The 115,343-nt window shown below is 67.8% G+C and carries 94 protein-coding genes (2 of these 94 only partly in view); 60 read left to right on the top strand and 34 right to left on the bottom strand.

Features of this window, described 5'->3' with window-relative positions; translation table 11 throughout:
• The 3 genes in view from PQI66_RS09835 to PQI66_RS09825 are tightly spaced (at most 3 nt apart) and all read left to right on the top strand, a layout consistent with a single transcriptional unit that may run on beyond the window.
• On the top strand, positions 1-534 hold the final stretch of the coding sequence (locus PQI66_RS09835) for a phage portal protein (protein ID WP_339997928.1). It extends 1,224 nt beyond the left edge of the window; only the last 534 of its 1,758 coding nucleotides appear in the window; its start codon lies off the left edge, out of view; its stop codon occupies positions 532-534.
• A gap of 3 nt (positions 535-537) precedes the next feature.
• Positions 538-2,463, top strand: a complete 1,926-nt coding sequence (locus PQI66_RS09830) for a phage minor capsid protein (RefSeq protein ID WP_339997927.1) — start codon at positions 538-540, stop codon at positions 2,461-2,463.
• On the top strand, positions 2,456-2,752 hold the full coding sequence (locus PQI66_RS09825; protein WP_339997926.1) for a hypothetical protein: 297 nt from the start codon (positions 2,456-2,458) through the stop codon (positions 2,750-2,752). The genes PQI66_RS09830 and PQI66_RS09825 overlap by 8 nt, the downstream gene beginning before the upstream one ends.
• 56 nt (positions 2,753-2,808) lie before the next feature.
• Here PQI66_RS09825 and PQI66_RS09820 read toward each other — a convergent pair whose 3' ends face one another.
• Positions 2,809-3,267, bottom strand: coding sequence for a hypothetical protein (locus PQI66_RS09820; RefSeq protein ID WP_339997924.1), 459 nt, complete (start codon positions 3,265-3,267; stop codon positions 2,809-2,811).
• A 143-nt stretch (positions 3,268-3,410) separates the two neighbouring features.
• Here PQI66_RS09820 and PQI66_RS09815 point away from each other — a divergent pair, with 143 nt between their 5' ends.
• The 17 genes from PQI66_RS09815 to PQI66_RS09735 all read left to right on the top strand — a co-directional run bounded on the left by PQI66_RS09815 (position 3,411) and on the right by PQI66_RS09735 (position 20,389).
• Positions 3,411-4,145 carry a hypothetical protein gene (locus tag PQI66_RS09815; protein ID WP_339997923.1) on the top strand — a complete coding sequence of 245 codons (735 nt, stop codon included), beginning with the start codon at positions 3,411-3,413 and terminating at the stop codon, positions 4,143-4,145.
• Between the two features lies 1 nt (position 4,146).
• Positions 4,147-5,046: a phage capsid protein gene (locus PQI66_RS09810; protein WP_339997922.1), complete on the top strand. Its 900-nt coding sequence runs from the start codon at positions 4,147-4,149 to the stop codon at positions 5,044-5,046.
• A 65-nt stretch (positions 5,047-5,111) separates the two neighbouring features.
• Positions 5,112-5,390: a hypothetical protein gene (locus tag PQI66_RS09805; protein WP_339997921.1), complete on the top strand. Its 279-nt coding sequence runs from the start codon at positions 5,112-5,114 to the stop codon at positions 5,388-5,390.
• A gap of 3 nt (positions 5,391-5,393) precedes the next feature.
• Positions 5,394-5,801 (top strand): hypothetical protein, encoded by a 408-nt coding sequence (locus PQI66_RS09800; protein ID WP_339997920.1) that lies wholly within the window; start codon positions 5,394-5,396, stop codon positions 5,799-5,801.
• A 137-nt stretch (positions 5,802-5,938) separates the two neighbouring features.
• Entirely contained in the window at positions 5,939-6,181 is a 243-nt protein-coding gene (locus PQI66_RS09795; RefSeq protein ID WP_339997918.1) for a hypothetical protein, read from the top strand.
• A complete protein-coding gene (locus tag PQI66_RS09790) occupies positions 6,178-6,510 on the top strand; it encodes a hypothetical protein (protein WP_339997917.1) in 333 nt (110 codons plus the stop codon). The genes PQI66_RS09795 and PQI66_RS09790 overlap by 4 nt, the downstream gene beginning before the upstream one ends.
• Positions 6,507-6,944, top strand: coding sequence for a minor capsid protein (locus PQI66_RS09785; protein WP_339997916.1), 438 nt, complete (start codon positions 6,507-6,509; stop codon positions 6,942-6,944). The genes PQI66_RS09790 and PQI66_RS09785 overlap by 4 nt, the downstream gene beginning before the upstream one ends.
• Before the next feature lie 2 nt (positions 6,945-6,946).
• A complete protein-coding gene (locus PQI66_RS09780; protein ID WP_339997915.1) occupies positions 6,947-7,528 on the top strand; it encodes a phage tail tube protein in 582 nt (193 codons plus the stop codon).
• A 102-nt stretch (positions 7,529-7,630) separates the two neighbouring features.
• Positions 7,631-8,080, top strand: a complete 450-nt coding sequence (locus tag PQI66_RS09775; RefSeq protein ID WP_339997914.1) for a DUF7426 family protein — start codon at positions 7,631-7,633, stop codon at positions 8,078-8,080.
• Positions 8,081-8,428: 348 nt separating this feature from the next.
• Positions 8,429-13,636, top strand: coding sequence for a tape measure protein (locus tag PQI66_RS09770; RefSeq protein ID WP_339997913.1), 5,208 nt, complete (start codon positions 8,429-8,431; stop codon positions 13,634-13,636).
• A 10-nt stretch (positions 13,637-13,646) separates the two neighbouring features.
• The gene (locus tag PQI66_RS09765) at positions 13,647-14,507 is read left to right on the top strand and encodes a hypothetical protein (protein WP_339997912.1); all 861 of its coding nucleotides are present in this window, start codon (positions 13,647-13,649) and stop codon (positions 14,505-14,507) included.
• Positions 14,501-15,970: a Gp37-like protein gene (locus PQI66_RS09760; protein ID WP_445228023.1), complete on the top strand. Its 1,470-nt coding sequence runs from the start codon at positions 14,501-14,503 to the stop codon at positions 15,968-15,970. Before PQI66_RS09765 ends, PQI66_RS09760 begins: the two co-directional genes overlap by 7 nt.
• 30 nt (positions 15,971-16,000) lie before the next feature.
• Positions 16,001-17,452 (top strand): glycoside hydrolase domain-containing protein, encoded by a 1,452-nt coding sequence (locus PQI66_RS09755; protein WP_339997909.1) that lies wholly within the window; start codon positions 16,001-16,003, stop codon positions 17,450-17,452.
• Between the two features lies 1 nt (position 17,453).
• Positions 17,454-17,909, top strand: a complete 456-nt coding sequence (locus PQI66_RS09750; protein ID WP_339997908.1) for a hypothetical protein — start codon at positions 17,454-17,456, stop codon at positions 17,907-17,909.
• A 50-nt stretch (positions 17,910-17,959) separates the two neighbouring features.
• Positions 17,960-18,343 (top strand): hypothetical protein, encoded by a 384-nt coding sequence (locus tag PQI66_RS09745; RefSeq protein WP_339997907.1) that lies wholly within the window; start codon positions 17,960-17,962, stop codon positions 18,341-18,343.
• 50 nt (positions 18,344-18,393) lie between these two features.
• Entirely contained in the window at positions 18,394-18,630 is a 237-nt protein-coding gene (locus tag PQI66_RS09740) for a hypothetical protein (RefSeq protein ID WP_339997906.1), read from the top strand.
• A gap of 766 nt (positions 18,631-19,396) precedes the next feature.
• Positions 19,397-20,389 carry a hypothetical protein gene (locus PQI66_RS09735; protein ID WP_339997905.1) on the top strand — a complete coding sequence of 331 codons (993 nt, stop codon included), beginning with the start codon at positions 19,397-19,399 and terminating at the stop codon, positions 20,387-20,389.
• Positions 20,390-20,416: 27 nt separating this feature from the next.
• Here the strand turns inward: PQI66_RS09735 and PQI66_RS09730 are convergent, their stop codons facing one another.
• The gene (locus tag PQI66_RS09730) at positions 20,417-20,845 is read right to left on the bottom strand and encodes a hypothetical protein (protein WP_339997904.1); all 429 of its coding nucleotides are present in this window, start codon (positions 20,843-20,845) and stop codon (positions 20,417-20,419) included.
• Positions 20,846-21,002: 157 nt separating this feature from the next.
• A complete protein-coding gene (locus tag PQI66_RS09725; protein ID WP_339997902.1) occupies positions 21,003-21,461 on the bottom strand; it encodes a hypothetical protein in 459 nt (152 codons plus the stop codon).
• A gap of 101 nt (positions 21,462-21,562) precedes the next feature.
• Here PQI66_RS09725 and PQI66_RS09720 point away from each other — a divergent pair, with 101 nt between their 5' ends.
• The 5 genes from PQI66_RS09720 to PQI66_RS09700 are packed head-to-tail and all read left to right on the top strand — an operon-like array spanning position 21,563 to position 26,747.
• Entirely contained in the window at positions 21,563-22,630 is a 1,068-nt protein-coding gene (locus tag PQI66_RS09720) for a phage tail protein (protein ID WP_339997901.1), read from the top strand.
• Positions 22,627-23,199: a hypothetical protein gene (locus PQI66_RS09715; protein ID WP_339997900.1), complete on the top strand. Its 573-nt coding sequence runs from the start codon at positions 22,627-22,629 to the stop codon at positions 23,197-23,199. The genes PQI66_RS09720 and PQI66_RS09715 overlap by 4 nt, the downstream gene beginning before the upstream one ends.
• Positions 23,196-23,564 carry a hypothetical protein gene (locus PQI66_RS09710; RefSeq protein ID WP_339997899.1) on the top strand — a complete coding sequence of 123 codons (369 nt, stop codon included), beginning with the start codon at positions 23,196-23,198 and terminating at the stop codon, positions 23,562-23,564. Before PQI66_RS09715 ends, PQI66_RS09710 begins: the two co-directional genes overlap by 4 nt.
• The gene (locus PQI66_RS09705) at positions 23,557-24,723 is read left to right on the top strand and encodes a hypothetical protein (protein ID WP_339997897.1); all 1,167 of its coding nucleotides are present in this window, start codon (positions 23,557-23,559) and stop codon (positions 24,721-24,723) included. Before PQI66_RS09710 ends, PQI66_RS09705 begins: the two co-directional genes overlap by 8 nt.
• Positions 24,723-26,747, top strand: a complete 2,025-nt coding sequence (locus tag PQI66_RS09700) for an SGNH/GDSL hydrolase family protein (RefSeq protein ID WP_339997895.1) — start codon at positions 24,723-24,725, stop codon at positions 26,745-26,747. Before PQI66_RS09705 ends, PQI66_RS09700 begins: the two co-directional genes overlap by 1 nt.
• Here the strand turns inward: PQI66_RS09700 and PQI66_RS09695 are convergent.
• Complete coding sequence (locus tag PQI66_RS09695; RefSeq protein WP_339997894.1) at positions 26,744-27,949, bottom strand: tyrosine-type recombinase/integrase; 1,206 nt, start codon at positions 27,947-27,949, stop codon at positions 26,744-26,746. The genes PQI66_RS09700 and PQI66_RS09695 overlap by 4 nt on opposite strands.
• A 300-nt stretch (positions 27,950-28,249) precedes the next feature.
• On the opposite strand from PQI66_RS09695, the gene PQI66_RS09690 reads away from it, so the two are divergent.
• Together PQI66_RS09690 and PQI66_RS09685 are read left to right on the top strand one after the other, a co-directional pair.
• Positions 28,250-28,759 (top strand): adenylyl-sulfate kinase, encoded by a 510-nt coding sequence (locus tag PQI66_RS09690; RefSeq protein ID WP_339997892.1) that lies wholly within the window; start codon positions 28,250-28,252, stop codon positions 28,757-28,759.
• A 66-nt stretch (positions 28,760-28,825) separates the two neighbouring features.
• Entirely contained in the window at positions 28,826-29,383 is a 558-nt protein-coding gene (locus PQI66_RS09685) for a hypothetical protein (RefSeq protein ID WP_339997890.1), read from the top strand.
• Between the two features lie 36 nt (positions 29,384-29,419).
• Here PQI66_RS09685 and PQI66_RS09680 read toward each other — a convergent pair whose 3' ends face one another.
• The 4 genes from PQI66_RS09680 to PQI66_RS09665 form a co-directional block, all read right to left on the bottom strand.
• Positions 29,420-31,231, bottom strand: a complete 1,812-nt coding sequence (locus PQI66_RS09680) for an oleate hydratase (protein WP_339997888.1) — start codon at positions 31,229-31,231, stop codon at positions 29,420-29,422.
• A 16-nt stretch (positions 31,232-31,247) separates the two neighbouring features.
• Positions 31,248-32,939 (bottom strand): AMP-binding protein, encoded by a 1,692-nt coding sequence (locus PQI66_RS09675; protein ID WP_339997887.1) that lies wholly within the window; start codon positions 32,937-32,939, stop codon positions 31,248-31,250.
• Positions 32,940-33,033: 94 nt separating this feature from the next.
• Positions 33,034-34,026, bottom strand: a complete 993-nt coding sequence (locus PQI66_RS09670; protein ID WP_339997886.1) for a hypothetical protein — start codon at positions 34,024-34,026, stop codon at positions 33,034-33,036.
• Positions 34,027-34,278: 252 nt separating this feature from the next.
• Complete coding sequence (locus tag PQI66_RS09665; protein WP_339997884.1) at positions 34,279-35,682, bottom strand: GntR family transcriptional regulator; 1,404 nt, start codon at positions 35,680-35,682, stop codon at positions 34,279-34,281.
• Positions 35,683-35,929: 247 nt separating this feature from the next.
• Between PQI66_RS09665 and PQI66_RS09660 the strand changes: the two genes are divergently transcribed.
• Together PQI66_RS09660 and PQI66_RS09655 are read left to right on the top strand one after the other, a co-directional pair.
• On the top strand, positions 35,930-39,517 hold the full coding sequence (locus PQI66_RS09660) for a bifunctional proline dehydrogenase/L-glutamate gamma-semialdehyde dehydrogenase (protein WP_339997882.1): 3,588 nt from the start codon (positions 35,930-35,932) through the stop codon (positions 39,515-39,517).
• Positions 39,518-39,698: 181 nt separating this feature from the next.
• Complete coding sequence (locus PQI66_RS09655) at positions 39,699-40,430, top strand: DsbA family oxidoreductase (RefSeq protein ID WP_339997880.1); 732 nt, start codon at positions 39,699-39,701, stop codon at positions 40,428-40,430.
• Here the strand turns inward: PQI66_RS09655 and PQI66_RS09650 are convergent, their stop codons facing one another.
• The gene (locus tag PQI66_RS09650) at positions 40,431-42,098 is read right to left on the bottom strand and encodes an MFS transporter (protein ID WP_339997878.1); all 1,668 of its coding nucleotides are present in this window, start codon (positions 42,096-42,098) and stop codon (positions 40,431-40,433) included.
• Positions 42,099-42,343: 245 nt separating this feature from the next.
• Here PQI66_RS09650 and PQI66_RS09645 point away from each other — a divergent pair, with 245 nt between their 5' ends.
• Genes PQI66_RS09645 through PQI66_RS09625 form a run of 5 tightly spaced genes read left to right on the top strand, consistent with a single transcriptional unit; the run spans position 42,344 to position 49,598 of the window.
• Complete coding sequence (locus PQI66_RS09645; RefSeq protein WP_339997876.1) at positions 42,344-43,951, top strand: sugar transferase; 1,608 nt, start codon at positions 42,344-42,346, stop codon at positions 43,949-43,951.
• The gene (locus PQI66_RS09640; RefSeq protein WP_339997874.1) at positions 43,952-45,076 is read left to right on the top strand and encodes a glycosyltransferase; all 1,125 of its coding nucleotides are present in this window, start codon (positions 43,952-43,954) and stop codon (positions 45,074-45,076) included. It begins immediately after the preceding gene.
• A complete protein-coding gene (locus tag PQI66_RS09635; RefSeq protein WP_339997872.1) occupies positions 45,073-47,874 on the top strand; it encodes a polysaccharide biosynthesis tyrosine autokinase in 2,802 nt (933 codons plus the stop codon). The genes PQI66_RS09640 and PQI66_RS09635 overlap by 4 nt, the downstream gene beginning before the upstream one ends.
• A gap of 38 nt (positions 47,875-47,912) precedes the next feature.
• Complete coding sequence (locus PQI66_RS09630) at positions 47,913-49,115, top strand: hypothetical protein (protein ID WP_339997870.1); 1,203 nt, start codon at positions 47,913-47,915, stop codon at positions 49,113-49,115.
• Between the two features lie 33 nt (positions 49,116-49,148).
• The gene (locus PQI66_RS09625; RefSeq protein ID WP_339997869.1) at positions 49,149-49,598 is read left to right on the top strand and encodes a hypothetical protein; all 450 of its coding nucleotides are present in this window, start codon (positions 49,149-49,151) and stop codon (positions 49,596-49,598) included.
• Positions 49,599-49,605: 7 nt separating this feature from the next.
• Here the strand turns inward: PQI66_RS09625 and PQI66_RS09620 are convergent, their stop codons facing one another.
• The gene (locus tag PQI66_RS09620) at positions 49,606-52,098 is read right to left on the bottom strand and encodes a glycosyltransferase (RefSeq protein WP_339997868.1); all 2,493 of its coding nucleotides are present in this window, start codon (positions 52,096-52,098) and stop codon (positions 49,606-49,608) included.
• A 101-nt stretch (positions 52,099-52,199) separates the two neighbouring features.
• Here PQI66_RS09620 and PQI66_RS09615 point away from each other — a divergent pair, with 101 nt between their 5' ends.
• From PQI66_RS09615 to PQI66_RS09595, 5 genes are all read left to right on the top strand, one after another.
• Entirely contained in the window at positions 52,200-53,318 is a 1,119-nt protein-coding gene (locus PQI66_RS09615; RefSeq protein ID WP_339997866.1) for an acyltransferase, read from the top strand.
• Positions 53,315-53,848: an arsenate reductase/protein-tyrosine-phosphatase family protein gene (locus tag PQI66_RS09610; RefSeq protein ID WP_339997864.1), complete on the top strand. Its 534-nt coding sequence runs from the start codon at positions 53,315-53,317 to the stop codon at positions 53,846-53,848. Before PQI66_RS09615 ends, PQI66_RS09610 begins: the two co-directional genes overlap by 4 nt.
• Positions 53,848-54,438 carry a hypothetical protein gene (locus tag PQI66_RS09605; protein ID WP_339997863.1) on the top strand — a complete coding sequence of 197 codons (591 nt, stop codon included), beginning with the start codon at positions 53,848-53,850 and terminating at the stop codon, positions 54,436-54,438. The genes PQI66_RS09610 and PQI66_RS09605 overlap by 1 nt, the downstream gene beginning before the upstream one ends.
• Before the next feature lie 90 nt (positions 54,439-54,528).
• Positions 54,529-55,662 (top strand): acyltransferase, encoded by a 1,134-nt coding sequence (locus PQI66_RS09600; protein ID WP_339997861.1) that lies wholly within the window; start codon positions 54,529-54,531, stop codon positions 55,660-55,662.
• A 623-nt stretch (positions 55,663-56,285) separates the two neighbouring features.
• Entirely contained in the window at positions 56,286-56,432 is a 147-nt protein-coding gene (locus PQI66_RS09595) for a hypothetical protein (protein ID WP_339997859.1), read from the top strand.
• A 132-nt stretch (positions 56,433-56,564) separates the two neighbouring features.
• On the opposite strand, the gene PQI66_RS09590 is transcribed toward PQI66_RS09595, so the two are convergent.
• The gene (locus tag PQI66_RS09590) at positions 56,565-58,334 is read right to left on the bottom strand and encodes a VanW family protein (protein WP_445228022.1); all 1,770 of its coding nucleotides are present in this window, start codon (positions 58,332-58,334) and stop codon (positions 56,565-56,567) included.
• A 42-nt stretch (positions 58,335-58,376) separates the two neighbouring features.
• On the bottom strand, positions 58,377-59,591 hold the full coding sequence (locus tag PQI66_RS09585; protein WP_339997857.1) for a glycoside hydrolase family 3 N-terminal domain-containing protein: 1,215 nt from the start codon (positions 59,589-59,591) through the stop codon (positions 58,377-58,379).
• A gap of 139 nt (positions 59,592-59,730) precedes the next feature.
• Between PQI66_RS09585 and PQI66_RS09580 the strand changes: the two genes are divergently transcribed.
• The 3 genes from PQI66_RS09580 (at position 59,731) to PQI66_RS09570 (ending at position 64,324) form a co-directional block, all read left to right on the top strand.
• Complete coding sequence (locus PQI66_RS09580; RefSeq protein ID WP_339997855.1) at positions 59,731-60,312, top strand: universal stress protein; 582 nt, start codon at positions 59,731-59,733, stop codon at positions 60,310-60,312.
• A 62-nt stretch (positions 60,313-60,374) separates the two neighbouring features.
• Positions 60,375-60,569, top strand: coding sequence for a DUF2613 domain-containing protein (locus tag PQI66_RS09575; RefSeq protein ID WP_339997853.1), 195 nt, complete (start codon positions 60,375-60,377; stop codon positions 60,567-60,569).
• Positions 60,570-60,574: 5 nt separating this feature from the next.
• Positions 60,575-64,324, top strand: a complete 3,750-nt coding sequence (locus tag PQI66_RS09570) for an alpha-(1->3)-arabinofuranosyltransferase (protein WP_339997852.1) — start codon at positions 60,575-60,577, stop codon at positions 64,322-64,324.
• Between the two features lie 69 nt (positions 64,325-64,393).
• Here the strand turns inward: PQI66_RS09570 and PQI66_RS09565 are convergent, their stop codons facing one another.
• Positions 64,394-65,527 carry an acyltransferase family protein gene (locus tag PQI66_RS09565; RefSeq protein ID WP_339997851.1) on the bottom strand — a complete coding sequence of 378 codons (1,134 nt, stop codon included), beginning with the start codon at positions 65,525-65,527 and terminating at the stop codon, positions 64,394-64,396.
• A 170-nt stretch (positions 65,528-65,697) separates the two neighbouring features.
• Here PQI66_RS09565 and PQI66_RS09560 point away from each other — a divergent pair, with 170 nt between their 5' ends.
• Together PQI66_RS09560 and PQI66_RS09555 are read left to right on the top strand one after the other, a co-directional pair.
• Positions 65,698-66,969, top strand: coding sequence for a DUF3068 domain-containing protein (locus PQI66_RS09560; protein ID WP_339997849.1), 1,272 nt, complete (start codon positions 65,698-65,700; stop codon positions 66,967-66,969).
• Between the two features lie 131 nt (positions 66,970-67,100).
• Positions 67,101-68,735: a hypothetical protein gene (locus tag PQI66_RS09555; protein WP_339997848.1), complete on the top strand. Its 1,635-nt coding sequence runs from the start codon at positions 67,101-67,103 to the stop codon at positions 68,733-68,735.
• A gap of 32 nt (positions 68,736-68,767) precedes the next feature.
• Here the strand turns inward: PQI66_RS09555 and PQI66_RS09550 are convergent, their stop codons facing one another.
• Genes PQI66_RS09550 through PQI66_RS09540 form a run of 3 tightly spaced genes read right to left on the bottom strand, consistent with a single transcriptional unit; the run spans position 68,768 to position 70,715 of the window.
• Positions 68,768-69,604: a hypothetical protein gene (locus PQI66_RS09550; protein ID WP_339997846.1), complete on the bottom strand. Its 837-nt coding sequence runs from the start codon at positions 69,602-69,604 to the stop codon at positions 68,768-68,770.
• Positions 69,601-70,311 (bottom strand): ABC transporter ATP-binding protein, encoded by a 711-nt coding sequence (locus tag PQI66_RS09545; RefSeq protein ID WP_339997845.1) that lies wholly within the window; start codon positions 70,309-70,311, stop codon positions 69,601-69,603. The genes PQI66_RS09550 and PQI66_RS09545 overlap by 4 nt, the downstream gene beginning before the upstream one ends.
• Positions 70,311-70,715, bottom strand: coding sequence for a GntR family transcriptional regulator (locus PQI66_RS09540; protein ID WP_339997842.1), 405 nt, complete (start codon positions 70,713-70,715; stop codon positions 70,311-70,313). The genes PQI66_RS09545 and PQI66_RS09540 overlap by 1 nt, the downstream gene beginning before the upstream one ends.
• A gap of 352 nt (positions 70,716-71,067) precedes the next feature.
• Here PQI66_RS09540 and PQI66_RS09535 point away from each other — a divergent pair, with 352 nt between their 5' ends.
• The gene (locus PQI66_RS09535; protein WP_339997841.1) at positions 71,068-71,652 is read left to right on the top strand and encodes a manganese efflux pump MntP; all 585 of its coding nucleotides are present in this window, start codon (positions 71,068-71,070) and stop codon (positions 71,650-71,652) included.
• Positions 71,653-71,748: 96 nt separating this feature from the next.
• A complete protein-coding gene (locus tag PQI66_RS09530; protein WP_339997839.1) occupies positions 71,749-72,030 on the top strand; it encodes a hypothetical protein in 282 nt (93 codons plus the stop codon).
• Here PQI66_RS09530 and PQI66_RS09525 read toward each other — a convergent pair.
• Positions 72,011-73,126, bottom strand: coding sequence for a glycosyltransferase family 4 protein (locus tag PQI66_RS09525; protein WP_339997838.1), 1,116 nt, complete (start codon positions 73,124-73,126; stop codon positions 72,011-72,013). The two genes, PQI66_RS09530 and PQI66_RS09525, sit on opposite strands and share 20 nt — an antisense overlap.
• 66 nt (positions 73,127-73,192) lie before the next feature.
• Here PQI66_RS09525 and PQI66_RS09520 point away from each other — a divergent pair, with 66 nt between their 5' ends.
• From PQI66_RS09520 to PQI66_RS09505, 4 genes are all read left to right on the top strand, one after another.
• The gene (locus tag PQI66_RS09520) at positions 73,193-74,011 is read left to right on the top strand and encodes a class I SAM-dependent methyltransferase (protein ID WP_339997836.1); all 819 of its coding nucleotides are present in this window, start codon (positions 73,193-73,195) and stop codon (positions 74,009-74,011) included.
• Between the two features lie 333 nt (positions 74,012-74,344).
• Positions 74,345-75,571 carry an acetyl-CoA C-acetyltransferase gene (locus PQI66_RS09515; protein ID WP_339997834.1) on the top strand — a complete coding sequence of 409 codons (1,227 nt, stop codon included), beginning with the start codon at positions 74,345-74,347 and terminating at the stop codon, positions 75,569-75,571.
• A 40-nt stretch (positions 75,572-75,611) separates the two neighbouring features.
• Positions 75,612-77,897 (top strand): 3-hydroxyacyl-CoA dehydrogenase NAD-binding domain-containing protein, encoded by a 2,286-nt coding sequence (locus tag PQI66_RS09510; protein WP_339997832.1) that lies wholly within the window; start codon positions 75,612-75,614, stop codon positions 77,895-77,897.
• Between the two features lie 176 nt (positions 77,898-78,073).
• Positions 78,074-78,784, top strand: coding sequence for a DedA family protein (locus PQI66_RS09505; protein WP_339997831.1), 711 nt, complete (start codon positions 78,074-78,076; stop codon positions 78,782-78,784).
• A gap of 40 nt (positions 78,785-78,824) precedes the next feature.
• On the opposite strand, the gene PQI66_RS09500 is transcribed toward PQI66_RS09505, so the two are convergent.
• From PQI66_RS09500 to PQI66_RS09485, 4 genes are all read right to left on the bottom strand, one after another.
• On the bottom strand, positions 78,825-79,958 hold the full coding sequence (locus PQI66_RS09500) for an oxygenase MpaB family protein (protein ID WP_339997829.1): 1,134 nt from the start codon (positions 79,956-79,958) through the stop codon (positions 78,825-78,827).
• Positions 79,959-80,137: 179 nt separating this feature from the next.
• Positions 80,138-81,142 carry a YihY/virulence factor BrkB family protein gene (locus PQI66_RS09495; protein ID WP_339998296.1) on the bottom strand — a complete coding sequence of 335 codons (1,005 nt, stop codon included), beginning with the start codon at positions 81,140-81,142 and terminating at the stop codon, positions 80,138-80,140.
• A gap of 102 nt (positions 81,143-81,244) precedes the next feature.
• Positions 81,245-82,687: a YeeE/YedE thiosulfate transporter family protein gene (locus PQI66_RS09490; RefSeq protein WP_339997827.1), complete on the bottom strand. Its 1,443-nt coding sequence runs from the start codon at positions 82,685-82,687 to the stop codon at positions 81,245-81,247.
• 301 nt (positions 82,688-82,988) lie between these two features.
• Positions 82,989-83,366, bottom strand: a complete 378-nt coding sequence (locus tag PQI66_RS09485) for an SdpI family protein (RefSeq protein WP_339997825.1) — start codon at positions 83,364-83,366, stop codon at positions 82,989-82,991.
• 117 nt (positions 83,367-83,483) lie between these two features.
• Between PQI66_RS09485 and PQI66_RS09480 the strand changes: the two genes are divergently transcribed.
• Positions 83,484-85,109, top strand: coding sequence for an alpha/beta fold hydrolase (locus PQI66_RS09480; protein WP_339997824.1), 1,626 nt, complete (start codon positions 83,484-83,486; stop codon positions 85,107-85,109).
• A gap of 3 nt (positions 85,110-85,112) precedes the next feature.
• On the opposite strand, the gene budA is transcribed toward PQI66_RS09480, so the two are convergent.
• From budA to PQI66_RS09460, 4 genes are all read right to left on the bottom strand, one after another.
• On the bottom strand, positions 85,113-85,844 hold the full coding sequence (gene budA / locus PQI66_RS09475; RefSeq protein ID WP_339997823.1) for an acetolactate decarboxylase: 732 nt from the start codon (positions 85,842-85,844) through the stop codon (positions 85,113-85,115).
• Between the two features lie 21 nt (positions 85,845-85,865).
• Positions 85,866-87,011 (bottom strand): glycerate kinase, encoded by a 1,146-nt coding sequence (locus PQI66_RS09470; protein WP_339997822.1) that lies wholly within the window; start codon positions 87,009-87,011, stop codon positions 85,866-85,868.
• Positions 87,011-88,087 (bottom strand): tartrate dehydrogenase, encoded by a 1,077-nt coding sequence (locus PQI66_RS09465; protein WP_339997820.1) that lies wholly within the window; start codon positions 88,085-88,087, stop codon positions 87,011-87,013. The genes PQI66_RS09470 and PQI66_RS09465 overlap by 1 nt, the downstream gene beginning before the upstream one ends.
• 102 nt (positions 88,088-88,189) lie before the next feature.
• The gene (locus PQI66_RS09460) at positions 88,190-89,089 is read right to left on the bottom strand and encodes a LysR family transcriptional regulator (RefSeq protein WP_339997818.1); all 900 of its coding nucleotides are present in this window, start codon (positions 89,087-89,089) and stop codon (positions 88,190-88,192) included.
• 107 nt (positions 89,090-89,196) lie between these two features.
• On the opposite strand from PQI66_RS09460, the gene PQI66_RS09455 reads away from it, so the two are divergent.
• Positions 89,197-90,801 (top strand): SLC13 family permease, encoded by a 1,605-nt coding sequence (locus PQI66_RS09455; RefSeq protein WP_339997816.1) that lies wholly within the window; start codon positions 89,197-89,199, stop codon positions 90,799-90,801.
• A 104-nt stretch (positions 90,802-90,905) separates the two neighbouring features.
• Here the strand turns inward: PQI66_RS09455 and PQI66_RS09450 are convergent, their stop codons facing one another.
• From PQI66_RS09450 to PQI66_RS09440, 3 genes are all read right to left on the bottom strand, one after another.
• Positions 90,906-92,744, bottom strand: coding sequence for a phosphoenolpyruvate carboxykinase (GTP) (locus tag PQI66_RS09450; RefSeq protein WP_339997814.1), 1,839 nt, complete (start codon positions 92,742-92,744; stop codon positions 90,906-90,908).
• 69 nt (positions 92,745-92,813) lie between these two features.
• The gene (locus PQI66_RS09445) at positions 92,814-93,344 is read right to left on the bottom strand and encodes a hypothetical protein (RefSeq protein ID WP_339997813.1); all 531 of its coding nucleotides are present in this window, start codon (positions 93,342-93,344) and stop codon (positions 92,814-92,816) included.
• A complete protein-coding gene (locus tag PQI66_RS09440; RefSeq protein WP_339997811.1) occupies positions 93,341-94,258 on the bottom strand; it encodes a hypothetical protein in 918 nt (305 codons plus the stop codon). The genes PQI66_RS09445 and PQI66_RS09440 overlap by 4 nt, the downstream gene beginning before the upstream one ends.
• Before the next feature lie 48 nt (positions 94,259-94,306).
• On the opposite strand from PQI66_RS09440, the gene trmB reads away from it, so the two are divergent.
• From trmB to PQI66_RS09415, 5 genes are read left to right on the top strand one after another with little or no spacing between them, the layout of a single operon-like run.
• Complete coding sequence (gene trmB, locus PQI66_RS09435) at positions 94,307-95,092, top strand: tRNA (guanosine(46)-N7)-methyltransferase TrmB (RefSeq protein ID WP_339997809.1); 786 nt, start codon at positions 94,307-94,309, stop codon at positions 95,090-95,092.
• The gene (locus tag PQI66_RS09430; protein WP_339997807.1) at positions 95,089-95,784 is read left to right on the top strand and encodes an NYN domain-containing protein; all 696 of its coding nucleotides are present in this window, start codon (positions 95,089-95,091) and stop codon (positions 95,782-95,784) included. Before trmB ends, PQI66_RS09430 begins: the two co-directional genes overlap by 4 nt.
• A 16-nt stretch (positions 95,785-95,800) precedes the next feature.
• On the top strand, positions 95,801-98,302 hold the full coding sequence (locus PQI66_RS09425) for an MMPL family transporter (RefSeq protein ID WP_339997806.1): 2,502 nt from the start codon (positions 95,801-95,803) through the stop codon (positions 98,300-98,302).
• A gap of 6 nt (positions 98,303-98,308) precedes the next feature.
• Positions 98,309-99,529 carry a lysylphosphatidylglycerol synthase transmembrane domain-containing protein gene (locus PQI66_RS09420; RefSeq protein ID WP_339997805.1) on the top strand — a complete coding sequence of 407 codons (1,221 nt, stop codon included), beginning with the start codon at positions 98,309-98,311 and terminating at the stop codon, positions 99,527-99,529.
• A 30-nt stretch (positions 99,530-99,559) separates the two neighbouring features.
• On the top strand, positions 99,560-99,982 hold the full coding sequence (locus PQI66_RS09415; RefSeq protein ID WP_339997804.1) for a DUF3054 domain-containing protein: 423 nt from the start codon (positions 99,560-99,562) through the stop codon (positions 99,980-99,982).
• Here the strand turns inward: PQI66_RS09415 and PQI66_RS09410 are convergent.
• Positions 99,950-100,891 (bottom strand): LysR family transcriptional regulator, encoded by a 942-nt coding sequence (locus tag PQI66_RS09410; RefSeq protein WP_339997803.1) that lies wholly within the window; start codon positions 100,889-100,891, stop codon positions 99,950-99,952. The genes PQI66_RS09415 and PQI66_RS09410 overlap by 33 nt on opposite strands.
• Positions 100,892-100,982: 91 nt before the next feature.
• On the opposite strand from PQI66_RS09410, the gene PQI66_RS09405 reads away from it, so the two are divergent.
• The 3 genes from PQI66_RS09405 (at position 100,983) to PQI66_RS09395 (ending at position 104,393) form a co-directional block, all read left to right on the top strand.
• Positions 100,983-102,197, top strand: a complete 1,215-nt coding sequence (locus tag PQI66_RS09405) for an MFS transporter (protein WP_339997801.1) — start codon at positions 100,983-100,985, stop codon at positions 102,195-102,197.
• 136 nt (positions 102,198-102,333) lie between these two features.
• Entirely contained in the window at positions 102,334-102,903 is a 570-nt protein-coding gene (locus PQI66_RS09400; RefSeq protein ID WP_339997799.1) for a DUF6230 family protein, read from the top strand.
• Entirely contained in the window at positions 102,903-104,393 is a 1,491-nt protein-coding gene (locus tag PQI66_RS09395; RefSeq protein ID WP_339997798.1) for a DUF6114 domain-containing protein, read from the top strand. Before PQI66_RS09400 ends, PQI66_RS09395 begins: the two co-directional genes overlap by 1 nt.
• 176 nt (positions 104,394-104,569) lie before the next feature.
• Here the strand turns inward: PQI66_RS09395 and PQI66_RS09390 are convergent, their stop codons facing one another.
• From PQI66_RS09390 to PQI66_RS09370, 5 genes are all read right to left on the bottom strand, one after another.
• Entirely contained in the window at positions 104,570-106,186 is a 1,617-nt protein-coding gene (locus PQI66_RS09390; protein WP_339997797.1) for an acyl-CoA carboxylase subunit beta, read from the bottom strand.
• A 19-nt stretch (positions 106,187-106,205) separates the two neighbouring features.
• On the bottom strand, positions 106,206-111,119 hold the full coding sequence (gene pks13 / locus PQI66_RS09385) for a polyketide synthase Pks13 (protein ID WP_339998294.1): 4,914 nt from the start codon (positions 111,117-111,119) through the stop codon (positions 106,206-106,208).
• 224 nt (positions 111,120-111,343) lie between these two features.
• The gene (locus PQI66_RS09380) at positions 111,344-113,218 is read right to left on the bottom strand and encodes a FadD32-like long-chain-fatty-acid--AMP ligase (RefSeq protein ID WP_339997796.1); all 1,875 of its coding nucleotides are present in this window, start codon (positions 113,216-113,218) and stop codon (positions 111,344-111,346) included.
• Between the two features lie 104 nt (positions 113,219-113,322).
• Complete coding sequence (locus PQI66_RS09375) at positions 113,323-114,258, bottom strand: cutinase family protein (protein ID WP_339997795.1); 936 nt, start codon at positions 114,256-114,258, stop codon at positions 113,323-113,325.
• Between the two features lie 49 nt (positions 114,259-114,307).
• Positions 114,308-115,343, bottom strand: the 3' portion of a protein-coding gene (locus PQI66_RS09370; RefSeq protein WP_339997793.1) for an alpha/beta hydrolase-fold protein. The gene runs 1,364 nt beyond the window's last position; the window shows 1,036 of its 2,400 coding nt (coding positions 1,365-2,400); its start codon lies beyond the right edge, outside the window; it ends in the stop codon at positions 114,308-114,310.

Here is a 115,343-nt window from a genome sequence, read left to right as displayed (position 1 = left end):
GCCACGCTGCAGACGTTCAAGGCGAAGAGCCGGTACTGGCGGGCCGGGATCGGCAACCTCACCGCCGCCCTCGTCGACGTCGACGCACACCTCAACCACACCGGCGCCGTCCTCGAAGAAGTACCCGAAGTGGATATCACCCCGCCGGTGCAGGAAACCGACCTCGACCGCGCCCAGACTCTGCAGGCGTTGGACTCCGCGCAGGCGATCAGTACCGATCAGAAGGTCCGCTACCTACGGCCCGACTGGGACGAGAAGCGCATCGGCCGGGAGATCGACACCGTCCTCAAGGAGAAGGGCATCCAGGTCGGTGACCCCTTCGGCGACGCCGCGCCGGACGAGATGGTCACCCTCGAGGATCAGGACACCGACAGCGGCGTTGACGCTGACGAGTTGAAGAAGCGTGCCGACGCGATGGGCTCCATGATCCGCGCCGGTGTCGACCCCGAAGACGCGGCCCGCCGGTCCGGGTTCATCGGCACGAAGTTCACCGGCGGCCGGCCGATCACGATGCGCTACGCAGACCAGGAGTAGCCCGTGGCCCTCGATCCGCAGGACACTGAAGGTCTCGAGGATGAGACCGTGGCCGCGTGGAGTGTCGCCGAGGATGTGATGATCGGTGTCATGGCCGCGGCGGCCATGCGCGCTGCCCGGAAACCTGGCGTGCCGGTGCGGCTGGCCGCACAGCAGGAGTGGGCGCGGACCGTGAACCCCCGGGTGACGGCAACCGCCTCCGGGCTGGTGACTGACACGCCGGCGATGGTGGAGCGTGCGACGGAGCAGGCCGCGATCCGCGGGGCGGAGGCGGCAGCGCAGGAAGCGACGACTGTGCGCCCGGCGGCGCCCCGTCACCGGGCGACGCTGCCCGGTTCCGCTGCACCTGCCGCGGCGCGACATCGGCTGTCACCGGGGGCGCCGGGAACACCGCCTGCCCCGCGCACCCCGGGTCCGGACACCGCCCCAGTAACGCCTCGACCTCGGACGATGACCCTGCCCCGCACCAGACCCCGGGTTCCGGGCAATACTACCCCGCCGCCCGTGCGCCCCGGCCGTGCCGCCGCCGAAGCCACCGGACGGGCCCTCGACAAGGCTGCCCGACAAGTCCCCCGCAGCGCGAAGTCAGCGTGGGACCGCATCATCAACGATGCCGTCAACCGCACCGTCGCCGGGGAGCTCACCATCGAGCAGGCCATGCAGCAAGCCATGGACCAGGCCGCGAAGGAGGGCATCGGCTTCTACCGCGACAGTGCCGGACGCAAGTGGGGCCTCGACACCTACAGCGAGATGGCGATCCGCACCGGCACCAACCAAGCCCTCCGCGACGCCCACGCCGCCGAGCTGTTGGCCCAGGGCATCGACCTCGTCATCGTGTCCTCCCACGCCAACCCCGCACCCCAGTGCGCCCCGTACGAGCAGAAAGTCCTATCGCTCACCGGGGAGCACCCCAACGGCCGGCAGACGATCGACGGGCAGTCCGTCACCGTCACCGCGTCCATCGCCGAGGCCGAAGCCAACGGACTGCACCACCCCAACTGCCGGCACACCCACACCGCCTACCTGCCCGGCTTCACCGACCCCCTCCCCGTGCAACCGGACCCGGACCACGAGGGCTACAAGGCGACCCAGCAGCAGCGCTACTTCGAGCGCGAGATCCGCCGCTCGGCCCGCATGGAGGCCGCAGCGACCACCCCGGAAGCCCGGGCGAAGGCCGCGGCCCGACGCCGCAACTACGAAGCGAAACTCTCCGCCCACCGCAGACAGTGGGACCTCCCCCGGCGCCGCCACCGCGAACAACTCCGCGGACCCAGTGGCGGCGCTGCGGCCGCCGGACGGCGACGCACACCAACCCCAAACCCCACCCCGGTTGCAGGCGCCCGCCGCGGATCCTCCGGTGGCGGAACGCCGCCCGTGCCGCCGACCACTACCCCACGGCCCCTCATGTCCGGAGGTGGAGACGACCCACGGCGAATCCTCGCCAACGAACTCGAAGCTGCCGACCTCACCATCCCGATCGACCACATCATCCGCGGTCGAATCGGGCCAAGGGCCGTGGGAGGCGCTCACGACCCCGCCCGCCGCACCGAAACGGTCCACGCGATCCGTAATGGAGAATCCCAACTCCGCCCCGCCGGAAAGACTTACTTCCCGCCCCTCGCCGGCGGTACCGTCGCACTCGAGAGGTGGCTCTCCGCTCCCGATGGGCCTGTAGTCGCCGCCCTCAGAGAGCCGGACCATGTGAACCACGCAGCGGCTGGCCTGTGGGTGGTCAACAAACGCACGACGACTCCCGATGGCGACGAGATCATCCTGGAGGTGGTCGCCGGAGCGACGAAGAGATCGAACCCCGCGAGCTTCCGGGTGACGTCCGCGTATCCGATCCGCGGCGACCGCGTGACCTGGATGGATCCGGATGGTAACCTGTACTACATAGACATCGAAGGGAGGGTCACACCGTATGAATGACATCAATGATTTCATGGATCGCGTCGCAGCGGAGGCAAACCCTCCCGCGGTGTACAACCGTGCGAATGCCCAGGACATGGAGGACTACATCCTCCTCTCAGACTTGGTCGAGTCGGAAGCGCACCTGCCAGCGTCGCTCAAGCGTGAGTTCCTCGACGTGATGGTTGAAGACCACGGCGAGGGCGAACCCTCTTCAGACGTCATCCTCGAGATGGTCGAGGACTTCGCCGCGATGGATCCGGTGGTGGACTTGGAGTCGTTGGGCGGCGGCCGTGAGACAGCGGCCTGACCTCGCGCCCGATTGAACCCCCGACCGAATGCCGGGGGCTCGTTGCTGTCTGGGAGCTATGCGCCTCGTGCGCGGTACTCGAAACCCTGCCATCCGGACAACTGGTCGGTGACATTGTCGACGGCATCATTGCTGTCCATGATGCCAACCACGGCGATGGTCCAGCCATCTCCGTAGACGACCCCCATCTCTCCGCGGTGCGCGGTACCGGTCGCGTCGGCGAATAACCCTGACGCCGTCTTGCTGGGGTTTTCGCTGTCGATCGTAAAAGTGTAGCCGTGCCGTTCGCCCCAGCACTGGTGCGATCCGTCGTCATTCTGGGCGTAGTCGTCGCAGGAATCGATCTGTTCGAGGGCGTCGCGGATGTCGTCAGACGCCGTCCACGATGCGGAGTCGAGGGGGTCAGCGGGGGCGGTGGTGGTCGGCTCTTCTTTCTCGGCGTCCCCCGAGCATGCAGTCATAGCGAGCGTCGTCATCGTCGCGATGGCTGCCGCGGATAGTTTCTTGAACGTCATTAGTTAAGCATATGTGAGCGCCCGCCGGCTCACAGAATCCGGCCAGGAACTAACCCGAATCCTGACACCGCCCGCCGTGTGTGACACTCCCCCTGTCCCCGCCGTCCGGTGGGGTGTAGTGACGATGAACAGGGGAAACTCTCGTGTCCGACACGACAGCAACGTCCGACGCCGCCACCTCTGAGGTGACTGAGCAGCCCGCCGACACCGGCGAACAGACTCAGGTCACGCCCGGTGATGTTGCGGCACGGTCCGGCCAGGAGCCGACCGCGGACAACGGCCAGGAGCTAACTACCGACCAGACCACCGACACCGAACTGCCCGACTGGGTGCGCGACAAGCTCGCCAAGGCCAACGCCGAGGCCGCGAAGTACCGCACCCGCGCCAAGGACGCCGAGACCGCCAAGACGAGCGAGTTGGACGCCCTCAAGCAGCAGCTCGGCAAGGCACTCGGACTGGTCGAAGACGACACGCAGGATCCCGACAAGCTGATCCAGGCCGCCACGGCGGAGCGCGACAGCATGGCCCAGCAGCTCAACGAGTACCGCCAGGCCGACGCTGTCCGCACCGCCGCCGACGGCAAGACCAGCGACGTCGCCCTGCTCACCGCACTACTCCAGTCCGACAAGGCATTCGCCGAGCTGGACACCACAGCGGACGACTACAACGCCCAGGTGGCCGCCCTGGTCGACGCGAAGATCACCGCCCACCCCGCCCTCAAGGCCCAGGCGGCCGCATCCGGGGTCGACACCTCCACCACCAACACCGGGTCCAACCGGCAGATCCGCCGTGAAGACCTCGCCAACATGAGCGCCGCCGAGATCAACAAAGCGGCCCGTGAAGGCAAGCTCAACCACCTCATGAACCAGGAGAACTAACGTGAGCGTTGCAACCTTCATCCCCGAACTCTGGGATGCCGCCATCAAGGAGCCCTACGAGAAGGCTCTCGTCTACGGACAGCCGACTGTCGCATCCAACGCCTGGATGGGCCAGATCAGCAACGTGGGCGACACCGTCCACATCTCGTCCATCACCGCGCCAACCGTCAAGGACTACGTCCGCGGCCAGGGCATCGAGGTCGACGACGTCGACGTGTCCACCACCACCCTGCTCATCGACCAGGGCAAGTACTTCGCATTCAGCGTCAACGACGTGGACAAGGTTCAGGCCGCTGGCGACTTCCAGGGGCCGGCGACGAACTCCGCCGGCATCGCCCTGCGGGATTCCGCGGACAAGTACCTCGCGGGCCAGCTTGCGGCTGGTGCGCTGGCCGCGAACAAGCTCGGCACCGTGCAGGTCGTCAACGACGACCCGGCCCGCGCCGGTTCCGAGTCCAGTGCTTTCAAGGTGCTGGTGCAGCTCGCCAACAAGCTCGACAAGCAGTCCGTCCCGACCGCGGGCCGGTACGTCATCGTCGGCGCGGACACCTACTCCGCTCTGCTGATGGATCCGCGCTTCACCCGCGTGGACGCGTCCGGCACGGAGGCCGGTCTGCGCAACGGTATCGTCGGCCGCGCTGTCGGCTTCGACGTTCTGGTGTCGAACAATGCCCCGGTCACCGCCGGCCGTGAGCTGGCGATCGCTGGCGTGTCTGATGCGTTCGCGTTCGCGGATCAGATCCTCAACACGGAGGCGTACCGCAGCCAGTCGGACTTCGCCGACACGGTCCGCGGTCTGCACGTCTACGGCGCGTCCGTGACCCGCCCGGAGGGCATCGCCACCGCGTCCATCGACATCGTCGACCCGACCACTGGTGGGGGCGCGGAGGGAAACGCCTAGGCGGGGCGCTGCCCCTTCGCTTGGGGTAGTCCACCCCGCACATCACTGACTGAAAGGAGGTCGCCGTGGCGTTTACTCCACGTGACGACTGGAAGGCTGGGGACGAGTACCCGGCCGCCCGGATGATCGAGCTGGAATCCGAGGTAGCGGCGAAGGCCGCCCAGGGCGAGCCAGGTAAGGACGGCTCCACCCCCGCCATTGGGGAGAACGGGAACTGGCACGTCAACGGACAGGACACGGGCACTCCGGCCCGCGGTCCAGCCGGCAGCGACTCTGCCAACCCGTTCACCGAGGATGAGGTCACCGCGCTCAAGGCGCTCGTGGCCGATGGTGGCGGCGAGTAGGCCGTGCTGATCTACGCGAACCGCGACGCGGTGGAGAAATGGACCGGCCAGAACGCCCCCGACAATTGGGAGCGACTGGTCAAGAGGGCATCCACCATGGTCGGGGTCGCCACCCGCATGGCCCGCTATGAGGTCACGCCCGCTGGACTGCCGGCGGACGATGACCAGGCGGAAGCCATGCGTGACGCGGTGTGCGCCCAGGTCTCCGCGTGGGACAAGGCCGGTATCGACCCGGCGGCACCGGAGACGGAGGCGCGGGTGTCGAAGACCTCCATGGACGGCGCGTCGTTCGAGTACGACCGGGCCGCCGAGGCATCGGAGCGTACCCGCGTGGCCACCACCCTGTGCGAGGAGTCGTACGACATTCTCCGGCTCGCTGGGCTGATCGGGGGCCACCCGTGGCAACGGTAGATGACCTCGCTGATATGTGGTTCCGGCACCCCTGCACCCTCATTTCGGGTGCGGGGGAATCCCCGTATGGGGAGCCGACGGGTACCCGTATCCCGGTGTCCGGGTATGTCCGACAGGTCACCCGAACCGTGGTCGGCGTGTCAGGCCAGGAGCTGGTCACTGATACGACGGTGCGACTGCCACTGATCATCTCCGATGCGGAGGGTAAGCCGGTGCAGGACGACGACGGCCATCCGGTGCGCGTTGTCGAAGGCGACCAGGTGGAGCTACCGGAGCCGTTCAACGGCCGGTGGGAGGTCGACCAGATCAGCCTGCTGCACGGTGCGGGCAACCCCACCCCAGACCACCAGAAGCTCACCATGAAGGCGGCGACGCCATGAGTGAGCTGCAGTGGAACGGCGACCAGATCGCCAACAAGATCAACACCGCCGCGCAGCGGGGCGTGCGTCTCGCCGGCGAACACCTCCGCACCGTCGCGGTCAGCCGGGCTCCGGTGGAGACCGGGCACCTACGGGCATCCGCCGCCGTCGAACCGGGCGAGGGCAAGGCTGTGCAGGTGTGGTTCCGCACCCGCTACGCCATGAAACAACACGAGGAGCTCGGCTACCAGCACAAGGACGGGCAGGCCAAGTACCTCGAATCCGCGATGACCAGTGAGCGGTCGAAGCTCACCGCCATCATTGCTCAACAGCTCAAGGGGGGCCTGTGAACTCGTACTCCAGCCTGGTGACCGACGTGGCGCAGTATCTCGCCGGCGAGGGTGTGGCCGAATACCGGCCTGACGGCAAGTACCCCAAGGGCACTCACGGCATCTACATCGGCACCATCCCCGACAAGGCGGATACCGGCGTCGGCCTGATCGTGTACTCGGACGACCGCGACCGCGACGACCAGTCCCCCGACATTCGGGTGCAGGTGCGTGTCCGCGGCGACCGTAACTCCCTGCCCGGCGGCGTTTGTCACCGCACCGCAGATCGCATCTTCTCCGTGCTGCACGACCGGTCGAACTACCAGCTCACCCCTGACACCGGCACGCACATCCTACTGTCACGACGTCACCTCCGGGCACCGGAGGAACGTGACGAAAACGGCCGCATCACGCGGGCGGATTCCTACACCTTCACCACCAACCCAGGAGGCTAGCAGTGGCAACCGTAGCCAAGGCACCATCATCCAACGACTTGCAGAGCACCCTCGCACGCGACTGGGCCGTCCAGGTCGACCTCGCGTTCGGCACCAGCGACAGCGAGGACGCCAACTGGGCGTTCGTCCGCGGACTGTCCCAGTTCGCCCCGTCGTTCACCCCCGGCATGCAGGACGACTCCGACATCGACTCTGAGGGCTACGGCTCCCAGATCGCCACCACCATCGCCGCCAAGTTCGAAGGCCAGGGCCGCCGCAAGGGCAAGACCGCGGAGGGCAACTTCAAGCAGGACCCGGGCCAGGCGTACGTGCGCCGCGTCGGCCGGAAGATGGGCCTCGGCAACGTCCTCCGAGCCCGCTGCTGGCGCACTGACGGCGTCGACGAAGGTTACGAGGGGCTGTTCTCCGTCGAGTACACGGAGACCGCCGGCGCGAATGACGCTCTCGACGAGTTCTCCTTCTCGATGCAGTCGCGTGGCAAACCGACCGAGATTCACCCGGTGGAGTCCGCCCAGGGCCCGTCCGTCCCGATCGACGAGGACGAGGACGAGACCCCCGGCAACGGCGGGGCCGAGGGAAACTAGGCGGCCCGCTACCCCTGCGCTTGGGCTGAGCGGGCCCACCGCCACCACGGCCCCGTAACCATCAGGTGCGGGGCCGCACCACTACCACGAGAAGGACACACCGTGCGCGACCTGCGCGAATTCCACGACCCCCGACTCCACCTCCCCATCGCCGGCGAGGACGTCACCATCGACTCCCCCACCGCCGACCAAGGCCTCCGCATCAAACGCCACATGTACTCCGGCGAGTCCACCCCACAGGACGAGATGCGCATGATCGCCACCATCTTCAACTCCACCTACCACGAAGAGTCGGACACCATGCATGGCGGGAAGTGGGACGAACTCAACGCCCTCGGCCTCTCCCTCCACGAGATCATCCACGTCGGCAACACCGCCCTCGCCCACTTCGGCGTCGGCACCGAGTTCGGCGAGTACTGGTGGGAAAACCGCCTGGGAAAAGAAAGCGAGCCGCTGATCCCGGAAGCGACAGCGGCAGCCCAGACGAAGACACCGGAAGCGCCTACGCCGGCGTCGATGCCGAAGAAGACGGGGACCGAAACCCCTTCCTGATCGACGGACCGTACGGCCAGTACGACCCCCGTGCCGGCGCCTACGGCGAGGACGACCCCGGCGGCGGGCCCTACGACCCCGAAACCGGCATCCGCGACTGGTACGGCAACCCCGACGCCACCGACACCACACCAGACCCAGAGCCCCAGAAGCTCGGGTGGGACACGATCCTCGACCACTGGGCCGCTGTAGAAGCCGACCTCCACGCCACATTCGGTGTCGACGTCGAGTCCGGGATCCTCCACCAACGCACCTGGCGATGGCTCCGCACCCGCATCAACGACATCATCGACCAGCCCTCCCGCCTCCGCACCGCCCTCGGGCTCACCACACACACCAGGAGCTGACATGTCCTCAGACCTCGGACACCTCTTCGCCACCCTCGACATCAAAGACGAGCAGTTCAAGCAGAAGATTGCAGCGGCGAAGACCGACCTCGTCGACCTGAAGAAGGCGGCCGACGACGCGTCGAAGGTGAAGCTGGACATCAAGCCGTCCGGCACCGGGGAACTCGACGGCGCGAAGAAGAAGACCGACGAGCTCAATGAGGCGCAGAAGAAGGCTGACGGCCAGAAGGTTGACGTCGCCCCCACCGGCAAGGCAGATGTCGACGCAGCGTCCAAGGCCGCCCGGGAGCTCGAGGCCGCGGAGAAGGGTGCGGACAAGGCCAAGGTCGACGTCAAGCCCACCGGCACCGGCGACCTGGATAAGGCCGCGGACTCTGCCGACGGGCTCGGCAAGAAGCTGGACGAGGCAGGGTCGAAGGCCCCCGACGTCACCCCGACCGGCGCAGGGCAGTTGGACGACGCATCCAGCAGCGCGTCTGACCTCGGTAAGAACCTCGACGCTGTGGAGGGCCCGGACGTCACGCCGACTGGCACCGGCGACGTTACCACCGCAGCGCGGGAAGCCGGCGAGCTGGACACGAACCTGCAGAAGGCCGGGCAGTCCGGCAAGAGCCTGTCCGTGTCCGCCCAGCCCGCGCAGGAACTCGACAAGGCCAGCAACTCCGCGGGCAAGCTCGTCGACAAGCTCGGCGAGGTTGCGGTCAAGACCGCCGGCAAGGCCATCAAGTGGGGTGCGATCACCGCCGGAACCGCCGCCATCGGCGGCATGGGCGTCGCCCTGACCAAGGGATTCCAACGACTCGACAGCATCGACCAGGCCAACGCGAAACTGCAGGGACTCGGCCACTCAGCGCAGGACATCGAAGCAATCATGGGGTCCGCCATGGATGCGGTGAAGGGCACCGCGTACGGATTCGGCGACGCCGCTTCCCTCGCCGCCCAGATGGTCGCCTCTGGCATCGAGCCTGGTGAAGAACTCACCGGAGTACTCACCACCGTCGCGGACACCGCAGCGATCGCCGGCCGTGACCTCAACGACATGGGCCTCATCTTCGGATCTGTGGCTGCAAAGGGGAAGTTGCAGGGTGACGATCTGCTGCAGCTCATGGCAGGAGGCATCCCGGTGCTGCAGATGCTCGCGGAGGAGACGGGCAAGACCACCGAAGAAGTCTCGAAGATGGCGTCCGATGGCGAGATCAGCTTCGAGATCTTCGAGTCTGCGATGAAGAACAGCCTCGGCGGGGCCGCGCAGGACGCGGGCAATACCTTCAAGGGGTCGATGGACAACGCTGGGGCCGCGGTCGGTCGCCTGGGCGCTGAACTCCTGAAACCCGCGTTCGAGGCGGCGCCTGGGGTCATCGGCAGCATCACGTCGAAGATCGACGAGCTGACGGAGTCCGCGGGCCCGGTTGGCGAGAAGCTGGCGGCAGGGCTGTCCGATTTCGCCCAGGGTGCGATCCCGCAGGTGCAGGGCGCGCTGACGACGTTGAAGAGCACTGGCGAGGCCGTGTGGCCGGTGCTGCAGAAGATCGGCGACGTCGCCACCAGCATCCCGATGGGCGCGTACGTCGGCCTGCTCGGCATGGCTGTGGCGAAGCACAAGGGGCTGACCGGCGTGCTGTCAAAGGGCGGCGGCGCGATGAGGGGGTTCGGCAAGGAGGTTTCTGCCACACAGTCGCAACTGATCCTCCAGGGGCGGAACATCGGCACCGTGTCGACCGCGATGCAGGTTCTCGGACAGCGTGTGCCCACCATTGGCCGGATGGGTGAGGCGTATCGCAAGGCCGGTGATGGTATGCGTGTGGCGGGCATGATGTCGCGTGACGCTGGCCGGGAGATGGGCGGCATCGTCGGCGTCGGGAAGCGCGTTCAGGGCGGCATGCAGTCGCTCGGCGGGACACTATCGGGCACCGTCGCCTCAGGATTCTCCCTCGCGAAGTCTGGCGCTTCGGGCCTGTTGAGCGCTCTTGGCGGACCGTGGGGCCTCGCCATCGGCGCGGCGACGACGGCGATCTTCGGGCTCATCTCAAAGCACCAGGAGGCGGCCGCCGCTGCAGCAGAGCACAAGGCGATGCAGGATGAACTGCGAGACTCCCTCGACTCGACGACGGGGTCGATTACAAAGCAGACCGAGGAACTGCAGCTGAGTAGCCTGGAGAAGCGGCACGAGGGGTCCAAGGCAAACGCCACGAAGATGGGCATCAGCGAATCCACATTGACCCAGGCCCTCACTGGCGATGACCGGGCACGCGCAGCTGTCGGGCGAGCCGGCGACGCCTACATCGCCAACGAAGTGACTGGGTCCGATTTCTGGAACGAGTACGGTGAACGCCTCCAAGGCCAGGGAATTTCGGAAACGGACATGGCTGCCGCCATCCGAGAGATGGACAACCAGGAGTACGACGGCGAGAACTGGTCAGCGTTCACCGATGCAATGAGCGAGTTGGGCGTCAGCAGCGCGCAGCGATCAGGGTACGGAGGCGCGCTCAAGGACCTCCGTGACGATGCGTCGGAGGCGACCGAGGCGGTCAACAACCTCAAGGAAGGCATCGGCGACGGCAACCACAACCTCGAGCAGATGCAGGGTCTCGCCCGGGACAACGCCTTGCAAGAGTTCGCAATCGACGCAGGTCAGGCGTCAGACGCCCTATCATTGCTTTCCGATCACGCGATGGAGATGGGCGATTCCCCGGCCGAGGTCAAGGTCGAGATGGACGCGGCAGAATTCGATGAGGTCAAGGGCAAGCTGGACGAGATCGGCATCGCTTACGACTTCAGCGAAGAAGACGGAATCCTGACGCTCGAGATGCCGTCCGGCGCCGGCGTCCTCGAGATGCTCCAGCAGGTCAAGGGCGAGGTCGCGCACTTCGAAGATGGCCGGATCGATATCAAGTCGACCGCGCCAGAAGTTCAGCAGGAACTCGTTGATCTCGGTATTGCAGTTGAGAAGTTTGATGATGAGGGCAACCGGATCGGCATCCACATCGAGGACGACATCCAGAAGACCTTGACTGATCTGCATGATCTCGAAGCCTTCGAGATTGACCCGAAGACGGGCGAGATCACGATCAGCGACAACATCGATGTCGTGACCGGCCGACTCGACGACATCGATGGCGAGTCGTTGTCTGCGGACCTGATGGTCAGCGACAATTCGGATGCTGTGGTACACAACCTTGGGGTTGTGGATGTTGAGGCTCGGACGTTGTCGGATGGCCGGGTGGAGATCACGGACACGTCGGATGAGAATATTCAGCGATTGTCGGACCTGAATATCAAGACGACGACCCTGGATGACGGGTCTGTATTCGTTACGGATAATGCGGATGCTGTCCGTGCGAAGATCATGCTGCTGAACAACCTACGCACGTCGTCGGCGCACACGGTGATTGCTGCGTGGGGTGGTGACCCATCGGCTCAGCGTCAGGCTGCGGGAATGAGCATGGGGCAGGCCCTGGCAGCGGGGAACGACATAAGCCAAGCGCGGCAGCGCGCCAACGGCGGCCGTATCCCGCGCAACGCTCAGGGTTCTCGCCTGCCGCGGTCGGCGGGTGGTGACCGGCATTCGGGTTACCGGCTGCCGACGTCGGGCCCAGGTACTGGGGTGACGGATGGGATTCTGGGGATGAACCCGCAGGGCATCCCGGTGTCGTGGGTGGATGCCGGGGAGTGGATCATCAACGGCGACAGCAGCGAGGCATGGGATGGGACGCTGGCGGCGATCAACGGTGGTCGTCCGTCGCAGATCGTTGCGGCGATGCTGGCGGACCTGGAGGCGCACGCGAATGGTGGCCGTACTTCTGACCGGGTGAAGTCGGAGTTGTCGCCCTACAACGGCACGCCGTATGTGTTCGGCGGGTGGGGCCCGGGCGGCACGGATTGTTCCGGCGCCGTTTCCATGGGCGTCAACTCCTACCTGGGTCGGGATCCGTTGGAGTCCCGCACCGGCACCGGCAACATGGCCGGGTGGCTGGCCGAGCGTGGTTTCCAGCAGGGCCGCGGCGGTCCTGGTGATGTCGTGGTCGGCTGGTACAACGGCGGGCCTGGCGGCGGGCACACCGCGATGGTTCTGCCGGACGGTACGTTCATCGAGTCTGGCGGCAACACGGGCGGTGGGCTGACGATCGGCGGCGCGGCGGGGCCGTTGGATGGCCGCGGCTTCACTGATTTTGCGTTCCTGCCGGGCGACGGTGGTGAGGCTGAGGACGGCTACGACGAGATGGGGTCGTACTCCGCGTACTCGTCGACGGCGGGCGGTCGCTCTGGTGGCGTCGGGTCGAGCGTGTCGAAGTCCGTGAACGGCGGCGCGGGGCCGCTGTTGAAGGACGGGTCTGTGTTGGAGGCTGCGGCCGCGGCGTACTCCCTGCAGACCGGGCAACCGATGCCGGATGACGTCGTGTCCTGGGGCAACGTGCTCGGGTTGGGAACCACGTTCGAGGGCGAGAACCTGGAGACCGAGCAGCGCCGCCACGAACGCGAGATGCGGGCCCACGACCGCAACATCGCGTCCACCGAACGCGACCTCGCGCAGGCGAAGAAGGACATCGGCGAGAAAGAGAAGGCGCTGGCGGAGGCGAAGCCGGAGGACAAGCAGCAGGCCCAGTGGGAGCTGGATGATGCCCGCGATAAGGTCGCTGACCTGTCCGACAAGCTCATCGACATGCGTGATGAGACCGTGGAGCTGCGCAAGACGAATGAGCAGTTGAAGGTCGCGGTGGAGAAGCAGAAGGCGGCTCCGCAGTCTGCGGGGCAGGCGTTCGGCATCACCGCGATGGCTGACGGCGGGATCCTCGGCGCTGCTCGTGACGCGCAGATCAACGAGGGCAGTGCGACGTTGTGGGCGGAGGCCGGGCCGGAGGCGTACATCCCCCTGTCCCGGAACAAGCGGCCACGCAGCCTGGACTTGTGGGCGGAGACCGGGAAGCGTCTCGGCGTCGACGTGCTGAGCATGGCGAACCTGATCGGCTCGGGCCTGCCGGGCCTGTTGGAAGGTCGCTTGCAGTTCTCGTCTGGCGACACCACCAGCCTCGACCGGATGGGCCTGAACATGGATGCGGCGAAGCACGCCGGCGGCCGCGAGATCGGCAGCGCGATCGGCGCGGTGTTCAACGGCCCGGTCACGCTCAACGACACCCGCGGTTACCTGCAGGGCCAACTGAACACCGCCAGTCGTCAGATAAACAAGGCGATGAAATCCCGGATGCTGTAGGAGGCTGCGCGTGAAAACAGGAGTGACCGACTTCCTGCGGTTCTACCTCATCGGCGCAGACCGGAAGACCCGCTGGCGCTTCGGCGCCCCCGGCTCCCCCGTCCGGCTGGCCCGCATCCCCGAAGGGCTGCAGGGCGCACCGATGGAGCACGATCGGCAACAGGTTGTGGGCGTCGACGGGGCGATGTACCGCGGCACCACGGACCTGCCGGCCGAGATCACCCTGCAACTGTGGGTCGCCGACCGCCGGTCGAGTGCGTGGGCCCGACGGCAGCACGCCTTGTGGCGGGAGTCGCTGGGGCGTGGCAAGCAGACCGCTCGCCTGTACGTGATCAGCAAAGAGTCCGGCTACTGGTGGCTCGACGTCCGCGTCGACAGTGTCGCCGAGGTCAACTACCTGGGCGAGAACGCGCTGCCGGGGGCTGCCGGCGAGATCGGCGAGATCGTCCGGTTCGTCAGTGAGCGGTCGTACTGGCAGCGGTTCGACGAGACCCGGATTTTCAATCGCGAGACCTGCCGCACCGCCCGCCTCGTCAACGTCGGCGACCAGCCCGCCTACCTGAAGTGGGCGATCACCGGGCAGCACGACGGCGTCGACATCGGCGTCGCGGACGACTACATCCACCTCCCCGGCCAGAAGTCGTTGGACCCCGGCTATCTGATCGACACGGACCCGGTGTGGCCGTCACTGCAGGACACCACCGGCCTGGATATCCAGGACCAGCACCCGGACGCGTGGTGGAAGGCTCCCCTGCCGCCCCGCGGGGTGCACCGCGGTAACAACGTCGGGCTGACGATCAAGCCGACGAATCCGGGTAGCGATTTCCGGGTGGAGGTCCAGTACACCCCGCGGACGGAGGCAGCATGGTAGACCCCGGCCCGAATCCCCTGAACCTGTCTGTGTGGTCACACGACATGATCAACCGTCGTCCGATCCCGGGCTACATGAACCTCAAACTGGAGCAGGAGGGTAGCTTCGCTGCCGGCACTGGCGAGCTGACGTACCCGGCGGATCATCCGATGGTGCCGCGGATGATGCAGGCGTCGCAGGACGTCGTGCCGATCACCGCGCACAACGGTGCGGGCTGGTCCTGGTCCGGCACCATCGCCGACTACGAAGCCGGTGGTAAGCCGGGCCGGGAGACGGTGACGTTCAACCTGGTCGAGGCGAAGGACATGCTGAATATCCCCGCATGGCCGAACACCCGGTCCTCGTTGGCGATGCAGGGCAAGCGGGATTACCAGATCAACCGACTGCGGACGGTCGCTACACACTTCCTGGCGGAGAACCTGGCCCGTCAGGAGGGCCTGCCGTGCTACATCATGCAGCCCCCTCCCCCGCACGTGGACAAGTCCCCGATCGTGGATGTGGCGGCGAAGATGACCGCGTTGCCGGAACTGTTGGGCCCCGTCCTCGACGAGCACGACTACTTCCTGAGCTGCGAGATGTGGTGGCCCGGGCAGCCGTTCCCGGACGGCAAGATGATCCCCCTGGTGGACAACTCGGTGTTCCAACGGCAGGCGATGGTCACCCGCTGCAACCTCAACCTCCGGGTGAACCCGATGGGGCCGCGAGTGCAGGAGCCGACCGTACCTGGCCTGCTGATCCAGGTGCGCCCGGTGCGGGAACGCCCCCACGTGAGGTTCAGCACGAACGGGAGGGACGTGCAGGAGTTCCGCCTGACCGGTCGCAAGCCCGGTGCGGCATCCCAGACCGTCGGCGGCAAGTCCGACGACTGGGTCAACGAGCTGCTGAACCTCGGCGTCGACGCGTCCATCCAGGGCATCCTCATCGCACTGGGTTCGGCGGCCGGTCCGGCGGGTGGTGTGATCGGCGGGATCATCGGCAACATCATCACCGACCAACTCACCGACACCCTGTTCGCGTACACGCAGCGCACGGACGTGGAGCGACTGGCACGCATGGGGCCGTTCGCGCCCCGTGAAGAGTTCACGTCCTCGAGCGCGGGCGCGTTCACGTTCGACACCTCCGCCCTTGCTGAACGCCGCCTGGTGGAGACGGCGGGTGGGCAGTCCATCGAGATCGCCATCGCCGACGGTATCAGCAAGGTCATGGGTGATGACCAGATCGCAGAGAATGGCAAGACCCGCCACGGGTGGCGTATCGGGGACCGGGTGACGTTCGAAGAGCACCTGTCTGGCGCGGTCGTATCCGACATCGTCACCGGTGTCACTGTCACGGACCGGCCTGGTGAGCGAGTGCGGATCACCCCGAAGGTCGGAAAGGCGAGGAACCGAAGCAACGGGTTCCTCGACTTCACGAACCTGCTCGGCAAGGTCCTGTCGACGCAGACGGACTTCGGCCTGTCCTGACACCACCCTGCCAGTGCGACACTGCCGCGCATGAGCACAGTCATCGACTTCAGCGCGGCGTTCCCGTCAGGCCGGGCGATCAAAGCCGCCGGGCACGACGGCGTGGTCGCGTACATTTCCCCGGCCCGCGAGCCGTGGATGGGCGCGAAGCCCTTGACCAAGGCGAAGGTCGACGAGTACCGCGCCGCCGGGCTGAAGATAGCGGTGGTGTGGCAGTACGGTGCGGGCACGGCGCAGGCGTCGGACGTGATGCGCGGCGCTGCTGGTGGCCGGGCTGATGCGGAGGCCGCGCAGAAGCGGCTCAACGCCGTCGGCCTGGCCGGCCACCCCGTCTTCTTCGCGGTCGACTTCGACATCGCCCTCAACCAGTGGAACAGCGTTGCGGTCGAGTACTTCAAGGCCGCGGGAGCCGTCCTCGGCAAGCACCGAGTCGGCGTCTACGGCCACTCCCGCGTCGTGCACTGGGCGATGGAAGACGACGTGGTCGCCAGCGTCGCCCCGGGCCGCGTGCTCGGCTGGGTCACCAGATCCTGGTCTGCAGGCGCAACCGGACGGGACTACGCCGTGCTGTACCAGCGCGTGCACAACACTCCCGGTCCCGACGGCGTGCAGATCGACATCAACGACACCTACCACACCAACTGGGGCCACCAGCCGCTCACCGATACGACCCCGGCGGCCCCGCAGCTCCCGTCGGTGACGAAGCGCCCTGGCTGGCGTGGTGACCCGACGTGGCTCGCTGACGCGCTCCGGGCCTTCGGCGTGAAGGTCGTCGAGGAGCCGGGCTGGAAGCAGCGCGGCAACGGCGACTTCCGCGACATCCGCGGGATCATGGCCCACCACACCGGCGGCGACAACACCCCGACCTCGCTGATCCGTGACGGGCGCTCGGATCTGCGCGGCATGCTGTCCCAGATCCACCTCACCCGCGATGCGGTCGCCCGCATCGTCGGCGTCGGGGTGGCCTGGCATGCCGGTCGGGGCTCCTACCGGGGACTGACGACCAACGACGCCAACTACGAGACCATCGGCGTCGAGGCGAACAGCTCGGGCACGAGCGCGTGGCCGGCGGACATGCTCGACGCCTACCACCGCATCTGCGCCGCGGTGTGCTGGGTGCTCGACAAGCCCGCCGAGTGGGCCGTGCCCGGCCACAAGGACTACAGCTCCGACGGCAAGTGGGACCCGGGCGGCATCGACATGCCGACGTTCCGCGCCGCCGTTCAGCGCTACATCGACCGACCCCCATTCCTCGAGGAGGAGAACATCATGGCCGACTTCGACAAGATCACCCGCACCTACGCGTCCCGCGTGGAGGGCTCCGACGTGAAGCTGCGCCCCATCGACGCGCTGTACATGGCCGACGCCAACAGCTTCGTCGCCCGCGCCAACACCGTCGAGATCATCGCCGCGATCCGCGACAACACCGAAGCCCTCGACCGCGTCGAGGCCAAGCTCGACACCCTGATCGGAGGAAACTGACATGGCAACAACCCCCGGAACCACCCCGACTGACCTCGAGTTCATCGGGCACATTATCCGCGACAAGTTCGAAGAGGAGCCCTGGTACAAGAAGATCGCCAACACCCTCACCGCGATCATCGGCGCGATCGCCACTATCGCCGGCGGGATACTGTCGATGGGGCTCGACCTCCCCTACTGGGCGGTGGTCACCATAGTGACGATTACCAGCCTCGGTACCGCTCTCGGAGTGCGCGGCACAAAGAATGGGTTCAGCGAGTCCCTGCGCCGCAAGCTCACAGATGCTCAGGCGGAGTACATCGACGCCCGCCACACCCACGACGACACCGTCGACGAGCCGGAATCTCCGGAGCCGGAGTACGTCGGGCAGCACCGCCTGCGCGACACCGTCAACGACGCCGCCCGCGACCTCACCGACTGGGTCGACCGGTTCAACGCCGACCGACGGAGTCGGTGATGCGCGGCGTGTGCGCTTTCGCTGTCCGGGCCTTGTGCTCGGGGTGGGTAATGCTCGGGCTGATCGGCCTGTCATCGGCCGCCCGCGGGTTCTTCTACCTGCCGGCCGTCGTCCGCGACTCTGACCGCCTGCCGACCGTGGAGCAGTTCGCGCCACTGTGGGTGTGGGCGATCGTCTGGATCACGGGCGGCGGAGTGGCCGTCATGTGCGCACTGCTTCGCCGCTGGATGCCCCTCGGGATCGGACTCGTCATCGGCCTGCCCGCCATGTGGGCGATCCTGTATCTGGGATCTTGGCTGCAAGGCGACAGTCGCGGCGAGTACGTCACAGCCCTCACCTACGGTGTCGCCGCCCTCACCGCGACCGCCTACTACGTACTACTGCACCAGCGAATCCAGCCCGGAGGTGATGCGCTATCGACGGAGGAAACATAACCCTCACGGTCGCGATCATCGGCGGCATCGTCAGCATCATCGGAGCGATCATGGCACTGCGAGGCAAGAGCATGGAGCAGGGCCCGGAGTGGTACAAGACGCTGTCAGAGGACGTGAAGGCATTGCGGGAAGAGGTGAAGGTGCTCCGCGCCGAAGTCGAGGGGATGCGAGCCTGGCGGTGGGCTGCACTGCGGTTCATGAAGGTTCTGCTCGAGCGGTTGCACCCGGACCAGCACCCGCCGATCCCCGCGGAGCTGCGTGAAGATCTGGACCAGTCGGCGCACTAGGCCGCGACTTCCTCCGATTCTGTACAACGACCCGGCGACGTGAGGTGGAGATCGGTTACGGCACCCCTGGGGGTGTTGCAATTCCTGAGTGTGTTCCCATGGGATACAGTATGGCTTGTCCGGCGGTAGGAGATGACCGCCGGGCGAGGATCTGAGCATGATCCCTTTTGAGAAACAGCAAGCGCACCTCGGCGGATTAGTCTGCTGAGGTGCGTCTTCGCGTTGATCGACGATGTTCCTCACCCCCGGGGGTAGTTTTCGTACCGGCATGTAACGAACTCTCCACCGCGGTCGGTACTCGCATCAGAGCGGCGAGGAAAACCTCGGCGCACACACCATCTTCACACTTCCTCGAAGGGGAACACCATGCTGAACATCATCTCTGACATCGTCACCGCTATCGCCGGCTTCTTCCAGGGCGCCATCGCCCTCGTCACCGGCTCCATCACCGGCGGCGCTGCTTAATCGCACTCGCAACCTGAGCCCCCGCACTTCGGTGCGGGGGCTTTTTGCGTTCCGGGGACGCCGTCACAGCGCCGCGGTACGCTGATCTTCGGCGGGGGACCATCGTGGCCGCCCCGTCAGGGTTGAGCGCCGCCGATCCCCCCTAGGCGTGCAGCTCCCCGCAGACTTCAACTACACGCAGGCAATGGCACCCCGCATGCGATTGTTCACCCCCGGATAGTACCGAATTCGCCGCAGGTGGCCCTTAGGTTGGATAATCTACAGCCACGACGTACCGCACCTAGCCAGGAGACACTACGCAGTGGCACGAAGAACCATGGGATACACCTCCATCAGGATCAATAAGAGGGGAAAGCCCGACGATATTGTCCAGCTTGATCGTCTCCCCCATCGTGACGGGAGTACATACGATCTACTGGAACTTTTCTGGGGGTTTCTCCAGGTTGTTACCCCTGATTCTTTGACGGATGAGACAAACAAGAAAGCGACCACGTTGACCGATCCCGTTAAGGCATCGGGTCGAATTGTCGAGTTCGCCACCGAAACAGGGGCGTACGGAGAAAAAGGGAGAGTCTTAAATAACAGAAATAGGGACGAGCACGCATTCGGCGAGGATGACTCGATACTCGTAATTACACATGGCGTGCTCGTTTGCCCTGATAAATCAAAAACAGCCATCCTCTTTCGAGAAATATCCTCCATGAGGTGTGGTGCAAAAAGGGTGCTTGATGTATTTATACTTTCGATGAAGTCGCATTTTCCTGACCTCGTGTTTCAGGTCAGCGGAATAACGGAGAGCGAGGCATGGATCGAGGCAGCCAAACTCCTCGAGGTGGACATGGAGATAACGAAAACACCATCAGATATCGCAGACTCCGATAGGCCCAGAAAATCACATCATAAGGTGACAATCTCTATCGCCCCGAATGACGGGAATAGGTTCCTCGACAAGGGAATAATTGGAACGATTCGAAACAAGAAGGAACCGCCCCGCGGAATCGTCGAGCTTCCTGAGGGGACCGAAGTTGACAATACATTTATCACACTTGTCAAGGACGGCCGGCAGAGAAAATTCGAGATTCACGATACGGCGACGCCGTTGCTGATGAAAGTTCTCTCCGAGCACGACGAAGACGCTCCGACCGCTTCAGCAATACGTGGCGTAGCCCTCGACGAGGCGCAGAGCCTGTTCGCTCGCCTAGGGGAGGATTGGTCAGAGAAGCAGCAGGTTGAAAAGTGGAAATCCGAGAAATTGAATGTTAGACTGGTGGGAGATCCACCGAAGGACGTCTAGGTAGGCGAAGGATTCATGTCCCATAAATCAAGTCCTGGGCCAATAGTTGGCGACCACTTGGATACGTTCAGGGACGCCGCAACGGGAAAGAGAAGCTTCTGGGATTTCGCACTTCAGCTCGGCTTCCCGGTTCTCGTTGCTGTTCTCTCTGCGTTCGCCGGATACCGGGCGACTGACATTGGGGCTTTCCTTGGTGGGGTGGCAGTTTTCGCTGCGCTTCTGTTCGCTCTCGTGGTCTTTGTATTCCAGTTGAGGATTACTGCTGGTAATGATCCGGTTGCGTCCGGAAGGGCAAACCTTCTCAAGTTGCTTGACGAGTTGTTCGCGAATGTTAGCTACGCTGTACTTGTCGGCTTGGTAACTACTTGCCTGGGAATAGTTGCGATCTGGGTGGGGCACGATGATGATGGTGCTCCGGTCTGGGTCAGCTGTCTTCTTATAGGGACTGTTACTCATCTAGTACTGACGATCCTGATGTGTCTCAAGAGAATAAATTCTGCTTATCGTATGATGCCCAAGTGATTCTTGGGATTCTGCGTTCGCATAGATTCCTTGTATGATCGTGACGCAATCTGCTCGCCTCCACCGTTCCCTAGGAAATGTGGCTTTTCGGCTATTCTCGGTCGGGCAGTCGTCCGTCGTTGGCCGCCTTGATCCAGTCGGCGACCCGGTAGGACTCACGGTGGATCCGCTTCGCGATGACCTCAATGCTGGCGCCTGCGGCGAATGCGGCTGACGCAGCCCGGTTCCTCCGGTCCTCCATCGCGTGCATCTCCTCCGTGTCCCCGGCTGCCTTGGCGCGGCGCACGGCCTGGTCCGCGATCCGGGCGTGCTCGACGAGCCGCTTCACCGGATCCTCGGGGAGTAGGTGCCACCACTTCGCGTCGCGCAGCCGGATCGTCTGCGCCACCCACTGCCCATCGACTTTCTCGGAGACGGACAGTGCAATGCCGACGGGGTCGTAGTCGGACGGGTCGAGGCCTTCATCGCGGAGGGCAGGGATCACGCACTCGGTGACGACGTCCTCGAGCGTGTCGAAGGTTCGGAGCGGGTCGTGCTCTGAGTACAGCATGGGGTGGAGTGTAGACCGCGGTCCGGACATGGATCTGGACACCGGCGGGGCTGGTGCACACTACCGGGGTTACACCGCCTACCCCCCACGGAGTGCACCGCATGACTACGCCGACGTACCGCGATCTGACTACCCAGCTGCGTCTGACATGGGTCGACGTCGAGGACGTCATGAGCACGCAGCGGGCGATCATCGAGGTGACGCCAGATACGGCGTACCTGGAGCTGCCGCGGGGCCGGCGGGGTGAACCGGGACCGAAGGGTGATCCGGGGGCGCAGTTGTGGTGGCGGTATATCGTGTCGGAGCGGTCGGAGCTTCCGGCTGACTTGGCGTTGGTTGATGAGGGGGCGGCGTTCCCGTGCACGGGCAACAACTCGCTGTACATCTGGGACGGTTACGACTACCTGGAGGTGCCGAATTTCATCGGCATGAAGGGGGAGACGGGGGATACTCCGCGGGTCCGTGTCGGCGAGGTGCGGTCTGGTGATGAGGCGTCGGTGATTGTGGATCAGGCGGCGTCGACGGATGATCTGGTGGTGCTGGACTTCACGTTGCCGCGTGGTCAGCGGGGGGCCCCGGGTGATCCTGGGCCGCGTGGTGAGGGGTCTGCGGTGTCGGATGCGCCGGATGTGGATCTCAGTCAGCCGCCATCGCCGGGTGAGGCTCTGGTGTGGAACGGCACGATGTGGGCGCCGCGGACTGTTCTGAATCCGATGGGGCCGTTCGCGTTGGGGCCGTCGGACTTCTCTGTCGTCAACGTCGGCTTGATTGAGTCGGCGAATTGGTCGTCGGCGATTGTCGCGTCGATGACAGTGCCGGGCCTACCGTTCGATTGGCGGCCGATGGTGGCCGGCGGCCTGGTTAAGGCGGAGACTCCGATCGGCGTGCAGATCGACGTTGAGGTCAGGGTCGGTAACGCGCAGCAAGGCGACGTCATCGGCTATGGCGTGGGAAAAACGCTGCAACGCTGGGATGATCCGACGATCATCCGCCCGTTCTTTCCGCAGACGGTCACCCCGGGCGCCGCCTATGGCGTCGTGGATGCGAACACGCCGACCACGATCTATGTCGTGTTGAAGAAGGCTGGCGGCGGGATCGGCGCGTGGAAGACGGACCGCGAGTGGAACAGTCTGGTGGTCATGGCGCAGCCGGTGGTGACGGGGGTATGAACCGCAACCCGGAGAACAGCAGGTCGCGGAGCGGGACGTTCGGTATTCGCCCAGACGTGTTCAGCGCGTTGCAGGAGAACATGGTGAAGAAGTCGGAGCTCGGCGCGATCGGCGGCATGCTCGGCTACGGCAACATCTACCACTACCCGTTCACGGATGACCTTCCCGGCGGGAGCTACATGTCGGGCAGTGCCAATCAGGCCGTGGGCATCACTGGGAACCGCTCGGCGTTCCCCGGCGTCGGGGTGAACGCCGTGCGCAACTCGAACGGTTACTGGGGGCTGAGGATCCTCGATGCTGGGGTCTGGCAGATCACGGTGAACTTTCGATGTACCCCGGCATCAGGTGATACCTGGTTTCAGGTGTCCACTACCGCTGACTCGACTTACGCATCATCCGATACCGCGAACCGGAGAACGATTGCCTATGCCAACTTCAGCGATGTTTATGTCGCGGATCAGCCTGGAAAGTTGATCGTCCCGATGGCTATGGGCAGCGGGTCTTGGACCCAGGGCGAGATGAAGATGACGATGTACCGTATCGACGGCAAGGCGGGACCGTTCGGATGACCGAATTCTGCACCGTCACTCACCACCTGACGGCGTTCAAGGTGGATGGCCCGGACGCTGACCGCGACCCGGACCGGGCGCACGTCCAGGGTCGCCTGACGCTGACCCCGCTGGTCCCGGACGGTCACGTCGAGGTCGACGAGGTCAGCGCCACGACGCTGGTTATCGCGCCGATTGAGGTGCCGATCGTCGACGGCGCGATCCGGTGGCGCGGCGAGCAGTCGGTGCGTGTTGTTGCCGGTATCGACTGGCGGGCCTCGTGGTCGGACATGCAGTCCGACGGGTGGCCGTTCACCCTCTCCCCCATCCGCTTCACCGCCCCGGCCGGCGGCACCATCGATCTAAGCGAGGTTCGACATGGCTGAATTCTGCACAGTGAAACGGGCCGTCGCTGCTTATGTGGTCGACGGCCCCGACGATGACACCGACCCCGACCGGCTCCCTGTCCAGGGGCAACTCACCCTCACGCCGGTTCTCGGTGGCGGCGACGCCGTGACCATGGTGGAGGACGGCGCGCACGTCACCGTCGTCCCCCGGCCGATCGACGCCCGCATCAGCGACGGGGTGATCCTGCACCGCGGCCGCGAGGGCGTCCGCCTGCTGGCCGGCGGAGAGCAGATGAACCCGCCCCGCCTGGTGTGGAAGGCCCGGTTCTCGAACATGCAGGCCGGCGGATGGTCGTTCAAGCTCTCCCCCATCGTCTTCGAGGTCATCCCCGGCGGCGAAGTCGACCTGACGCTCGTCGCACCGGTGGCGAACGTGCCCGACGGCATCACCCGCGGGCCAGCCGGCACGTCCCTGCACGACATCGTGCCGGAGAACGGCGAACTTGTCGTCACCGTCTCGGACGAGGCCGGTGTGCGCGAGCTCCGCCGCATTCCCCTCGATGACGTCGTGCGTGCCGAGGCGGACGCCGCCGCCGAGCTCGCCGCGGAGACCGCTGCGGAAACGGTGTCGGAGTCGCTACGACAGGCAGTCGCCGACGACACGGCGCGTGCAGTCACGGCCCGCGACGGTGCCGAAAAAGCGCAGAAGGGCGCAGAAGACGCACGGGATGACGCCCGCGGCGAAGTCGGGCGGCAGATCTCGGACCTGATCGACGGCGCCCCGGAGGACCTGGACACGCTGCGTGAGCTTGCGGAGTACGCCAGCGAGAACCGGGACATGCTCGACCAGGTCAACGAGGCCATCGCGAACAAAGCAGCCAAGGATCACGATCACGCCATCGATGATGTTGACGGCCTGCAGGGTGCTCTCGACGGCAAGGTGCCGACCACGAGTCTCGGCAACCGCCTGTACGGCACGTCCGCCGGCGGCTCACAGTCGGAGGTCCGCTACGCAAGCGCGGCCACCGGCCTGACGATTCCGTTCCGCAGGTCCAACGGGCAACTAGAGGTCGGCCAACCGTCCGGCGACACGGACGCCACACCGCGGTCCTACGTCGATTCCCGCATTGTCGTCGTCGACAGTGAGGACGCCGTCGGCACCGACCCGGGCGTCCTGTACCTCGTGAAGGAGGCCTGATGAGCGCCACGATCAACGGCGCACCGGTCACGGCGATGGTGCTCGACGGTGTCCCGATGCAGTCCGCATGGATGAACGGGGCAATGGTGTGGTCGGCCCGCGCCGGCTCCCGCATGGACTACCAGTGGGACCGCGCCAGGACGGGGTCGTTGCGGATCCTGTTCATCGGCTCGTCGACGATCCAGGGCCACGGCGTCGCCTGGCCGGAGGGTGTGGTGTACCAGCTCACCGCCTACCTGGCCTCGCACCTGCCCGGGGTGGAGGCCACGCCAATGCGCAAGGGCACGAGCGGAACCTACCCGGCGCCGTCCGCTGCCGGTTTCCACTTCCTCAACGCCGGTGTCGGCGGCACGACGGCCAACAACTACTACGGCCCGGAGCGGCAGTCGATCGTCCAGAGCTACCAGCCGAACCTCGTGGTGCACATGGTGGGCAGCAACGACTACGGGCTGCAGCGCTCCCTGAACGATTACCGCGACGATCTGGTCGCCGTCACCAACAACGTCCTGCGCAACGGCATCAGCGGCGACACTCGGCAGTTGTTCATCCACGCGCCGCGGCGGGAGGACGTCGACGACGCCGCGGTGACCAACAAGTGGGCTGACTACGGTCGGGTGCTGCGCGAGGTCGCCGAGGACACCACCCGCGGCGAGTTCCTCGACGCCGGAGCACTATTCGACGAGGCACGCGCACACGCCGGGGCCAGCGACACGTCCGTGTTCGCCAGCGACCAGGTGCACCTCAACGAGCGCGGCAACTCGCTCCTCGCCGCGGTGATCGCTGAGTGGTGGGGCCTCGACACCCACGAAGACCAGGTCATCTACGGCTTCGACGCCGCCGACTGGGATCACCTCAACAACGGCACCCGCATGTCGTCGTTCACCCCTGAGGGCGTGCTGCAGTCCGGCACCCGCATGACCGCCTCCGGCGACTACCGCCCTACCCTGAAGCGAGCCACCTTCAACGGCGTCGACTCCCTGGACTTCACCGGCGGCAACCGGAAGATGCAGACAGACGACTGGGGCGGCGTGCAGGCCCTGCCAATCACCGCCTACATCGTGCTCAGCAGCCTGACCGCCAGTGGCGGAACCGCCTCACAGCCCTTGTGGTCACGCTCTGGAGTGGACAACGGCTACACGTGGGCGTGGTACGACCGCAACGCCGGAACACTGAAAGCAGCGTCAGGGTCAGCCTTGAGTCCAGGCGCCCCGATCGGCGGTGACCTGCTCACCGGCCCGGTAGTGATAGCGATCAGTTTCCTGCCGTCGGGGCACTCCCGCATCCACCTCAACAGCCTGTACGGCGAGTCGGTGCCGGTGCAGTCGCCGGACACGAACATGGGCCCGTGGATGCGCTCGCTCAAGCTCGGAACGAACTACGGCGACGTGAACTGGTCCGACATGGACGTCCGGGAGATGTGGTGGCACCACGGCGCAGACCCCGACACCGTCGCCGCCCGCATCGCCGCCTTTGCCGCCAAGCACGACATCAAGGTCACCACGCGGGCCTCCGACTGGTCCGAAACCACCTCGGCATCCGTGGGTACCAGCGCAGTCCCCGAATGGGCCGACACGATCGAAGTCGTTGCCATCGGCGCTGGCGGCGGCGGCTCCGGCGGAGGATGGTTCGCCACCGGCGACGGAGGCCGCGCCGGCACCTGGGCCCACGTATCCTTCACCGTCGCCCCGGGGCAGACGTTCACCCGCAAGGCTGGCGAGGCAGGGGCCGGAGGATCGGGCAATTCCAACAACGGCTCAACCGGACAGCCCTCGTACGCCGAGCTCGACGGGGTCCGCATCCTCACCGCCAATGGCGGGGGGCCGGGCACCAGTACCAACGGCAACCAGCCCGGCCGGGGAGCAGGCGACTACACCGCGTTCGGCCGGGCATTTACCGGCGGCGGCAACGCGAGCAACGGGCAGGTCGGCAACGCCCCCGGTGGAGGCGGAGGGCCCGGCAACAACAACAGCGCCGGACAGTCCGGCGGACGAGGCCGCGTCTGGTGGCGGTTCGTCGCCCACTAACCCGCCAGCCTGGCCAACGCGTCGCGGGCCCGGTCCGCGGACACGTGCATGTACCCGCGGGTCGACAGGATGGTGGAGTGCCCCGCGATCTGCCGGATCACCTCCGGATCGACCCCGTCGTCCAAGAGCAGAGACACCATCGTGTGCCGGGCGGAGTGCAGCGTCAGCTGCCGCACTCCGGCCCGCTTGCACAGGTCCGTCCACGCCGCCCGGTCCATCCGGTCGGTTCGCGGTAGTCCTCGACTATCCGGCCACACCAGCCCCAAGCTCGTCTCCGGCGCAATCTCACGCCACTTCCGCAGCACATCCACCAGCGGGCCCGGTAACGGCAATGCCCGCACCGACGCCCTCGTCTTCGGCCGCGTAAACCACCGGCCCTTGTGCGCCGGCCTCAGCTCAAACCAGGCGGGCGCGTCCGGCTCCTTGTGCCGGCACTGCCGCGCAGCCACGTCCAGCCCGCACGAGCACCCGTGGCCGTGCCGCCACGGCAACTGCTGCACCTGCCACGACAAGTCCGCCATACCGCCGGTGAGGTCCAGGCGCGACCACTCGAACGCCAGCAACTCCCCCTGCCGGCTGCCGAGCGTCAGCGCCGCCATCCACCGCGAGTACTCCCCCGGCCCGTCACCCTCCGCAGTCGTCAGAATCGCCCGCACCTCCGCACGCGAATACGACCCACGCTCCTGCATCCGCGCCCGCGGCCGATCCATCCTGTCGCACACGTTTTGTGCAATCACGCCCTCCCGCGTCGCATCCTTTAACGCCTTCGACAACGTGTTGTGCACCGCCTGCACCACCCGGTCAGACACCCCCGATTCCCGCATCCCCCGATGTAGCTCCCGCACATCATCCACCGACAGCGCGTCCAGCCGACGGGCTCCCACATGCGGTGTGATGTGCTTGCGCGTGTAGCTCCGGTAGTTCGCCAGCGTCCGCGGCGCCACTCGATCCGACGCGATCTCGTCGCACCAGTGATCCATCCACGACGACACTGTCGGCTTCACGCCAGGGGTGTACGTCCCGTCCTCGATCTCCCGAATGCGCTCCATCCGCTTCTGGATGCAGCCGGCGCGGGTCTTCGACGACACCTCCACCTTGCGCCGCTTCCCGTCCGGCCCGCGGCCCAGGTCCAGTGTGGCGAACCACAATCCCCGTGACTCGCGGAACTTCGGGGGGTTCAGGTCGCCTCTGATCTTGCTCATCGGGTGTAGTCCTCTCCGTGTCCGTAGGTACGACAGAAGTGCGGACATGACCACATAAAACCAGGTGACGATGGTAGCAATGAGAGCATCCGCACACGCGACACGAACAGGCGTTTCGTGGTCGCAATGCTCTCAAATGGTATCACATTGTATGCTTCCCAAGCTGAATACGCGGGTTCGATTCCCGTCATCGGCTCCACTCCACGTCAGAGGGCACCTCCGAACTTTCCGGAGGTGCCCTCTGCGTATGTCTGACATCTGTTCCGCGGATACTTCCTGCCGCTGTGACATGATCTGGACATGCCCAGACCACACGTGCTTTTCCTCGGAGGACGTTCCGGCGTCGGCAAGTCCACCGTCGCGTTCGCGCTCCATGATCTGCTGTCGTCACGGGACGTCACACATGCCGTCATTGAAGGCGACAACCTCGACCTCGCCTACCCGGCACCCTGGAAGCGCCGGATGGCGGAACGCAACCTTGCAGCCGTGTGGGCGAACTACACGGCGGACGGCTACCACCGGCTCATCTACACCAACACCGTCTCGGTGCTGGAGGCCGACAAACTCAGCGCAGCCGTGGGCGGAGATCCACAGGTGACTTCGGTGCTACTGCAGGCAACGGACGGCACCACCGCTGAGCGTCTGGCGCGACGTGAGTCAGGACCAAGCCTCGACGAGCACCTCGAAAGAAGTGCGCGGGCCGCGGAATTCCTCGTTGCGAAGGCGCCGGAGGCTACCCTCAGGATCGCCACCGACGGACGCACGCCCGACGACATCGCCGAGCAGCTCGCCGCGATTCTGGACTGGTAAGGCCCGCACTCACAGTCGTCACATGCATCCGAATGTCAGCAGACACTGCGCGGTACGCTCAATGCCATGAATGACGACGAAACTGACTTCGGACTGCGCGCGGATGAGATCCACCCGACCGATGCCACCTGCGACCTGTCCCTCTTCGAGAACAGCTACCTCGGCATCAAACCCTGTGTCATGTTCGGCGTCGACATCGAGTGTGAGGAGATCCACCGCGACGACGACGATCGCGAGTTCGACGGAACACTGAGGATAACCGTCGAAGGGGCTCGCTTCCACGGAAAATCCTGGAGAGACCTGGACAGTTTTCACCTGGACAATGTGGAGTGTTTCACAGAGATAGATGATCCAGACATCTCGGTGTACTTCGACACGATGCACCGACGCATGGGACGATTGACCGTCGAAGTACTCCAGCGACGAGGGGACCTCGTCGATCTGCGTATCGCCGCCAGTGAGGACATCGACGACCTGGGACTGGACAGCTTTTCAGTGAACGTCACGGCGACGTTCACAGGAGTGAGCACCACCCTCAAGAGCGAAGACGTGGCAGTCTCGGACCTGATCAACCTCGACGGGCTTGTAGAGGAAAGACCAGATCATTGGAGGATCCCGCAATGATGTGTCGCCGCCTCCCCGAACAACGGGGCGTGCCGATCAGCCCTTCAGCAAACCGGAGTCCTGCAGCAGCTCCTCCACCCACGTGCCGTTGAGCTTGGCGCGCATCCGGGTCTTGAGGAAGCCCGGGACGGGCAGCTTGAACTTCGTGGTCAGCGGCTGTTCGTCGAAGCTCTTCCGGTCCCGCAGGTGGTAGGTGGCCTTCAGCAGCTCGCGCAGGTCGTACACCGACCCGAACACCTCGGGAATGCCACGGTCGACGTTCATGAAGGTGTACACAGCCTCCATGGCGGTACGGACGGAGTACTCCGTGGTGAACACGGTGTCCCGCGACGGCGACTCGGCGAAGTTGCCGATGAAGGCCAGGTTCTTCGACCCCTCCGGCACCACGTCCGGACGGTCACCGGCACGACGCGGCATGAAGTACGCCGTGATGAACGGCATGTACACCGGGTTGGTGTTGACCGACTCCTGCTTCGACATCTCGGCGATCTGTTCGGTGGGGACGCCCAGGTGGTAGAGCCACTCCTGGGTGATCTCCTCACCGGTGCAGTCGACGATCGGCTTCTTGATGTAGTCGCCGTCGACGTCCGAGTAGAGGGCGTAGATCCACACGATGATCTCGTTCTCGTTCTGGGACGTGAAGTGCGGCTGACGGTGCACCGCGAAGCTCATCAGCCAGGTGGAGTCCGCCACGGTGATGATGCCGCCGCTGTTGACCTTGCCGTCGTGCAGGGAACGCCGCGTCAGCCGTTCGATGAACGGCTCGACCTTCCCGTCCTTCAGCGTCGCCGTGGCCGAGACGTACCAGCTCTTCTCCGGCAGGTTCTTGTAGAACACACCCGGACGTCCGAAGTCCTTCGACTTGGCGGCGAGGTTCTCCCACAACGTCCAGGCGCCACCGGGTTCGGTGGTGACGGGCGCCGGGGTGTTGTGGTCACCGTAGGTGGTGGACTCGGTGATGGAGCCGTTGGTCACGAACACGAAGTCGTTCTCACCCAGCGCGATGGTCTGCGCGCCGTCCTCGGTCTCGACCTGCAGCGCCGTGGCTGTCTTGGACGACCCCTTGGCCGACCCAGTGACCTCGACGTCGATGTCGACGACGGTGGTTCCATAACGCACGTCGACGTCGTGGTCGAGGAGAAACTTCAGCACCGGCAGCACCATGGAGTCGTACTGGTTGTAGCGGTTGAACTTCAGCGCCGTGAAGTCCGGCAGACCACCGGTGTGGTGGATGAACCGCATCACGTAGCGGCGCATCTCGATGAGGGAGTGCCACTTCTCGAAGGCGAACATCGTGGCCCAGTAGAACCAGAAGTTGCTGTCGAAGAACTCGTCGGAGAAGTAGTCCTCGATCGTCCGTCCCTCGAGGGTGTGCTCGGAGGCGGTGACCAGCTTGACGATCTCGAGCTGCGCCTTCTCCGTGAGGGTGAACTCGCCGTCCGACGGGACCCGGTTGCCGCGGTCGTGGATGAGTCGGCAGTTGGACGAGTTGGGGTCGTCCTTGTCCAGCCAGTAGTACTCGTCCAGGTAGGAGGCGCCGGGGATCTCGAGCGACGGGATCGAGCGGTACATGTCCCACAGGCACTCGAAGTGGTTCTCCATCTCGCGGCCACCGCGGGTGATGAAGCCGATGTCCGGGCGCTCCGCACCGTCGAGCGAACCGCCGGCCAGCGGGAGCTCCTCGATGAGGTGGATGTTCTTGCCCGGCATCTGTGCGTCGCGGATCAGGAAGGCCGCCGCGGCAAGACCCGCCAGACCCGTCCCGACGATCCAGGCGTGCTTGTCCTCGACGCCTTCAGGCTTCCGCGGGCGTGCGAACGCCTCGTAGTTTCCGTTGGAGTAGTACATGTCGGTCCTCTACTTTCTACCGGGTCGTGCCCGGGATCTCGGGGAGAAGCCGGGGAACCACTTTGCCGGAGTCGTTCCGGGGCAGTGTCTCCACACGGACGATGTTGTCCAGGGCGCAGAACTGGTTGACACCGGCGAGGACCGCGGCGTTCAGGTCCTCGTCGCTGATGTCGGTGTCGGTGATGATGTAGGCGTTGATCGTGGCCACCAGGTCGTCCTGGTGCCCGATGACGAAGGCGTCCCGGATCTGCGGCAGCGTCAGCAGGAACTCCTCGATGGTGCGCGGGTGGATGTTCTCGCCACCACGGATGACCATGTCGTCGGCCCGACCGCAGACGTAGAGCTTCCCGGAGTCGTCGATGAAGCCCTTGTCACCGGTCGACAGCATGCCGTCGAGCACGTCGCCGGAGTCCTTGTCGGACAGGAAGCCCAGGGAGGTCATGGAGTTCGACGAGTAGATGACGCCGGTCTGCCCGTCGGGCAGTTCGCGTCCGTCGTCGCCGATGATCGCCAGGCGCACGCCCGGTCCGGGGCGTCCTGCGGTGGTGGGGTCGGCGACCATGTCCGCGGCGGTCGCCAGGGTGATCTGGCCGTGTTCGGTGGAGCCGTAGAAGTTGTGCACCACACCCGCGCCGTCGCCGAAGCGGTCGTTGAGTTCGACGACGAGTTCCGGCGGAATGGCGTTGCCGGCCGAGACGATGTAGCGGACGCCGGACACGTCGACGCCGTTGTCGACGACGCCGGCGAGGACCTGCCGCAGGTAGACCGCCGCCGAGACGATGCCGGTCACCTTGTGCCGGGTGATGTCCCGCACGTCGGTGTCCAGGTCGAACCACCGCCGGGTGAGCAGGGTCGAGCCTGTCGCCATGGAGATGTGCAGGTTCAGCCATCCCCAGGCGTGGAACATACCGACGGACAGCTGGATCACGTCGCCGGAGCGGAACGGAATACGTTCCAGGATGCTGCCGAGCACCTTGGGCGTCCGCGGGACAGGCAGGACGACGGCCTTGGGAACCCCGCGGGTTCCGGACGACATGATCACCGTCGACTTCTGGGTGGGACGTTCCGGCAGCGCGACGTGGCGGTACTCGCGCTGACCGGCGGCGATGAGAGCGTCCAGCGAGCCCGAACCCGGACCCGCCGCCGGCGCCGCCGACTCCTGTCCGGCGTCCGACCACTCGGCCACGCTGATCTTGTTGGCGGCGGAGAGCTTCTCCAGCACCTCGTCGAACTCGGCGTCGATGAAGGTGACGCTGCTCGGGTACTCGTCGGCGATGTCCTGGAGCTGCGACAGCGACGACCCCGGGTTGAGGATCTTCGTCTCGGCGCCGAGATACGCCGCGGCGATGAGGGGGAGGACGAGTCCGCGGCTGTTCCGGGCGATCACGGAGACCGACGAGATGTCGGATCCGTCCCGGTCGGAGAAGGTCCGCAGGCTACGCGCCAGACCCCTTGCCTGGTCACGCAGGTCCGTGTAGGTCATGGGCCCGCGGTCGTCGATCAGCGCCGTGCGCCCGGGGAACGAGGTGGCCCCCATCTCCGCCAGCGCGGCCAGGGACATTCCCCACGTGCTCATCGCACCGATGAGGCCGGCCGACTCCTTCGGCCCGCCCGTCCTCAGCACCCCGGCCTTGACCAGCGGCTTGAGCGAGCCGAGCATCTGGGTGACCTGGGTACGGGCCGAGACGTGTGTTCCGTGTTTATGCATGCTGCCTCCTTCAGGCAAGGTGGATCCCCGGAACCCCGGACTTTCTTCCGGGGACTCTCTTCGGGGACTTTCTTCCGGGGAACCGGGCGGGGGGTCAGAAGGTTGCGGCGATGACCTCGGCGGTGCGGGTGACACCCCTGTTGGTCATGTGGACGGGAAGGTTGTAGCCGGAGACGTTCGTGGTGTCGATGACACCGGCGATCAGGCGGACATCATCGGGGGCGCATTCCCCGCGTCCAGCGGTGGCACCACGGATGTCGGCGAAGACGACGTTGTCGCGGGAGCGGGCGTTCACCAGCTCCTTGGACCAGTTGTGGATGTTGACCTCGGCGTCACGGATCCAGAAGGCCGGGATGCCGATGTCACCCGGGATCATCTCGACGTGGAGGAGGCACTGCTCGGCGGTGTCCGGCTTGGAGATCGTCGGGTAGTCGGCCACGGTGATCCGGGCGTTGGGGGCGGCACCCTTGATGCGGTTGATCGCGTCGTTCATGGCGCGGGTCCACAGGACCTTCTGCTCGGCGTAACGCTGGTTGAGGTTGAGGTAGGTGTCGGGCAGCCCGTTGGCCAGGACCTTGCCCATCAGCCAGCTGTAGGAGTCGTTGAACCCGAACTGGATGACGACGTTCGTGGTGCCGGCGTTGAGCGCCCTGTCCGCCAGCGCGTTGTCGATCTCCCCCTTCAGCGTCATCGCCGGTGCCGCGGGCGAGTACGCCATCGCACCGGGGCAGGAGTAGTCGCGGACGGTCAGTCCGGTCATCCGCCCGATCTGCCGCGGGGCGTTGGTCGAGGACTGACCACAACCGTGCGCGGTGTACTGCGACAACGGCGCGGCCACCCCGGTGTCGATCGGGATGCCGGCCTGCTCCGCCGCAGCCCGGACCTTCGCACCGACGGTCTCGGCCGGTGTCGGGTTCGACAGGTAGGAGTCGCCGAAGGTGACAAGGTTCCTCGCCGCCACCGTCTCCACCGCTTCGGCACGCGGAGCCGCCACGACCGTCCCTGCGGCGGCGACACTCCACGCCGCCACCACTGCGAGGGCGGCCCCCATCACCGTCTTCGTGCCACCTTTAATGCTTTTCGCCACTGCCGTACCTTCCGAAATGAAATAATGCCCAGAACGAAAATGAGACGCGGTTTCCGTTCATTTTCGCCAACGTGAGGGCAGGACGTTATCACAGTACGTGCAGATTCAATTGCCAGCGAACTTTACGGGGGGATATTTACGGGATATGGCACATTACTTTATTTCATGCCCCGTGCCGACATTCACTTATCGAGGGCCGGGTTATTTTATACAGGCTGAATTTTTCGCACGGTGATATTCCACGCACCGCCGTCACGCCCGCGACACCTCCCCCACCAACCGTTCCCACAATGCCGGGTCGAATGTCGTCGGCGAGACGTGCACCATGTGCCGCACCGCATTGTCGAGCTTCGCCCGCCACACCCGCAGGGCGCCGTCGACCTTGCCCGAGAGTAGGGCGTTGAGGATGTAGCGGTCGTCGCCGACGATGCGCTGCACCGCCGGGGTGTAGTCCAGCTGCAGCACGGAGATGAACATACGCAGGCGCAACGTGAGGGCGTGGAAGACGCGGGACGACTGCGGCAGGCCGCTGGCGTCGGCCAGTGTCTGCTGGAAGTGCAGGTCGGCCTGGTCGACGTCGGACGCGGTGCCGTGCTCGGCCGCCGCGACGACCGCACGCAGGGCGAGCTGGGGGGCCAGCATCTGCTGGCGCGTCCGTCCGGAGCACGCCCGCAGCAGGACCTGGCCGACCTGCAGCCGCGCGGCGTAGAGGTCGATGATGTCGCTGCCGGTGACCAGGGGCAACGCGAAGGCCCCTCCGCTGGCGGTGAGCAGACCGTCGTCCACCATGCGCCGCATCGCCGCACGCACCGTGGAGACCGGTATCTCCATGTGATTCGCCAACCGTGTGCTGGTCACCCGGTCGCCGGGACGGAACCCGGCGTTCATGATCTCCTTGCGCAGGGCGATCGCGATCTGCTCGGTGACCGATATTTCATTCTGAAGATGTCTCGGTGTCGCGCCGGTCCGCGCGTTGGACGGCGGGGGATACTCCGCCAGAGATAAGTAGTTTGAGTCAGAATCCGGGACATTTTTCCTCCGGAGCGCTCCCGGGGCGGCGGTGTCGGCCCGTTCCCACTGCAGTCCGTGCAGTCCGTGACCGACCGCGACGGACAGCTGCGCCAGCAGGTCCCCGGGGATCGCGTCCACGGTCGGCACGCAGGCGTCCAGTACCGCGGAGAGCTGCCCGAGGAAGCCGTCCCAGCTCTGCCCGCCCGGCTCCCACATCACCCGGACGACCCCGGCCGGCAGACTCTCCTCACCGGCGTCGAAGGACGCCTGACTCTGTGGCCACCCGGACACCCCGGCCACCCGCAGGGCCGCCATGACCGACGTCGCCCGCCGCTCCGACGACTGCCGCTCGCCGCTGCGCACACCCCGGTGACCGGCCTCGTCCCCGGCGGACTGCGTGTCCGGGTACTCCTCGAACAGCAGGGTCACCCGCGGGTACTCGACCCGGAAGCCGGTGATCCACAGTCCACCGGACACCGGGACGGTGTCCCCGCCTGCGGTCCCGCCGCGGAGCCGTCGCATCGCCCGGCTGACCACCGGCTGACTCAGCCCCGTCATCAACGCGATCCGACGGGTGGAGTAGTCCCGCCCGCCGACGCGTGGCCCCGCGGTGGCCAGGACCCCGGCGACGATCTCGTCCGCCACCTCCTGGATCCGCGGCCGCCCGCGGGGCGGTGGCTCGTTCGTGTCAACAGGAGCATCCGTACCCATAAGCGCATCCTGCCACAGCACCGGTCCCGTTAACCGATTTTTGACTCATAGTGTGGCCGTCACCGTAACTGGTACTCCCGGTGATGCAGGCGATACGCCGATACTCGACCAGTATCAGTGCCAACGATACCGACGCGACCGCGTACATCATCGATCAAGAACCGTTTCGAGGAGGACACCCATGACGACCGCGAATACCGCAGCTGACAAGGCAACACCCACCACCCCTGCGACCACCGACCACCTGGCTCCCCTCGCGGACGCCGCCGTCGCCAAGGTGACCGCCTGGCTCGAGGCCAGCCGGACCTCGAAGGTGAAGGCCAACCCTTCCGCCGAGCGTCTCTCCGCCGTCCTGTCGGACCCCAACGGTCTGGACTTCACCGTCGGCTTCGTCGACCGCGTCGTACGCACCGAGGACCAGCGCGCCGCCGGCCGCGCGCTGTCCGAGCTCGGCGCCATCATGCCCGACACCCTCAGTGCACTGGACAAGGCGCAGATCAGGATGGGTTCCGCCCTGGCCCCCGTCCTGCCGCAGGTCGTGGTCCCCGCCGCCCGCCAGCGCATCCGCTCCATGGTCGGCCACATGATCGTCGACGCCCGCGACAAGAAGTTCGGCAAGGCCGTCGCCGAACTCACCGCCGGTGGACACCGCCTGAACATCAACCTCCTCGGCGAGGCCGTGCTCGGTGAGAAGGAGGCCGACCACCACCTCGAGGAGACCCGCCGCCTGCTCGCCCGCGAGGACGTCGACTACGTCTCCATCAAGGCATCCTCCATCGCCTCGCGGATCAGCCTGTGGGGCTTCGACGAGACCGTCGACTACATCGTCGAGCGCCTCACCCCGCTCTACCTCGAGGCAGCCCGCGCCCCGAAGGGCTCCAAGTTCATCAACCTGGACATGGAGGAGTACCGCGACCTCACCCTGACCATCGCCGTCTTCCGTCGCCTGCTCAGCCTGCCGGAGACGAAGAACCTCGAGGCCGGCATCGTCCTGCAGGCCTACCTGCCCGACGCCCTCGGCGCGATCCAGGAACTCTCCGCCTTCGCCGACCAGCGCGTCTCCGACGGCGGCGCCGGCATCAAGGTCCGCCTGGTCAAGGGTGCCAACCTGGCCATGGAGACCGTGCACGCCGAGGTCGCCGACTGGCCGGTCACCACCTGCGGCTCCAAGCAGGCCACCGACGCCAACTACAAGCTCGTCCTGGACTGGACGATGCACCCGGAGAACATGCGCGGCCTGCGCCTCGGTGTCGCCGGCCACAACCTCTTCGACATCGCCTTCGCCCACCTGCTCTCCGTGGAGCGCGGCGTGACCGACCGGGTCGAGTTCGAGATGCTGCAGGGCATGGCCACCGAGCAGGCCGACGCCGTGAGCTCCGACGTGGGCCAACTGCTGCTCTACGTCCCCGCCGTGCGCCCCCAGGAGTTCGACGTCGCCATCTCCTACCTGGTGCGCCGCCTCGAGGAGAACGCCGCCAGCGCCAACTTCATGTCCGGTATCTTCGACCTGGAGCCCGGCAACGACATCTTCCGCCGCGAGGAGGCCCGCTTCCGCTCCTCCCTCGGTGACCTGTCCGGGATCCTCGACGCCGACGGCTACACCGCCCCGCTGCCGAACCACCGCCAGGACCGTGGCGCCGAGGTCGAGCCGTCCTCCGACGAGCTCGCCGCGTCCTACACCGCCGCGGACGGCGCCCTGCCGGCCTTCCGGAACGAGCCAGACACCGACCCGTCCCTGCCCGCGAACCAGCGCTGGGCCGCCGACGCGATCGCCACCTCCACCGGGGACGGTTGGCTGGAGGCGCAGACCGCGCCGACGATCGTCGCCGACGACGAGATCGACGCCCTGGTCACCTCCACCCGCGACGCCGCCGCCGAGTGGGCCGCGACCCCCGCCGCCGAGCGCGCCGCGATCCTCTACCGCACCGCCGACCTGCTCGCCGCCCGCCGCGGCCACCTGATCTCCATCGCCGCCGCCGAGGTCGGCAAGGCCGTCTCCCAGGCCGACACCGAGATCTCCGAGGCCATCGACTTCGCCCGCTACTACGCGCACTACGCGCTGGAGCTCGACGAGGTCTCCAACGCCCGCTTCACCCCGGACAAGGTCGTCCTGGTCACCCCGCCGTGGAACTTCCCGCTGGCCATCCCCGCCGGCTCCACCTTCGCCGCGCTCGCCGCCGGCGCCGCGGTGATCCACAAGCCGTCCAAGCCCACCCCGCACTGCTCCATGGCGATCCTCGACGCCCTGTGGGACGCCGGCGTCCCCCGCGAGGTCCTGCGTGGGGTGTACCCCGCCGACCGCACCGCCGGACGCAGCCTGGTGAGTCACCCGTCGGTGGACCGGGTGATCCTCACCGGCGCCTCCGAGACCGCCGCGATGTTCGAGTCCTGGCGCCCCGAGCTCAAGATCAACGCCGAGACCTCCGGCAAGAACGGCATCATCGTCACGCCCGCCGCCGACCGCGACCTCGCCGTGGCCGACATGGTGTACTCCGCCTTCGGTCACGCCGGCCAGAAGTGCTCGGCCGCCTCCCTGGGCATCCTCGTCGGCAGCGTGTACTCCTCGGAGCGGTTCCGCCGTCAGCTCGTCGACGCCGCGTCGTCGATGATCATCGACTGGCCGACCAACATGCGCGCCGACATGGGTCCGCTCACCGAGCTGCCGAGCGACAAGCTCGAGCGCGCCCTGACCACCCTGGAGGACGGCGAGAGCTGGCTGCTCAAGCCGCGCCAGCTCGACGACACCGGCCGCCTGTGGTCGCCGGGCATCAAGGACGGCGTGAAGCCGGGCTCGTTCTTCCACCTCACCGAGGTCTTCGGCCCGGTGCTCGGTCTGATGAAGGCCGATGACCTGGATGAGGCCATCACCCTGCAGAACGCCACCGACTTCGGTCTGACCGGCGGCATCCAGAGCCTCGACCCCGCCGAGGTCCGCACCTGGGTGGAGCGCATCGAGGTCGGCAACGCCTACGTCAACCGCGGCATCACCGGCGCGATCGTGCAGCGTCAGTCCTTCGGCGGCTGGAAGCAGTCGTCGGTGGGCCTGGGCTCCAAGGCCGGTGGGCCGAACTACGTGATGCTCATGGGCAGCTGGGCGGACGAGACCTCCCCGGCCGGTGCCGTCCCGACCGGCTCCGCGCCCGTCGACGGCTACATCGCCGAACTGCAGCGCACCGGTGCCCTGTCCGACGCCGACGCCGCCTGGCTCGCCGAGGCGGGACGCTCCGACATCGAGGCGTGGGAGTCCGAGTTCGGCACCCCGCGCGACGTCACCGGGCTGACCGCGGAGGCGAACATCTTCCGCTACCGTCCGGCCCACGTCGTACTGCGCATCAGCGCCGACGCCCGCCCGGTCGAGGTCGCCCGCGCCGTCATCGCCGCCCACCGCACCGGTTCCCCGGTCCGCGTCGTCGTGGACCCCGCCGTGAGCTCCGAGGTGTCGGACGTGCTGGCCGCCTCCTCCCGTCTCGGCGTCGGCGCGCAGCCGGTGACCGCCGACGACGATTCCTTCGCCACCCGCCTGTCCGCCGGTGTGCTGGACGACGGTGTCGGTGCCCGGGTGCGTGTCATCGGCACGCGGAACCCGGAGACCCTGGAGAAGCTCGCGGACCGTCCCGAGGTGTGCCTGCTCAACGACGAGGTCACCGCCTCCGGCCGGGTCGAGCTGCGCCTGTGGCTCAAGGAGCAGGCCGTCTCCATGACGCTGCACCGCTTCGGTAACCCGAGCACCGAGTTCCACGCGCTCGCCGACGAGATCCGGCGAGGGTAGGTTCCGGGGCCTGGCCCGCCCCCTCCCGCCGGGTCAGGCGCACGGGACAGATCTCGCACCCCAGCAGATGCTTATTCAGATCTGACCTGGGGTTTTCGTCGTTTCAGGCGCTTAAGGGGTGCGATATGTGACCAGGGCGGCCCCGCGGAATACCCACGCGGGCACCGGCGTTGACGTGGGAATGAACATCGACATCTGGTCCGACGTCGCCTGCCCCTGGTGCTACATCGGCAAGCGCCGGTTCGAATCCGCCCTCGCCGCCTTTCCCCACCGTGACGAGGTCACCGTGACCTGGCACTCTTACCAGCTCGACCCGACCCTCCCCGAGCATGACGACCGCTCCGAGGCGGAGTACCTCTCCGCCACCAAGGAGATGCCGGTCGACCAGGTCCGGCAGATGTTCGACCACGTCACCGGGCAGGCCGCCGCGGAGGGGCTGGATTACGACTTCGACTCACTGGTCGTCGCCAACTCCATGAAGGCCCACCAGCTGATCCAGCTGGCCAAGGACGCTGAGGGACCTGAGGGGACAGCGGTGACCGACGCCGTCGAGGAGGCCCTGTTCCGCGCCCACTTCGAGGGCGGCGAGGACATCGGCGCCGCGGAGGTCCTGACGCGTATCGGTGTCGCCGCCGGACTGGCCGCCGAGGACGTCACCGCCGAACTCCAGGACGGGTCCCGGATCCCCGCGGTGCAGGCCGACGTCCGACGCGCGGCGTCCCTCGGGCTGAACTCGGTCCCCACCTTCGTGCTCGACATGGAACTCGCCGTGCCCGGCGCGCAACCCGTCGAGGTGTTCACCCGCGCCCTGGAGCAGCAGTGGGAACGCTCCCACCCGGCACCGGCGACCATTCCGACGGTCCCCGGCGCCCGGGACGACTCCTCCTGTGGGCCGGACGGTTGCCAGCTGTAGCTACTCCTGCTTCTTGCGTCCTGTGCCGTCCTTGCCGCGGATGAAGATCAGGCTGGCGAGCGCGCCGACCACCGCGAGGATGGCGGCGATGATGAAGATGCCGTGCAGGCCGTCGATGAAGAATCCGAGGGTGTCGCGGGCGAACTCCGGCGACATCTTCGCGATCTCCTGGAACAGGCCGCCCTCGGCGGCGTCACGGAGCTGACCCTCCATCGCCGGTGGCATGCCCGGCGGGAACTGCATGCCGTCGATGCCCACGTTGACTCGGTCGGAGAGGTACGCGCCGTAGACCGCCACACCGAAGGCGGTACCCAACGGCAGCGCCGTGTTCGCCAGTCCGGTGGCCATACCGGTGCGTTCGGACGGCACCACCGCCACCGCCAGCGACATCACGTGCGGCAGCATCAGACCGGTACCGGCGCCCAGCACCAGGTACATCGGCAGCAGGTCGGCCCACCCGGAGTCGACGTCCATCATCAGGCCCAGCATCAGCCCACCGGCGACGACCAGCATGCCCACCGCCTGGACCACACCGACCGGCACCCAGCGCACCAGGGCGATCCCCACCGCGGAGAACACCACCATCGGCACGGCCAGGGCGCTGGAGACGTAGCCGATCTCCAGGGCGGAGAGGCCGATCTGCCCGGCGAGCCACAGGATGAGGAAGGGCATCATGCCGAAGCTGAACATGCGGGAGGCGAAGGCGTTGAAGGTGACCGTGGCGAACGACGGGATCCGGAAGAGCCGGAAGTCGACCATCGCACGCTCGCGCTTGGACAGCTCGAACAGGACCAGGGCGGCGAAGAGCAGTACACCCGCGGCGAGGGCGGCGATGATGACCTCGCTGGTCCAGCCCTGCTCCTGGCCGTCGATGATGCCGTAGTTCACCAGCACCAGCGAGACGATGATGAGCACGATCGCCCACGGTGAGATACGTGCACCAGGTGTCGCGCCGACCCCGTCCTGGCGGGCGGCGCGACGCGCCTCGCGCTCCTCGCGGTGCAGGTCGGGGATGAACACCAGGGTGGCGATCATGACGATGATGCCGATGGGGATGTTGATCGCGAAGATCCACTCCCAGGTCCCGGTCTCCACGAGCGCACCGCCGACCAGGGGCCCGAAGGCACTGGCGGCGCCGCCGATGCCCATCATCGCCGCGACCGAGCGCGTGCGCTTCGCCGAGGACGTCGGGTCGTCCGGGTCGAAGGCGTCGGCGAGCAGCGGGGTGCACGTCCCGAAGACCAGCGCGCCACCGGCACCCTGCAACGCACGGAAGGCGATGATCCCGGCCTCCGAACCGGTCAGCACACACCCGACCGACGCCCCCAGGAACAGGACGTGGCCGATGAGGAAGATGCGACGTCGGCCGATGATGTCCGACAGGCTCGCCGCGGCGAGCATGAGGGAGGCGAAGGTCAGGCTGTAGGCGTTGATGACCCACTGGGCACCGGACAGCGACAGGCCCAGGTCCGCGGTGATCGACGGCAGGGCGACCAGGACGATGGTGATGTCGATGGTCATCATCACCGTCGACAGTGCCGCGACGGTCAGGCTCCACCCCACGGGACGCGGGGCCGGCAGCCGGTGCCGTCCGGCGGGCCGTCGGGGTGTCGTCCGTGAGGCTGTCCGGGGAGCCGCGGCAGAGGGCACCGGGGAATTCGCAGTCATCCTCCTACTGTATCGGAGGCGAACCACCACCCCTGCCGCTTCTCCCTGAGAGTCCCTCCGGTAGCCAGACCGACCATTAGTGGTTAGCATGACCAACGAGAAACACAAACGCCTCTCTCCACTCTCCCACTCTCCCGACCTACCTCTCCCCCGCTCTCCCTCATCCCCTCCCCTGCACCCCTCACCCCTCTCCCTCTCTCCACCGCCCCGTCGCCGTCGCGTCGGGCCGAACAAGGTGATTCACCGTGATCCTCGGCAATGCATCAACCGACCCCTCACCCCCGTACACCGGGACGTCCCGCCCCCGTGGCAGCACCAGCGTCCAGCGCATCTCCCGCGCCCTGGACCGGCGTCAGGACCGCCACCTGCAGCGCAAGTGGTACTTCATCGCCTCCGACGCGCTGGCGATCTTCGCCGCCACCTTCCTCGCCAACGCGCTGAGCCTCTACCTGTGGAAACCCCTGGGCTGGGCACTCGTGGAGGAGTTCTTCTCCCTGCGCAGCCTCGGGATGACCACGCTGCTGACGATGTGCTGGGTCGTCGCGATCACCGTGTGCCGTGGCTACAGCCACCAGGCCCGGGCGTTCCCGTCGATCGGACGGGAATGCGTCCTCAAGGGCTCCCTCGTCTACGCCGCGACCGTGGCGTGCGTGGACGCCCTGACGAACTACGGCCTGTTCCGTCAGTTCGCGTTGATGGCGCTGCCCGCCGGGCTGGTGCTGATGACCGTCACCCGTCACCTCGCACGCCGCTACACCGCGCGCTTCCGCTCGGACCTGCAGCGCCAGTTCCTGGTGATCGGCAACGTCTCCGACATCAACAAGCTGCTGTGCACCTCCTGGCACGAGAACAACACCCCGAAGGACACCGCACCGGGATGTTCAGAGCACGCTGGGCCCACAGGGCACACTGGGCACGCCGGCTGGATCCACGCGATCCTGGTGACCGACCCGCACAACCGTGACAAGTTGGCCGACACCGGCGACGTCCCGATCAACTCACTGTGCATCGACGAGTCCTTCTCGAACGAGGATTTCGTGGCCACCGCCGCCGGCTACAACTGCGACGCGGTGTGGGTCGCCTCCCTGGCGGAGTTCGGGCACCGCAACCTGCGTCGGCTGTCCTGGCACCTGGACCGGTTGAACATGCGGCTCTACCTCGACCCGATGATCGAGGGCATCGCCGGCACCCGCCTGAACGTGGTGCCCTTCGGCCCGAGCCACACCCTCTACGTCGACCGTCCGCGGTTCAACGCGGCCAACGGCCTGTCCAAGCGGCTCTTCGACATCGCCGTCTCGGCGTTCGCCCTGGTGGCGGTCTCCCCGATCCTCGCGGTCACCGCGTTGGCGATCAAGCTCGAGGACGGCGGCCCGGTCTTCTACGTCAGCGACCGCATCGGCTACCGCGGGCAGTCGTTCCGCATCTTCAAGTTCCGCAGCATGCACACCGACGCCGACGAACGCCTGCAGAAGCTGCGCGACGAGGTCGGTGCGGACGGCCTGTTCAAGATGAAGGACGACCCCCGGGTCACCCGCGTCGGGAAGTTCATCAGGAAGACCAGCATCGACGAACTCCCGCAGTTCCTCAACGCCCTGATCGGCACGATGAGCGTCGTCGGCCCCCGCCCGCACCTGCAGCACGAGGTGGACGCCTTCGGCGACGACATGCGCATGCGCATGGAGGTCCGCCCGGGCATCACCGGCCTGTGGCAGGTGTCGGGCCGTTCGGACCTGACACCGACCCAGGCGGAGAAGCTGGACCTGTACTACGTGGACAACTGGTCGCTGGCACTGGACGTCCGCACGATCCTGCAGACCGTGCGCGCGGTCGTGCTGTCGAGGGGGGCGTACTAGATGACCACGATCCTGCACGTCACCGACTGTTTCGACGGCGGGGTGGCCACCGCGGTCAACCAGTACGCCCGGCTGACCCCGGAGTACCGGCACCTGCTGCTGGCCAACAACACCCGCAGCGCCGCGCCGACCGCCGCCCGCGCACCCGGCGCCTTCGAGGTGGACGAGTCGCTGCCGGCGTCCCCGGCCTCCGCGGTCTCCGCGGTGCGCCGCGCCGTCGCCGACCACCGTCCCGACGTGGTCCACGCCCACTCGAGTTTCGCCGGCGCCTACACCCGCATCGCGCGCTCACTGGACCTGGTCACCGACCTGGTCGCCCCGGGCCGCCGTGCGCGGCCGGTGGTGTACACCCCGCACAGCTTCGCCTTCGAACGCGCCGACATCCCCGCCTGGAAACGCCGGGCCTTCCGCACGATGGAACGTTCCCTGCACCCCCTGACCACCGTCGGCGCGTCCTGCGCGCAGTGGGAGGGCGAGCTGATGGCTGGCCTCGGCCGCGCACCGGTGGTCGTCGTACCCAATGCGCTGATGGACGACCACCCCGCGGTGCCGGGGAGCTGGTCGCCACCGGAGACCGAGCACCCCGTCGTCGGCGTGGTCTCACGCGTGACACCGCAGCGCGACCCGGCGTTCTTCGCCGCGACCGCACGGCTGATCCGCCGACAGGTCCCCGGTGCCCGGTTCGTGTGGATCGGCGACAGCGACGGCAAAGGGGACGGCAAAGACTCCTCACTGGTCACTGTCCTCGCCGACGCCGGCGTCGAGGTGACCGGCTGGTTGTCCGGCGAGGACCTGCGCCGACGGGTCGCCAGACTGTCGCTGATCATCCACACCGCCCGGTGGGACGGCTTCCCGATGGCCGTCCTCGAGGCCCGCCGCATCGGCGTCCCGCTGCTGGTGCGTGACATCCCGTCGCTACGGGAGTGCCCCGCCACCGCCCGGTTCGACTCACCGCAGGACGCCGCGGCGAAGGCGGTGACGATCCTGCGGGACCGCCACGACCCCTCGCACTGGGCCGGGCTCGACGCCTCCCACACCCCCGAGCGCCAGCACGCGGCACTCACCGAGGCCTACGCGCTGGCGCTCGACCTCGCCGGACGATCCCCCCGGAAGGAGGACGCATGACAGAACGACAACCCACCGGTCCCCACACCGGTGCCACCGCTGGTGCCCCCACCGGTGCACGACGCTCCCCCCTGGAGTCGCCGGTGGTCGTCTCCGTCCTCCTCGGTGCGGCGGCGATCGTCATCGGACTGGTCGCACGGGCGACGGTCACCGGACGGTTCGGCGGTTTCGGCAACGACGCGGCCGCTATCCGGGAGATCATGACCTCGCCGTTCAGTGCGATGGACCTGGGCTACGGGTCGTACTCGGTGATCGCCGAGTTCTACACCGTGCTCGGCATGGAGGACACGCCGACCGCCGCGTCGGTCTTCGGCGCGGTGATCGGTTCCACGGCACTGGGCATCGTGCTCATCCGCGTGGGCGGTGTGCACGCCGGGAAGGTCTCCCTGGTGCTGGCCCTGGCCACCCCGGTGCTCATCGGTCTCTACCAGGCGACCTACACCAAGGAGATCCTGATCTCCCTGGGCATGATCGTGATCGTGCTGATGCCGATGAACCTCGTCGGGGAGATCGTGGTCGTCGCCGCCCTGGCACTGCTCGGCACCGAGTACCGCACGTACTGGTCGATCGTCGCGGTCGTGTACGTGGTGCTGCGGCTCCTGATGGCCCGACGGACCTCGCTGCGGGGCCGCCGTATCACCGCGACACCGTGGCGGGTGTTGCGCATCCTCGCGCTGCTGAGCGCCGTCGCGGGGCTGGCGGTGTGGATCGGAGCCGGCGAGCCGGCGGACTACTTCCGCACCTCGGTCAACGAGGGCGAGATCCGGCAGGCGACGACGGGGTCGATCATCGCCCGGTTCATCGACCTGCCGGAGCCCCTCGGCGGGGTGGTGAACGTGGTGTTGACCACCATGTTCTTCATCGTCCCGCTGCCGATGATCGCGAAGTTCTCCCCGTACTACCTGGTCATCGGCCTGGTGTTCGCCCTGATCTGGATCAGCGCGGTGTCCGCGGCGACAGCGGCCGGCCGTGCCTCCGGACAGGACCGGGTTCCGGTGCGTGACCGACGGATGATGGCCCGCTTCGCGGCGGTGCCACTGGCCTTCCTCGTGGTCCAGGGACTCTTCGAACCGGACTGGGGGTCGGCACTGCGCCACGCCACCCCGATGGTGCCGCTGATCGTCGGTGCCGTCGCACTCGCCGAACGGCACCGGCACCGGCACCGGAGAGCATCCGCGGCGCAGAACACAGACACACGTAACAGAACAAGCAGAACAAGCAACAGGACAAGGACCTCCATGACCACCCCCTTCTCATCAGAGCAGAACCATCTCGCCACGTACCTGGGGTATCTCCGCAAGTCCTTCTGGATGCTCGTCATCGGCGCCCTCGTCGGCGGCCTTCTCGGCTGGGGCGTCTCGGCCCTGATGACGAAGCACTACACCGCCACCTCACAGCTCTACGTGGGGGCGGCGAACACCGGCAACTCCACCGACGCCTACCGTGGCACCCTGCTCAGCCAGAGCCAGGTCGGCACCTATGCCGAGATCGCCACCAGCCGGGCACTCGGTGAACGGGTCGCCGAGGACCTCAACCTCGACGAGTCGCCGGCCGACGTCGCGTCCATGCTGACCGCCGGCGCCAACCGCGACACCGTGATCCTCAACATCAACGCCGTCGCCGACGACGCGGAGCTCGCCCGGGACCTCGCGAACTCCGCGTCGGCCCAGCTGACGACCATGGTCGCCGAGCTCAACACCACCACCGCCCCCGGCGGCGCGTCCAGCGCCCCGCAGCTGGCGCCCCTCAACGACGCGTTGACCCCGGAATCCCCGTCCACCCCGAAGACCCTGCAGAACGTGGGCCTCGGCCTCGCCGCCGGCCTGGTCATCGGCCTGGTCGCCGCGGTTGTCCGTGGGATGACCGACCGCCGGATCCGCGAGGACCGGGTGATCACCGGTATCGTCGGTGCCCCCTCGGTCGGCACGATCAGCACCAGCGACAACCTGTCCGGCGCCGCCGGTTCCTCCGGCTCGGCCGGCTCGACCGCCTCGACCGCCTCAGCGACGTCCGCCAGCTCCCACGTCCTCGACTTCTCCGCCGCCCCGGTCATCGCGGCCGAGCAGTTCCGTGAACTGCGCACGAACCTGCGCTTCCTCGACGTCGACAACCCCCCGACGGTGATCGCCGTGACCAGCGGCATGCCCGGTGAAGGAAAGTCGACGCTGGCCACCAACCTCGCCCTCGCCCTCGCCGACGACGGCGAACGGGTCTGCCTCGTCGACGCCGACCTGCGTCGTCCCCGCGTCGCCGAGTACCTCGACGGCGACCTGCAGTCCGAGGTCGGCCTGTCCACCGTGCTGTCCGGCGCGGCCGAGGTCGACGACATCCTGCAGGACTCCGGACGCGACGGCCTGTCGGTCATCACGTCCGGCCCGCAGCCGCCGAACCCCGCCGAGCTGCTCGGCTCCCGGCGGTTCCGTGACCTGCTCGCCGACCTGGACTCCCGGTACGACTACGTCGTCATCGACGCCTCCCCGGTCATCCCCGTCACCGACGCCGCACTCGTCGCCTCCGCCGCGGACGGCGTCATCCTCGCCGTGCGGCACGCGCACACCACCGTCGACCAGCTCACCCGGACGAACAGCAACCTCACCCAGGTCAGTGCCCACATCCTGGGCACCGTGTTCACCATGACCCCGAAGGCCGAGGGCAAGGGCTACTACCGCAACGGGTACGGCTACGGCTACGGCAACACCGCCTCCGCCGTCCGCGCCGCCGGCACCACCGCCACCACAGGCACCACCGACTCCGGTCGTGACGCCGCCGCGCGGGAGACGGTGGGAGCGGAGCGCTGAGCCCCTCCCCGGGGCGCCGGTGGCCCTCACTGCTGCGCATGGGCCCCGCCCTGTTCGGCCAGGGACTCAACTTCCTGGCGATGCTCCTGCCGGTCGTCGGGCAGGAGACCGGGCAGCTGGCCTACCTCATGCTGCCGCTGGCACTGGCCACGGTGCTGTCGCGGACCTCCGTGCTCGGGTTCCACAGCCGGTACCTCACGCTGGCAGGTCCGCTGCAGCGCACCGCGACGTCGGTGTCCCTGGGGACGCTGGTGCTGACCACCCTGTGCTGCGCAGGTGCCGCGGGAGTCCTCGCCGCCACCGGCGCCACCGCGGCGGCCGTCGTCGCCGGGTGGACGGCGCTGCTCGTCCTCACCAACGGGGTCTACGTCATGGCGGTCGCCGTGGCGACCCAGGAACAGCGGATGGGCGTCTACTCCACCGCACGGCTGGTCTACGGGATCGTGAACGTGCTGGTGACCGTCGGGGTGGTGTTCGTCGTCCCGTTCCAGGCCGGGCTCGTCGTCGCCGCGGTCGTGAACCCCCTCGTCGGCGCGACGTTGATCCTGACCCGTACCCGCAACCGGCTGGTCACCGTGTTCGTCGGCGACCTGCCCCGGATCGTGGACCGGGACCACCGCGCCTATCTGGCGGTGTCCTCCCGTGCCACCGGTGCGACGCTGGTGTCGGAGTGCGGTTTCCAGATCCAGGGCTTCCTCACCCCGTTCCTCGGCCAGTACCAGGAGATCTGGGCTGTCGTCGTCCGGCTGACCGGAGGCTTCGGGTCGCTGGCCCAGCAGGTCATCGCCCCGTCACTGGAGGCGAGGATCGCCGCGGCGATCCGGGACGGGGACACCCCCCTCACCCGACGCTGGTGCCGGATCTGCGCCGCCGGCGGCCTGGTGCTCGGCGTCCTGTGCGCCGTGGTGCAGACCGGGGCGCTGGTCCTCGCCCTCCCGGAGGACGACGCCCTGACCCCGCCGGTCCTCACCGCCACCGCCGTGTTCTGTGTGGCGTCGCTGGCGACGAACCTGTCGGTGAAGATTCCCCTGATGAAGGGCCACGACCGGGGATTCCTCGTGTGGTCGGTCGGACGTCTCGTGCCGCTGGTCGCCCTGGTGGCCACCTCCGGTGCCGTCCTGTTGGGGGGCATCGTGGTGGTGCAGACGCTCGCCGCGGTGGCGTTCCTGGCGATCGCACTGCGCCCGGTGCGGCGCCCCGACACCGGCACCTCACGTACGGTGGACTCCACAGGCCGTTGACTCAGCGGCCGCCGTACCGCCGAAGGGACCGCCATGAGGAAATCCGCACTGACCGTCCTCCCCGCGGCCGTCGCCGCCGCGCTCGTCGTGTCCGCCTGCAGCGCAGGTGACCGGACAGACGCCCCGTCGAGTTCACGCACGGCGACGACCCCGGTGGCCGAGACTGAACAGGTGCCAGAGCAGGTCGCAGAGCCGGTGCCCGACACGGTCGTGGTCCACCGTCCCGGGATGCTCGACACCGCCCTCACCGCCGGGGACGTTCCCGCCTGGCCCGGACCCGACCCCGCCGAATTCCTGGAGCCGGACCCGCCGTCCGGCGAGCGCGGCACCATCAGCGGGGACGAGGCCGCCGAGATGTACCGGGCGGCGCAGGAAAACCCGGGGACACTCCTTCCGGACGGCCAGTCACCCCGCGACATCACCGACGCGGTCTGGTGGCTCGGTGACGAGGCACAGTGGCTGGTCGTCGAACCACGGTGGTGACCTGCCCCTACCGGGACGCGGCGTCGACCAGTGCCCCGAAGTCCCCACGGACCAGGTCGGCGACGGAGTCCCGCGTCGTCACCGCCCCGCCGCCGACGATGCTGACGCGTTCGAGGATCTCGTCGGCGGTGAGGTCGGGCCGGTACTCCAGCACCGAGCCGAGGTCGCCGTACCAGTCGAACTGGCCGCTGAACTTCCCCACGTAGCCGATGCCCACGGTGGGCACGCCACTGCTCAACGCGGCCACACAGGCGTGCATCCGTGCCGAGACGCAGTGGTCGGCGGCGGCGATGGCCGCCTTGGCCTCCGCGGCCGTGGCGGGAACGGTCAGCGTGGCCTCGACCCCCACCTCGCCCAGGGCGTCGACGATACGGCGGCCCAGGGCCACGTCACCGACGCTGTCACGGATGTCGTGCACGACGACCTCGACGGGACGGTGGTCGCCGTTCTCCCGCATGCTGCGCCCGAGGTCCCGCCACAGCGCGACGAGGTGCCCGGTGCCGACGCCGTACATGCCGCCGAGGTGGGCGTTCGGGACGAAGACCACCGGTGCCGCCGCCGGGGCACCGGTGGCACCGCTGGCACCGACCGGGCGGGACGCGGGCGGCAGCAGCGCCGCGATGTCGGGGGTGCAGGGCACCGTCCGACCGAGGAGGTCGGCCGCCCGCTGCGCCGAGAGGCTGTCGCGGGCCCGCACCACCACCGCCGGATCCAGACTCCGGAGGATGCGCCCCGCCGCCGGATGGACCGTGGTCGGCAGGCTGAAGTTCACCAGCGCCGCCGGGTGGCCTGCCGCGGCCGCCACGTTCAGCATCCGGACCCGGGTCGCCAGCAACGCCAGTTCGTAGTCGCCGGCGAGCGTGTCCGCCCCGATGACCACCAGCGGTCCGGAGCCGAGTTCCCGCACGGTCGTGGCGGTCGGCACGGTGCCCCGTCCGGACGTCAGGTCACTCAGTGGCAGGACGCCGACGTCCCCCGGCACCAGGTGACGCCACGGGGCCGCGTCACCGGGGACCACCAGGTCCACACCGGTGTCGGCACCGGCGTCGGCCAGCAGCCCGGACAGGGAGGACGCGGCGACCAGACCCATGGCCTCGTCGCCGAAGGACCCGTGGGAGGCGGGCAGCACCACCCGGACCCGTCGGGCACCGTCCGCCGCCCGTGAGTCGGGACGCGCCCGGGGCAGCGGACGGTGAGAGTTGAGGAGGCTGACGAGGCGCTGGCCGGCCCACTTGACCTGTGCCACGGTCCGCTCCCGGCGCGACGGGGGTGGCGTCTGTGCAGACTGTGCTGACTGTGCTGGCTGTGCACCGGCCCGGATCAGGGACGCCAGATCAGACCAGTCGGGCTGTTCCGCCAGCCGGGTGATCGCGCCGGAGGACAGCGCGCGGTAGCGGGCGGGGTCGGTGAGCAGGCTCTCGATCCCGTCGGCGACGGCCTCGGGGGTGGTGTCGGCGGTGACGACGCCGAACCCGGCGACCTGGTCGGGAATCGCGCCGACCGGGGTCGCCACACACGGCACCGCGTGCGCCAGTGCCAGAGTCACCGGGCCGGACTGGCTGGCCTCGGTGTACGGCAGGAGCATGATGTCGAAGCCCCGGACGACGTCCGTGACCTCGTCCTCGGGGATCCACCGGTTGTCCCAGGTGGCGTAGCCGCCGAGCGGGGTGTCACGCAGACGTTCCTCCGGGCCTGAACCGATGATCCTCAGTTCACACGCCGGGGCCCCCCGCTCCTGCAGGATGCGCATCGCCGCCAGGGCGACGTCGATGCCCTTGTACTTCTGCAGGCGTCCGAACAGGCCGATGACCGGCACCCCGCCGTCGGTACCCGGCAGCTCCCGCGGGGTGGTCGCGGCGTCCTGCAGGTCGAACGGCGGGTGACTGCCCGTCGTCACCGGCACATCCACCTGCTCGGCGACGATGCCGGTCACCGCGTCGGAGAAGGTGACGATCCGGTCGGCCCGGCGCAGTTCGTTGCGCCGACCGAGGGACTGCACCCGGCTCCCCTCGCCGGGGTGCGCGGAGGCGTCGTGGATGCAGGAGACGTACTCGACGTCCCGCGGTACCAGCAGAGGAAGCGCGAGCGACTGGTAGACGCTCTCCATCACGCACACGACCCGCTCGATGCGGTGGCGGCGGATCCACCGCCGCAGCCGGAGGGAGTTCAGCACCAGACGGGGCAGGCCGAGGACCACCCCGGCCGTCGAGTTGTAGGTCGGCACGGGGAACGCGGGTACGCCACCACGCGCCTGGGCGGCGAAACGTGGCGCGATCTCGGCGTCCGGATTGTAGGAGAGGAAGGAGGGGACCCGGGACGCTGCGGACGTGGCGGAAGCCCGGACAGGCTGGTCGGCGGGGCCGACCCGGAGAGTCTCTGCAGTCCGGTCCCCGTCGACAAGGTCGGCGAGGAATCGGGGGCCGCCACCGGTGCGACCCCAGTGGACCCAGAGTGTCCTGGCTTCCGACGGCAGGGTGAGGGACCTGTCGACGTTGGTCATGCCAGTCATTGTAGGGGGTATTCACGTTGCCCGCTCCGTGGAGCCTGCCTAGGATGAATGTCTCTCCGCTACACCCCTCACACCCCCTGTAGGACACGTCGATGACCTCCAACAAGATCCGGCAGGAGACTGCCGTGGCGTCCGGCCACGCCTCCGGCCCCACCTCCGATCCCCCGTCCCGCAACCTCCCGGTCGACACCCTCCGCGGTGTCGCCTGCCTGCTCCTGGTGACCTTCCACGTGATCGGTTACGGCCCGACCGACGGCATCCAGGTGTCCGACGACAGTGCCTTCCGCTACTACACCGAGTCCGTGGACTACCTGCGTATGCCGTTGTTCACCCTGCTCTCCGGCCTGGTCTACGCCTGGCGCCCGCTGACCTCCGTCGGCCGGTACCCGGGGTTCATGCGCAAGAAGGCACGACGGCTGCTGGTCCCCTACGTCACCTTCGTCCCCGCGATCGGGCTCACCCAGTACGTGCTGCCCGACGCCGGGAACTCCCGGAGCCTGGAACCGGTCCAGTGGCTGCTGTACTCACTGAACCCCTACTGGTTCCTGCTCACCACCTTCTGGCTGTTCGCCGTGGTCGCGCTCCTGGACTCGTGGAACCTGCTGTCGAGCCGACTGTCCTTCGGCGTGCTGTTCCTCGCCTCGGTGGGCGTCGTCCTCGTCGTGCACACCGAGTCCTTCCGGTTCCTCCAGTGGGGCCAGGCGCTGTCCCTCGCACCGTTCTTCCTCGCCGGCGTGGCGCTCACCCGGTTCTCGCTGATCCCCCGGACGACCCGGGGGCGTCTCGTGGCCACCGTCCTGCTGGTCGCGGCGGTGGTCGCCGTCCAGCTGGCCCTCAACGGGGTGTTCCCGGGGGCCGCGGCAGGCGCCGGACCAGACGGCGGGACAGACTCCGGGTACGACTCGCGGCACAGCGTCGTCGGTATCAGCATCGGCATCCTGTTCCCCATGGTGTTCCTCGGATGGTCGCTGTCGAGTCGCCCGCTGGCCTGGATCGGCGGCTACTCCTCCGGCATCTTCCTGCTGCACTCCTTCGCCGTCGGTGCCTGCCATGCGGTGACCGCGGCGGTGGGGGTCACCGCCCCACCGGTCATGTTCCTCGTCTCCTCCATCGGCGGGGTGGCGTTGTCGATCCTGGGCGTCACCGTGTTGCGCCGGTTCCGCGTCGGAAAGATCATCCTCGGCGAGAACACCGGGAGGACGCCCCGATGAACATCCTGTTCGTGTGCACCGGGAACATCTGCCGGTCACCGGTCGCCGAGTACCTCCTGCGCGACGCCCTCAGTCACCGTGGGACGGACCCCGTCCCCGTCCCAGTGGGCATCTCGGTCGGCAGCGCCGGGACGTCCGGCATGACCGGCTACCCGATGGACCCCCGCTCGACGGCCTTCCTCGACAGCCACCGGATCGACGGGGCGGACTTCACCGCACGGCGGGTGAGCCGTCCACTGCTCCAAGCAGCGGACCTGGTGGTCGGGCTGGAGAAGGCCCACGTGGACCACTGCCTGCGCATCGCCCCCACCACGATGAAACGGACCTTCCGCCTCCACCAGCTCGCCGAATGGCACCGCAGCGGGGCCCTGACCTCCCTGACACAACTGCCCCACGTCCGCCACAGCCTGCCCAGGGTTCAGCACGACCACCGCGACCCGGTGGGCTTCAGGTCACCGGAGGCCTACAACGACCTCCTGCAGGACGTCGCAGGGGACGTCACCGAACTCGCCGACCTGCTCACCCACTGATGGCGGGGTCAGCACCACCGGTGCGTCGGGCCCACCGGTTCCGGCGGGTACGGCGGGTGCGGCAGGTCGTCGTCATGATCCTGGCGTTCGTGGTGTGCCTGTGGGGCTGGTTCGCCGTGACGAAGATCTACCTGCCCCGACTCGACCCCCTTCCCGCCGACGTCGACGTGCTGATGCAGGTCGGCGGTGCCAAACCCGAGGACGTCACGGCCGCTCGGCACCTCGCCCAGGACCGCGCCATCGCCGACCTCGTGATCTCCGTCCCCACCGGGGTGCAGAGCTTCCGCGACGCCTGGTGCGCCCCTCTCGCCGGCGTCCGCGTGCACTGCTTCACCCCCGACCCGTCCACCACGCGCGGGGAGGCGCAGGAGTTCGCGCGCCTGGCGCAACGCAACAACTGGACGTCCGCCATGGTCCTGGCCACCGGACGTGAACACGTCGAGCGGGTCCGGCTGTACGTCACACGGTGCTGGGACGGGGACCTGTCGGTGAACCGTCCCGCCACCTCGCGGTCCATGGTCAACCACCTCAAGCAGGCCGGCTACCAGACCGCCGGATGGGGGCGTGCCATGAAGACCCGCGACTGCTGACCCTGTCCGGTAACGTCGAGGGCGCTTTCCCCTCACTACGGCTCCTCACCCTCACCCCTCACTCTCTCCCGTCTCCTCCAAGGATCCACCATGTCCGCCTCTCCTGAACCCGACTCCCCCTCCCGTCCGGCCCCTCCGTCCCGTCCCCCGCGGGTCGCCTGGATCGACACCGTCAAAGGCGCCGCCATCCTGCTGGTGGTCGTCATGCACGTCGCCACCGCCGCAGTCGACCAGTCCTGGTACGACCCCCGCGTCCTCGACGCGATGTCGCCGCTGCGCACGGTCCGCATGCCACTGTTCTTCGCCATGGCCGGCTACTTCTTCCTGCGGAGAATCGACCGCCCGTGGCGCTGGCAGGTACAGAACCGCCTCGGCCCGTTCCTGTGGCTCTTCCTCCTGTGGAGCGCACTCTGGAGCCTGTCCGCCCAGGTGTTCCCCTGGAACGACGCCGAGTACACACCGCTGCACCTGCTCGAGGTACCCCTCGACCCGACGTACGGCCCGTGGTTCATCTACGCGCTGGCCCTCTACTACGCCGCCGTGAAACTGATGCGCCCGCTGCCGTTGTGGCTGCAGTTCACCGTCGGCGCCGCCATCTCGCTGCCGGTGGCGTTCGACTGGGTCAGCGTCGACAACTTCGCCTGGGAACGCACCCTGACCCACCTCGTGGTGTTCCAGTTCGGGGTGTACGGACACCGGATCATCGCTGCCGTCGCCGATCGCGCCTCCGCACTGTGGCTCGTCGCCGTGGGCGGGGCCTGGGCCGTCGGCATCGGGGCGGTGACCGTGACCGGCGTCGGACTGTCGTCCGTGTGCTGGCTTCCGTTGACTGCCCTGGGGATGGCCTCCGGCATCATCGCGGCCACCCTGATCGCCCGCCACCTGCCCTGGCTGCACCTGGACTGGTTCGGCCGGAACACCCTCCCGGTGTACCTGCTGCACCTGCCGGTCCTCGGGGTCCTGCTCGCCTACGACCCCGACCTGACGTCGACCCCGGTGACTGCGGCGGCGGGAACCCTGGTGCTGACCGTCCTCACCGTCGCCGGGACGCTCGTCGTCTGGCAGATCCTGCGCCCGGTGCCGGGCCTGTTCATCGCACCGTGGCCCGGCGAGGGTGCGAACACCCGTCCCTCCCGGTCTTCCCGGCCGGAACCGCCAACGACAACCCGACCGGCGGAGGAGGCACAGGGCGGCACCGTTACGGATGTGTTTCCGCGAAGTTGACGATTCATGACAGAAAGGTAAGCCAAGCGTGTACTCGCTGAAGTTGCACCCCCGGAAGAAATTGTTCTCCGGCGACGTAACGAAGTCGCCGGAAAAACGATAGGGCACCTGTACTGGAAGAACGCTGTCAATGTCCGCGGGGGGCGGCCAGCGGGTAGCCACCTGACTACCCCCAAAGCACCATTTATGCCGTTGCAGATGACCACCTGGCCTGCCTATCTTCATGTCACGCCAGCAACGAGCATCCGGTAACCCCCGGTTCTCTCCCCGCTCCGGTCTCCGCCGCTGGCACACACCTCAACGGTTCGCCGCCAGCCCATCCCGGACACACCCCTCACGCCCACGCCGCACCTCTCCTCTCCTCACCCGGTGCCGCGCGTGGAAACCGTCCGGACTCTCTCCCTCCGAGGCCGGGCGGCGTGACACATGAGAACAGTCGGGCCCGCCACCGGAGCACCCTCCGGTGGCGGGCCCGACTGTGTGCCGGGGCCCCACCGCCTGCCCCGGGGGGAGGCAACCATGTGGGGGCGGTCCCGGAGCGGAAAAACACCCTCACGTGGTCGTCCGGCCGAGGGTTCGCGCCCGGAGGCCGGCACAGAAAACACAGGAAAAGGGGCCTGCAGGTGACAGAACGTCACGTGCAGGCCCCGGTGAAACAGGTGGTACAGAGCGTCAGATCACAGACCGCCGAGCAGCAGGTGGAGAAGATCGCCGACGATAGCAACAAGACCAGCAACAAGACCCATGATGATTCTCCTTATGAGGGATGAACGAGCCCCCGGCATTCCCGGGGAACTGGGTACCAATCTAGGAGCGCCGTGTCACCGTCCTGTTTCCCGCGGACTACGGTTCCGTAAGGAGTGCTACAGGCCGACCCGGGGCAGAACACCGGCCCGTGCCTGTCAGCCGCTGCAGCTCACGATGGGTGCCGGGTCGTACACCGTGGTCGTGGTGTCCCGGGAGAGCACGCCGCCGTTGAGGTCACGCACCGTCCGGGTGTCGGTCACGGTGAAGCCGCGGGCGCCCGAGGACGGCGAGCAGTTGTCGCCGGAGAGCTCGATGCGCTGCGGGTCGGTGTAGTTCGTCCGCGGGCCGGTGTCGGACTCGACCTCGACCTCCTTGACCCCGCGCAGGTCCACCGTCAGCGAGCTGGAGTCCGCCCGGGCCTCGATCAGCACCGGGGTGTCGAAGGTGTTCTTGAACTGCAGGTCAATCGCGCCCTCGAAGACCGTGGCCTCGCGTCCGGCGGGGTAGCGGTCGATGTAGTAGGAGTGCGGCGTGTGCGCCACGTCCTCCATGCCGGCGAAGTAGGACGCGTTGTACAAGGTGGTGGCGAACTGGCTGATACCACCGCCGACGGCCTTGTCGGCGTGACCGTCCTGGATGATGCCCGCCTCGACGTAGCCCTGCGCCTCACCACGCGGCCCGGTGTAGCCGTTGAGGCTGAACGTCTCGCCCGGCAGGACGATCGCGCCGTCCACCTGCTCGGCGACTCGGCGGATGTTGACCCCGGAGTCGTCGGCGAAACCGCCGGAGGTGAAGCTGCCGACCACGTCGTCGAAGCTGGCGCGCTCGGCCATCTCCGTGGTGTACGTCGCCTTCTTCTCCTCGTAGGTCACCTCGTGACGCCGCTCACCGGTGTCGAGGAGCTTCTCCTCGATCGGATCGAGGGTCTTCTCCCAGTCGATGAGCACACCGTCCTGCGACGGGGTGACGTCCAGGTTGCGCCCGGTTCCGGTGAACCCGGCGTTGCGCAGTTCGACCTCGGTGTCTCCGAGCTGTCCGTCGAGGATCTCGAGGGCGGCGTCGCGGTTCCAGTCGACGCGGAAGGCCCCGTTCTCCGGGGTGAAGGTGACGATGCGCCCCATGTCGGCGGGACGCAGCACCCCGTCGGTGTCGTCCCGTCCGGCGAAGACCACGTCACCGTCGGTGACCTTGTCCACGACCTCCTCGACGGCGTCGTCGGCGGCGTCGCGTCGGACGTCGGCCTCGGTGACATCGGCGTCGACGTCGACCCGCCGCTGGTCGTTGAGCCAGTGGTCCTTGACCGCGGTACGCACCTCGTCGGTGTCGACGGTCTGCCCGGCGACGTCGTCGACGATGTCGGCCGCGCCGGCGTCGTCGATGGACAGCTCAGCGTTCTCCGGGTCGCGGGTCAGGTCCTGCTCGACCCGGGCGAGGGTGCGGTCCAGCAGTTCGTCGTTGTACGCGCTGACCGTGCCGACCTCACGCTGCTGGAAGAAGCTCATCACCCGGGTGACCGGGTTCAACGGCTGCTGACCGGCCTGGTCGACCGTCGCCGCCCAGTCGATGGACAGACCCGACTGCGCCGGGTCGAGCGTGGTCGACATGTCGCCGGCGGCGACCTGGACCTCGGCGCGGGCACCGTCCTCCAACTGGTTCTTCAGCCTCGCCTCAGCCTGGGGCTTGGACATCGACCCCACGTCGATGCCACCGACGGTCACGCCGCGGGGCACGTTGCCCTCGGTCATGATGATGTCGGTGGCGTACAGGATCCCCCCGAGACCGACGATGCCCGCGACCGTCCACACCGGCCACAGACGACGCTTCCGCCGGTGCTTGCTGCCCTGGGAACCCCACTGGTCGTCCGACGGGCCCGTCGGTCCTGTGGGGTTGCTGGCGCTGGAATTACTACTGCTCACGCTCTTCACAATAACCGGTGGATATCCCCCGGCGGTACCCGAGAGTCAGGATCACACCGCGCAGAGCCGGTCGGCGGCCTCTGTCAGCCGGTTCCGGTCGAGGTCCCCGTTCTCCACCGCGGCCACCAGACCGTCGACCGTCGCAGGGACGTCGGCGGCCGTGGAGGTCAGCGGCGCATCGGCCCCGGCACGCAGCGCCTGCACGACCGCCTCGGGACCGTCGTGCAGGTCAGTGATGGCCTGCATGCCGGTGAGGTCGTCGGTGAAGACGATGCCGTCGAAGCCGGGGCCCTCCCCGGTCCCGTCACGCAGCAGCGCGTACGCCGCGGGGTTCAGTGAGGACGGTGCCTCCGCACCGAGCATCTCGCCGGCGTCCAGGCCCGGCGTCTGCATGTGCCCGACCATCACCGCGACACCCGGGATCTGCCACAGTTCGGCGAACGGCGCGAGGTCGGCGCCCATCTCCCCGATCGGCGGCGTGGTGACCGTTCCCTCGTGCGAGTCTCCGGTGGCGTGGCCGTGCCCGGGGAAATGCTTGATCACCGGGGTGACGTCGGCGTCGAGCAGGCCGTCGACGGCGGCACGGCCGTAGTCGGTGACGACCGCGGGGTCGTCGGAGAACGCCCGGTCGCCGATGGCGTTGTCGCTGATCGACTCCCCGCCGGCCAGGTCCACCACCGGCGCGAAGTCCATGGTGATGCCCAGGTCGTGCATCTTGCGGCCGTGCTCGGCGAACACGCCGCGCACCTCCTCCGGGGACAGGGTGTCCGCCAGCTCCCGCGCGGACGGCAGGTCCCCGATGATCTCGCCGAGCCGCTGGACCTGGCCCCCCTCCTCGTCGACGGAGACGGTCAGTTCCCCGCCGGCGTTCGCGGCACGCTCCTTGAGCGCGGTGATGCTGCGTTCCGGGTCACCCTGCCCGTCGAGGATCGACAGGTCGGTGGAGGAGCCGATGAAGATGTGGCGCACCCCGGCATCCACGGCGTCGGCGGCGTCGTCGAAGCCGACCACACCGACGGCCAGGGTCGACGCGGCCAACGTCGCGAGATCCTGCTCACCGTCCACGCAGGACGGGGGTTGCCCGTCTGGACCATCAGTGGTGGCGGACGTCTCCGGGGCACCCTGCGCCGTGGTCTCCGGGGCGGACGCGGTGCTGGTCGCCGACGCACCGTCGTCCGTCGAACACGCCACCGCACCGAATGCGAGGGTGCCGACCGCCACGGCGGCAAGCACGGTGGCGGGGGTGCGTCTGGGGAGGGAAACCACAGGTGAACTCTACTTTCGTGACGGGGACAGCATGCTCGGCCAAGAAAATCTCCGACGACTTCACGTACCTGCCGTCGCATCTCCCCCTGACCGTACTACGCTCGTGGGCATGGCTAGCGAATCCACGAACAGCGCATCCATGACTGAGACATCCGACAGCCCCGGTGGCCCGGTCGGCTCCTTCGACGGTGACACCGTCCTCATCGCCTTCGACGGTTCGGAGGAGGCCCGCGGCGCCGTCGACTACGCCGGCCGTTTCCTGTCGACGAAGAACGCCTACATCGTGACCGTGTGGGAGCCGATCCACCGGCAGGCCGCCCGGACCGCCGGGATGAGCGGCATGATGCAGCACGACTGGTCCGCCGTCACCGACGACACCGAGGACCCTGCCTACGCCGATGCCGTCGCGATCTGCCGGGAGGGTGTGAGCCTTGCCGAGGGCCACGGCTTCTCGACCGAGCCGTTCCTGGTGGAGTCGGCCACGGCGATCTGGAGTGCGATCGTGGACGCCGCCCGTGAGCTCGACGTCAGCATCATCGTCGCGGGTTCGCGTGCGCTGAGCGGTTGGCGTTCGCTCCTGCAGTCCAGCGTCTCCGACAGCCTGGTCAAGCACGCGGGGCGGCCCGTCCTGATCGTGCCGCCGGTCGACGACGACAATGATGCCGTTGAGACGACGGCAGACACAGCCGGTGAAAACAGCGCAGATGAGGGCACCAGGTAGTATCATCTGGTGAATCTGATCGACCCCCTTGCACCACCGACCTCCACCAGACGGGAATGACCATGCCCACCGAGACTGATTCTCAGCCCCGCCGCACGCTCGGCCCCGCCATCGCCTCTGCGGTCGTCGGTATCGTCCTCGGGGGTGCGGCGGCCCTGTTCGCCGGCAGTATCGCCGATTCCTCGGACCTGCCGTCGAACCAGATCGCCGTGGACGACGCGGTGATGGGCTCGATCCAGTACGGCGAGCGCCGCTGACCTGTGTGACGCTCTCCCGTCGCGGCTGGTGCCTGGCCGGGTTCCTCTGGCTTCTGCTGTCCCTGGTCCAGGGGACCGGGCTGACCGTCGCAGACACCAAACATGACCTCACGGCGGACCCGTGGGGTTTCCTTGCGCAGGCCCTGTCCCCCTGGACGGACGTCTTCCCGTTGGGCCAGCTGCAGAACCAGGCCTACGGCTACCTCTTCCCCCAGGGTCTGTTCTTCGCCCTGCTCGACCCGCTGCCCGACTGGCTGACCCAACGGTTGTGGTGGGCACTGCTACTGTTCCTCGCCTTCGCCGGGACGGTGAAACTCCTGGAGGCGACCGGGACCGGGTCACGGCACTCGCGCGTGGTGGCGGCGGTGTTGTTCGCCCTGAGTCCCCGGATCATCACCACGCTGGGGGCGATCTCCTCGGAGGCGTGGACGGTGGCCCTGGTGCCGTGGATCATGCTGCCGGTGGTACGGGTGCTGGCGCCGGGGCCGCGTCCGACGACCCGCCGGGTCGCCGCCGCAGGCCTGGGATCCGCCGTCGCGGTTCTGTGTCTGGGGGCGGTCAATGCGGTGGCGACGCTGGCCGCGGTGGTGCCCGCGGTGCTGTGGTGGCTGGTGCAGGGCGTGTTCGCCGGTGGGGGCCCCAGTGGGAGGCCCGGTGGGAGCCCCGGTACTGATGCGGCATCGCGGAAGGAGCGTCGTCGCACGGCGTGGCGCCTCGCCGCCTGGTGGGTGCCCGGTGGTGTGCTCGCCTGCTTCTGGTGGATCGGCCCGCTGCTGATCCTGGGGCGGTACTCCCCGCCGTTCACCGACTACATCGAGTCCGGCGGGCTGACCACGCACTGGTTCAACCTGGGCGAGGTGCTGCGTGGGACGACGAGCTGGACGCCGTTCCTGTCGACCGAGCGGCAGGGCGGCTTCGCCCTCGCCACCGAGGCGGTGTTCGTGGCCGCGACACTGGCCGTGGCGTTGCTCGGGCTGGCAGGCCTCGCCGGTGCGGTAGGCGCAGGCGGCACCGGCGGCGGAGGCGGGGCGCGCCGCCGTATGCCGTTCGCGGGGACGTGGCTGGTGATGCTCGGGGCGGGCGTCCTGGTGTTCGGCCTGGCTGCCGCGCCGTTCTCACCCGTTGCCGATCAGGTCCAGTCGTTCCTCGACGGTGCAGGAGCCCCGCTGCGCAACCTGCACAAGTTCGACGCGCTGGTCCACCTCCCGCTGATCGCCGGCGTCGCGCACCTGCTGGGTGGCCTCAGCGTCCCGCGCGACCGGCAGGCCTGGCTGCATCCGGAGAGGAACCGGTCGGTGGTGACGGCGACGGCGCTCGTCCTGGTCGTGGTGGTCGCCACGGCTCCGGCGTGGACCGGGCGGCTGGTGCCCGAGGGCGGCTACCGCGATGTGCCGTCGTCCTGGCAGGAGGCCGCGGACTGGCTCAACGACCCGGCGAACGGGGCGGACACAACCCGCACCATGATTCTCCCGGAGGCACGCACCGCCTGGCAGACCTGGGGGAACACCCGGGACGAGCCGGCGCAGGCACTGTTGGACGTGCCGTGGGTGGTGCGCGACGCCATCCCTCTGGTGCCGCCGGAGGCGATCCGTGGTCTCGACGGGCTGCAACGGGAGATCGTCACCGACGGGGCATCCGGGGCGAACCCGGCGCTGGCCGACACCCTGCTGCAGCAGGGGGTGGGGTACCTGCTGGTGCGCACCGACCTGGCACGGGCCGCCGACACGCCCGGTGCCCGGGCCGTCCTGCGGACCCTCACCGACTCTGCGGCGGCGGGCGGATTCTCCGAGGTCGCCGATTTCGGTGGCGGGGACGGCGGAGATAACGGGGCCGAGGGCGCCGACATCAGGATCTTCCGGGTGGACGGAACCGACGCCGGCGCCGGCGGCTCCGGTACACACCTGGTCGACAGCGACGACCTGGAGGTCACCGCCGGTGGGCCGGAGGTGCTGCCCCGTCTGGCCGCCGCCGATGCCGCGGCAGGACGCCCGCTCCGCGACCGGATCCTCGTCCAGGACGTCCCCGACGACGCCTGGGGCACCGGGGCAGAGACCGTGACGGACACGCCCGCCCTGCGGGAACACAACTACGGCAACGTCACCGGCGCCGAGTCCGACATCCGCGCCGCCGACGACGCCCGGAACACCCGGAACCCAGTCCGGGACTACCCCACCGGCCTCGACGACGCCGACCTCACCCAAATCCGGGAGCGCGGCGGGACGGTCACCGCGAGTTCCTCCGCCGCCGACCCGACGTCGATCGGCGGGGCGGAGCCGTACTCCGGGCCGTCCGCCGCGGTCGACGGTGTCGCGGAGACCGCGTGGCGGCCGGGGACCGGGTCACCGGTCAACCAGACGCTCACCGTGGACCTGGACGAACCGCGCAGTCAGATGTCGCTGTCGGCCCGGGCCGCGGGGAGTCCGGTGCGGGTGCAGGCCACCACGTTCCTCGGCGGGCAGACGGTCGCGTCGACGACCACGCTGGTTCCCGGCTACCGGGAGGCCGGGGAGGACGACCGCCCCGTCGTCCTGCCCAGTGGGGAGGCCGACCGGGTGGAACTGCGCATCGTCGGGTCATGGGGCGACCCGGGGCTCAGCGAGGTCACGCTCACCGAGCTGGACAGTGGCGAGGACGTGACCCCGCGCCGCGACATCGTGGTCCCCACCGGAGGGGAGATGCCACGACGGTGGGTGCTGGGCCAGGAGATCTACGAGTTCGAGATGCGCCGCACCATCACCGTGCCGGACGCGCGGGACGGCGACACACCGGTCACCGCGACCTTCACCTCGGACCGGTGCGCCGCAGCCCGGGACACGGTGAGCACCATCGACGGGGTCCCGGTGAACTGCGGTGACACCGTGACCCTGGCCCCCGGTGAGCACGAGGTGCGCAGCCGGGACCGGTGGGTGTCGCTGGACGTGCAGGGGCAGGACACGGCGAGCAACGGCACATCCGGCGCCTCGTCCGGTGACCGGGTCGTGGTGACCCCGACCTCGGTCAACGAGGGGCGCGCCGCCGAGCTGGACGGCACGGCGCTGGAGTCGGTGACGGTCAACGGCTGGCAGCAGGGGTGGGTGGTGCCTGCCGGCGTGGCCGACGGACTGTCGGATGACGAGGTCGTCTCGGCGGTGGAGGTCAGCTTCACCGCGACCGACACCTATCAACGGTGGTTGGGCGCAGGACTGCTCGGCGCACTAGTGCTGCTGCTCTGCTGGTCGTGCGCGTGGTGGCCGGGACGACGCGACAAGACCGGCGACGCTGCCGCGGTGGCTGCTGCCAGGGCGACCGGTTCTGACGCGGAGCCAGGTGTCGCCCGGCGCGTATGTTCGGCGGCGGGCACGCTCGCCCTGTCCGTGGGTGTCGCCGGCCTGCCGGGCGGAGTCGTCGGCGCGCTCACCATAGCACTCACCCTCGGCGTCCCCGCTGGCGTCCGCCGGCTCCCCGAGCGGACCGCTGCGTCTCGGACAGTCCGCCTGGTTCTCCGCCCCCTTGTCCGACTGACGAGGCCAGCTGCACTCGCAATGATCCTCGGCGGTGCAGGGGCGGTGATGACGGTGCGCGGCCCCTGGGGCAGCGGTGACTACGCCGGCTACTCATGGATCCCCGAACTGCTGTTCCTCGGCTGCCTGGTGGCCACGGTATGCAGTGCGGTCGTCGGCGGACACGGCCTGCGACAACCGAGCCAGGAGCCCCACCTGACCACCGGGCAGTACCCGGTCGAGGAGAAGGACGGTAGACAGCCGCCCTCTACTTGATAGCTACTTGATAGATCCGATGACAAGTAGACAAGCCTGTTGACCTGCACTGACAGTTCTACTTGATAGCTACTTGATAGATCTATCAAGTAGACGGCCCCTCCACCACCGGTTCACCGCCCGGCGCGCGGGGTCCTCCACCAGTGCGTAGCTCAGCGCCGCCACCGGGATCGTCAACACCACCGTCGCCACCAGCACGACCGGCATCGACCCCTGGAACAGCCCGACCCCCAGCAGCGGGAACACCAGCGACAGCATCGCCATGTGCCACAGGAAGATCGAGTACGACCACCTCCCCAGCGCCTGCATCACCGCTGAATCCAGCACCCGTGACACCGGCTGCACCACCCACGGCACGATCAGGCACGCAGCAAAAACGAGTCCGTAGAAATTGCGCCGGGCGAACTCACCGTCCCCCGCCGTGACCAGCCCCTCGGGCCCGTCCAGCGCGGCGACCGCCACCGCCAGCACCGCCAGCAGAATCCAGACCCACCGTCGCCCGGCCCAGCGTCGGACGCCCTGAACCATCCGCCCCCTCCCCTGCGCCTCCGCGTCCGACAGCCACCCCTCCAGCTCCGCGGCGAGCAGCCCCGCGCCGAACCAGGACAGGAACGCCCACGGCATGATGTGTGCGTTCACCGCCGCGTCGTGCCAGGCGACGAACGGCCACACATAACTCAGCGAACACACCAGGAGAATCGCCGCGACCCTCACCCGGCGGCTCCGCCGGCCCACCGCCAGCGCGAGCAGTGGCATCACCAGGTAGAAGAACATCTCCACGCACAACGACCACAGGTGTGTCAGCCCGCCGACCAGGCCGTCCGGCACGTAGTTCTGCAGCAGCAGCAGGTTCGCCACCGTGGCGACCGGCCCCGGCCCCCCGCCTTCCGAGGCCACCGGAAACAGCAGCAGCACCACGACCACCGTCACCCAGTACCCCGGCATGATCCGTCCGAGGCGTTTCACGTAGTAGGACGCCCACCCGGTGTCCGGGGCGTAGCGACGCCACAGCAGGAAACCGGACAGTGCGAAGAAGACGGGGACGAAGAAGTCCAGGCGTGCAAACATCCGGTTAACCAGTGCCCCGGTGTCGTTGCCGGTCTGGAAGGCGACGTGGGCGACGACGATCCCCAGCGCGGCGACCGCGCGCATCCCCTCCAGGGCGGGGAGGAATGTTTTCGGGGACCGACTCGTCGCGCTCATCGACGATCAGGATACCGTGGTCACGCTGCCCTCCGGGCTCCAGTCGGGTGAACGTCTCTCACCATTATTGTTTTTCGAGGCGCGTTCCTCCGCCGCACCGTAGTTTCAGCCGGTAAAGTAGCCGTGAATACTCCGCCCGCTGACGTTCACCAGGACAGGAACCAGGCCACATGAAGAAGGTCTTCTCCCACCTCGCCATCATTCTCGGCGCCGCACTGCTGGTCATCGCACTGGCACTGCCGATCTACGTCCTGCCCAAAGGCAAGGTCATCCCGAAGGACATCGAATCGGCGACGGTCACCAAGGTCACCCCCGGGATCCTGACCGACGCCGGCGCGCTCGCCGCCGACGAACCTGTCGCGGGCAAGGACTCACTCCCCGAATGCCGGGGGGAGAACAAGGTGGTCAGCTGCTTCATCTGGCCGGAGACCGACATCCAGTCCCAGCGGTTCGTCACCGCGCAGGACCCCACCAACGACGACGAGGTCACGCTCGAGGCCGGCGGCACCGTCTACCAGGCCGACCTGCCTGAACCGGAGAACCTGCTGTCCGCCGAGATCGACCGGGTGACGCTGGACCGCAAGACCGCCATGCCCGTGGATGAGCCGACCTCGTCACTGAACATCACCGCCCCCAGCCCGGACGGCAGCAACGTCCAGGAGGACGTCCCCCAGTTCACCCGCACGGGCCTGCAGTTCCAGTTCCCCTTCAACACGGAGAAGAAGGCCTACCCGTACTTCGACCACCGGTTGATGGAGACCAACGACATCGACTTCGTCGACCAGGAGAAGATGGACGGTGAGACGGTCTACCGCTTCGAGCAGGAGATCGGGCCGTCGGAGATGTACCCCAACGTCGAGGCCATGCTCAAGGGTGACGGGGAACTCAGCGCCGCCGACCGTCAGTCGCTCGGTTCCCTGAAGCTCGCGTTCCCCGCCGCGAAGTGGGGCCTCGCCCCCGACGAGGTGGACGGCTGGGATCCGGAGGACGAACCCGCCGCGACGAACGAGGACGAGGATTCCGACGAGGGTTCGGACGAGGAGGGCGAGGCCGGCGGCGACGCTGACCTGGGACCGGAGGTCGAGATGAGCCGGTACTACACGGTCAACCGCGTCCTGCGCGTCCAGCCCGACACCGGCGTGATCGTGCACGGAGCCGAGGAAGTCTGGATGTTCTACGCCCGCGACGACGCCGAGGCCGAGGAGATGGCCAAGCCCGAGAACCGCGAGCGCGAGCTGGAGAGCCCGACCCGGACCGCGCTGTACTACCCCGGTGAGTTCAACGACGAGACCCACCAGAACCAGATGGCCCGGGCGAAGGACGGTCTGAAGAGCATGGACCTCATCGGCACCTACATCCCCTGGGGCGCCGGAATCATCGGCGTCATCCTGCTGGTCATCGGTTTCCTGCTCTCCCGGTCCGCCGGCCGCCACCGGAACTGACCTCCGCATCCCAGCGTCCCAGCGTCGGTAACCCGGTCACCGATTACGCCTCGCCTTCGTCACGACCGGTGGTTTTACCCATCACCCCGGCTGCCGAGGCGTAATCCGCGCACCGCACCTACGATGAGACGATGACCCCGCAGGACCAGAGCCCGCCACACCCGATGACGCGGCACCGGCGACTGCTGCTCCACCTGTGGTGCATCGTGCTGACCGGCGTCGTCTTCTGGCCGTTCCTCGCCACGCTGGTCAGCTACGCGGCACCGGGGTCCGACCCGGTGTCCCTGATCCTTCGCGACATGGTCGTCCCCCACTCGATGGCCTTGAACGACCTCGCCACGGGACGTGACGGGCTGCCCCGCGCGATCCCCCAGGACACCGTCCTGGCCTGGTTGTCCCCTGTCATACCGCCGCCGGTGACGGTCAGCATCCTCATGCTCGTCGCTGGCTACATCGGCGCCCTCGGCGCGGCGGCACTCGCCCGGCAGGTCGGCAGTGACCGTGCCGGATCCCCCGCCAGTACCCTCGCCGGTTCCGTCGCCGCAACGGTCACCCTGTGGAACCCCTTCGTCGCCGAACGGTTGCTGCAGGGCCACTGGTCGGTCGTCCTCGCCGGGATACTGCTGCCCGCCGTGGCCGTGTGTGCGATGCGACGCTCCCCGGCATCGCTGGTCGCCCTCGTGGCACTCCTCGCACTCTGCGCGCTCACCCCGACCGGCCTCATCCTGGCCACCGTGACGGCGGTGATGGCCGCCCTCGCCAGCCCGGCACCGGCACGGCGGGTAGTCACCGTCCTCGCCACCGCCGTCGTCTTCTCCCTTCCCTGGGTCGTTCCGACACTGGTCACCGCGGGGGCCGACGCGACGCGGACCGACGCTGCCGGGGCGGCGCTGTTCGCGGCACGGGCCGAACCGGGCGTCGGAACCCTGGGAGCGTTGGCCGGACTCGGCGGGATCTGGAACGCCGACGCGGTCCCCGCCTCCCGTGACACCCTCGCCCCGGTGAGCACCGGCGCCGGGGTGGTTCTCGCGGTCGCGGTCGCCGTGGCTGCGGTACTGCTCATGCGCCGCCGTCGACTGCGGGGCGCCCCGCTGGTCTGGTTGGCGCTGGCGGCGGTCGTCGTCCCCGCCCTGATGTCCACGGGGCCGGGGATCGCCGTCACCGGCTGGTTCCTCGAGCAAGTGCCGGGGGCCGGGCTGGTGCGCGACGGCCAGAAGTTCGTCGTCCTCGCGCTGCCCGGTCTGGTCGTCGTGCTCGGCCAGGGCCTTTCCCGGCTCCCTCGGGGACGGCAGGTCGGGGCGGCCGCCGTCGTACTGACTCTGGTCTGGGTGTCCGTCCCCGCCCTACCGCGGGACGTCGCCGACATCGCCCCGGTGGAGCTCGACCGCACCTACGACGAGCTCGCCGAGCAGGTTGCCGCGTGGCAGGACGACCACGGCGCGACGGCCCGGACACTGCTGTGGCCCCCCGGCAACTACCGGATGATCGGGGACCGTCCTGCGCTGGACCCGTCCCTCAAGATGCTGCCGGGACGCCCGCTCGACCCGGGGTACCTCATCGTCGACGGTGCCCTGGTCGACGGGAATCCGGAGACCCTCGCCGTCCTCACCGAGCTGGCGGGCGGGGAGGACACGCTGGAGGACCGGGGGATCGACCTCGTCGTCGTGGAGGACGGCGGCGACAGCCGCGGCGTGGCCGACGTCCTGAACGAGCACGTTGAGCTCTGGTCGTCCGGACGGTGGAGCCTCTACGCCGTCGACAGGTGACGGGAACGGTGTTCGGGTCCGGGAGGCGTCGTCTACTCCAGTTCGACCTTGCGGTTCCAGGAGTACGCGGTCCGCCACAGGCAGAGCAGTGTGAGGATCACCATCGGGATGATGAAACCGAGGGGGATCTCTGCCACATTGACCTCGACCGCACCGGGGTCAACGGCGATGTCGTCGAGGAGGCTGTATCTGCCCAACGTCCAGCCGGACCCGTCGCCGTGAAGCCCGACCGGAATCGCGAACAGGCCGATCAGTGCCACCACCTGGCTGACCATGCCGAGCAGGAAGAACACCAGGACCGGGCCGCCGGCACCGAGGGTCTGCAGCCACCGCTCTTTGCCCACGGAGATCGAGAAGTAGTACTGGACCGGCGCCACCAGGGTCGCGAGGTAGCCTCCGACGAGCACGCCGACAATCAGCCACGCGGGCATCTCGGAGTCCGCGAGTGCGGCCCGGAGCTCGCGGAACATCTCCCCGAGTCCGACGACCTGCTCATTGCCGGCGGCGAAACCGGCCCAGAGGACGCACGCGAGGACCACGGTCACGACCAGGCTCACCGTGGTCACGATGGCGGCCCACAGCATCTTCACCGCGAAGATGCGGCCGCCCTTCACCGGGATAGTCTGGGTGAGGTAGCTGGAGGCCCCGTAGCTGGAGCGCCAGTAGTCGACGGCGAGCACGATCTGCATCACCGGGGTGAACCCCATCACGATCATGACGCCGATGCCCGCGGCCAGCGTGCTGAAGACCGTCCAGTCGACGGCGATCAACGCCGTACACAGCAGGATCGCCAGTGCCGCCATGCCGGTGACGATCGCAAGAAGACTGCGGGTGCGCAGCCACTCGTAGCGGAAAAGTGTGCTGGTCATCGGTACTCCTCCCGGAAGATTCCGTCCAGGCTGGTGCCGTGGTGCGCGCGCAGGTCGTCGGCGCTGCCCTGGAGCATCACCTGGCCGTAGCGCATCATCACCACGGCGTCGAGCATCGGCTCGAGGTCGTGGACGAGATGTGTGGATATCAGCAGCAGCGAATCCTCGGAGAGGTTCGCCATGATGCTCCTGAGGATCGAGTCACGGGCGGACGGGTCCACCCCGGAGATCGGTTCGTCGAGCAGGTAGACCGGTGTGCGCCGCGACATGGCGATCGCCACCTGCACCTTCTCCCGCATGCCCTTGGAGAGCTGCTTGACGCGGAGGTCCTCGTCGATCCCGAAGTCGTTGATCATCGCGCGGGCCTTGTCGATGTCGAAGTCGGCGAAGAAGTCGCTCCACATGGCCAGGCAGAAGCTGACTTTGTGGGACGGGATGAGGAAGCCGGCGTCGGGCAGGAAGGACACGAGCTCCTTGGATTCCGGGCCCGGGGCGTGACCGGCGATGCTCACCTCACCGTCGTATCCCGCGAGGACGCCCGCGAGTGTCTTGAGCAGTGTGGTCTTGCCGCAGCCGTTCTCGCCGAGCAGTCCGACGATCTGTCCGGGCCGCAGGTCCAGGTCGACGCCGGCGATGGCCGTACGTCTGCCGTAGTTCTTGCTGAGCCCACGGGTGTGGATCAGGCCCGTGGCGTGTTGGGTGTCCATCATTGCTCCTCCGTCTCTGTGTCAGTTTCTGTGCCAGTCCCTGTATCCGTCTCTTCCCACCTGGTCGCCACGAGGGACTGCGCCTCGTCCCGGCTCAGTGCCAGTCCGCGGACACGCCGGACGAAGTCGTCGCCGGCACCACGTGCCAGGTTCCGTCGTTCCTCGTCGATCCGGTCACCGTCCCCGGTGACGAAGCGGCCGACGGTCCGCTCGGTACGGCACAGCCCGGCGCGCTCCAGCTCACTCAACGACCGTTGGACGGTGTTGGGGTTCACCCCCAGTTCCGCGGCAAGGTCACGGACGCCGGGAAGGCGCGTCCCCGGTTGCCAGTGACCGACCACGATGCGCCGTGAGAACTCCGCGAGCAGCTGACTCCAGATCGGGGACGAGTTGTCGAAGTCCACGGCCACCTCCTCACATGTTCTCTGTTGTCTCCCTGTACTAGGTATCTAATACACTGACACGACGAAGTGTCGTTGTCAACGCCACCCGTGCCGGAGTTACGCCGACAGAACTCTAAAAACCGCGCTTTCGCACTCTCTGACCTGCTGCTACAGTCCACACCCGACGCACGGTCGGACCGTGCGTCGCCCCATGAGAAGGGGAGTAGTTCCCGGCCGTCCCCGGCCGGAGTGGTGTCGACACACCGGCCGCACGGCCCGGCGCCACACCTGCACCGCAACTGCGCGTACCAGGCGAACGAGACCTTCGGCCCAGCCCCATACCGGACCAGCCGAAGAAGAGGTCACCGACACCATGACAACCACCCAACTCCTGCTCATCGCGCTCGGCGTCTCGGCCGACGCCTTCGCCGTCTCGGTCGCCCAAGGCACCACGATCCGCGAACACGTCGTGCGCCGCATCCTGCTGCTGTCCCTCGTCTTCGGCGCCTTCCAGGCCGTGATGCCACTGCTCGGCTGGGCGCTGGGATCCTCCGTCGCCGGCCTCGTCGAGAGCATCGACCACTGGATCGCCTTCGCCCTGCTCGCCGGCATCGGAACGAAGATGATCGTGGACAGCGTCACCGCCGGCCCGTCCGACTCGTCCGACTCGCCCGGCAGTTCCGGCACGTCGGCCGCGACGTTCACGGTCCGTTCCGTCCTCACCCTCGGCATCGCGACGAGCATCGACGCCCTCGCGGTGGGCATCGGTTTCGCCCTCGTGCCGATCAACATTCTCCTTGCCGTGGGTCTGATCGGCCTGGTCACATTCCTGGCATCCCTGCTGGGCGGCTGGCTCGGCCACCACGGCGGACGCACGCTCGGTAAGCCCGCCACGATCGTCGGTGGCCTCGTCCTCATCGGTATCGGCGCGAGCATCCTGGTCGAGCATCTGGGCTAAACTGGTTTCCCCGTCGGCAGTACCGGGGAGACGTCGTCCCCTTCGAGAAACCCCCGCGACACCGCCGATGACCTGTATCCGCTCATCAGCTCACTGGTGGTGGGCGGTATCCTGCTCATCCTCACCGTCGGTGTCGCGGCGGTGAGTTTCCGGTGGCCGGACAAGGTTCTCGCACTGGTGACGGCGGCGTGTTTCATCATTGCGGCTCTCGCCTACCCCACGTCACGGGCAGACCAGAACCTCCCGGTCATCTTCTCGCTCGGCGTCCTCTATCCCCTCGGACGTGCGCTGGGGCTGGCATGCCTGCTCGTCCTGGTATTCCGCGTGGCCCGGAGGCTGTTCCGGGGTCGCTCGACCGTCACTCCACGAGACCGGTGAGCAGCTCCTCCCAGGCCGCGCCGGTCCGCTGCCAGGAGAACGTCCCCGCCCGCTCCCGTGCAGCCTCCCCCAACGTCGCCAGCCGGGACGGCTCCTCCATCAACTGGGCCAGCGTGTTGATCAGCCCACCTTCCGAGTTGACCAGGACACCGGTGACCCCGTCGACGACACTGTCACGGAGTCCGGCCGACGAGCGGTAGCCCAGGGTGGGCACCCCGTGCAGTCCCGCCTCGATGACCGCCAGCCCCCAGCCCTCTTTGCGGCTGGGCAGGATGTGCAGGTCGGCCCGCGCCAGGATCCGGTGCTTGACCTCCTCGCTGACATGCCCGTGGAACACCACGTGCCCGGACACCCCGAGGTCCTCGGCATGCCGGCGCAACCGTTCAGACCACCACCCGTCCCCGATGATGTCGAGGTAGGTTTCCGGGTGCCGGGGAAGAACGCTGGCCAACGCATCCATGGCGTGCTCGATCTGCTTGTGCGGTACCAGGCGCGAGAGCGTGACAAGGTGGAACCGTCCTTCCTCCGCCGCGTCACCAGGGACGGCATCCGGGGCATCGGGGGCATCGACGCCGTTACGGATCACCGTGATCCGCCCACGTTCCACCCCGAGGTCCACGAGTTCCTCCGCGCTCGGCTCCGACACGGTCACGTAGGGAGTGTTCCGGTGCAGCCACGGGGACAGACGGGACTCAATGAACCAGCCGAGCCGCGACAGCACAGGTCCGGCGACCGGCCACTGCTCCCGGTGGCAGTGGTGGGTCAGCAGCACGGCGCGCGCACCGTCCCGTCCTGCCCCGGCGACCGTGCGTGCGAAGAACGGCACACCGTTCTGCGTGTCGACGACCACGTCCGGACGCTCGCTGCGCAGCATGTACCACCACGCCCGCGGATACACCGTCAGCGCCCCGCCGCCGCGACTGTAGTGGACCCCGTCACGCTGCTCCGACGGCGCGGACCCTGGATAGCGGGCGGTGCGGAACGTCACCGTGTGGCCCTGTCGCGCCAGGTATTCGGCGACACGCTCGAGGTAGACCTCACTGCCACCACCTTCGGGGTGGCCGGAGTCGCGCCAGCACAGCAAGAGAACCTTCATGACCGTTCTCACGATACAGGCATGGCGCAGTGTCCCGGGCGCGCATCTCGTATCATCAGGTCCACGATGCTGACCTTCCCCGCCTTCGCCGTGCCGCCTGCGCTACGCGCGCTCCGCCGACGCGCGACACTGCGCCGTTCCCTCGGTCTGCTCGGCGACTTCCGCTTCGAGCAGACCGACCCCGACCGGTTCTACGGTCACCTCGCCGAGGACACCGTCGGCCTGCTCGCCGACCTCTGGAGCGATGCGTCCGGCGCCCCCCTCCGCGGACGCCGCATCCTCGACGTCGGCGGCGGCCCCGGCTACTTCGGCCGGGCGTTCGCCGCGGCAGGAGTCGAACCCGGTGACTACGTCACCTGTGAACCCGATGTCGGCGAGATGGCTGCGGCGGGGATCCGACTGCAGTCCTCGGTGCGCGGGTCCGGCATGGACCTGCCGTTCGCCGACGACGTCTTCGACATCACCTACTCCTCCAATGTCGCCGAGCACGTCCCCGACCCGTGGCGCATGGCCGACGAGATGCTGCGCGTCACCCGTCCGGGCGGACTGGTGGTCTACTCCTACACCTGCTGGCTGGGCCCCTTCGGCGGGCATGAGACCGGCCTGTGGCAGCACTACGTCGGCGGCGAGTTCGCCGCGCGCCGGTACGAGAGGAAGAACGGGCATCCCCCGAAGAACCGTTGGGGTGAGAGTCTGTTCAACGTCTCCTGCGCAGACGGACTGCACTTCGCGGAGGACGTCGCGGCCGGGCAGCGCGCGCAGGACGCCGAGTTCCTCACCGCGTTCCCCCGCTACCACCCGTGGTGGGCGTGGTGGATGGTCGATGTCCCGGGACTGCGGGAAGTGGCCGTCTCGAACCTGGTTCTCGTGCTGCGGCGGAGGTGACCGACCGCGTCACACATCAGGCGTCGCCGCCCCGGCAACACGGTCCGGTCCCCGGGTCGTCCTCGGCGTGTCAGCTGAGCCACCTCCGGGGTCACGGGAAGGGTGATTTCATGACCCGTGCGGTGGCTCACATGACAGACTCCTCCGCGTCGGCCCACGGGAACGACCCCGTCCACCGCCACATGTAGCTTCACGACACAAAACCGCAGGAAAACGGCACCCCCGAACCTCGCCCGAATGCCACATGCAACCAGATATAGGGATAGAGTGATCGGCGACACATGTTGCACACCGATGTCGTCGCACCAACAAGTGAGGCAAGTGAGGACCGTCATGACGAACAACACCATCCCCGAGGCTTTCATCTACGAAGCCGTTCGAACCCCCCGCGGTAAAGGCAAGCCGGGCGGCAGCCTCCACACCGTCAAACCCGTCGACCTGCTCAGCGGTCTTATCACCGAGATCCTCGACCGCAACCCGGGCCTCGACCCGGCGGCGGTCGGCGACATCATCTCCGGCGTGGTCACCCCGCTCGGCGACCAGGGCATGGACATCGCCCGCACCGCCGCCCTGAACGCGGGCCTGCCCTACTCCGCGACCGGTGTGCAGGTCAACCGTTACTGCGCCTCCGGCCTGACCGCCCTGAACCTGGGCGCGATGAAGATCCGTTCCGGCTGGGAGGACCTCGTCCTCGCCGGTGGCGTGGAGTCGATGTCGCGCGTCCCGATGGGCTCCGATGGCGGCGCCCTGGCCATGGATCCGGAGACCTCCTTCGCCAACGACTTCATCCCGCAGGGCATCTCCGCCGACCTCATCGCCACGCTCGACGGCGTCGGCCGTGAGGAGCTCGACGCCTACGCCTCCCGCTCCCACGAGCGTGCGGCCAAGGCCTGGGAGGAGAACCGCTTCGCCAACTCCGTCGTCCCGGTCAAGGACCGCAACGGCGTGACCGTGCTCGACCGTGACGAGACCATCCGCCCCGGGACCACCCCGGAGAAGCTCGCCGGCCTGCGCCCCGCCTTCGCCTCCATGGGCGAGATGGGCGGCTTCGACGCCGTGGCGCTGACGAAGTACCCGCAGCTCGAGAGCATCAACCACGTGCACCACGGCGGCAACTCCTCCGGCATCGTCGACGGCGCCTCCCTGCTGATGATCGGTTCCGAGGCCGCCGGCAAGAAGAACGACCTCACCCCTCGTGCACGCGTCGTCGCCGCGGTGACCACCGGTGTCGAGCCGACGATCATGCTCACCGCCCCGGCCCCGGCCGCCCGCGCCGCCCTTGAACAGGCCGGCCTGACGGCCGACGACATCGACGTCTGGGAGATCAACGAGGCCTTCTCCTCGGTCGTCCTGCGTGCCCAGCGCGACCTGAACATCCCGGACGAGAAGCTCAACATCAACGGCGGCGCCATCGCCATGGGCCACCCGCTGGGAGCCACCGGCGCGATGATCACCGGCACCGCCGTGGACGAACTGCACCGCACCGGCGGACGGTACGCCCTGATCACCCTCTGCGTCGCCGCGGGCATGGGTGTGGCCACCATCATCGAGCGCGTCTAACCCACTGCTGAACCCCGATATTCTCTAGGAGATACACCTCATGAGCGACAACATCATCGCCTGGGAGACCGACGGCAACGGCGTGGTCACCCTCACCATCGACGACCCCAGCTCGTCGGTCAACACCATGAACGACGCCTTCCGCGACTCCATCAGCGAGACCGCCGGGAAGCTGCAGGCCGGCGTCGAGTCCGGCGAGGTCAAGGGCATCGTCATCACCAGCGCGAAGAAGACCTTCTTCGCCGGTGGCGACATCAAGACCATGATCAAGGCCACCCCGGACGACGCAACCGCCCTGCGTGACCAGATCGACGGCATGAAGGCCGACATGCGCACCATCGAGACGCTCGGCGTCCCTGTCGTCGCCGCCCTCAACGGCACCGCCCTCGGCGGCGGGCTCGAGATCGCCCTGGCCGCCCACCACCGCATCGCCGCGGACACCAGGGGTGCCAAGTTCGGCCTGCCCGAGGTCACCCTCGGCCTGTTGCCCGGTGGCGGTGGCGTGGCACGCGTCACCCGTATGCTCGGCATCCAGGACGCCCTGATGAAGGTACTGACCACCGGACGGCAGTTCAGCGCCGAGGCAGCCAAGGAGACCGGCCTGATCGACGAGATCGTCCCCGCCGACCAGCTCATCGACGCCGCGAAGGCGTGGATCGCCTCGGAGCCGGAGGCTTCCCAGCCCTGGGACCGCAAGGGCTACCGCATGCCCGGCGGCACCCCGACCACCCCGGCGCTCGCCGCGATGCTGCCGAGCTTCCCGGCCAACGTCACCAAGCAGATCAAGGGCGCACCGATGCCCGCCCCGCAGGCGATCCTGTCCGCCGCGGTGGAAGGTGCCCAGCTCAAGCGCTTCGAGGACGCCACCGCCGTCGAGACCCGCTGGTTCGTCTCCCTGGTCACCGGCCCGACGTCCAAGAACATGATGCAGGCGTTCTTCTTCGACCTGAACCACTGCAACGGCGGCGGCTCCCGTCCCGTGCAGGAGGACGGCACCCCCTACCCGAAGACCGAGTTCCGCAAGGTCGGCGTCATCGGTGCGGGCATGATGGGCGCCGGTATCGCCTACGTCGCCGCCAAGGCCGGCATCGAGGTCGTCCTCAAGGACATCTCCGAGGAGAACGCCCAGAAGGGCAAGGCCTACTCCGAAGGCCTGGAGGCCAAGGCCCTCAAGCGTGGCAAGACCACCGAGGAGAAGTCCGCCGCCCTGCTGGGCCGCATCACCCCGACCGCGGACTACGCCGATCTCGCCGACGTCGACCTGGTCATCGAGGCCGTCTTCGAGAACACCGAGCTCAAGCACAAGGTCTTCGCCGAGATCGAGGCGGCCGTGCCGTCCACCGCCGTGCTGGGTTCCAACACCTCCACCCTGCCGATCACCGGCCTGGCCGAGGGAGTGGACCGCCAGAACGACTTCATCGGCCTGCACTTCTTCTCCCCCGTGGACAAGATGCCCCTGATCGAGATCATCTCCGGCGAGAAGACCGACCCGGCCGTACTCGCCAAGGCCCTGGACTTCGCCCGCCAGATCCGCAAGACCCCGATCGTGGTCAACGACTCCCGCGGGTTCTTCACCTCGCGGGTGATCGGCACGGTGCTCAACGAGGCGATGCGCATGCTCGTCGAGGGTGTCGACCCCGCCGTGATCGAGGCCGCCGGACGCCAGGCCGGCTACCCCGCCCCGCAGCTTCAGCTGCAGGACGAGCTGAACCTGAAGCTGGCCCGCAAGATCGGTGCCGAGACAACCGCTGCGGCTGAGGCTGCCGGTGTCACCGTCGACGACGGCGGCGTCAACGCTCTCGTCGACGCGATGCTGGACGAGTTCGACCGTCCCGGCAAGCTCGAGGGCAAGGGGTTCTACGAGTACGACGAGAACGGCCGTCGCGCCGGTCTGTGGTCCGGACTGCGCGGCGAGGTCCGCGACAAGCTGGACATCACCCCGGTCACCGTCCCCGACGGCGAGGCCGCCACCGCCGGTGCCGACCTGAACTCCACGACCGCCGACAGCGCCCCGACGCTCAACGACCTCATCGAGCGCATGCTGTTCATCGAGGCCCTCGAGACCCAGCGCTGCATCGACGAGAACGTGCTGACCTCGGACGCCGACGCCAACATCGGCTCGATCCTGGGCATCGGCTACCCGGCATGGACCGGCGGGTCCCGCCAGTTCATCACCAACTACGCCCGCCCGGCCGCCGCCGCGCTGCCGGCCGACGCCGGTGACGACTACCCGACCAGCGGTGTCGCCGGGTTCGTCGCCCGCGCCGAGGAGCTCGCCGCCGCCTACGGTGAGCGTTTCGCCCCGGTGGAGTCCCTGAAGGGCTAGTTGCAGTTCCTGCCCTGCGCCGGCCGACGGTCGCTGTCCGAGCCCCCGGACAGTGACCGTCGTTCTGCATTCCATGCGCCTTTCCCGGCATCCTCCCAGCCGCCTGGCAGCTTCACCACTTATATTTACCGGAGCTATGCCCGTGCCCCTGTCTGAATGCCCCGGAGGACCCCTGCGTGTTTGATTCTCTCGTCGACTGGGTCGTCTCCCTCATGGACACCCTCGGTGCCCTGGGAGTCGGCCTCGCGATCCTCATCGAGACCGTATTCCCGCCGATCCCCAGCGAACTCGTCCTCCCCCTCGCCGGGTTCAGCTCCACGCTGGGTGAACTGAACGTGTGGGCCGCCTTCATCGGTGCGACCACAGGGTCCATGCTCGGCGCTTGGCTGCTGTACTGGCTGGGCGCGGTGGTCGGAGCAGAACGTCTGCGCGCCATCGCGGACCGGATGTGGCTCACCGAGGGGGAGGACGTGGACAAGGCGCTGCGCTGGTTCAGCCGGTACGGGGAGGCGTCGATCCTCGTCGGGCGCCTGGTCCCGGGGGTGCGGAGTCTCGTGTCGATCCCCGCGGGGGTGCACCGCACCGGCCTGGTGAAGTTCTCGGTACTGACCTTGCTGGGCTCGGGCGTCTGGAACGGTGTGCTGATCTGGCTCGGCGTCGCGCTGGGGGAGAACTGGACGGTGGTGTCCGACGTCATGGACCGCTACTCGACGTGGGTGTACGCCGCGCTGGTCCTGGCCGTGGTGGCGTTCGTGGCGTACCTGGTGGTGCGTGACCGACGCCGCAAGGCCAGGAGGGACGAGACGACCAGTGCAAGCGGCACAGCCGGGACTGACAGCACAGACAGCACTGCGGCCGACCGTACTGAGTACGGCCGACCGGAGTAGGCGGGTTCCCGGGGCTGGCCCGGGGACGCGGGGGACGGCGTTAGCCGACCTTGTAGCCGTCGGAGCTGAGGGTCGCTTCGGTGGTGTCCTCGGACTCCGCGTTCTTGAACTCGAGGATGGTGTCCTCGTGGTTGTGGCCGTAGGCCTTCTGCCCCTTGCCCTCGGCACGCAGCTTCAGCAGTTCCTCGCGCTGCTCACGTGGGGTCTTCGGGTTACCGAACATTCGACGCGCCACCTCCGGGGTGTACACCTTCGGTGACTCTGCCGGGATCTTCCGGATCGCCGGCTCGATGTACCGCTCGGCACGCGGGCAGATCCGGTGCACGACCCACATCAGCGCGCTCGGCGAACGCTGGAACCCCATGAGAATGGGCTTCCAGAGCGCGAACATCGCCGCATCCATGGCCTTGGACTGCTTCAACCCGGCCATACCCCTCATCCAGTGCGGGTAGGTCGCGATGACGCTCCGGCGGAACAGCGGACGGGCGATCACCCGCAGCGGCTTCGGCAGGTCGACGAACGCGTTCTCGAAACCGTCGAGGATCTCGGAGATGTTGTAGACCGCCGCCTCCGAGGCAGAGAGCTTCTCACGCCAGCTGTCAAGGTAGGCCTGCACTTCACCGCGGGTCCTCGGCACATCATCCAGGTCGATCGGCTGGAACTGCGCGGCGATCGACATCTGGGCCCAGTACTCGTTCTCCTCGTCACGGGAGAGCTTTCCGGGGCCGAACTTCTCGTAGACATACAGGATGGAATGCCAGGCGGTGACCAGGATCCACAGCTGCGAGGACGGCCTGTTCGCCTCGTAGTTGTTCCCGGTCACCGGGTTCACACCGTAGGACCGGTCGTGGACCTTCATCAGGATGTCCGACATGCGGGTCACGGTCTGCGCATCAGCGAAGGTGACAGCCGCGAAGTACTCCATTGTCCGGTCGTACCGGACCGGCATACGCTTGATGACCTGGCCTGAGGCGTCGACGGCGGCAACGAGGTCCGGATCAAGGTGCTCAATGGTCACGGCGCGGAAGAAGCCCTGCAGCGCGGAGGCCGGGAAAGTCCAGACCTTCCACGCCACCGAGCCGGGACCGAAGAAACCCTCGTCGGCACGGGTGATGGTGTCACCCTTACCACCGCGGCGGAACTTCTGCTTCCGGGGGCTTTCCGCTGGGTCCACAGCATCGTTCTCATGACCGGAAATCGGGCAAGCCATGGTGTCCTCCAATAGGTCGTCGTGGAACTGTAGTGTGCGTCACAACTCACCCTAGACGAAACAGCATCATTGCGGAACCGAAAACGTGGAAGCGCGACATCTCCGTCATGTCCCCGCAGACCCCTCCCCACCACCGTGCCGATCTAGCGTTCCGGCGCCGACACCCCACCGGACCCTGTACCGTCGCCGGCCTCGGCAGCTTCCTGCGCCTCCGCGGCCTCCCGCACGTTCCTGGCACGCTCCACGTCACGGGCGAACTGGTCCTCCGCCTTCTCGATGGCCACGGTGTCCCGGGCCTCCAGCTGCAGGCTCTTCTCCGCCGGCATCCCCGCCTTCAGCTGCCGCACCCGCTCGACCTCACTGTCCACGACGGCACCGAACAGCAGCACGATGTTGACGATGAACAGCCACAGCATCAGGATCACCACACCGGCCAACGTCCCGTAGGTGGCGTTATAGTTGCCGAAGTTCACCACGTAGAAGAAGAACACCATCGAGGCCAGCACCGCTCCCCCGATGGCCAGCACGGCGCCGGTGCTGATCCACCGCATGCCACGGACGCGGATGTTCGGCGTGGTGCGGTACAACAGTCCCACCAGCAGAACCACCACGATCGCGATGACGATCCACCGCGTCGTCCCCCAGATCCGCAGGGTCGTCTGTTCGAGGCCGACGGCGGACCCGATGTTCTCGGCGATCGGCCCGGAAATACTGAAGGCCACGATCCCCAACGCGACAAGTACCAGCAGGAAGGCCGTGAGCAGGTACATCTGCAGGTTGTACTTGATCAGCCCCCGTCCTTCGGGGGTGTCGTAGATGCTGTTCATCGCCCGGCCGAAGGTCTTGACGTAGCCGGACGCCGTCCAGAGTGTCGTCACCAGGCCGAGGAGCAGACCGAGACCGGCGGAAGGTGTCGACAGGATCGTCTCCAGCACCGGCTCCACCGCGCCCCACGCCGTGTCCGGGACGATGGCCTCCGCCTCGTCCAGCATCGACACGACCGCCTCCTCACTCTGCCCGAACAGACCGAGAATCGACACCAGGGCGATCAGGGCCGGGAACAGCGCGAGCAGGGTGCGGAAGGTCAGGCTGCCGGCGAGGTCGATGCATCCGCAGGCGAGAAAACGCCGGAAGGACCGGCCGGGGATGTACCGCCAGGCCGGGGGCGAGGAGTGGGCTGAAACGTCGATGATGACAGGCTAGCGAAACCTCGTTCACCGGGGGTACCCAGGGGGCGGGCCAGAGTCCGGCTACACCCCGCGTTTCACGGCGATCACCCAGCCGGCGTCCCCGGCCGTCTCGAACTGCGTGACCTCGTGACCGTCGGTCGCCGCCCACCTCGGCAGGGCGTCGGTCGCCTGGGTGCAGTCGAACTCGATGACGAGCTCGTCCCCCGGGTTGATGCGCTTGATCGCGTCCTTCGCCTCGATCAACGGGAACGGGCACACCGCGCCGAGGGTGTCCATCTTCCAACGCCCGCCGCCGAGGTCGGTGAGACCACCTTTGTCCGACGGGGTGCCGACGACTCCGAGCGCCGAGGCGCTGAGCACCGGTGCGGTCAGGACGGCGCTGCCGGACGTCCCGACGCCGCTGACGGCGGGGGTCGCGGCGGACGCGGCAGGTCCAGCCGCGTCATCCGCCGTCCCGGCGGGAACGTCCTGCGGGTTGTAGGGCTGGTCCGGCTTCAGCCAGATCTTCGCCGCCGCGCCGACGCCCAGGGCGATGGCGACGATCGCGACCCAGCCCTGGTAGCTGAACAGCGACGTCTGCACCATACCGTTGCCGACGGTGCATCCACCGGCCCATACCGCACCGACACCCATCATCGTTCCCCCGACGACGGAGCGCACCGCCTGGCGTCCGTCCGGCACGCGCACGCGGAACTCGCCGGACGCCTTCGCCGCGATGTAGGACCCGACGAGGATGCCGAGGACCAGGAGGACACCCCAGTTCCAGTTCTCCGGGTTCGCCGTGGTGATCCAGGTGGCGAGGTCCCCGGACGGCGTGGTGATCCCCAGGCCGGAGTTGCGGCCGGTGGCCGCGGACAACGGCCAGGCGACCACACCGATGACGCCGATGATCGCGGCCGTGACGTAGAAGTGCCACTTCTTCTCGGTGAGGAGGTGCGCTAGTCCGGTCTTCTTCGGGGCCAGGGTGGCGGGTGTCGGCGCGGCACGGTCCTGCAGGACGAACCGTCGCACCATGACGACGGTGACGGCCACGATCACGACCACGAACACCCAGGGGCTGATGCCGAACGTCTCCGGCAGCGTCGTGGCGTTGACCGTGACGTCGCCGAGCCAGTCGTTCATGCCGGAGAGCGGGCCGTAGTTCATCGCCGCCGAGGACAGCGCGTACATCGCCAGGGCGATCCAGGAACCGACGAGCCCCTCGCCGGAGCGGTACCAGGTTCCGGAGGCACAGCCACCGGCCAGGACGATGCCGAGACCGAAGACGAACCCACCGACGACGACGGCGAGCGGGGCGAAGTCCTTGACCACCGGAGCGATGACGCCGGCACTCGTCAGCGTGGTGAGCCCGACGGCGTGGACGGCGATGACGACCAGCAGTGCCGTCACCCCGCGCCACGTCCCCTGGGTGAAGATGTCACGCAGGAAGCCGGTGACGCAGAACCGTCCCCGCTGCATGACGAAGCCGAGGACGGCGCCGACGGCGAGTCCGGTGATGAGCATGTGGTCCTCCTGGGTTCTGCGGGGCGGGACGCTGAGCGGCGCGGCGAACAACGCGGCCGCCCGTCCCGAGTGAACAGAGCGGTCTGTTTCGCTAGGGGACACTACACGGGGCGTGCGGGGCGGACAAGGGGGTGACGCAAGGGAGGTCGGCGCAGGAAGGCCGGGACTCAACCGGCAATGCGTGAGGCCGTACCCAAAACCGCGATGCGCTGCCCACGAATGCCCGAATCCGGTACGCCTGCACGCACTGAGCCCGCCCCGCCCGACCACTCCGGGAGTCGAACAGCGAGCCGACGCGCACCTACTCCACCAGCACGCGCTTCGCCGCTTTATTCGCGGCCATCGTCGCCAGAACCATCCCGATGACCTGGAGGCAGAGAGCTCCCAACGGGACGGCGACAGCCGCTTCCGGAAGGTCGCACCCAGACACGGCGAACCCTGAGACCAGGCCTACCGCCACCACGACCACTACCAGCCCGCCCCAACCCAAGGCTCTCAGATACGGCAGCGCCGCGCGATGGCCGGCATCCCAGGCCCTATCCGAGGCGAGCGTGGAGGCCACCCGCAGTCCGTAGATGTGATTCCTGGAAAAAGTCCCCGCAGCCGTCCTCCGAGCCATGTCGAAGCAGAGGGCTGTCACGAGGATGAGCGCACCGAGACTACTGAGCGTGGATCCCACCTGACTCTCCTTTCTCCGGAGACAGAAAAGACTCCCTGACCCTTTTCGTGAGCGAATGTATGGCAAATGTACACTATTTATCAGGATAAATTCCTCCCGACGTTTCAGGAGAACCCCGTGTCACTGCGTGCCCGAACATCCATGCCCGCCGTCCTGGCTGCCGTAGCGATCGCCGCCGGAGGTCTGCCCACCGCCACTGCGGGGGCATCGGCCGACAACCGGGTACCGCAACCGGAGGCGTCCGACGACATCACCTGGGAGACCTGCCCCGACCAGGTCACTGTAGACACCGCGGAGTGCGGACGCATCGACGTCCCGATGTACCACGCCAACCCCGACGGCGAACAGATCTCCGTCGGCTTCGTCCGCGTCCCTGCATCGGACCCCGGGGTGCGTAGGGGGACGCTGTTCGCCGTCAACGGTGGCCCCGGTGGGGACGGGTACGCCCACATCGGTGCCGAAGACTACCTCATGAACTGGCCACAGGACATGAAGCACGAGTGGGACATGGTCTCCGTCCAACCGCGCGGACAGGCCGGGTCCACACCGCTGGAATGCAACCACCAGCCGACCGGCTGGGACCCGTTGCGTGCGCACCTTACCGAGGCAGGGGGCTACTTCAAGGCGGCCTGCGAGATCGGGACGCCGGGCTACACCGACTCGATCAACACCTCCGAGACCGCCGATGACCTCGATGATGTCCGCGATGCCCTGGGAGAAGAGAAGGTCTCGGTGATGGGTGTCAGCTACGGGACACACCTCGGATCGACCTACGCCACGAAGTACCCGGAGCACACCGACAGACTCGTCCTGGATTCCGGGTTCGACACCGGTCGCGCCTGGAACGGCTTCCTCGACGACCAGACCGGCGGTTACACCCGTGCCCTCCACGACTTCCTAGAGTGGGTCGCCGACAACAACGACACCTACGGACTCGGCGAGACGCCGTTGGAGGTGTACCAGGCCTGGTCACGGGTCATCGTGGAGGAGTCCGGGACCAACCCCACCGTCGTCCCGCCGCCTGCCCGGATCGGCGACCTGCCGGCAGGACTGCAGTGGGCCGGCCAGCCCGCGGCGGACATCCTCACCGCAACGGGTCAACCGCAGGCCCAGCTGGAGAACCTCTTCCACATGGTCAGTGCTCCCGGTGCGAGACAGTCGGCGTCACCGACACTGACTGCTACACACCAGGTACTGCCACAGCCGCAGTTCTGGGGGGAGCTGGCGGAGATCATCAACGGCACCACCCCGATCCCGTCCCCCGAGGAGCAGGCCGAGGCGCAGTCCGAGCTGGACCCAGAGCTGATCGCGCAGCAGGATGCGGCGCTGTCGATGCAGCAGATGGTGATCTGCAATGAAAACCAGGTCACCGCGGACCCCATGAGGATCCCCGGCGCCTTGTGGAACAACTTCGTCGAGAAGGACGTGTTCTCTCTTCCCGGCGACACTGCCATGGCAGGCCTCAACTGTGCAGGCGTTGAACCGGACGCCCCTTTCGTCCACATCAACGGCGGCGAGCTGGATGTCCGCCCCCTCCAGATCCAGGGAACCGGTGACCCCCAGACCGTCTACCGCACCCACGACCCGATGGCCAAGGCAATGAACAGTCACGTCATCACTGTGGACGGGCCGGGTCACGCCCAGGTCGGCGTCGGCAATAGCGTCGTGGACGACGCGGTCGTGGAGTACCTTCGCACCGGAACCACCGACATCACCGCCGCCCCGTCACGCCCGGTCGGATGATCCTCAGTCCTTGACCTCCGTGGCGTGCAGCTGGTCGTCGAGGTCATCAGGGTCGAGGTTCGCCTCGGAGAACGGCGAGTTCAGCGGCAACCGCAGGTCCAGGTCGGTGCCCGGGCACAGCTCGATCTTGCCCTCGGCGAGGGTGAAGTCCAGGACGTGCCCGCCCACGGTCCGCCCGTCGTCGATGAAGTGCACGTGGCACCCCGGCACCGAGATCCCCTTCTCGAAGACCGGTGTGCGGAACCCCGCGATCACCCCCGAGACGTCCGTGAAGTGCTGCTCGGCGTCGTCGCCGACCGCCTCCGTCATCGGAGGGTACGGCTTCGACTGCCGGACGACGGTACGCGTGGTGACGTCGCTGAACCGTCCGGTGATGCGCACCGCGTACATGTAGTTCGCGGACGGGGTCATCTCGTCGATGAAGTCCGAGAGTTCGGAACGCCGGATGTTCTCCGGGGCACGGCGTCGAATCCGGGGGACGAAGTTCGTCGCCACGGCATACGGGCTCCTGGCTTCGAGGTCGGCGCGCACCGCACTGCCGTCGTGCCGCAACTGGTAGCAGGTGCCGTCGATGATCACCATCTCCCCGTCCAGCGCGTCGAACGTCCCCAGCCCGAAGTTGCCTTTGCCGAGGAGCTCGCCGACGGTCATCTCACCGTCGTAGATGCCGTCGAGCAGGGCGGTCATCAGGGAGTTCTGGAAAATGGTGTGCCGGGTGACGGGGCGGTCAGTCATGCCGCCCAGCATAACCGGCATTCACCCGGTGATGCCGGCGCCGATCTCGCGTCCGATCCGTTCCAGGATCGGCAGCGGACGACGCAGGCATTCCTGCAGGTCCGACTCGTAGTCCACGAGACTGTGGATCGCGGCGAAGAGGTCGGACGATCCGAGCTGGTTCTGCCCGCACACGGCGACGACGGGGACGCCTGCCCGACGGGCACGTTCGGCGACGCCGGCCGGCGCTTTCCCGCTGAGCGTCTGCGTGTCGACCTTCCCCTCACCCGTGATCACCAGGTCGGCCCCGTCGAGGGCGCCGGCGAAGCCGGTTTCGTCCACGACGAGATCGACCCCGGAGCGCATCTCCGCGCCCAGTAGGCCCAGCGCCATGAACCCGAGCCCTCCGGCCGCGCCCGCCCCTGGCGACGCGGCGATGCCGGACACCCCGAGAGCATCCTCGACGACGCCGGAGAAGGAGTGGACGGCGGCGTCCACGTCGCCGATGTCCTCCGCCGCCAGCCCCTTCTGCGGTCCGTAGACCGCCGCAGCCCCGTCGTCACCGCACAGGGGGTTGCGGACGTCGGAGGCAATCACGACCTCGACCTCCCGCAGACGCGGGTCCAGCCCGTCGAGGTCAACCTGCCGCACCGTTCCCAGATCACCGACTGCCGTGACAGGCGCACCGTCGGCGTCCCGGAACACCACCCCCAGGGCTACCGCCATGCCGAACCCGGCGTCCGTGGTGGCGCTGCCGCCGAGCCCGAGGATGATCCGCCGGGCCCCCTCATCCACCGCGGCCCGGATCAGGTCCCCGACGCCCCATGACCCGGCCTGCCGGGCGGCCTCGGCCGGCGGAACCGCACCGTCCTGCGTCGCCATGTCCAGTCCGCACGCCCGGGCGATCTCGATCACCGCGGTCCGGAGACGGGCCGCGGAACTACCGCAGGCGCCTTCCAGCGAGTAGTCGGCACGGACCTCACCGCCGTCCGACGCCCGCACCAACGCAGACCGGCGGCCGTAGCCGAGGTCATCGAACACCTCGAGCGTGCCGTCGCCACCGTCGGCCAGTGGCAGTGCCACCACGTGGCACCCCGCCGCCTCCAGCCCGCGGGCCAGCGCAGCGGCCACCGCGCGCGACGATGCCGACCCCTTGAACTTGTCGCAGCAGATCAGGACGGTAGACATCAGGCCAGGTTATCGATAATGGCGGATGTCACGTCGACCGTGGAGGAGGTCCCGCCCACCTCTCGGCTCCGGATACCGTCAGCACAGGTCTTCTCGATGGCACTTCGCACCCGCTTAGCCTCCACCTCGAGTCCGAGGTGGTCGAGCATCAACGCCGCCGAGCCAATCTGACCCACGGGATTCGCGATCCCCTGCCCTGCAATGTCCGGGGCCGACCCGTGCACTGGCTCGAACATCGACGGAAACCGTCTCTCGGGGTTCAGGTTCGCGCTGGCTGCAAGCCCCAGAGATCCGGACATAGCGGAGCCCAGGTCAGACAAGATGTCGGCATGCAGGTTGGAGGCAACGACGACGTCCAGATCTTCGGGGTTCAGCACGAACTTCGCAGCCATGGCATCAACCAGAACCGACTCGGTCTCGACGTCCGGATAGTCTTCGGCGACCCTGTCGAAGACGTCATCCCACAGCACCATTCCGAACTGCTGTGCATTGGACTTCGTGACCTTCGACAACTTCTTACGGGGACGGGTCCGGGCCAGGTCGAAGGAATACCGGAAGATCCGCTCGCACCCTACCTCAGTGAACACCGCCGACTGTGTCGCCACCTGACCTGCACCCGCTCGTCCGGAGAAGTTCCTACCACCGAAGCCCGAGTACTCACCCTCCGAGTTCTCACGAACCACAATCCAGTCCAGGTTCCGCTCGTGTGCATCGACGATGGGAGAAGCGACGTTCGGCAGAAAGTTCACCGGACGGATGTTCGCCCACTGATCGAACCCCTGGCAGATCGCGATCCGGAGACCCCACAAGCTCACGTGGTCCGGGACGGTGGGCCAACCGACGGAGCCGAAGAAGATGGCGTCCAACTCCTGCAGCTGGCTGAGTCCGTCCTCCGGCATCATCGTCCCGTTGCGTGCGTAGTACTCGCTCCCCCAGTCGAAATCCTTCCAGTTGAAGGAGAATTCTCCCCGTGAATTCTCCGCCAGGGCGTCGAGGACATTCCGTCCTGCTTCGACCACCTCATGACCAACACCGTCCGCGGGAATTGACGCGATATCGAAAGTCCTGGAACCCATGTGAAATCTCCTTGTTCAGAGCAGAATGTGACACTTCCCATTCAAAGTGATCGACCCGCCGTCCGTCCAAGACTTTGTTTCATCTAGCGACATAGGAAGGGCCTATGCCTCTGCCCCGAGGGACCGACTGTGAATCAAGGACATCATCGCCTGAGCGCCCGGCGTCAGCTCACCGGGCCGACTCACCACGAAGATGTCGAGGTGCACCTCGGGCACGATCCGCCGGACCACACATCCGCTACTTTCGGCGACCGTCTGCCACGACGCAGGCATCACAGTGTGGCCGACGCTGGCGCAAAACAGCGGCAACAGGGACGTACGATGCTCAACCTCGGCAACAACACTGGTGCCGACATCATGAACCAACGCGTCGTCGATGAGTTGCCTCATCAGGGACCCCCGTGGCGAGATCACGAACCGCAAGCCATCAAGCTCACCTCGCTCAATGGTTTCCCCGAATGGATCGGACACCTCTGTACAGGGTGGCGAGATCAGCACCAACGGTTGCGACTCCAGCTGACAGACATTCAGATCAGCAGTCTGGGGCCGGCCAGACGCCCCCAGCAACCCAATCTCCGCAGATCCCGACCTCACGGCTTCGACAGTTTCAGCTGGGGTAAAGGATGCCGCGACATTGACCACCATTCCGGGATAGCGGTCGTGGAAGGATGTGACCAACTGGGTCAACGGCTCAACGCCGGGGCTGGGCATCGCCACCAACTCCACAGTCCCAGACTGAAGTTCGCGCACCGACGATACTGCACGACGTGCCGCATCGAGATCACGCAACACCTGACGGGCCGGAGACACGAGCCGCTGCCCTGCACTGGTGAGTTCCGCACGGCGTCCTGTCCGGTGGAAGAGCTCCACCCCGAGCCGCTTCTCGAGGGTACGTATCGACTGCGACAAGGAGGGCTGGGCGACATGTAACGCCTCAGCCGCCCGCCCGAAGCCGCCATGGTCAATCACCCCGAGGAAGTAGGTCAACTGCCGGATGTCCACATGTCCTCCTGACATAGGCCTGAACTATGAGAGGTAGTGAAAATGAGTCTTGGACGTAACCCAGATCACACTCCATGCTGAGATTAGCAACTATCCAGGAGGAAAGCATGGAATCACCGAGCGGTTCACCGCGGACAAACGTCGCCGATGTCCTTCTCCGCGGAGGAACATACCGAAGTCTGGAACAACAGCAGTTGTCACCGATGGAGGAGAAATTCGAGAAATTCAGAAGAATCTCCGGATTCATCCTCGCGCCCCTCGGTTTCATCCTCATGCTCACGGTCCCCGGCGGAATGGATCCGACACAGCAGAAGGTCGCCGCGGTTCTTGTCGGGGTCATTCTCCTCTGGCTCTGCGAGTCACTCCCCATTCCGGTCACCGGCCTCCTCGGCGTCGGAATGCTGGTACTGATCGGAACAGCCCCGGCCGCAGAGGTACTGGCGCCCTTCGGCTCGACCACGATCTTCACGTTCATCGGCGCCTTCATCCTGGCTCAGGCCATGTTGAAGCACGGCGTTGCACAGCGCGTCGCCTACTTCGTGCTCGGACTTCCCGGGGTCGGGACGTCAACGGTGCGGATCATCCTCGCGTTCGGCGGTATCACCTGCGCACTCTCCGCCTTCGTCTCCAACACCGCCACGGTTGCCATGCTGCTGCCTACCGCCCTGGGCATCCTCACTGTCATTGCGCAGCTCATGCAGGACAAGGGCATCGTCAAGGAAGACTTCGACCCCATGCGGCTGCGTGTAGGAGCAGCCCTCATGCTCATGCTTGCCTACGGCGCATCCATCGGGGGACTCCTCACCCCCGTCGGAGCACCGCCGAACCTGATCGGACGCGGCCTCATCGAGGAAGCTACTGGAGAACGTATCTCCTTCGGCCAGTGGGTCATGACCGCGGCACCGATCTGCGCGTGCATGCTCGTGGCTCTCACCGTCATCCTCTTCTTGGTGAACCGACCCGAGACCCGCCGCATCGACGGCGTCGCCGAGTTCATCGCCGAGCGCAAGAAGGCCCAGGGCAAGATGTCCCGGGCGGAGATCAATACGGTCATCGCGTTCTCCGTCACCGTGTTCCTCTGGATCTTCCCTGCGGTCCTCGGAATGTTCACCGGGGTCGATTCGCCGATCTACGAGGTAGTGGACGAACGGCTCAACGAGGGGATTGTCGCCGTGCTCGGAGCGGTCCTGCTCTTCATTCTGCCGGTAAAGCCTCGTCAGCTGACGTACACACTCGACTGGTCCGACGCGGCGAAGATCGACTGGGGAACGATTCTGCTCTTCGGAAGCGGGATGATCTTCGGTGCCATGCTCGGAGACTCCGGTCTGGCCACGTCCATCGGCGAAGGCCTCAACGGAATGCTCGGTGTGTCCAGTGGCCTGGTCATCACCGCGATGGCCGTGATCCTGGCCATCATCATCTCCGAGACAACGAGTAACACCGCTGCAGCCGCAGTCACTGTCCCGATCGTCGTTCCACTGGCGGTTGCTGCCGGCGTCGACCCCGTCATCCCCGCCATGGCGGCAACCTTCGGCGCATCCTTCGGGTTCATGCTCCCTATCTCCACACCACAGAACGCGATCGTCTACGGGTCGGGATGCGTCTCGATCGGGCGTATGGTCCGCACCGGAATCAGCTTCGACATCATCGGCGCTGTCCTCATTGTGCTCTTCCTGCCCTGGGTCGCCTCACTCGTGGGTATCGGAGGGTAGAGCCGGGCAAACGCCAAGGCACACACGCCAAAGGCCCCGCCACCGATGTGGCAGGGGCCTTTTCCTATGCGTCAGCGTCACCCCGCAGACGGCTCTTTCCGCTGCTAGGCGTTGGCGGCCTTGGCCTTGGCGTCCTGCACCCGCTGCTTCAGGGCGCGGAACTGCTCCCAGACCTCCTCGGGAACCTTCGGGCCGAGGAAGGTGAGGTACTCGTCGTTGTCCTCGATGTCACTGGCCCACTGCTCCGGCGGCGCGGTCAGCGCGGTGCGGATGTCCTCCTCCGGCTCGGTGACACCGTCCAGGTCGAGGTCCTCGTAACGGGCGGTGTGCCCGACCACGGTCTCGTCGGCACCGACCTGGCCCTCGATACGCTCGACGATCCACTTGAGCACGCGGCTGTTCTCGCCGAAGCCGGGCCACAGGAAGCGCCCGTCGTCACCGCGGCGGAACCAGTTGACCAGGAAGACGTCCGGCATCTTGTCGCCGCCACGCTTACCCATGTCGATCCAGTGCTGCAGGTACTCGCCGGCGTTGTAGCCGATGAAGGGCAGCATCGCCATCGGGTCGTGACGCAGGGTGCCCACGGCACCCTCCTGTGCGGCGGTCTGGCCGGAGGCCATCAGCGCGCCGACCATGGTGGCGTGCTCCCAGTCGTAGGTCTGGGAGACCAGCGGCACGGTGTCCGCACGGCGACCGCCGAAGAGGATCGCGTCGACCTTGACGCCCTTCCAGTCGTCGAACTCCGGTGCGGCGACCGGGCACTGTGCCAGCGGCACGCAGTAGCGGGAGTTCGGGTGGGCGGCCTTCTCGTCGGAGTCGGGCGTCCAGTCGTTGCCCTTCCAGTCGATGAGGTGGTCCGGGGCGTCGCCGCCGATGCCCTCCCACCAGACGTCACCGTCGTCGGTGAGCGCGACGTTGGTGAACAGGGTGTTGCCCGCCTCCATGGTCTCCATGGCGATCGGGTTGGAGCCGTAGCTGGTGCCCGGCGCGACGCCGAAGAATCCGTTCTCCGGGTTCACCGCGTAGAGGTGGCCGTCCTCACCGAACTTCAGCCAGGCGATGTCGTCACCGACGACCTGGGCCTTCCAGCCCGGGACGGTCGGGGTGATCATCGCCAGGTTGGTCTTGCCGCAGGCGGACGGGAAGGCACCGAGGATGTGGTAGTCCTTGCCCTCCGGGCTGGTCAGCTTGAGGATCAGCATGTGCTCGGCGAGCCAGCCCTCCTCCTTGGCCATGACCGAGGCGATCCGCAGCGCGTAGCACTTCTTGGCGAGGATGGCGTTTCCGCCGTAACCGGAACCGAAGGACCAGATCTCCTTGGTGTCGGGGAACTGGGTGATGTACTTGGTGTCGTTGCACGGCCACGGCACGTCCTGCTCGCCCTCTGCCAGCGGCGCGCCGACCGAGTGCAGGCAGCGGACGAAGGCGCCGTCGGTGCCGAGCTTGTCGAGGGCCTCCTGGCCCATGCGGGTCATCACACCCATGGAGAGTACGACGTAGGCCGAGTCGGTGAGCTGCACGCCCAGCTTCGGCTCGGGGTCGCTGATCGGCCCCATGCAGAACGGCACGACGTACATGGTGCGACCGCGCATCGACCCGGCGAAGTGCTCGGTCATCTCCTCCTTCATCGCCGCCGGCGGTGCCCAGTTGTTCGTGGGGCCGGCGCCCTCCTGCTTCTCAGAGCAGATGAAGGTGCGGGACTCGACGCGGGCGACGTCCGCCGGGTTCGAGCGGGCGAGGAAGCTGTTCGGACGCTTCTCCTCGTTGAGCTTGGTCAGCGTGCCGGCCTCGACGAGTTCACCGGTCAGGCGGTCCCACTCCTCGCGGGAACCGTCGACGAAGACCACGTTCTCCGGCTGAAAAAGTTCGACTGCCTCGGTAATCCAGGCGAGGAGGTCCTCGTGCTGGGTGGGTGGCTGGCCGACGAGCCCGGGAATGGTCATGAAAACTCCTGACGAGATGTGTTTCAGAACGGTTCTGAGAGTTGATGAGGTTTTCTGCGTTCCCCAAGACTAACCCCAGTTCCCCCTGTCCACACATTCCCACCCGCGCACGTCCCACGCCCCACGTCCGTTTCCGGGGGTGACCGGGGGGACATGACCGTCCGCATCACCCTGTCTCCGCAGTTCATCGGCAAGATCACCGCTCCCGCCGACACCCTCGGTGGCCGCACCCGCCCCGACATCCACACCCCCTGCTGTGACAGAAGACACATCTGTGTCTATCTCTGACACATCTGTCATGCACTCCCGACGTCGCCACGACGACCAGCCGCCGTCGAAGGTGACGACCGACAGCGTGTCGACCCGGCCGTCGCCGTCCGTGTCGGCGCAGATGGTCATTCCGGTGTCGTCGCTCAGCGTGACCGCCTCCTCCCCGGGCAGCACATGGGACACCGGCAGCCCGAAGGTCTGGTCCCCCAGGTCCAGCAGCAGCCCGTCCCCCGTCCCGTAACCGTCCTGCAGACCCGATGGATCCGACGGGCCCGACACCGGATCCAACCCGGCCGCACCGGGCAGCCCGATGCCGTCCCACCCGGTCATGACGCACCTCCCGGCAGACGCCCGGCGACAGGCGGCACGACGAGGCGGGCGACGACGTCGGTCACCGTGGCCGCCCAACGCCGACGCAGCGACGCCGCAAGATCCGCCTGCTCCCGCTCCCGGCGCGCCGTCCGTCCGCTCCACCACCGTGCGGCCGCCGTCGCCGTCATCACGGCGAGACCGGCGAGGAACCCGAACAGCAGCGAGTCCGTCATCCGGAGCACACCCGCCGCCGTGGCGACACCGGTGCCGACGGCCGCAGCCACCGTGACGGCCGTGGCGGCCGAGGGGACCGGCAGAGTCGCCCGGGCCGTCTCCCCCGTCGGCGGCGTCTCGTCGTCCCCGTGCTCCACCGGCGCGAGGTGCGGCATCTCCACCCCCTGTTCCAGTACGGCGACGCTCAACCGCGCGCGGAAGAGCCGGTCGGCACCTCCACCGCATGGTCTCTCCAGGATGTCGGTGGCGATCCGGTCCGCGGCGAGCCGGACGGCGATACGCACCCGGTCCAGCCGGTCGGCGTCCGCACGACGGGCGTCCGCCTCCCAGCGGTGCCGGTCCACCCACATTCCGCCGACGGTGTCGGCCAACTGCGCCAACGACTGCTGCCCGGTGTGTCCGTCGGCACCCCACCTGCAGTGCACGACGCCGGGCTCGTCCGCCAGGTCCGCATGCTCCTCCGGGGTGTAGACGACAGCGACCCCCATCGCGTCACGCACGGCGCGGATCACCTCCATGTCCCCCACCGCGGCCTGCGGGGAGGTGACGACGGCGATGACACCGTCCGCTTCACCCGGACCCGCGCCGGCGACGAACCTGTGCCCCTGTGGCCCCCGACGCCCGGCTGCCGCCCTGACACCTGCCGTAACCTGCTCGACGGCCCGCGCATCCGGACCGATCACAGAAATGACCGTCACACTTCCCCCTAGTTCCCTGTACCGCTGTGTTCTGCCACAATGTGAGGGATGTCTATTCCCGATAATCCCCCAGCACCGCGTTCGGGTGGCCGCGGTCGCCCCCTGCAGACAGAGTTTAACGACGGACGCGACTATCCGCGACTGGGTAGCTTCAGTTTCCGGCGCGGCACCCTCACCGACAACCAGGAGAGCCTCTGGGAGGACAACTGGCCGTCGTTGGGCATCGAACTCACCGACGACCTCACCGACCCCGTCGACCTCGACACCTGGTTCGGGCGCTCCGGCCACGACACCATCGTCGAGATCGGTTCCGGCACCGGCACCTCCACCGCGGCGATGGCCCCGCTGGAGCAGGACACCAACGTCGTCGCCGTGGAGATCTACCGCCCCGGGCTGGCGAAACTGCTCGGCGCGGTGGTCCGTGGGGACATCGGCAACGTGCGCATGGTCAAGGGCGACGGGGTCGAGGTCCTGCAGCGGCTCTTCGCCCCGGGCAGCCTCGCCGGAGTGCGCGTCTACTTCCCCGACCCGTGGCCGAAGGCGCGGCACCACAAGCGCCGGATCATCCAGACCGGTACGCTGCACCTCATCGCCTCGCGTCTGCGTCCCGGCGGCATCCTGCACGTCGCCACCGACCACGCCGACTACGCCGAGTGGATCGACGAACTGGTCGAGGCGGAGCCGGACCTCGAGTACCTCGGCTGGCCGGAGGAGGCGGCGGACCGTGAACGCACGGTCCCGGTGCTGACCGACCGCCAGATCATCACGAAGTTCGAGGGCAAGGGTCTGGACAAGGAGCACACCATCCGCGAATACCTCTGGAGACGGCGATGAGCGGCACCAACGCCCACAACGAGTCCCTGTCCTACACCGGGCAGCCCGAAAAGACCCCGGTGTACCTGCTGGTCTGGGACGCGCCGAACATCGACATGGGACTGGGGTCCCTGCTGGGGGGACGCCCCGACGCCGTGCACCGTCCCCGGTTCGACGCGGTGGGCCGCTGGCTCATCGACGTCGCGCGCGACGCTGACATCGCCGACATCGATCCTGACACCGACTTCGCCGCCGACGCCACGCCGCCGGCACCGGAGGCGACGGTGTTCACCAACGTCGCCCCCGGCTCGGCCGAGCAGATCCGTGGCTGGGTCGACGCGCTGCGCAACGTCGGTTTCGCCGTCTTCGCGAAACCGAAGCTGACCGAGGACTCCGACGTCGACCCGGACATGCTCGCCCACATCCGTCGCCGCCGCGACGAAGGCGTGCTGAACGGCCTGGTCGTCGCCAGCGCCGACGGCCAGAACTTCCGCGAGCTGCTCGAGGAACTCGCCGACGAGATCCCCGTGACCGTCCTCGGCTTCCACGAACACGCCCACTGGGCCGTGGAGAACGAGGCGCTGGAGTTCCTCGACCTCGAGGACATCCCCGGTGTCTTCCGCGCGCCGTTGCCGCGCGTCAACCTCGACTCCCTGCCGGACGACGGTGCATGGCTCCAGCCGTACCGGCCTCTCTCCGCGCTGGTTCGCTGAAAGGAGCCTCCGCCAAGTGTTCACGACCTGGGGCGACATCGCCTTCCGCTTCCGCCGGATCATCCCCGCCGTCATCATCGTGCTGATCGGCGTGCTCTACCTGGGCATCGGCACCCAGCTGGGCGACCGGATGAGCCAGGAGGGCTGGGACGACCCCCACAGCGAATCCACCCGCGCCGCGCAGATCGAACAGGAGACGTTCGGTCGCGACGCGTCGGGCGACGTGATCGTCCTGGTCACCCGTGACGGTGACGGCGGCACCGGCGACTCCGCCGGCGCCGACCTGACCGACCCCGCCCTGCAGGAGAACGTCACCAGTCAGCTCAACGCCATCGCCGTCGGCCACCCGGACGCCGTCGCCGGGGTGACGAGCTACTTCGACACCGGTCACGAGCAGATGCTCGCCGACGACGGGTCCTCCGCCTTCGCCGCGATCAGCCTGCACGGCACCGAGGACGAGGTCCTCAACAACTTCCGCGACATCGAGGACGACCTGCACAACCTCAGCGTCGAGGGTGCCACCGTCGAGATCGGCGGCGCCACCGCCGTCGCCGGCGCCCTCGATTCGGGCATGGGCGACGACATCCAGCGCGCAGAGCTGATCGGACTGCCGGTCGTCGCCCTGCTGCTGCTGGTCATCTTCGGCAGCGTGGTCGCGGCCTGCATGCCGCTGATCGTCGGTGTCCTCTCGATCCTCGGCTCCATGGGCATCCTGTCCGTCCTCGCCGGGATCACCCAGGTCAACACCTTCTCCCAGTCGGTGGTCACACTGCTGGGACTGGGCCTGGCCATCGACTACGGCCTGTTCATGGTCTCGCGCTTCCGTGAGGAACTCGCCGAAGGCAACGACACCCGCACGGCCGTACGCAACACCACGGCCTCGGCGGGCAAGACGGTGGTGTTCTCCGCGCTGATGGTGGCGGTGGCACTGTCGAGTCTGCTGATGTTCCCGCAGGCGTTCCTGAAGTCGGTGGCCTACGGCGCGATCTCCGCGGTCGGGCTCGCCGCGTTGATCAGCGTGGCCGTCCTGCCGAGCCTGTTCTCGATGCTGGGCCACCGCATCGACAAGTGGACGGTCATCCGCCGCGGACGCACCCGTGAGGCGACGGTGCAGTCCTGGTGGGGCAAGGTCCCGGCCTTCGCGATGAAGCACGCGAAGCTGATGACCGTGGGCATCATCGCCCTGCTGATCCTGCTGACCATCCCGCTGAGCGGGGTGAAGTTCGGCGGCATCAACGAGACCTACCTGCCTCCGGACAACGACACCCGCGTCTCCCAGTCCCACTTCGACGAGAACTTCCCGGAGTTCCGCACCGACCCGGTGAAACTCGTCGTCGAGGGCGACAACTCCGCCGTGGGCGAGGTCTTCCAGAAGGCCAACGCGGTCGAGGGACTGACCGGTAACTTCCAGGTCACGCGCCCCACGCAGGACGGCGTGACCGTCCTGTCCGCCGGCATCGCCGACCGGGACGACAACGACCGGATCGTCAACGAACTGCGCGACATCGCCCACGGCCTCGACGCCGACGGTGAGGTCCTGGTCGCCGGCACCCCGGCGATGGAGGTCGAGTCGATCGAGGCGCTGTTCGACAAGCTGCCGTGGATGCTGGTCTACATCATCGCCGCGACCTTCATCCTGCTGTCGCTGGTGTTCGGGTCGGTGATCCTGCCGGCCAAGGCGGTGATCATGAACATCCTCGGCACCGGCGCGACGCTCGGTATCCTCACCGCCCTGTTCGTCGACGGTGTGGGTGCAGACCTGTTCAACTTCTCACCGGGCCCGCTGATGAGCCCGGTGCTGGTGCTGATCGTGGCGATCATCTACGGGTTGTCGACGGACTACGAGGTGTTCCTGGTGTCCAGGATGGTCGAGGCCCGTGCCCACGGGTCCTCGACACCACAGGCCATCAGATTCGGCACCGCCACGACCGGCGGCATCATCACCGCGGCGGCGTTGATCATGATCGTCGTCGCCGGGGCGTTCGCGTTCTCCGACATCGTGATGATGAAGTACATCGCCTTCGGCATGATCGCCGCACTGGTCATCGACGCCACGGTGATCCGCATGCTGCTCGTCCCCGCCGTGATGTACCTGTTGCGGGAGGACTGCTGGTGGGCCCCACGGTGGGTCACGAAGCTCTCGCAGAAGATCGGCCACAACGAACGCCTCGAAGGCTTCAGCCCCGACAACGGCGGTGGCGCGCCGTCGCCTGACGTGTCCGAGACGACGGACGCAGGGTCGCCCGCCGCCTCTGCGCAGTCGGCGGAGTCGGCGAAGCCCGCGGAGTCGGCGGCCCCTGCTGCCACTGTCGGCGGTGCCACAGTGGTGTCCCGCTTCCCGATCCCCGAGGCACACACCGCTGACCGGGACGTCGGCGGCACCGACACCGAGGCCGACGCTACGGCAGACGACGAAGCCGACGCCTACGGTGCGCACGCCACGTCCGACACCGCCATCCCCTTCAGCGAGCTGATGCGTCGCCTGCAGGAGGAACGACCCGGGAACCGGGAGCGCTGAGGGACCATGGCAGCAGAGCGTACGACGAGCCACCTCCGCCGCCGGTGGCGCATGATCCTGCACTGGTTGAAGGATCCCCGTGTCCGGGCGTTGCTCACGCTCATGCTGCTGGGTGCGGTCATCTTCCTGGCACGTGACCACTACCACTTCCTCGAGGAGGGGTGGGCGGCGATGCTGCAGGCCAACAACTGGTACATCCTCGCCGCGGTCGTGGCCATGGGGTTGTCGATGATGGCCCAGGCCGAAGTCATGGTCGCGCTGCTGCGTCCGGCCGGCGTCCCGGTGAAGCGGTCCAGCGCCAACGCACTGGGCCTGTCGGCGAACGCCTGGTCGTCCTCCTTCCCCGGCGGGCCGGCGATCTCCGCCGCCATGATCTTCCGGGAGCAGATGAAATGGGGTGCCACCGGTGTCATCGCCAGCTGGTACCTGGTGATCTCCGGCGCCCTGTCCGGGGCGAGCATGGCGATCCTCGGTTTCGGCGCCGTGTTCTTCCTCCAGGCCAATGTGCACGTGGTCTCGCTGACCTTCTCCCTCATCGCCCTGGTCGCGTTGACGGTGGGCGCCAACTGGGTCGCCCGTCACCCGGACAAGGTCCAGTCCGGACTGCTGTCGGCGATGACCTGGTTCAACCGGAAGAGGAAGAAGCCGCTCGACCGGTTCCACGAGCAGATCCGGAGTTTCTCGGACCAGCTGCGCGCCGTCGACCTGTCGCCGAAGCACCTCGGCTACGCGGTGGTGGTCTCCCTGCTCAACTGGGTGCTGGAGATCGTCTGCCTGTTCCTGTGCATCCTCGCCATCGGTGCCGAACCCAGCGTGGCCGGTGCCGTGCTGGCGTTCATCGCAGCGAAGCTCATCGGGCAGGCACCGATCACCCCCGGTGGTCTCGGCCCGGTCGACATCACCCTGACCACCATGCTGGTCGGCACCGCCGGGCTGGGCTCCGGCCAGGCCGTCGCTGCGGTGATCGTCTTCCGCATGGTCAGTTTCGCGCTGCTCACCCTCGTGGGCTGGCTGGTGTTCCTCTGGACCTTCGTCCGTCCGGAAGAGGACGTCGACGCCGGGGACGAGGACGGCAGCACGTCACGCCGGCGGTCCGGCCGGGGGCTCACCGTCCGTCAGATCACGGGTGGCACTGCCGCACGGGGGCACAGGGACGACGGGGACGACGGGGAGGCCAGCATCATCGACAGGCTGCCCCGCCACCCCGACCAGCAGAACGACGGGTGAGATGTCCGGCCACCGCCTAGGATGGGGACCATGAAGAATTCCCCCGATGCGACGTCCGGGCCCGCCGGGCCGCTGTCCGCGACCGCCGGTACCTCGACGACGATGGCGGTGGTCATCGACGCCGTCGCCGTCCTGGTCTTCGCCCTGCTGGGCAAGCTCTTCCACGACACTGCGGGGTTCAGCGTGCTCGGGTGGATCGGCACGGCGTGGCCGTTCCTGCTGGGGGCCGGAGTCGCCTGGGCGCTCCTGCTGACCGGGGTCGTCCGGCCGGCACCCGGCACCGGCGTGGGGGTACTGATCGTCACCTGGTTCGTGGGGATCGTCGTGCGCGCCATCGTGACCATGTCTGTGGCGTGGGGGTTCGTCCTGACGTCGCTGATCTTCCTGGGGATCCTGCTGATCGGGTGGCGTGCGGTGGCGTCATTCGTCACCCGCCGTCAGACCGCGTCCTGACGACCGCGACCTGACGAAATCCAGGAACCCCGCAACCGGAGCGACGGTGCCACTCCCTGTGTGCCCCGGATCCTGGGCCGGAGTCGACCAGACGATACCGAGCTCGCGCACCCGCGCAGTCGCCAGGGGTATCACCGACATACCGGCCATCTGCAGGTTCGGGTCATCCATCGGCAGAAGCGCAACCCCGAGCCCTGCCGTCACCAAGCCCGCGACCGTCGTCAACTCCATGGACTCGAACACCAGACGCGGGCGGAAGCCGCTGTCGGCGGCCAGCGTGTCCAGCAGCAGTCTCGTCCCGTAGCCCTCCAGCATCGCGACGAACGGTTCCTCGGCCGCCTCGGCGAGATCCACCGTGGACCGTCCCGACCACCGGTGGCCCGACGGCACGGCGAGTCCGAGTCGTTGCTCTGCCAACTGGGCCCACCCCACCTGACCGGACCCGACCTGCGTGGTCGGACGTGGCCCGACGATGGCGAGGTCGAGGCGCCCCGCCGTCACCTGGTCAACCAGCTCCAGTGCTGCCCCCTGCACCAGGTCGAACTCGACGCCGGGCCGTGTGCCACGGAACTCCCGCAGCAGGTCCGGCACCATCCACGTCCCCAGCGAGTGCATGAACCCCAGCCGGACCGTCCCCCGCTCCGGGTCCACCAGCCGACGGACCTCCTCCACCCCGGCACGCCAGGCGTCCCGCGCCGACCGGGCGGCGACGGCGAGGACCTCGCCCCTCCGGTTCAGGACGAGGTGCCGGCCGTGCCGGTCGAAGAGATCCACACCGACCGTGTGCTCCAGGGCGGCGAGGCGTCGCGACAGAGTCGACTGGCTGACGCCCGTCGCCAGCGCCGTGTCCACCATGTTGCCGGTGTCCACGAGATCGAGGAACCAGTCGACGTCCACCGGTGCAGCCATCGTCCACCTCCCTCTCTGATGCATGATTCGGGACAAGAAGGTCATTCTAATGCATTTTGATCGTTGATCGTCGATGACAACCATGGACAGCATGGCCACCACCGACACCACGGATGCTGCTGAACCCCCCGCCGGACTCTCCCCCGGCGATCCCGGCTACCGCCGGATCATGGTCGCCGCGGCGACGGCCGGCCTGGCGAGCTTCAACGCGATGTACCTCACACAGTCCGTCCTGCCCGCCATCCACGACGGGCTGGGCGTCTCCCCCACCACCGCCGCGCTCACCGTGTCCGCCACCACCGGCATGCTCGCCGTCGCCGTCATCCCGGTCAGCATCCTGTCCGAACGGGTGGGACGACGCCGCGTCCTCCAGGTCTCCGTCCTCGTCGCCACCGCCCTCAGCCTGCTCCTGGCCGCCGCACCCGGGATCGGCACCCTCGTCGGGCTGCGTGCCCTGCAGGGCGTCGCCGTCGCCGGCGTGCCGGCGGTGATGATGAGCTTCCTGTCCGAGGAGATCCGCCAGGACCACCTCGGACGGGTGATGGGCCTCTACATCGCCGGCACCACCCTCGGTGGGCTGCTCGGACGTCTCGTACCGTCCGGCGTCCTGGAGTTCACGGACTGGCGCGGTGCAGTCCTCGTCGGCGGTGCCGTAGCCCTCCTCCTGGGCCTGGTGTGTGCCTGGGCGCTGCCACCTCAGCGCCATTTTACCCCCAAGACGATCACCCTGCGCCACGAGTTGGCGGCCTTCCGCCGCCACTGGCGTGACCGTCGGCTCGTCGCCCTGTTCATCCTCCCGTTCCTGATGATGGGCGTCTTCGTCTCGCTGTACAACTACCTGGGGTTCCGCCTCACCGGCGACTTCGGCCTCCCCGAGGCAGTCGCCGGCACCGTGTTCGTCCTCTACCTCTCCGGCACCTGGTCCTCCGCCCGTGCCGGCACCCTGGTGACGAAGTACGGTGCGGCGCGCGTCCTGGTCACCGGGGTCGCGCTTGCCACCCTCGGCCTCCTGCTCGCACTCGTACCCAACCTCGCCGTCACCGTCTGCGGTGTCCTGGTGTTCACCGCCAGCTTCTTCGCCGTCCATTCGACGGCGTCGACGCTGGTGGGACAGATCGCCGACCGCGACCGTGCGGAAGCGTCCTCGACCTACGTGATGAGCTATTACCTGGGGTCCTCGGTGGTCGGCTGGCTGTCCGGGTACCTCTTCGAGGCAGGGTGGGCCACGTTGGTGCTGTCACTCGCCGCACTACAGATCGCAGCACTGGCGTTGTGCCTGCTCAGCACCCGTAGAACTAGACGATAGTGATAACACGCACTACAATTTACGGATTCCAACCAGAAACAAGTACGACAGCGATACGATGTGTCACAGTCTGCTTCACACTCACTACCCCGAGGGTTCTGCACCGTGCGTCCCTCGCCAAAACGGAGGAACGACCATGGGACACATCAAGGGAAAGCGGTTCGCCGGCGTCATGGCGGTCGGACTCCTGGCCACCGCCGGAGTCGGAGTCGCGATGGCACAGGGTGGTCTGTCCGCCAACCTGGCCCTGTCCAACACCATCTTCAACCAAGAGGTCAGTGGCCTTGACGCCAAGGGCGTGGCGATCTTCGGCGCCACCGACAGCCAGCACGACGGTGACACCGGCGTCGCCCGCCTGATCTTCGACGAAGCCAAGATCACCGACATGTGCATGACGGCACCGCTGAACCTTCCCGGCCTGGGCGAGAAGCGCTTCCAGATGCTCGTCCCCGGTGAGAACACCACCGCAGAGCACCTCGTGCTCGGTTCCCCGGGACTCGTCGGCGGCCTGAGCCTGACCAACGCCCAGATCGGCGTGGACGCCAGCCAGCTCGACGACGAGGCACCCGCCGGGTCCTGGGGTCTGCACGCAGAGGCCCTCAATGCATCCAACCAGGTCATCAAGGCGAGCTCCATCGCCGCAGACAAGTTGACCGCCGCAGGCTCCAAGGTGGGGATCGTCTCCGTCGACGAGGCTGAGTGCTGATGTCTGACGACTCCACCACGCCCTCGGGCGTGAACGGGGAGCAGGCACCACCCGGTGCGGCGTCGTCGACCGAGGACACCCAGACGACGGGTGCCGTGAACACGGCGTCGGCGAGCGCCGACGAACCCCGTTCCGAGAAACTTGAGAAGCAGAACCGGCGGTTCAGCCGGTGGCGCAAGCAACGGCCGTTCGGCGCGGGCCTGCTGATGATACTGGCCGGTATCGTCATCATGGCTCCGGCCTACCTGTCGTTCGAGCTGTCCAACATCCAGATCCAGATCTCCGCGATGGGCGGTGTCTCGACCCTCGTCATCGGCATCCTGCTGATCACCTGTGGCCTGATGTGCTGGTTCCGCGGTGAAGGACGGATCCTCGCCGGCGTCGCGGCACTCATTCTGTCGATCCTGGCTCTCTGGCAGTCGAACTTCGGCGGCTTCGGTATCGGCCTGATTCTCGGGCTCATCGGTGGTGCCCTCGCCCTGGCCTGGGACCCGCAGTCCCGCCAGGACGCGAAGGCGGAGAAGACCGCGAAGAAGAACGCCCGGAAGGAGCGGAAGGCCGGCAACGACAACCGAAAGGCGTCCCCCGGTGCGGGGACCGCCAAGTCCATCCTCGCCGTGCTCGCTGCCGTCGCGGTCGGTGTAGGCGTCCAGACGCCCGACGCGAGAGCGCAGATCCCGGGACTTCCCGACATCCAGCTCCCGGACCTCCAGATCCCCGGCCAGGGCAACGGTGACAACGGCGACGGTGGCGACGGTGGCAACGGTGGCGGTGGCGACGGTGGCAACGGTGGCGGTGCCGACGGTGACACCGGCAGGGGCAACACCAGCCCCCGCCTGCCGAACCTCCCCGAGCTCCCCAACCTGCCGGAGGCCCCCGACCTGAACCTCCCCCAGTTCCAGCTCCCTGACGGCAATGAGCTTCAGGACGGGCTGGACAACACGCTGGGGTCACTGGGAGTGGAGATCCCGGGGTTGAACGTGGCCCCGCCGGAACCGGTCGCCAACATGCAGACCCCCTTCGGCGGCACCTTCACCATCAAGACCGACACCGCGAAGATGACGCCGGGGATGAAGCTCTCCTACGTCACCATCGACACGATGCAGGGGCCGAAGAAGGCCCTCCGCATCGACGCCGACCAGGCGGTCATGGAGAACCTCCGGGTGCAGTTCCCCAATGCTCTGGGGCCGGACCTGCTGGACGACACCAAAGGTGCGACAAGCACGCTGACAGGCAACTTCCACATCTTCGTCCAGGAACTGACGATGACCCTGGAACTGCTCGGTGTCGACACCATGCTCCCGATCACCATCAACGCCGACTGGGCACCCGATGACATCGCCAAGGAACTGTCGAAGATCGGGCTGGGCCTGCCCGACCTGCTCTCCGCGGAAACCCGCGTCCTGGACGTGACCTTGGAGACCTACCACGTGATGTCCGACGACATGGACTTCCCGGTCAAGGACATCGGCCCCTGGCACGAGAACTGATCCCCGCCCAGGTGCAGGAAAGACCCCCGGACAGAAGGCCTGTCCGGGGGTCTTTCGTCTGCGCCGGCGTGTCCGCCCCCTCCCCCGGGTGCGTGGGAGCGTACCCGATCCCGCCACGCACCGACAGCGTCCCGGCACATCGGGTACGCCCGCACCGACGGTCCGGACACCGGGACTCACATCGGCATGATGGTGTGCTTCTTCTCCGGTTCCAGCACCTGCTTGTCCCGCAGCAGACGCAGGGACTGACGCAGGCGCAGACGCGTCTGCGACGGGTCGATGATCTCGTCGACGTAACCACGCTCGGCGGCGACGTACGGGCTGGTCATGTTCGCGTTGTAGAAGTCCATGAACATCTTCTTCGCCGCCGGACGCTGCTCCTCCGGCAGGGCGGCGAGCTGCCGCCCCTGGATCATCACGGCGGCACCCTCGGCACCCATCACCGCGATCTGTGCGGTCGGCCACGCCAGGTTCACGTCCGCACCGAGGTTCTTCGACCCCATCACGGCGTACCCGCCGCCGAAGGCCTTGCGCACCACGACGGTCACCTTCGGGACCGTCGCCTCGACCATCGCGAAACCCAGACGGGCGCCGCGGTGGATCAGTCCGAGCTTCTCCTGCTCGGCGCCGGGCAGGTAGCCGGGCGTGTCCACCACGAACACCAGGGGGATGTTGTAGGCGTCGCAGATGCGGATGAACCGGGACGCCTTGTCGGCGGCCTCGGCGTCGAGACACCCGGCCAACGACATCGGCTGGTTGGCGACGATACCGACGGAGCGTCCGTCGACACGGGCGAAGGCGGTGATCACGTTCTGGCCGTAGTCGGGCTGGACCTCCAGGACGTCCTCGTCATCGAAGATGCGGGTCAGCACGTCCATCATGTCGTAGCCGGAGTTCGGGTCGTCGGGGATGAGGTCGACGAGTTCGGCGTCCCGGTCGGTGGGGGCGTCCGACGGAGCGGGCATGTGGGGGGTCGCCTCGAACGCGCTGCTCGGCAGGTGCGCGAGGAGTTCGCGGACGTAGCTGAACGCGTCGTCCTCGTCGCTGCCCACGTAGCTGATGTTGCCGTTGGCGGCCTGGACGCGCGCGCCGCCGAGATCCTGCATGCTGATCTTCTCGCCGGTGACCGACTCGATGATCTGCGGGCCGGTGACGAACATCGTCGTCTGCTCCTCCACCGCCACCAGGAAGTCCGTGGTCGCCGGGGCGTACACCGCACCACCGGCACAGTTGCCCAGCAGGATCGAGATCTGCGGCGACTGCCCGGACAGGGGCAGCTGCCGCCGGGAGAGCTCGGAGTACATCGCCAGGGACATCACCGCGTCCTGGATGCGGGCGCCGCCGGAGTCGTTGATGCCGATGACCGGGCAGCCGATGCGGGTGGCCATGTCCATGACCTCGCAGACCTTCTTGCCGAAGGTCTCGCCGACGGAGCCGCCGTAGACGGTCTTGTCGTGGGCGTAGACGGCGACGGGGCGTCCGTCCACCCGGCCGTAGCCGGTCACGACGCCATCGCCGTACGGTGCCGACGGGTCACCGGGGGTACGGCCGAGGGCGCCGATCTCAGTGAAGGAGCCCTCGTCCAGCAGGGCGTTGATGCGCTGGCGCGGCGTCGTCCCGCCGGCCTCGTCGCGCTTCTGCCGTGCGCGCTCGCTGCCCGGATCCTGGGCCTCCTCCAGCCGGGAGTGCAGGTCGTCCAGCTTCTCGGCGGTGGACCTTCCTGTGCCCGGTGCGGTGCGCTCCGCGGCGGCGGCCGCGTCGCCGAACCAGGGGTGTTCCGGTGTTCCTGTCATGTCGTCCACGCTATCGCACTCAGTCCTGATCAGAGTTGTCGGAGATCGCGCGCAGGTGCTCGGTGATCCGGGCACCCACGATGCCGATCGACGGCTCGTCGGGCACGGCGAGGTGGTCGCCGGAGAGGTGCACGAGTTCGAGCTCGTCGACCACACCGTCCCAGCCGCCGTCGGCGGGGATGTCGGCGAAGGAGGGCTCCAACTCGATCGCGCCCTCGTGCATGCCCTCAGACTTGTACAGGGTGACCGGGGCGGTGACCTCGGACCACCGCTCGAAGTCGAGGGTGTTGAGGATACGGGTATCGACGAAGCTGGCCCGCTGGTGTTCCAGCACGCCGGCGGCGAGGCCGTGGGAGGAGGCGTCGGTGTTCTGCAGGAACATGCTCATCATCCCGATGAGCGCCTCCTCGCCCTGGCTGTCCAGCAGGTCGTGCGGCACCGGCATGTCGATCCCGTAGGTCTTCTTCGCGAAGGCGGAGTACCGGTCCCAGCGGGCGTGCATCTCCTCGGTCGTGTCCGGCGCCGGGTTCGCCGGCCGGACCAGGTCCAGCAGTTCGAGGTGCCCGACGCTCACCTCGCCGGTCTTCTCCAGGCGGTGGGCGACCTCGAAGGCCAGCGCACCGCCGAAGCTCCAGCCACCGAGCACGACGGGCCGACCGTCGGCCAGCGCGGTGATGTCGGCGACGTACGCGTCGGCACGCTCGTCGAGCGAGCCCTCCAGCCGCTCGACGCCGTAGACGGGCACGTCCGACGGCAGCCTGCGGGTCAGGGGTTCATAGACCACGCTGGAGCCGCCGGCGGGGTGGAAGACGAAGACGGCGGGGCTCTCCGAGCCTTCCTCGCGGGCCCGCAGGACGCGGATGTTGCCGTCGACGGAGGTCTCGAAGACGTCGCGGACGAGGTTCGCCAGCGGTTCCAGGGTCTGCGCTGCAGTGACCTGGTCGGCGGTGATGTCAGCGCCGGAGCGCTCGCTCAACCGGGCGGCGATCGCCGCGGCCGTCGCCCCGTCGACCGGCGCGAGGGTGCTGGTCACCCCGGCCGGGGCGACACCGGTGAGGGTGGCCCAGGTGCCGAAGACCATGCGCTCGGAGGCGTCACGGGGCGCCACACCGACACCGCCGTCAGCGGTCCCGGCGACACGGGCGGCCGCGGCGGGTGTCTCAGATGCCCCCGGCACGTGCGCCGGGTCCGCGGTGTTCTCCTGCACCATCTGCTCGACGAGGGCGATAACCTCGTCGACGGACCCGTCCCGCAGTGCCTGCACGTTCAGCGGGGGCAGGGCGAAGTCGTACTCGACGCGGTTCTTGATGCGCATGCCCATCAGGGAGTCCAGCCCGAGGTCGATCAGGGGCAGCTCACCCGGCAGGTCGTCGATGTCGTAGCCCATCGACTCCGAGACGATGCTGCGCAGCCGGTCGGCCACGCTCTCACCGGAGTCCGGGGTCCACCGCTCGGCGTCAGTGTCCACCGACGGCAGGGCGTTGCGCCCCGACGGTGTCGTCGGAGCAGGGTCGGCCTGGTCGCCCTGTGCGTCCTGCACCGCGCGGGAGGCTGCCGCGGCGACACCCGTCGTCGGGGACGCGGCGAACGCCTCGCCGGCCAGGTGCGACCCGGCCTCCGTCCCGTGTGTTCCGTCAGCGCTGCTCATGGCGTAGACCTGCACACTCAGGCCGCCGAGTGTGCGGCTGACCAGGGTGGTCACCTCGCCCTCGGTCGGCAGGGTGCCGTAGGTCTCCACCGCGGCGACCACCGCGTCCGGGGACACGGCGCGTGCCGCAGCCTCGGCGACGGCATCGACGCTGGGGACTTCGGCCGCGACGGCGGCGAACGCGGTGCGGCCGTCCGGCAGGCCGACACGGCGTCCCGGCACACCCCGCACCGACCCGCCGCCGGGGCGGGCCGCGGTCCAGTAACGCTGCTGATTCCAGTGGACGCCCGGGATGCCGGCGACGGCGCGTCCCGTCCGTGCGGGGCGCCCGTCGACGGCGTTGAGACGGCGGAAGTCGACGTCCGCCCCGCGGACGTAGAGTTCGCCCACGGTGGCCAGCAGCGTGTCGACGCTCGGCTCCTTGCGCTTGAGCAGGTACATCAGGCTCGACTCACCGGCGTTGTGGGCGAAGGCGGTGTTCATCATCGGCATCAGCGCGACCGGGTTCGGGGAGAACTCCACGAACGTGCGGAACCCTTCGTCGAAGAGTGTGCCGGTGGCGTCCGACAGCCACACCGAGTACCGGGTGCAGCGCAGGAAGTAGTCGGCGTCGTGCAGGACGGCGCCGGGGTTGTAGACCACACCACGGTCCACGCTGCTGTAGACCGGTGTGTGGATCGGCAGCGGCGTGATGCCGCTGATCTCGGCGTGGAGTTCACCGAGGATCGGGTCGAGCATGCTGGTGTGCCCGGCGCCCTTCACCTTGAGCATGCGGGCGAACTTCCCCTCGCCCTCGAGGTGCTCGACCAACTCGGCGACGGGACGGGCGGGGCCGCCGACGGTGGTCATGCCCGGGGCGGCGTAGACCGCGGGTTCGACGGCGGCGAACTGCGGGTGCTCCTTCTGGAACTCCACGAGATCGTCGACCCCGAGCTCGACGACGGCCATGGCGCCCTGCTTGTCCTCGGGCAGGAGCTTCTCCCCCTCCCCCATCAGGCGGGCCCGGTGGCAGGCGACGGTGACGGCGTCCTCCATCGACAGTCCGCCGGCGGCGTAGGCCCCGGCGATCTCGCCCATGGACTGACCGACGACCGCCGCGGGGCGCAGGCCCAGACCGGTCATCAGGTCCGTCAGCGCGATCTGGATGGCGGTGATCCCGACCTGGGCGGTCTCGGTGCCGAAGGTCTGGGCGTCGTCGAGGATCATCTCGACCACGGAGTAGCCGGACTCGCGCTGCACGACCTCGTCGATCTCGTCGAGCCGGGCGGCGAACTGCGGCGAGAGGCCGTGGAGCTCCTTGCCCATCTTGCGGTGCTGCGAGCCGAAGCCGGAGTACACCCAGACCGCGCCGTCGCGTTCCGGGCTGTCGGCGACGGAGATACCCGCGCCCTTCCTGCCCTCGGCCAGGCGGCCCAGGCCGGCGACGGCCTCGTCGGTGTCGTGGGCGACGACGATCCCGCGGGAACGTCCGTGGTTACGGTCGCCCTGAACGACGGCCGCTCCGGCGAGCACGGCGTTGCCGGACGCACTGCCCCTGTCCTGCAGCCAGGCCGCCAGATCGGCGGCCGCGGTGCGACGGCGCGAGGGCAGCAGTCCGGACACCGGGATCAGCCGGGGCAACGGCCGGCCCTCGCCCGACCCGTCGGTGCTCTCCTGCAGCCCGGCCCAGTCGATGGCGTCCGGGAGTGCCGGCGCCGGGCTCTCCGCCGGGGCCGCACCTTCGGGGGCGACGAGGACGACGTGGGCGTTGGTGCCGCCGAAACCGAAGCCGGAGACACCGGCGACCGGGGCGCCGGAGTACTCCGGCCACTCGCGCGGGTCCTCGACGACCTCGAGGTGCTCGCGGTCGAAGTCGATGTAGGGGTTCGGACCGGTGAAGTTCACCGTCGGCGGCAGGACACCGTGGCGCATCGCCGACACCACCTTGATCACGCCGGCGACGCCGGCGGCGGCCTCGGTGTGCCCGAAGTTGGTCTTGGCCGAGCCGAGCAGCAACGGCGACGCCACGTCCCGTCCGGCGCCGAGCACCTGGCCGAGGGCACCGGCCTCGATCGGGTCGCCGAGGATGGTGCCGGTGCCGTGGGCCTCGACGTAGTCCACCTGTGACGGGTCGACATCGGCGTCGGCGTAGGCCGCGTCGAGCACGGCGGCCTGGGCCTCGGGGTTCGGGGCGGTGAGTCCGTTGGACCGGCCGTCCTGGTTCACCGCCGACCCGGCGATCACGGCGAGGACGTCGTCACCGTCGCGGCGGGCGTCCGACAGCCGCTTGAGGACGACGACGCCCGCGCCGTCGGACCGGACGATGCCGTCCGCGTCGTCGGAGAATGCCCGGATCCCGCCGGTGGGGCTGAGAACGCCGAGTTCGGAGAAGGCGATCGTGGCGAACGGACTGGCCAGCAGGTTCACGCCGCCGGTGACCGCCACCGAGGCGTCGCCGTCGCGCAGGGCACGCACCGCCTGGTGGATCGCCACCAGCGACGACGAGCAGGCGGTGTCCAGGGCGACCGAGGGGCCGCGGAAGTCGAAGGCGTAGGAGATGCGGTTGGCGACGATCGCGCTGGAGTTGCCGGTGAGCGCGTACGGGTGCGCCTCGGAGGGGTCCGCGCTGATGAGCATGCCGTAGTCGTTGTTCGTGGTGCCCATGAAGACACCGACGTCACTGCCGCGCAGGGTGTTCGCCGGGATTCCGGCGTCCTCCAACGCCTCCCAGGTCAGCGACAGCAGGATGCGCTGCTGCGGGTCCATGTTCGCCGCCTCCACCGGCGACAGGCCGAAGAACTCGGCGTCGAACGAGGCGATGTCGTCGAGGTAGCCGCCGGTGAGGATCGCCTCCGACATGCGGCGGGACATCTCCGGGTCGTCGCCGTACTCGCTCCAGCGTCCCTCCGGCAGTTCGCCGACGCCGCTGCGTCCCTGCTCGAACATGCGCCACATGGCGTCGACGTCGTCCGCACCCGGGTAGCGTCCGGCCATGCCGACCACGGCGATCTGACGGTCCTCGGGGGTGAGTCCGCCGTCCTGCCGGGGGGTCCGTGACGCGCCGGCGACGCCCCGCGCCGCACGGGTCCCGCCGGCGAGGACGAAGGCGGCCAGTGCGGCGACGGTGTTGTACTCGTAGGCCACGGTGGCGTCGAGGGAGACGCCGGTGAGCCGCTCCAGCTCGCCGGAGAGCACCACGACATCACGGCTGGACAGACCGAACTCCTCCATCGGCCGGTCGTCGGTGATGTCCGCGGCATCCAGTCCGGTCGTGGACTGCACCCAGTCACGCAGCCAGGCGCGCATACCGGCGGCCGTGGTCGGTGCCGGCTCGGCGGCACGGGAGTTCGCGTTTCCAGGCGTTCCAGACGTTCCAGACGTTGCAGACGTTTCAGACATTTCGGAGCAGATCATCCTTCGTGAAGACGGACAGAGGAGGGGTGGCCGGAACGGGTGCGACGACCACCATCAACATGACATCGACGGTGGCCGCCGCCACGCTACACAGGGCAGGGTGCCACTGTAGTCGACTACCGGTCGAACCGGCCGTCGAGATAGGCCTTGGCGCAGACCCGCCGGGCGATCTTGTTGGCCGACGACCTCGGGATCGTCCCCTGGTCGACGATGCGGATGTCGGCCGGCTGGACGCCGTGGGTGCTCGTCACCGCGGCGCGGATCGCCGCCACGGCGCCGTCGTCCCCGGTGGCCGGGACGTCGGGGTCACGCTCGGCGACGATGACCAGCTGCTCGGAGCCGGACTCGTCGTCGGCCCCGCTGACGGCGAACGCGGCGAGCACCCCGGGCAGGACGTGGCCTGCGGTGGCGGCCACCGCGGTGGCCTCGATGTCCTGCGGGTAGTGGTTACGGCCGGCGACCACCACGAGGTCCTTGATCCGGCCGGTGATGTAGAGCTGACCGTCGACCACGACGGCGAGGTCACCGGTGCGCAGCCAGCCGTCCTCCGGTGCGTCCGCGGCCGCCGACCCGTCCGCCAGCCTCTTGTCGGCCGGCAGGGAGTTGCGGAAGGTCTCGGAGGTGTCGTCCTCGCGGTCGAGGTAGCCGGCGGCGATGTTGCCGCCGTTGAGCCAGACCTCGCCGACCGACCCCTCGGCGAGTTCCTCACCGGAGGCGGGGTCGACGATGGGCATGAACAGTGACGGGCCCGGCTCTCCGACGCTCATGATCGGTACGGCGGTGTCCGCGTCCTCGGCCACCTCGACGGCCTCGCCCTCGGCGAGCTTCTCGCGGTCGAAGATCCTCAGCTTCGGGCGGTCCTCGGTCTGCGGGGTGGTCACGAACACCGTCGCCTCCGCCAGGCCGTAGGACGGACGCATCGTGGAGCGGCGGAAACCGAAGGCCTCGAAGACGTCGCAGAACCGGTCGACCGACTGCAGGCTGACGGCCTCGGCGCCGTTGATGATGCCCTCGACGTGGCTGAGGTCGAGGTCGGCGAGATCGGAGCGCTTCGTCGGGTCGGCGTAACGGGTCGCCAGCTCCAGGGCGAAGTTCGGGACGGCCGTGTAGACGTTGAGTCCGTCGCCGCGGTCACCGAGCTGCCCGATCCAGCGGCCCGGGTCCTGGATGAAGTCACGCGGTGCCATGAGGTCCTGCGGGATCCCCAGGATGAGCACGAAGGCGGACAGGATGATGCCCATGTCATGGTGCAGGGGGAGCCAGTTGACCAGACGCATCGGCATCTGCAGCTGACCGGCCTGGAACACCTGCAGCACGTTGGTCACGATGCTGCGGTGGGTCAGCACCACGCCGGCGGGGGTGCGGGTCGACCCGGAGGTGTACTGCAGGAACGCCGCGTCCCCGGAGTTCGGGGCGAGCTCGGGGTGCTCCATCATCGCCATCATCGGGTTCTGCCATTCCTCGGCCAGCGAGTCCGGCAGAGCGTCGACCGTGAGCACCCGCGGGCGCTCGGCGGACGGGAGGGCGGCGAAGTGGCTGCGGACGTGACCGGCGGAGGTCTTGTTCGTCAGCACCACCGTCGGTGTCGACGAGTCCAGCACCGCCGACAGGTGGTCGGCGTGGCCCGGCTCGGTGGGGTCGTAGAGCGGCACCGGAACGGTCCCGGCGTAGAGCGCACCCATGAAACCGAAGAGGTACTCGGGGCTGTTGTTGGCCAGGATCGCCACCCGGTCGCCGCGCTCGGCGACCTGCTGCAGGCGGACGCAGACGGCCTTGATGCGGGTGTTGACCTCGGCACGGGTCCAGGTGACGGTCTCGCCTTCGGCGCTGCCGCTGAAGTCGTGGAAGGTGATCAGCGGGGTGTCCACCGCCGCCTCCATCTGTGCCATCGTGTACAGCATCTCGCACATGGCGGAGAGCGAGAGCTGGTCCGGGATGGCGATCTCGCCCTTCTCGTCGTAGAACTGTGCCATCGCGGCGCTGATGTCCATCAGGTATCCCTCATTACTGTGCGTAGCGTTCGTCGTATTGCTTTCCGGAAAGAACTCTAACGAACTCTATCGTCTCGACCGTCCCGCCGCGTGTATTGCGGGCATTACCGGCCCTCGGCGATGATGTCGCGCACCCAGTTGGTGATCCACTCCGGGACGGTGCCGCCGTCGACGACGGTCCCGTTGCTGGAGTACTGGGCGTGCACCTTGTTGGCGTCGATGAGGTCGTTCGCCCGCTGCACGGCGTTCCCGATGTCGCGCGGCGCACTGCACACCAGGTCGGCCGGGGCACAGAACTGCAGGGTCTCGTCCTGGAGGGCCCCGAAATCCTGGGGCCGGGGGCCACGCATCGACGCGCCCGGGACAATGGGGCCGACGAGGGCGCCGACCGAACTCAGTGCGATCTCGGCGCCGATGCCGGTGGCGTCGGGGCTTCCGACCAGCTCGCCCTTGCCGTCCTCGCGTCGCCCGTCGGCGATCAGTGCGACACCGGCGACGGCGTCCGCGGGGACGGTGGACTGGCCGTTGCCGATGGCGGTGGCGAGGTCACCGGCGAGGACGGCGCCCTGGCTGAAGCCGACGATGATCATGCGGGTCGCCGGGCAGCTGTCGTGCACCGCGGTCATCTCCGCCTCAAGCTTGCCGTAGCCCTGGTTGCGGGAGTCGTCGTAGGACATCTCACGCAACGCCTGGATGTTGCGGAACTGGGCGGCGTAGGGCAGCGTCCAGCTCTTGAGCTGGCCACCGTCGACGCCGTCGCCGAATTCCTCCTGCAGCGGCTGTGTGACGTTGAGCAGCAGGGAGTGCGGACGCGACGTCGGGTGGATCGGGTCGTCGTCCTCCGTGGACTCCCACGTGCCGGGCGCGGCGAAGAGCTGGTAGTCGGGGCAGGTCGCCGGCTGCTCGGGGTCGGTGGTGCGGGTCGGTCCGGGCCCCGGCCCGGCGGAGTCGTCGGGGTTCCGGTTGATCCAGGAACCGACACCGATGACCAGGACGACGACGAGGATGAGGGCCGCCGCGATGGTGAGGAACTTTCTCATGGCGTGTCAGAGTACCCGGTGTTCCTGGCAGAGATCTGGCAGCAGCCGGTCAGGCGCGCCGTACCGTGCCGTCAGTGTCCTGCACCAGGGTGCCGCCCTCGAACTCGACCGAGGCGGACCCGTCGGCGCGACGGGTGTGGTCACCGACGATGAAACCGAGCTCGCCACCTTCGTAGCCCTGTTCACGGTAGGCGTCGAAGATCGCGCCGTGCCGGAGGACGAACGTGCCCTTGCCCGAGGTGTAGATGACCCCGCGGTCGAAATCGCGGAACTGTCCACGGGTGCCGTCGGGCGAGGCCGCGGTGTCCCCCGGTGTCCGGTTCATGTCCGGCAGTCCGAGGACGCCGTCCGGACCGTCGAGGTCGTCGTAGCGGTCGGCGATGGAACGGTTCGGGACGGTGTAGACCGTCCCGCCGGCGTCGGTGAAGATCGTGCCACCGACGAAGTCCGCACGACGGCTCCCGTCGCTTCGGACGGTCTCGTCGCCGGTGAGGAACCCGTAGCGTCCACCCTCGAACCCCTCGTCACGGTACCGGTCGAAGATCGGGCCGTGGTGGATCAGGGCGGTTCCGTGGTCCTGTGACCAGTAGATGACTCCGTGCTCGAAGTCGGTGTAGTGGCCGGGGACGAGGGTGTTGCCGTGGCTGCCGGTCGGGAAGCCCACGCGGTCACGGTCAGCGGCGCTCAGCCCGAGGTACCGGTCCGCGATGGCACCGTGCAGCAGGTGCACGTCGCCGTCCGGGGTCCGCACCGCGACGCCGTGCTCGAAGCGCTGCAGTTGACCGGTGCGCCCGCCCACGGAGAACTCCTCCTCCGGGGCCACCGGGTAGCCCCACGGGCCGTACTCCCAGTTCGTGGGACCCCACGCGTCGATGACGTCCTGCTTCACCGTCACCGGGCCGGCACCGTTCTGCACCTGCGACCAGTAGATGAAGCCGTGGTCGAACTGCGCCCAGGCACCGCCGTCGCGGGCCCAGGAGTCCGGCTCCACCGGGTACCCCAGCCACGAGTCCGGGCCACCGAGTTCACGGTACGTCGCACCCGTTCGGCCCCAGGTCGCCACGGCACCGTCCTTCTCGTCCGCA

The sequence above is a fragment of the Corynebacterium sp. USCH3 genome, from assembly GCF_037619475.1.
In the GTDB taxonomy this organism is placed as follows: domain Bacteria; phylum Actinomycetota; class Actinomycetes; order Mycobacteriales; family Mycobacteriaceae; genus Corynebacterium.
Note: the sequence above shows the minus strand (reverse complement) of the source record. Positions and strands in the feature narration are given on the sequence as shown.

Excerpts from the sequence above, each read along its gene's own strand:
- PQI66_RS09825 (WP_339997926.1), top strand. The coding sequence starts at position 2,456 with ATGAATGACATCAATGATTTCATGGATCGCGTCGCAGCGGAGGCAAAC.
- PQI66_RS09820 (WP_339997924.1), bottom strand. The coding sequence starts at position 3,267 with ATGACGTTCAAGAAACTATCCGCGGCAGCCATCGCGACGATGACGACG.
- PQI66_RS09790 (WP_339997917.1), top strand. The coding sequence starts at position 6,178 with ATGAGTGAGCTGCAGTGGAACGGCGACCAGATCGCCAACAAGATCAAC.
- PQI66_RS09770 (WP_339997913.1), top strand. The coding sequence starts at position 8,429 with ATGTCCTCAGACCTCGGACACCTCTTCGCCACCCTCGACATCAAAGAC.
- PQI66_RS09760 (WP_445228023.1), top strand. The coding sequence starts at position 14,501 with ATGGTAGACCCCGGCCCGAATCCCCTGAACCTGTCTGTGTGGTCACAC.
- PQI66_RS09755 (WP_339997909.1), top strand. The coding sequence starts at position 16,001 with ATGAGCACAGTCATCGACTTCAGCGCGGCGTTCCCGTCAGGCCGGGCG.
- PQI66_RS09750 (WP_339997908.1), top strand. The coding sequence starts at position 17,454 with ATGGCAACAACCCCCGGAACCACCCCGACTGACCTCGAGTTCATCGGG.
- PQI66_RS09745 (WP_339997907.1), top strand. The coding sequence starts at position 17,960 with ATGCTCGGGCTGATCGGCCTGTCATCGGCCGCCCGCGGGTTCTTCTAC.
- PQI66_RS09740 (WP_339997906.1), top strand. The coding sequence starts at position 18,394 with ATGGCACTGCGAGGCAAGAGCATGGAGCAGGGCCCGGAGTGGTACAAG.
- PQI66_RS09730 (WP_339997904.1), bottom strand. The coding sequence starts at position 20,845 with ATGAGTAACAGTCCCTATAAGAAGACAGCTGACCCAGACCGGAGCACC.
- PQI66_RS09725 (WP_339997902.1), bottom strand. The coding sequence starts at position 21,461 with ATGCTGTACTCAGAGCACGACCCGCTCCGAACCTTCGACACGCTCGAG.
- PQI66_RS09720 (WP_339997901.1), top strand. The coding sequence starts at position 21,563 with ATGACTACGCCGACGTACCGCGATCTGACTACCCAGCTGCGTCTGACA.
- PQI66_RS09715 (WP_339997900.1), top strand. The coding sequence starts at position 22,627 with ATGAACCGCAACCCGGAGAACAGCAGGTCGCGGAGCGGGACGTTCGGT.
- PQI66_RS09710 (WP_339997899.1), top strand. The coding sequence starts at position 23,196 with ATGACCGAATTCTGCACCGTCACTCACCACCTGACGGCGTTCAAGGTG.
- PQI66_RS09705 (WP_339997897.1), top strand. The coding sequence starts at position 23,557 with ATGGCTGAATTCTGCACAGTGAAACGGGCCGTCGCTGCTTATGTGGTC.
- PQI66_RS09700 (WP_339997895.1), top strand. The coding sequence starts at position 24,723 with ATGAGCGCCACGATCAACGGCGCACCGGTCACGGCGATGGTGCTCGAC.
- PQI66_RS09695 (WP_339997894.1), bottom strand. The coding sequence starts at position 27,949 with ATGAGCAAGATCAGAGGCGACCTGAACCCCCCGAAGTTCCGCGAGTCA.
- PQI66_RS09690 (WP_339997892.1), top strand. The coding sequence starts at position 28,250 with ATGCCCAGACCACACGTGCTTTTCCTCGGAGGACGTTCCGGCGTCGGC.
- PQI66_RS09685 (WP_339997890.1), top strand. The coding sequence starts at position 28,826 with ATGAATGACGACGAAACTGACTTCGGACTGCGCGCGGATGAGATCCAC.
- PQI66_RS09680 (WP_339997888.1), bottom strand. The coding sequence starts at position 31,231 with ATGTACTACTCCAACGGAAACTACGAGGCGTTCGCACGCCCGCGGAAG.
- PQI66_RS09675 (WP_339997887.1), bottom strand. The coding sequence starts at position 32,939 with ATGCATAAACACGGAACACACGTCTCGGCCCGTACCCAGGTCACCCAG.
- PQI66_RS09660 (WP_339997882.1), top strand. The coding sequence starts at position 35,930 with ATGACGACCGCGAATACCGCAGCTGACAAGGCAACACCCACCACCCCT.
- PQI66_RS09655 (WP_339997880.1), top strand. The coding sequence starts at position 39,699 with ATGAACATCGACATCTGGTCCGACGTCGCCTGCCCCTGGTGCTACATC.
- PQI66_RS09650 (WP_339997878.1), bottom strand. The coding sequence starts at position 42,098 with ATGACTGCGAATTCCCCGGTGCCCTCTGCCGCGGCTCCCCGGACAGCC.
- PQI66_RS09640 (WP_339997874.1), top strand. The coding sequence starts at position 43,952 with ATGACCACGATCCTGCACGTCACCGACTGTTTCGACGGCGGGGTGGCC.
- PQI66_RS09635 (WP_339997872.1), top strand. The coding sequence starts at position 45,073 with ATGACAGAACGACAACCCACCGGTCCCCACACCGGTGCCACCGCTGGT.
- PQI66_RS09630 (WP_339997870.1), top strand. The coding sequence starts at position 47,913 with ATGGGCCCCGCCCTGTTCGGCCAGGGACTCAACTTCCTGGCGATGCTC.
- PQI66_RS09625 (WP_339997869.1), top strand. The coding sequence starts at position 49,149 with ATGAGGAAATCCGCACTGACCGTCCTCCCCGCGGCCGTCGCCGCCGCG.
- PQI66_RS09620 (WP_339997868.1), bottom strand. The coding sequence starts at position 52,098 with ATGACCAACGTCGACAGGTCCCTCACCCTGCCGTCGGAAGCCAGGACA.
- PQI66_RS09615 (WP_339997866.1), top strand. The coding sequence starts at position 52,200 with ATGACCTCCAACAAGATCCGGCAGGAGACTGCCGTGGCGTCCGGCCAC.
- PQI66_RS09610 (WP_339997864.1), top strand. The coding sequence starts at position 53,315 with ATGAACATCCTGTTCGTGTGCACCGGGAACATCTGCCGGTCACCGGTC.
- PQI66_RS09605 (WP_339997863.1), top strand. The coding sequence starts at position 53,848 with ATGGCGGGGTCAGCACCACCGGTGCGTCGGGCCCACCGGTTCCGGCGG.
- PQI66_RS09600 (WP_339997861.1), top strand. The coding sequence starts at position 54,529 with ATGTCCGCCTCTCCTGAACCCGACTCCCCCTCCCGTCCGGCCCCTCCG.
- PQI66_RS09580 (WP_339997855.1), top strand. The coding sequence starts at position 59,731 with ATGACTGAGACATCCGACAGCCCCGGTGGCCCGGTCGGCTCCTTCGAC.
- PQI66_RS09575 (WP_339997853.1), top strand. The coding sequence starts at position 60,375 with ATGCCCACCGAGACTGATTCTCAGCCCCGCCGCACGCTCGGCCCCGCC.
- PQI66_RS09565 (WP_339997851.1), bottom strand. The coding sequence starts at position 65,527 with ATGAGCGCGACGAGTCGGTCCCCGAAAACATTCCTCCCCGCCCTGGAG.
- PQI66_RS09560 (WP_339997849.1), top strand. The coding sequence starts at position 65,698 with ATGAAGAAGGTCTTCTCCCACCTCGCCATCATTCTCGGCGCCGCACTG.
- PQI66_RS09555 (WP_339997848.1), top strand. The coding sequence starts at position 67,101 with ATGACCCCGCAGGACCAGAGCCCGCCACACCCGATGACGCGGCACCGG.
- PQI66_RS09550 (WP_339997846.1), bottom strand. The coding sequence starts at position 69,604 with ATGACCAGCACACTTTTCCGCTACGAGTGGCTGCGCACCCGCAGTCTT.
- PQI66_RS09545 (WP_339997845.1), bottom strand. The coding sequence starts at position 70,311 with ATGGACACCCAACACGCCACGGGCCTGATCCACACCCGTGGGCTCAGC.
- PQI66_RS09535 (WP_339997841.1), top strand. The coding sequence starts at position 71,068 with ATGACAACCACCCAACTCCTGCTCATCGCGCTCGGCGTCTCGGCCGAC.
- PQI66_RS09525 (WP_339997838.1), bottom strand. The coding sequence starts at position 73,126 with ATGAAGGTTCTCTTGCTGTGCTGGCGCGACTCCGGCCACCCCGAAGGT.
- PQI66_RS09520 (WP_339997836.1), top strand. The coding sequence starts at position 73,193 with ATGCTGACCTTCCCCGCCTTCGCCGTGCCGCCTGCGCTACGCGCGCTC.
- PQI66_RS09515 (WP_339997834.1), top strand. The coding sequence starts at position 74,345 with ATGACGAACAACACCATCCCCGAGGCTTTCATCTACGAAGCCGTTCGA.
- PQI66_RS09510 (WP_339997832.1), top strand. The coding sequence starts at position 75,612 with ATGAGCGACAACATCATCGCCTGGGAGACCGACGGCAACGGCGTGGTC.
- PQI66_RS09490 (WP_339997827.1), bottom strand. The coding sequence starts at position 82,687 with ATGCTCATCACCGGACTCGCCGTCGGCGCCGTCCTCGGCTTCGTCATG.
- budA (WP_339997823.1), bottom strand. The coding sequence starts at position 85,844 with ATGACTGACCGCCCCGTCACCCGGCACACCATTTTCCAGAACTCCCTG.
- PQI66_RS09470 (WP_339997822.1), bottom strand. The coding sequence starts at position 87,011 with ATGTCTACCGTCCTGATCTGCTGCGACAAGTTCAAGGGGTCGGCATCG.
- PQI66_RS09465 (WP_339997820.1), bottom strand. The coding sequence starts at position 88,087 with ATGGGTTCCAGGACTTTCGATATCGCGTCAATTCCCGCGGACGGTGTT.
- PQI66_RS09455 (WP_339997816.1), top strand. The coding sequence starts at position 89,197 with ATGGAATCACCGAGCGGTTCACCGCGGACAAACGTCGCCGATGTCCTT.
- PQI66_RS09450 (WP_339997814.1), bottom strand. The coding sequence starts at position 92,744 with ATGACCATTCCCGGGCTCGTCGGCCAGCCACCCACCCAGCACGAGGAC.
- PQI66_RS09445 (WP_339997813.1), bottom strand. The coding sequence starts at position 93,344 with ATGACCGGGTGGGACGGCATCGGGCTGCCCGGTGCGGCCGGGTTGGAT.
- trmB (WP_339997809.1), top strand. The coding sequence starts at position 94,307 with ATGTCTATTCCCGATAATCCCCCAGCACCGCGTTCGGGTGGCCGCGGT.
- PQI66_RS09430 (WP_339997807.1), top strand. The coding sequence starts at position 95,089 with ATGAGCGGCACCAACGCCCACAACGAGTCCCTGTCCTACACCGGGCAG.
- PQI66_RS09420 (WP_339997805.1), top strand. The coding sequence starts at position 98,309 with ATGGCAGCAGAGCGTACGACGAGCCACCTCCGCCGCCGGTGGCGCATG.
- PQI66_RS09415 (WP_339997804.1), top strand. The coding sequence starts at position 99,560 with ATGAAGAATTCCCCCGATGCGACGTCCGGGCCCGCCGGGCCGCTGTCC.
- PQI66_RS09410 (WP_339997803.1), bottom strand. The coding sequence starts at position 100,891 with ATGGCTGCACCGGTGGACGTCGACTGGTTCCTCGATCTCGTGGACACC.
- PQI66_RS09405 (WP_339997801.1), top strand. The coding sequence starts at position 100,983 with ATGGCCACCACCGACACCACGGATGCTGCTGAACCCCCCGCCGGACTC.
- PQI66_RS09400 (WP_339997799.1), top strand. The coding sequence starts at position 102,334 with ATGGGACACATCAAGGGAAAGCGGTTCGCCGGCGTCATGGCGGTCGGA.
- PQI66_RS09395 (WP_339997798.1), top strand. The coding sequence starts at position 102,903 with ATGTCTGACGACTCCACCACGCCCTCGGGCGTGAACGGGGAGCAGGCA.
- PQI66_RS09390 (WP_339997797.1), bottom strand. The coding sequence starts at position 106,186 with ATGACAGGAACACCGGAACACCCCTGGTTCGGCGACGCGGCCGCCGCC.
- pks13 (WP_339998294.1), bottom strand. The coding sequence starts at position 111,119 with ATGCGCGCCTGGCTGCGTGACTGGGTGCAGTCCACGACCGGACTGGAT.
- PQI66_RS09380 (WP_339997796.1), bottom strand. The coding sequence starts at position 113,218 with ATGGACATCAGCGCCGCGATGGCACAGTTCTACGACGAGAAGGGCGAG.
- PQI66_RS09375 (WP_339997795.1), bottom strand. The coding sequence starts at position 114,258 with ATGAGAAAGTTCCTCACCATCGCGGCGGCCCTCATCCTCGTCGTCGTC.